Origin of the sequence: Thalassospira sp. HF15 (assembly GCF_011806525.1) — a bacterium.
GTDB lineage: Bacteria > Pseudomonadota > Alphaproteobacteria > Rhodospirillales > Thalassospiraceae > Thalassospira.
In genome coordinates this window covers 1-115,343 of sequence record NZ_JAAVKI010000004.1, presented here as the reverse complement: position 1 = coordinate 115,343, position 115,343 = coordinate 1, and the positions used below count along the sequence as shown (strand labels likewise).

Annotated in this window: 99 protein-coding genes, 1 tRNA gene and 1 other RNA gene; 51 read left to right on the top strand and 50 right to left on the bottom strand. The window is 54.7% G+C overall.

What is annotated here, in order from left to right; translation table 11 throughout:
* Positions 1 to 57 precede the first annotated feature (57 nt).
* Positions 58 to 711 carry a peroxiredoxin gene (locus HED22_RS09860; RefSeq protein WP_167721663.1) on the top strand — a complete coding sequence of 218 codons (654 nt, stop codon included), beginning with the start codon at positions 58 to 60 and terminating at the stop codon, positions 709 to 711.
* Positions 712 to 820: 109 nt separating this feature from the next.
* On the opposite strand, the gene HED22_RS09855 is transcribed toward HED22_RS09860, so the two are convergent.
* From HED22_RS09855 to tkt, 10 genes are all read right to left on the bottom strand, one after another.
* On the bottom strand, positions 821 to 1,984 hold the full coding sequence (locus HED22_RS09855; RefSeq protein ID WP_167721661.1) for a peptidoglycan -binding protein: 1,164 nt from the start codon (positions 1,982 to 1,984) through the stop codon (positions 821 to 823).
* A gap of 4 nt (positions 1,985 to 1,988) precedes the next feature.
* Positions 1,989 to 3,173: a flagellar motor protein MotA gene (locus HED22_RS09850; RefSeq protein WP_167721659.1), complete on the bottom strand. Its 1,185-nt coding sequence runs from the start codon at positions 3,171 to 3,173 to the stop codon at positions 1,989 to 1,991.
* Positions 3,174 to 3,185: 12 nt separating this feature from the next.
* Positions 3,186 to 4,379 (bottom strand): OmpA family protein, encoded by a 1,194-nt coding sequence (locus tag HED22_RS09845; RefSeq protein ID WP_167721657.1) that lies wholly within the window; start codon positions 4,377 to 4,379, stop codon positions 3,186 to 3,188.
* A gap of 265 nt (positions 4,380 to 4,644) precedes the next feature.
* Positions 4,645 to 5,454, bottom strand: coding sequence for an inositol monophosphatase (locus HED22_RS09840; protein ID WP_368484493.1), 810 nt, complete (start codon positions 5,452 to 5,454; stop codon positions 4,645 to 4,647).
* 65 nt (positions 5,455 to 5,519) lie between these two features.
* The gene (gene efp, locus HED22_RS09835; RefSeq protein ID WP_167721655.1) at positions 5,520 to 6,086 is read right to left on the bottom strand and encodes an elongation factor P; all 567 of its coding nucleotides are present in this window, start codon (positions 6,084 to 6,086) and stop codon (positions 5,520 to 5,522) included.
* Positions 6,087 to 6,284: 198 nt separating this feature from the next.
* Positions 6,285 to 6,926, bottom strand: coding sequence for a thiamine phosphate synthase (gene thiE / locus HED22_RS09830; RefSeq protein WP_167721653.1), 642 nt, complete (start codon positions 6,924 to 6,926; stop codon positions 6,285 to 6,287).
* A gap of 63 nt (positions 6,927 to 6,989) precedes the next feature.
* Positions 6,990 to 7,430 (bottom strand): hypothetical protein, encoded by a 441-nt coding sequence (locus HED22_RS09825; RefSeq protein WP_167721651.1) that lies wholly within the window; start codon positions 7,428 to 7,430, stop codon positions 6,990 to 6,992.
* A 9-nt stretch (positions 7,431 to 7,439) separates the two neighbouring features.
* On the bottom strand, positions 7,440 to 8,162 hold the full coding sequence (locus tag HED22_RS09820) for a spermidine synthase (RefSeq protein WP_167721649.1): 723 nt from the start codon (positions 8,160 to 8,162) through the stop codon (positions 7,440 to 7,442).
* Positions 8,163 to 8,282: 120 nt separating this feature from the next.
* Positions 8,283 to 9,290 (bottom strand): type I glyceraldehyde-3-phosphate dehydrogenase, encoded by a 1,008-nt coding sequence (gap, locus tag HED22_RS09815; RefSeq protein WP_167721647.1) that lies wholly within the window; start codon positions 9,288 to 9,290, stop codon positions 8,283 to 8,285.
* Positions 9,291 to 9,403: 113 nt separating this feature from the next.
* The gene (gene tkt / locus HED22_RS09810) at positions 9,404 to 11,386 is read right to left on the bottom strand and encodes a transketolase (RefSeq protein ID WP_167721645.1); all 1,983 of its coding nucleotides are present in this window, start codon (positions 11,384 to 11,386) and stop codon (positions 9,404 to 9,406) included.
* A 409-nt stretch (positions 11,387 to 11,795) separates the two neighbouring features.
* Here tkt and HED22_RS09805 point away from each other — a divergent pair, with 409 nt between their 5' ends.
* The 4 genes from HED22_RS09805 (at position 11,796) to HED22_RS09790 (ending at position 13,645) form a co-directional block, all read left to right on the top strand.
* Positions 11,796 to 12,062, top strand: a complete 267-nt coding sequence (locus tag HED22_RS09805; protein WP_167721643.1) for a hypothetical protein — start codon at positions 11,796 to 11,798, stop codon at positions 12,060 to 12,062.
* Positions 12,063 to 12,065: 3 nt separating this feature from the next.
* Positions 12,066 to 12,410, top strand: a complete 345-nt coding sequence (locus HED22_RS09800) for a cell division protein ZapA (RefSeq protein ID WP_167721642.1) — start codon at positions 12,066 to 12,068, stop codon at positions 12,408 to 12,410.
* Between the two features lie 146 nt (positions 12,411 to 12,556).
* Positions 12,557 to 12,717: non-coding RNA, 6S RNA (gene ssrS / locus HED22_RS09795), on the top strand.
* 112 nt (positions 12,718 to 12,829) lie between these two features.
* Entirely contained in the window at positions 12,830 to 13,645 is an 816-nt protein-coding gene (locus HED22_RS09790; protein WP_167721640.1) for a TIGR00282 family metallophosphoesterase, read from the top strand.
* A 78-nt stretch (positions 13,646 to 13,723) separates the two neighbouring features.
* Here the strand turns inward: HED22_RS09790 and HED22_RS09785 are convergent, their stop codons facing one another.
* Together HED22_RS09785 and HED22_RS09780 are read right to left on the bottom strand one after the other, a co-directional pair.
* Positions 13,724 to 15,961 (bottom strand): methyl-accepting chemotaxis protein, encoded by a 2,238-nt coding sequence (locus HED22_RS09785; protein ID WP_167721638.1) that lies wholly within the window; start codon positions 15,959 to 15,961, stop codon positions 13,724 to 13,726.
* A 377-nt stretch (positions 15,962 to 16,338) separates the two neighbouring features.
* The gene (locus tag HED22_RS09780; RefSeq protein WP_167721636.1) at positions 16,339 to 18,513 is read right to left on the bottom strand and encodes a methyl-accepting chemotaxis protein; all 2,175 of its coding nucleotides are present in this window, start codon (positions 18,511 to 18,513) and stop codon (positions 16,339 to 16,341) included.
* A 486-nt stretch (positions 18,514 to 18,999) separates the two neighbouring features.
* Between HED22_RS09780 and HED22_RS09775 the strand changes: the two genes are divergently transcribed.
* From HED22_RS09775 to HED22_RS09705, 15 genes are all read left to right on the top strand, one after another.
* The gene (locus tag HED22_RS09775; RefSeq protein ID WP_167721634.1) at positions 19,000 to 19,746 is read left to right on the top strand and encodes a YebC/PmpR family DNA-binding transcriptional regulator; all 747 of its coding nucleotides are present in this window, start codon (positions 19,000 to 19,002) and stop codon (positions 19,744 to 19,746) included.
* Between the two features lie 81 nt (positions 19,747 to 19,827).
* Positions 19,828 to 20,358 carry a crossover junction endodeoxyribonuclease RuvC gene (gene ruvC / locus HED22_RS09770; RefSeq protein ID WP_167721632.1) on the top strand — a complete coding sequence of 177 codons (531 nt, stop codon included), beginning with the start codon at positions 19,828 to 19,830 and terminating at the stop codon, positions 20,356 to 20,358.
* Complete coding sequence (ruvA, locus tag HED22_RS09765) at positions 20,355 to 21,059, top strand: Holliday junction branch migration protein RuvA (protein WP_167721630.1); 705 nt, start codon at positions 20,355 to 20,357, stop codon at positions 21,057 to 21,059. The genes ruvC and ruvA overlap by 4 nt, the downstream gene beginning before the upstream one ends.
* A complete protein-coding gene (gene ruvB, locus HED22_RS09760) occupies positions 21,056 to 22,117 on the top strand; it encodes a Holliday junction branch migration DNA helicase RuvB (RefSeq protein ID WP_167721628.1) in 1,062 nt (353 codons plus the stop codon). The genes ruvA and ruvB overlap by 4 nt, the downstream gene beginning before the upstream one ends.
* Positions 22,117 to 22,578, top strand: coding sequence for a YbgC/FadM family acyl-CoA thioesterase (locus HED22_RS09755; RefSeq protein WP_167721626.1), 462 nt, complete (start codon positions 22,117 to 22,119; stop codon positions 22,576 to 22,578). Before ruvB ends, HED22_RS09755 begins: the two co-directional genes overlap by 1 nt.
* A 7-nt stretch (positions 22,579 to 22,585) precedes the next feature.
* Positions 22,586 to 23,317, top strand: coding sequence for a protein TolQ (tolQ, locus tag HED22_RS09750; protein WP_167721624.1), 732 nt, complete (start codon positions 22,586 to 22,588; stop codon positions 23,315 to 23,317).
* A 2-nt stretch (positions 23,318 to 23,319) separates the two neighbouring features.
* The gene (tolR, locus tag HED22_RS09745) at positions 23,320 to 23,775 is read left to right on the top strand and encodes a protein TolR (protein WP_044828577.1); all 456 of its coding nucleotides are present in this window, start codon (positions 23,320 to 23,322) and stop codon (positions 23,773 to 23,775) included.
* 7 nt (positions 23,776 to 23,782) lie between these two features.
* Entirely contained in the window at positions 23,783 to 24,727 is a 945-nt protein-coding gene (locus tag HED22_RS09740; RefSeq protein WP_167721622.1) for an energy transducer TonB, read from the top strand.
* A gap of 41 nt (positions 24,728 to 24,768) precedes the next feature.
* The gene (gene tolB, locus HED22_RS09735; protein WP_167721620.1) at positions 24,769 to 26,139 is read left to right on the top strand and encodes a Tol-Pal system beta propeller repeat protein TolB; all 1,371 of its coding nucleotides are present in this window, start codon (positions 24,769 to 24,771) and stop codon (positions 26,137 to 26,139) included.
* A 129-nt stretch (positions 26,140 to 26,268) separates the two neighbouring features.
* Positions 26,269 to 26,763, top strand: a complete 495-nt coding sequence (pal, locus tag HED22_RS09730) for a peptidoglycan-associated lipoprotein Pal (RefSeq protein ID WP_167721617.1) — start codon at positions 26,269 to 26,271, stop codon at positions 26,761 to 26,763.
* Positions 26,764 to 26,976: 213 nt separating this feature from the next.
* A complete protein-coding gene (gene ybgF, locus HED22_RS09725) occupies positions 26,977 to 27,951 on the top strand; it encodes a tol-pal system protein YbgF (RefSeq protein ID WP_254869919.1) in 975 nt (324 codons plus the stop codon).
* Positions 27,952 to 27,960: 9 nt separating this feature from the next.
* A complete protein-coding gene (tilS, locus tag HED22_RS09720) occupies positions 27,961 to 29,415 on the top strand; it encodes a tRNA lysidine(34) synthetase TilS (RefSeq protein WP_167721613.1) in 1,455 nt (484 codons plus the stop codon).
* An 85-nt stretch (positions 29,416 to 29,500) separates the two neighbouring features.
* Complete coding sequence (ftsH, locus tag HED22_RS09715; protein ID WP_167721611.1) at positions 29,501 to 31,444, top strand: ATP-dependent zinc metalloprotease FtsH; 1,944 nt, start codon at positions 29,501 to 29,503, stop codon at positions 31,442 to 31,444.
* 13 nt (positions 31,445 to 31,457) lie between these two features.
* Positions 31,458 to 32,573: a dihydropteroate synthase gene (gene folP, locus HED22_RS09710; RefSeq protein ID WP_167721609.1), complete on the top strand. Its 1,116-nt coding sequence runs from the start codon at positions 31,458 to 31,460 to the stop codon at positions 32,571 to 32,573.
* Between the two features lie 268 nt (positions 32,574 to 32,841).
* Positions 32,842 to 33,627: a response regulator transcription factor gene (locus tag HED22_RS09705; RefSeq protein ID WP_167721607.1), complete on the top strand. Its 786-nt coding sequence runs from the start codon at positions 32,842 to 32,844 to the stop codon at positions 33,625 to 33,627.
* A 24-nt stretch (positions 33,628 to 33,651) separates the two neighbouring features.
* Here HED22_RS09705 and HED22_RS09700 read toward each other — a convergent pair whose 3' ends face one another.
* Entirely contained in the window at positions 33,652 to 35,661 is a 2,010-nt protein-coding gene (locus tag HED22_RS09700) for a 7TM-DISM domain-containing protein (RefSeq protein ID WP_167721605.1), read from the bottom strand.
* Positions 35,658 to 37,685: an ATP-binding protein gene (locus tag HED22_RS09695; protein WP_167721603.1), complete on the bottom strand. Its 2,028-nt coding sequence runs from the start codon at positions 37,683 to 37,685 to the stop codon at positions 35,658 to 35,660. Before HED22_RS09695 ends, HED22_RS09700 begins: the two co-directional genes overlap by 4 nt.
* A 260-nt stretch (positions 37,686 to 37,945) precedes the next feature.
* Here HED22_RS09695 and glmM point away from each other — a divergent pair, with 260 nt between their 5' ends.
* Genes glmM through HED22_RS09675 form a run of 4 tightly spaced genes read left to right on the top strand, consistent with a single transcriptional unit; the run spans position 37,946 to position 41,095 of the window.
* Entirely contained in the window at positions 37,946 to 39,295 is a 1,350-nt protein-coding gene (glmM, locus tag HED22_RS09690; protein ID WP_167721601.1) for a phosphoglucosamine mutase, read from the top strand.
* A gap of 49 nt (positions 39,296 to 39,344) precedes the next feature.
* Entirely contained in the window at positions 39,345 to 40,142 is a 798-nt protein-coding gene (thiD, locus tag HED22_RS09685) for a bifunctional hydroxymethylpyrimidine kinase/phosphomethylpyrimidine kinase (protein WP_167721599.1), read from the top strand.
* Between the two features lie 50 nt (positions 40,143 to 40,192).
* The gene (locus tag HED22_RS09680) at positions 40,193 to 40,735 is read left to right on the top strand and encodes a DinB family protein (protein WP_167721597.1); all 543 of its coding nucleotides are present in this window, start codon (positions 40,193 to 40,195) and stop codon (positions 40,733 to 40,735) included.
* A 9-nt stretch (positions 40,736 to 40,744) separates the two neighbouring features.
* The gene (locus HED22_RS09675; protein ID WP_167721595.1) at positions 40,745 to 41,095 is read left to right on the top strand and encodes a hypothetical protein; all 351 of its coding nucleotides are present in this window, start codon (positions 40,745 to 40,747) and stop codon (positions 41,093 to 41,095) included.
* Between the two features lie 22 nt (positions 41,096 to 41,117).
* Here the strand turns inward: HED22_RS09675 and HED22_RS09670 are convergent, their stop codons facing one another.
* A complete protein-coding gene (locus HED22_RS09670; RefSeq protein ID WP_167721593.1) occupies positions 41,118 to 41,993 on the bottom strand; it encodes an AEC family transporter in 876 nt (291 codons plus the stop codon).
* Between the two features lie 203 nt (positions 41,994 to 42,196).
* Here HED22_RS09670 and HED22_RS09665 point away from each other — a divergent pair, with 203 nt between their 5' ends.
* Complete coding sequence (locus HED22_RS09665; protein WP_167721591.1) at positions 42,197 to 42,832, top strand: HAD-IIIA family hydrolase; 636 nt, start codon at positions 42,197 to 42,199, stop codon at positions 42,830 to 42,832.
* Positions 42,833 to 42,853: 21 nt separating this feature from the next.
* Here the strand turns inward: HED22_RS09665 and HED22_RS09660 are convergent, their stop codons facing one another.
* The gene (locus HED22_RS09660; RefSeq protein ID WP_167721589.1) at positions 42,854 to 44,926 is read right to left on the bottom strand and encodes a glycosyltransferase family 41 protein; all 2,073 of its coding nucleotides are present in this window, start codon (positions 44,924 to 44,926) and stop codon (positions 42,854 to 42,856) included.
* A gap of 586 nt (positions 44,927 to 45,512) precedes the next feature.
* Here HED22_RS09660 and ilvD point away from each other — a divergent pair.
* On the top strand, positions 45,513 to 47,366 hold the full coding sequence (gene ilvD, locus HED22_RS09655; protein ID WP_167721586.1) for a dihydroxy-acid dehydratase: 1,854 nt from the start codon (positions 45,513 to 45,515) through the stop codon (positions 47,364 to 47,366).
* Positions 47,367 to 47,440: 74 nt separating this feature from the next.
* Here ilvD and ald read toward each other — a convergent pair whose 3' ends face one another.
* Positions 47,441 to 48,556, bottom strand: coding sequence for an alanine dehydrogenase (gene ald, locus HED22_RS09650; protein WP_167721584.1), 1,116 nt, complete (start codon positions 48,554 to 48,556; stop codon positions 47,441 to 47,443).
* Positions 48,557 to 48,770: 214 nt separating this feature from the next.
* On the opposite strand from ald, the gene HED22_RS09645 reads away from it, so the two are divergent.
* On the top strand, positions 48,771 to 49,229 hold the full coding sequence (locus HED22_RS09645; RefSeq protein ID WP_033067352.1) for an Lrp/AsnC family transcriptional regulator: 459 nt from the start codon (positions 48,771 to 48,773) through the stop codon (positions 49,227 to 49,229).
* Between the two features lie 20 nt (positions 49,230 to 49,249).
* Here HED22_RS09645 and HED22_RS09640 read toward each other — a convergent pair whose 3' ends face one another.
* Together HED22_RS09640 and HED22_RS09635 are read right to left on the bottom strand one after the other, a co-directional pair.
* Complete coding sequence (locus tag HED22_RS09640) at positions 49,250 to 50,374, bottom strand: M48 family metallopeptidase (RefSeq protein ID WP_167721582.1); 1,125 nt, start codon at positions 50,372 to 50,374, stop codon at positions 49,250 to 49,252.
* Positions 50,349 to 51,713: a YjgN family protein gene (locus HED22_RS09635; RefSeq protein WP_167721580.1), complete on the bottom strand. Its 1,365-nt coding sequence runs from the start codon at positions 51,711 to 51,713 to the stop codon at positions 50,349 to 50,351. Before HED22_RS09635 ends, HED22_RS09640 begins: the two co-directional genes overlap by 26 nt.
* 380 nt (positions 51,714 to 52,093) lie before the next feature.
* Between HED22_RS09635 and HED22_RS09630 the strand changes: the two genes are divergently transcribed.
* A complete protein-coding gene (locus HED22_RS09630) occupies positions 52,094 to 52,810 on the top strand; it encodes a TetR family transcriptional regulator (protein WP_167721577.1) in 717 nt (238 codons plus the stop codon).
* A 96-nt stretch (positions 52,811 to 52,906) separates the two neighbouring features.
* Here the strand turns inward: HED22_RS09630 and HED22_RS09625 are convergent, their stop codons facing one another.
* From HED22_RS09625 to HED22_RS09605, 5 genes are all read right to left on the bottom strand, one after another.
* Positions 52,907 to 53,740, bottom strand: coding sequence for an ABC transporter permease subunit (locus HED22_RS09625; RefSeq protein WP_167721575.1), 834 nt, complete (start codon positions 53,738 to 53,740; stop codon positions 52,907 to 52,909).
* Entirely contained in the window at positions 53,737 to 54,666 is a 930-nt protein-coding gene (locus HED22_RS09620; protein WP_167721573.1) for an ABC transporter permease subunit, read from the bottom strand. The genes HED22_RS09625 and HED22_RS09620 overlap by 4 nt, the downstream gene beginning before the upstream one ends.
* Complete coding sequence (locus HED22_RS09615) at positions 54,663 to 55,829, bottom strand: ABC transporter ATP-binding protein (RefSeq protein WP_167721571.1); 1,167 nt, start codon at positions 55,827 to 55,829, stop codon at positions 54,663 to 54,665. The genes HED22_RS09620 and HED22_RS09615 overlap by 4 nt, the downstream gene beginning before the upstream one ends.
* 668 nt (positions 55,830 to 56,497) lie before the next feature.
* Positions 56,498 to 57,604: a polyamine ABC transporter substrate-binding protein gene (locus HED22_RS09610; protein WP_167721569.1), complete on the bottom strand. Its 1,107-nt coding sequence runs from the start codon at positions 57,602 to 57,604 to the stop codon at positions 56,498 to 56,500.
* Positions 57,605 to 57,827: 223 nt separating this feature from the next.
* Positions 57,828 to 59,177 carry a glutamine synthetase family protein gene (locus HED22_RS09605; RefSeq protein WP_167721567.1) on the bottom strand — a complete coding sequence of 450 codons (1,350 nt, stop codon included), beginning with the start codon at positions 59,175 to 59,177 and terminating at the stop codon, positions 57,828 to 57,830.
* A gap of 271 nt (positions 59,178 to 59,448) precedes the next feature.
* On the opposite strand from HED22_RS09605, the gene dgcN reads away from it, so the two are divergent.
* The 3 genes from dgcN (at position 59,449) to HED22_RS09590 (ending at position 63,027) form a co-directional block, all read left to right on the top strand.
* Complete coding sequence (dgcN, locus tag HED22_RS09600) at positions 59,449 to 60,453, top strand: N-acetyltransferase DgcN (protein ID WP_167721565.1); 1,005 nt, start codon at positions 59,449 to 59,451, stop codon at positions 60,451 to 60,453.
* Position 60,454: 1 nt separating this feature from the next.
* Positions 60,455 to 61,435: an N-acetyl-D-Glu racemase DgcA gene (dgcA, locus tag HED22_RS09595; RefSeq protein ID WP_167721563.1), complete on the top strand. Its 981-nt coding sequence runs from the start codon at positions 60,455 to 60,457 to the stop codon at positions 61,433 to 61,435.
* Positions 61,436 to 62,028: 593 nt separating this feature from the next.
* Entirely contained in the window at positions 62,029 to 63,027 is a 999-nt protein-coding gene (locus HED22_RS09590; protein WP_254869917.1) for a GGDEF domain-containing protein, read from the top strand.
* A gap of 788 nt (positions 63,028 to 63,815) precedes the next feature.
* Here the strand turns inward: HED22_RS09590 and HED22_RS09585 are convergent.
* Together HED22_RS09585 and HED22_RS09580 are read right to left on the bottom strand one after the other, a co-directional pair.
* Positions 63,816 to 64,394 (bottom strand): GNAT family N-acetyltransferase, encoded by a 579-nt coding sequence (locus HED22_RS09585; protein ID WP_064790357.1) that lies wholly within the window; start codon positions 64,392 to 64,394, stop codon positions 63,816 to 63,818.
* A complete protein-coding gene (locus tag HED22_RS09580; RefSeq protein ID WP_167721559.1) occupies positions 64,394 to 65,260 on the bottom strand; it encodes an N-formylglutamate amidohydrolase in 867 nt (288 codons plus the stop codon). Before HED22_RS09580 ends, HED22_RS09585 begins: the two co-directional genes overlap by 1 nt.
* A 245-nt stretch (positions 65,261 to 65,505) precedes the next feature.
* Between HED22_RS09580 and HED22_RS09575 the strand changes: the two genes are divergently transcribed.
* Positions 65,506 to 65,582 (top strand) — tRNA-Val (locus HED22_RS09575).
* Between the two features lie 123 nt (positions 65,583 to 65,705).
* Here the strand turns inward: HED22_RS09575 and HED22_RS09570 are convergent.
* From HED22_RS09570 to HED22_RS09555, 4 genes are all read right to left on the bottom strand, one after another.
* Positions 65,706 to 67,487 carry an alkyl sulfatase dimerization domain-containing protein gene (locus tag HED22_RS09570; RefSeq protein WP_167721557.1) on the bottom strand — a complete coding sequence of 594 codons (1,782 nt, stop codon included), beginning with the start codon at positions 67,485 to 67,487 and terminating at the stop codon, positions 65,706 to 65,708.
* 337 nt (positions 67,488 to 67,824) lie between these two features.
* The gene (locus HED22_RS09565; protein WP_167721555.1) at positions 67,825 to 68,967 is read right to left on the bottom strand and encodes an ABC transporter permease; all 1,143 of its coding nucleotides are present in this window, start codon (positions 68,965 to 68,967) and stop codon (positions 67,825 to 67,827) included.
* Positions 68,968 to 68,971: 4 nt separating this feature from the next.
* Positions 68,972 to 71,773, bottom strand: coding sequence for a ribosome-associated ATPase/putative transporter RbbA (gene rbbA, locus HED22_RS09560; protein ID WP_167721553.1), 2,802 nt, complete (start codon positions 71,771 to 71,773; stop codon positions 68,972 to 68,974).
* 11 nt (positions 71,774 to 71,784) lie between these two features.
* Entirely contained in the window at positions 71,785 to 72,795 is a 1,011-nt protein-coding gene (locus HED22_RS09555) for an HlyD family secretion protein (protein ID WP_167721551.1), read from the bottom strand.
* Positions 72,796 to 73,060: 265 nt separating this feature from the next.
* On the opposite strand from HED22_RS09555, the gene HED22_RS09550 reads away from it, so the two are divergent.
* Positions 73,061 to 74,185 (top strand): metallophosphoesterase, encoded by a 1,125-nt coding sequence (locus HED22_RS09550; protein ID WP_368484491.1) that lies wholly within the window; start codon positions 73,061 to 73,063, stop codon positions 74,183 to 74,185.
* Between the two features lie 80 nt (positions 74,186 to 74,265).
* Here the strand turns inward: HED22_RS09550 and HED22_RS09545 are convergent, their stop codons facing one another.
* On the bottom strand, positions 74,266 to 74,955 hold the full coding sequence (locus tag HED22_RS09545) for a FadR/GntR family transcriptional regulator (protein WP_167721547.1): 690 nt from the start codon (positions 74,953 to 74,955) through the stop codon (positions 74,266 to 74,268).
* A 187-nt stretch (positions 74,956 to 75,142) separates the two neighbouring features.
* Between HED22_RS09545 and HED22_RS09540 the strand changes: the two genes are divergently transcribed.
* The 5 genes from HED22_RS09540 (at position 75,143) to hydA (ending at position 80,178) form a co-directional block, all read left to right on the top strand.
* On the top strand, positions 75,143 to 75,940 hold the full coding sequence (locus HED22_RS09540) for an ABC transporter substrate-binding protein (RefSeq protein WP_167721546.1): 798 nt from the start codon (positions 75,143 to 75,145) through the stop codon (positions 75,938 to 75,940).
* Between the two features lie 81 nt (positions 75,941 to 76,021).
* Positions 76,022 to 76,693 (top strand): amino acid ABC transporter permease, encoded by a 672-nt coding sequence (locus tag HED22_RS09535; protein ID WP_167721544.1) that lies wholly within the window; start codon positions 76,022 to 76,024, stop codon positions 76,691 to 76,693.
* Positions 76,693 to 77,433 (top strand): amino acid ABC transporter ATP-binding protein, encoded by a 741-nt coding sequence (locus HED22_RS09530; RefSeq protein WP_167721542.1) that lies wholly within the window; start codon positions 76,693 to 76,695, stop codon positions 77,431 to 77,433. Before HED22_RS09535 ends, HED22_RS09530 begins: the two co-directional genes overlap by 1 nt.
* A 48-nt stretch (positions 77,434 to 77,481) precedes the next feature.
* Positions 77,482 to 78,744: a cysteine desulfurase-like protein gene (locus HED22_RS09525; protein ID WP_167721540.1), complete on the top strand. Its 1,263-nt coding sequence runs from the start codon at positions 77,482 to 77,484 to the stop codon at positions 78,742 to 78,744.
* A gap of 18 nt (positions 78,745 to 78,762) precedes the next feature.
* Positions 78,763 to 80,178, top strand: a complete 1,416-nt coding sequence (gene hydA, locus HED22_RS09520; RefSeq protein WP_167721538.1) for a dihydropyrimidinase — start codon at positions 78,763 to 78,765, stop codon at positions 80,176 to 80,178.
* Between the two features lie 124 nt (positions 80,179 to 80,302).
* Here hydA and HED22_RS09515 read toward each other — a convergent pair whose 3' ends face one another.
* Genes HED22_RS09515 through vapB form a run of 3 tightly spaced genes read right to left on the bottom strand, consistent with a single transcriptional unit; the run spans position 80,303 to position 81,927 of the window.
* The gene (locus HED22_RS09515) at positions 80,303 to 81,247 is read right to left on the bottom strand and encodes a hypothetical protein (protein WP_033067333.1); all 945 of its coding nucleotides are present in this window, start codon (positions 81,245 to 81,247) and stop codon (positions 80,303 to 80,305) included.
* Positions 81,248 to 81,298: 51 nt separating this feature from the next.
* Positions 81,299 to 81,697 (bottom strand): tRNA(fMet)-specific endonuclease VapC, encoded by a 399-nt coding sequence (gene vapC / locus HED22_RS09510; protein ID WP_167721536.1) that lies wholly within the window; start codon positions 81,695 to 81,697, stop codon positions 81,299 to 81,301.
* Positions 81,697 to 81,927: a type II toxin-antitoxin system VapB family antitoxin gene (gene vapB / locus HED22_RS09505; RefSeq protein ID WP_167721534.1), complete on the bottom strand. Its 231-nt coding sequence runs from the start codon at positions 81,925 to 81,927 to the stop codon at positions 81,697 to 81,699. Before vapB ends, vapC begins: the two co-directional genes overlap by 1 nt.
* Before the next feature lie 265 nt (positions 81,928 to 82,192).
* On the opposite strand from vapB, the gene HED22_RS09500 reads away from it, so the two are divergent.
* Positions 82,193 to 83,017: a hypothetical protein gene (locus HED22_RS09500; RefSeq protein WP_167721532.1), complete on the top strand. Its 825-nt coding sequence runs from the start codon at positions 82,193 to 82,195 to the stop codon at positions 83,015 to 83,017.
* A 355-nt stretch (positions 83,018 to 83,372) separates the two neighbouring features.
* On the opposite strand, the gene HED22_RS09495 is transcribed toward HED22_RS09500, so the two are convergent.
* Positions 83,373 to 83,693, bottom strand: a complete 321-nt coding sequence (locus tag HED22_RS09495) for a Dabb family protein (RefSeq protein ID WP_167721529.1) — start codon at positions 83,691 to 83,693, stop codon at positions 83,373 to 83,375.
* Positions 83,694 to 83,701: 8 nt separating this feature from the next.
* Entirely contained in the window at positions 83,702 to 86,785 is a 3,084-nt protein-coding gene (locus HED22_RS09490; protein ID WP_167721527.1) for an FAD-binding and (Fe-S)-binding domain-containing protein, read from the bottom strand.
* 282 nt (positions 86,786 to 87,067) lie between these two features.
* On the opposite strand from HED22_RS09490, the gene HED22_RS09485 reads away from it, so the two are divergent.
* Positions 87,068 to 87,244 (top strand): hypothetical protein, encoded by a 177-nt coding sequence (locus HED22_RS09485; protein ID WP_167721525.1) that lies wholly within the window; start codon positions 87,068 to 87,070, stop codon positions 87,242 to 87,244.
* Between the two features lie 247 nt (positions 87,245 to 87,491).
* Here HED22_RS09485 and HED22_RS09480 read toward each other — a convergent pair whose 3' ends face one another.
* The 4 genes from HED22_RS09480 to speB are packed head-to-tail and all read right to left on the bottom strand — an operon-like array spanning position 87,492 to position 91,193.
* The gene (locus HED22_RS09480; protein ID WP_167721523.1) at positions 87,492 to 88,292 is read right to left on the bottom strand and encodes an ABC transporter ATP-binding protein; all 801 of its coding nucleotides are present in this window, start codon (positions 88,290 to 88,292) and stop codon (positions 87,492 to 87,494) included.
* 14 nt (positions 88,293 to 88,306) lie between these two features.
* Positions 88,307 to 89,101, bottom strand: coding sequence for an ABC transporter permease (locus HED22_RS09475; RefSeq protein WP_167721521.1), 795 nt, complete (start codon positions 89,099 to 89,101; stop codon positions 88,307 to 88,309).
* Positions 89,102 to 89,141: 40 nt separating this feature from the next.
* A complete protein-coding gene (locus tag HED22_RS09470) occupies positions 89,142 to 90,119 on the bottom strand; it encodes an ABC transporter substrate-binding protein (RefSeq protein ID WP_167721519.1) in 978 nt (325 codons plus the stop codon).
* A 57-nt stretch (positions 90,120 to 90,176) separates the two neighbouring features.
* Positions 90,177 to 91,193, bottom strand: a complete 1,017-nt coding sequence (gene speB / locus HED22_RS09465; protein WP_175581191.1) for an agmatinase — start codon at positions 91,191 to 91,193, stop codon at positions 90,177 to 90,179.
* Positions 91,194 to 91,376: 183 nt separating this feature from the next.
* Between speB and HED22_RS09460 the strand changes: the two genes are divergently transcribed.
* Positions 91,377 to 92,330 carry a LysR family transcriptional regulator gene (locus HED22_RS09460; RefSeq protein WP_167721517.1) on the top strand — a complete coding sequence of 318 codons (954 nt, stop codon included), beginning with the start codon at positions 91,377 to 91,379 and terminating at the stop codon, positions 92,328 to 92,330.
* A gap of 108 nt (positions 92,331 to 92,438) precedes the next feature.
* A complete protein-coding gene (locus tag HED22_RS09455; RefSeq protein ID WP_167721515.1) occupies positions 92,439 to 93,575 on the top strand; it encodes a LysR family transcriptional regulator in 1,137 nt (378 codons plus the stop codon).
* 34 nt (positions 93,576 to 93,609) lie between these two features.
* Here the strand turns inward: HED22_RS09455 and HED22_RS09450 are convergent, their stop codons facing one another.
* Entirely contained in the window at positions 93,610 to 96,024 is a 2,415-nt protein-coding gene (locus HED22_RS09450; RefSeq protein WP_167721513.1) for an SIR2 family protein, read from the bottom strand.
* Positions 96,025 to 96,365: 341 nt separating this feature from the next.
* On the opposite strand from HED22_RS09450, the gene HED22_RS09445 reads away from it, so the two are divergent.
* Together HED22_RS09445 and HED22_RS09440 are read left to right on the top strand one after the other, a co-directional pair.
* Positions 96,366 to 97,289: a hypothetical protein gene (locus tag HED22_RS09445; protein ID WP_167721511.1), complete on the top strand. Its 924-nt coding sequence runs from the start codon at positions 96,366 to 96,368 to the stop codon at positions 97,287 to 97,289.
* Positions 97,290 to 97,391: 102 nt separating this feature from the next.
* A complete protein-coding gene (locus HED22_RS09440) occupies positions 97,392 to 98,438 on the top strand; it encodes a patatin-like phospholipase family protein (protein WP_167721508.1) in 1,047 nt (348 codons plus the stop codon).
* Between the two features lie 3 nt (positions 98,439 to 98,441).
* Here the strand turns inward: HED22_RS09440 and HED22_RS09435 are convergent, their stop codons facing one another.
* On the bottom strand, positions 98,442 to 99,041 hold the full coding sequence (locus tag HED22_RS09435) for a TetR/AcrR family transcriptional regulator (RefSeq protein ID WP_167721506.1): 600 nt from the start codon (positions 99,039 to 99,041) through the stop codon (positions 98,442 to 98,444).
* A gap of 179 nt (positions 99,042 to 99,220) precedes the next feature.
* On the opposite strand from HED22_RS09435, the gene HED22_RS09430 reads away from it, so the two are divergent.
* The 4 genes from HED22_RS09430 to HED22_RS09415 all read left to right on the top strand — a co-directional run bounded on the left by HED22_RS09430 (position 99,221) and on the right by HED22_RS09415 (position 102,682).
* Positions 99,221 to 100,189 (top strand): alpha/beta fold hydrolase, encoded by a 969-nt coding sequence (locus tag HED22_RS09430; RefSeq protein ID WP_167721504.1) that lies wholly within the window; start codon positions 99,221 to 99,223, stop codon positions 100,187 to 100,189.
* 118 nt (positions 100,190 to 100,307) lie between these two features.
* Positions 100,308 to 100,862, top strand: coding sequence for a sugar O-acetyltransferase (locus HED22_RS09425; RefSeq protein ID WP_167721502.1), 555 nt, complete (start codon positions 100,308 to 100,310; stop codon positions 100,860 to 100,862).
* A 171-nt stretch (positions 100,863 to 101,033) separates the two neighbouring features.
* Complete coding sequence (locus HED22_RS09420; protein ID WP_167721500.1) at positions 101,034 to 101,522, top strand: cysteine hydrolase family protein; 489 nt, start codon at positions 101,034 to 101,036, stop codon at positions 101,520 to 101,522.
* Positions 101,519 to 102,682 carry a hypothetical protein gene (locus tag HED22_RS09415; RefSeq protein ID WP_167721498.1) on the top strand — a complete coding sequence of 388 codons (1,164 nt, stop codon included), beginning with the start codon at positions 101,519 to 101,521 and terminating at the stop codon, positions 102,680 to 102,682. Before HED22_RS09420 ends, HED22_RS09415 begins: the two co-directional genes overlap by 4 nt.
* 77 nt (positions 102,683 to 102,759) lie before the next feature.
* On the opposite strand, the gene HED22_RS09410 is transcribed toward HED22_RS09415, so the two are convergent.
* Both HED22_RS09410 and HED22_RS09405 read right to left on the bottom strand, forming a co-directional pair.
* Positions 102,760 to 103,293: a cytochrome b/b6 domain-containing protein gene (locus tag HED22_RS09410; protein WP_167721496.1), complete on the bottom strand. Its 534-nt coding sequence runs from the start codon at positions 103,291 to 103,293 to the stop codon at positions 102,760 to 102,762.
* Between the two features lie 404 nt (positions 103,294 to 103,697).
* The gene (locus HED22_RS09405; protein ID WP_167721494.1) at positions 103,698 to 104,000 is read right to left on the bottom strand and encodes a PepSY domain-containing protein; all 303 of its coding nucleotides are present in this window, start codon (positions 103,998 to 104,000) and stop codon (positions 103,698 to 103,700) included.
* 161 nt (positions 104,001 to 104,161) lie between these two features.
* On the opposite strand from HED22_RS09405, the gene HED22_RS09400 reads away from it, so the two are divergent.
* Positions 104,162 to 104,821 carry a response regulator transcription factor gene (locus HED22_RS09400; protein ID WP_167721491.1) on the top strand — a complete coding sequence of 220 codons (660 nt, stop codon included), beginning with the start codon at positions 104,162 to 104,164 and terminating at the stop codon, positions 104,819 to 104,821.
* Between the two features lie 8 nt (positions 104,822 to 104,829).
* Positions 104,830 to 106,260, top strand: coding sequence for an ATP-binding protein (locus HED22_RS09395; RefSeq protein ID WP_167721489.1), 1,431 nt, complete (start codon positions 104,830 to 104,832; stop codon positions 106,258 to 106,260).
* Between the two features lie 11 nt (positions 106,261 to 106,271).
* On the opposite strand, the gene HED22_RS09390 is transcribed toward HED22_RS09395, so the two are convergent.
* From HED22_RS09390 to HED22_RS09370, 5 genes are all read right to left on the bottom strand, one after another.
* Positions 106,272 to 109,415 carry a type I restriction endonuclease subunit R gene (locus HED22_RS09390; protein ID WP_167721487.1) on the bottom strand — a complete coding sequence of 1,048 codons (3,144 nt, stop codon included), beginning with the start codon at positions 109,413 to 109,415 and terminating at the stop codon, positions 106,272 to 106,274.
* On the bottom strand, positions 109,415 to 110,185 hold the full coding sequence (locus tag HED22_RS09385) for an abortive infection family protein (RefSeq protein ID WP_167721485.1): 771 nt from the start codon (positions 110,183 to 110,185) through the stop codon (positions 109,415 to 109,417). Before HED22_RS09385 ends, HED22_RS09390 begins: the two co-directional genes overlap by 1 nt.
* A complete protein-coding gene (locus tag HED22_RS09380) occupies positions 110,182 to 111,483 on the bottom strand; it encodes a restriction endonuclease subunit S (RefSeq protein ID WP_167721483.1) in 1,302 nt (433 codons plus the stop codon). The genes HED22_RS09385 and HED22_RS09380 overlap by 4 nt, the downstream gene beginning before the upstream one ends.
* Entirely contained in the window at positions 111,480 to 113,012 is a 1,533-nt protein-coding gene (locus HED22_RS09375) for a class I SAM-dependent DNA methyltransferase (RefSeq protein WP_167721481.1), read from the bottom strand. The genes HED22_RS09380 and HED22_RS09375 overlap by 4 nt, the downstream gene beginning before the upstream one ends.
* A 273-nt stretch (positions 113,013 to 113,285) precedes the next feature.
* Entirely contained in the window at positions 113,286 to 114,476 is a 1,191-nt protein-coding gene (locus HED22_RS09370; RefSeq protein WP_167721479.1) for an FAD-dependent oxidoreductase, read from the bottom strand.
* A 251-nt stretch (positions 114,477 to 114,727) separates the two neighbouring features.
* On the opposite strand from HED22_RS09370, the gene HED22_RS09365 reads away from it, so the two are divergent.
* Complete coding sequence (locus tag HED22_RS09365; RefSeq protein WP_167721477.1) at positions 114,728 to 115,054, top strand: multidrug efflux SMR transporter; 327 nt, start codon at positions 114,728 to 114,730, stop codon at positions 115,052 to 115,054.
* A gap of 5 nt (positions 115,055 to 115,059) precedes the next feature.
* Here HED22_RS09365 and HED22_RS09360 read toward each other — a convergent pair.
* A partial coding sequence (locus tag HED22_RS09360; protein ID WP_217701877.1) for a hypothetical protein occupies positions 115,060 to 115,343 on the bottom strand: 284 nt, incomplete at its 5' end.

Below are 115,343 nucleotides of genomic sequence, written 5' to 3'. Positions count from 1 at the left end.
ATAATTATAATGTAATGAATTGGAGCGGATCCAAATTCCTGACGTAGGAGTCTAACTATGACTGAATCTCCGAAGATTAGTGTCGGTTTGCCGCGCATTAATGAACCGGCGCCGGATTTCACTGCGCCGACCACCGATGGCGTCAAATCCCTGTCCGACTATCGTGGTAAATGGCTTGTGCTGTTTTCCCATCCCGCCGATTTCACGCCGGTCTGCACGACCGAGTTTATCGCGTTTGCCAAACACGCCGATGAATTTGCCAAACGCGATTGTGAATTGCTGGGCCTGTCGATTGACAGCACGCATTCGCACATTGCTTGGATGCGCAACATCGAACAGAACTTTGGTGTGGAAATCCCGTTCCCGATCATTGCCGACCTTAAAATGGAGGTCGCTCAGGCCTATGGCATGATCCATCCGGGTGCAGGTGATACGTCGGCCGTGCGCGCGACCTTTATCATCGATCCGGAAGGCATACTGCGTGCCATGGTCTACTACCCGATGAGCAACGGGCGTTCGATCCCGGAATTCCTGCGCATGATTGATGCAATGCAGACCAGCGACAAGCACGGTGTGGCAACGCCAGAAGGTTGGCAACCGGGTGACAAGGTCATTGTCCCACCGGCCCATACCGCCAAGGCCGCTGCAGAACGGGCGTCCAATCCAGATTATGATTACGTGGACTTCTATTTCTGCACCAAGTCCCTCTGATCAAAACCCCGATGTGCGGTTCCCGGGGCAAGGGACCGTACAAAGGCAAAACCCCGCCAGAGCAATCTGGCGGGGTTTTGTTTGTCTGAATGCAGTGATCAGAACCGTCTTAGCGTTCCGTAATCTTGAACTCGATGCGGCGGTTGCGGCGATAGGCGATTTCGTCATCGCGGTTATCAAGCGGCTGATATTCGCCAAAGCCAGCAGCAACCAAACGGTTGGGCGCTACCCCCTGATCAATCAGGAACTTGACCACCGAAATCGCGCGCGCTGCTGAAAGCTCCCAGTTCGAGGCGAACTGAAGGTTTCTGATCGGCACCTTGTCGGTATGACCATCAACGCGCATCACCCAGTCGATATCATCTGGAATGTCCGCAGCAATCGTTGTCAGGGTTTGACCCAGTTTGGCCAACTGTTCCTTACCGTCTTCGCCAAGGTCAGCCGAACCCGATCCAAACAGCACTTCGGACTGGAAGACAAAGCGGTCACCAACAACCCGGATATCCTGACGATCGCCAAGCACTTCACGCAGGCGACCAAAGAATTCGGAACGATAACGCTGCAACTCGGCAACCTTGGTGGCAAGGGCCGCATTCAGGCGATTGCCAAGATTGACGATCTGGGCGTCTTTTTCCTCGTTCTCGCGCTCGGACGCTTCAAGGGCGGCTTCAATCCGTGCCAGTTGCTGACGAAGGGCCAGCATTTGCTGGTTCAGGGCCGCGACCTGTGCCTGTGCCTCTTCGCTAAGGCTTTTCTTATCTTCCAGTTCGGCTGCACGCGACGCCAGAAGGGCTGAAAGCTCGTCAATCCGGGTTTCCTGATCAGAGATTTTCTCGCCGGTGGTTTCGCGAAGCTCGGTCAGCTCGGATTCCTTGTCTTCAAGCGATGCCAGGGCGGCGAGAAGTTTCTGCTCAATCTCATCGGCCGACAGTTCAGCAGCAGCCAATTGATCGGCCAGGGTCGCGGCACGCGCGCGCAAATCATCGCGCTGATCAGCGGTATTGGAAAGCTCGGTCGTCAGCTGGGTGAGTTCGAGTTCCATGCGCTGATTGTTGCCACGCTCAAGCGACAGCAGATTGGTCAGCTCATTCACCTGCGCGGTCAGGTCATTCAGTGCCTCGTCACGACCCGACAGCGCCGCACCAAGGTAAACCTGTGCGATCACAAAGATCATCAGAAGAAAGATGATCACCATCAACAGGGTGGCAAGCGCATCCACAAAGCCCGGCCAGGTGTTTACATCGCGGTTACGACGGCGCGAAAGCCCGATCATGCGATCAGCCCTCCTCGGCGATGGCGGCGATGGTACGGGCGAGGAGCTTGATCTCGCTTCTGATTTCCTGGGTGGACTGCTGGCGACCCGTGGTGAGTTCCTCACCAATCCGGTTCAGCTGGTTGTCAAGCGAACGGATATGGGCACGGGTATTGTCATCAATCCCGAAGCTGCCCATTTTCATCGAATCAGCCAGTTGATCGAGAACCGGTTTCAGATGCATCTGGTTTTCGGCCAGCTTGACCATCAATTGCTGTTCGGCCTTCATCTGATCGGTCAGGGTCGAAAGCTTGTCGGCCAGATCAATCAGCGTGTTGTGCGATTTTATCTGCGAGCTTTCCGAACGCTGGATAGAGTTCTGCAACCCTTCCATATTGTCCGCCATCTGTTCGATCAGGGCCGAAAGATAGGCAGGAACAGACTGTTCGCTATCCGAAATGCCGCCACCCGAACCAAGGCGGGTAAAGCTTGAAAGCCATTCTTCAAGATCGTTGAAGAAACGGTTCTGTGCCTGACCGGCCTGCATATCAAGAAGACCAAGGGCAAGCGATCCGGCAAGACCAAACAGCGAGGACGAGAACGCCGTTCCCATGCCGCTTAGCGGTTCGGACAGGCCGTCTTTAAGCTCGGAGAACCACAGGTCCATATTTGAACCACTGCCGACATTGACGTTGCTGATGACACCGGCAACCGAGTTCACCGTCTGAAGTAGACCCCAGAAGGTCCCCAACAGCCCAAGGAACACCAGAAGACCAACGACATAGCGAGACAATTCGCGGCTTTCATCCAGGCGCGACCGGATCGAATCAAGGATGGTCCGGGTGGATGTGGTCGACAACTGAGGGCGGTCGCGGCGCTGCTCGGCCATCATGCTGGCCATCGGTGCCAGAAGCTTCGGTGGAACCTGTGATGTCAGCCCCGGGCGTGACCGGCGGAAATCCTCGATCCAGGTCACTTCCGGCGAAAGGCTGGCTGCCATGCGGAAGGTGTAAATAACGCCCACCACAAACACGCCAAGGATCAGGCCATTGAGAACAGCATTGGCCATAAAGGCATCAGACAGGGCCGGGAACAGCAGGGCGCCAACCCCGGCAATGATGACAACGAAGATTGCCATACGTGTCAGATAACTTCCGGGTTTGGTAATGGGCGGGAGAGATCCCGTGCCATTTGCCGTGTTGCTGCTCATAGCGGATTAATCCTAGCGTTGGACGGTTTTGATATCGACGCGATCTGCGGGGCCGGACGGAACATTCGCACCAAGGGCACGAACATCAATGCGCGTGGAGCGCACACCCCGGTCAATAAGGTAGGAACGCACCTGAAGCGCGCGCGACAGCGACAGACGCCGCGCCTTAGACGCGTTTGATCCATCACCTGCGGCATATGCCTGCAGCTGGATGCGCAGGGTGTCATCCTGCCCCATGGCTGCAATCACGCTGTCAAGCTGGCTCTTGGCGGCATCGCTGAGCTCAAAGCTTTCTGCGGCAAAGCCAAGGCTATATTCATCTGCACCCGCTGCTGGCATCGGTTCCGGTGCGGTTTCCGGCGGCAGGGATGCTTCCTCGGCCGCGGGCGCTGCTGGTGCTTCCGTCACCGGCTCTGCCATGGTGGCCATTTCGGTTGCGGGCTGGGTGGTATCAGGTGCTGGTGCAGCCGGGGCCTCGGGCGCATCCGCAATCGGTGCGACTTCCGGGGCGACCGGTGCAGCTGGTGCGGTGTTTTCGTCTTCGATGACGGGCGGTGCTGCCGGTGCATCAACGGCGTCTGCCATTTCGGTTGCCGGTTCAGGGGCTGTTTCGGCAACGCTTGGGGCCGGCGCAGGTGCCGGTGTCGGCTTGGTCAGCGGGGTGGGCGCATTGGATGTGCTGGTTTCAGCCATGCTCGGTGCGGTCGGCTTGGTGCGCGGTGCCGCGGTCGGTTCGGGCTGGTTCAGCGCGATGGTCTGGTTTGCACCGTCATCCATCATTTGCGGGGCCGGGGCACGCGACGCTGTGGCTACACCAGGAACGCCATAAAACTCTGATTGGGTCGGGAAGGCATTGCCGCCACTTGATCCATCAATGACAACAGTCTCAAAGCCACCGTCATAGCCGTCTGAACCGGTGGCACTGGCAAACTGTTCTGTGGCAAGGAAGGTTGATTTGGGTTTGGTTTCCGGGAAGATCAGGTCTCCGCCCGGCATGACGATATGATCGCGCGAAACCGTCGGGGAAAGATATTGTGGCACGGTCGGTTGCCCGCCATAGCCGTCTGCAACATCCCAGTTGACCTGAACGCTGCTGTCAACCGAAACAGGGGAGTATTGTTGTGCGGATGCGTTTGCCCCAAAGAACACGGTTGTGCCCAGTGCAGCCGTCATCGCGAGCACCGAAATCTTGGAATACCCCATCATCAAATCGCAGGCCCCTTAATACCCTGTGTTTGAAATCGTTTTGGTAACGTTGTTCTATTTCACACAGTTTTGTGTCGATCATTAGGCACCCGTAAACTTTCCGAATGCCCCCCTGGCGTCCGCAGGCCCGCAATCAGGCCATACAGTCCCATGCACCATAGCTTAGAGACAAGTGATGGACAACCGCTTTGACCGATAATGCAAAAGGGGCGCTTCGGCAAATTGCGAAGCGCCCCTTTCAAAAAACAGTAACAAAAGCGGGATGTTAGTCCGCGATTGCCTTTTTCAGCGTTTTGGCCAGAACCGGCTGGATATAGTCGTTGGCTGCGACGACGCTGCCGGTAGCAAGCATGTTGGTGCCGCCTTTGTCATCGCGGATATAACCGCCAGCTTCGGAGATCAGGATAATACCCGCTGCGATATCCCACGCATTGAGGTGAGATTCCCAATATCCGTCATAACGACCGGCCGCGACATAGGCCATATCAAGGGCAGCAGCCCCCATACGACGTACACCGGCACAACGGTCCATGACCGAATGCAGCTGCTTTTCAAACACGGCATGATCGCCGTGACCAAGATGGGGCACACCGCACGCCAGAACACATTCGTTCAGACGACGACGGCCCGAAACGCGCAGACGGCGGTTATCAAGGAACGCACCAACGCCCTTTTCCGCCCAGAAGCACTCATCCTTGGCAACGTCATAGATCATGCCTGCGATGATTTCATTGCCCTTCTGCAGGGCAACCGAAATCGCAAAGTGCGGGATGCCATGCAGGAAGTTGGTGGTGCCATCAAGCGGGTCAATGATCCAGCGATGCTCGGGATCGGAACCCTTGATCTCGCCACCTTCTTCCATCAGGAAGCCATAGCCAGGACGGGCACGCTCAAGCTCTTCGCGCAGGCGTTTTTCGGCACGGTGATCGGCTGCAGATACAAAATCTGCCGGGCCTTTCATCGAAACCTGAAGGTTTTCGACTTCACCGAAGTCGCGTTTCAGTCCATAGGCCGCCTTTTCGACAGCCTTGTACATCACGTTGATATTTGCAGAACGACGGGCGGCGCCTCGCACGGCATATCTCCCGGAATTTGAATTAAAAGAAGGTCCGCTTTCCGGACCGGCGGGCAGGGAGGCCCTTAGTCCTTGGCACGCTCGACATAGGTGCCTTCAACCGTGTTCACGACAATGCGCGTACCCGATTCAATATGCGGGGGCACCATCACACGAACACCGTTCTCAAGAACAGCCGGCTTGAAAGAAGAAGACTGGGTCTGACCTTTGACAACCGCATCGGCTTCGACGATTTCGAAGACGACATGTTCGGGCAGGGTCACGCCAAGCGGCTCACCTTCAAAGGATTCGATGGTCACAACCATCCCGTCCTGAAGATAGACAGCAGCGTCGCCAATAAGGTCTGAATTGACTGTGATCTGATCAAAGGTTTCGCTGTCCATGAAGGTGATCATGTCACCATCGGCAAACAGGTAGGTGTATTCTTTCTGCTCAAGGCGAACCTTTTCAATGGTTTCCGACGCACGGAAACGTTCGTTCAGCTTGGTGCCGGTACGAATGTCTTTAAGCTCAACCTGGTTAAAAGCACCGCCTTTACCCGGCTTCACAGCCTGGCATTTTACTGCACGCCACAGGGCACCTTTATGTTCGATAAGGTTACCCGGACGGATTTCGTTGCCGTTGATTTTCATGGCACAAACCGTTCTTTCAGATCACAGATTCACAATGCAATAAGGGGCAAGCGCCCCATTTCAGGGGCTCTACCTACCAGTTCGGCTGTTTTGCTGCAAGCAGATTGATCCGGGCTTACGCGCATAACACCCCGTCATTCGCGCATGGCTTCGACAAGCCTTTGCCTGCCAAGCGATTTCAAGCTGTCGATAATTCTATCAGATATCGGTTGCAGCAATTGCAGCCTTGATCGCCTTTGCCCCGGCTTCGGGCCCGTCGGGATGGTTCCAGACACCACCCGTGACTGCGATGAAATCCGCACCTGCCAGAACAAGCGGGGCAACATTGTCAGCGGTGATACCGCCAATCGCCACACAGGGAACCGTGGTAAACGTCGTCCAGATCTCAAGGATTTCCGGTGTGACGCTGGTTTTGGCGTCCTTGGTCTCGGTCGGATAAAACGCCCCGAACGCGACGTAATCGGCACCCTTTTCACCAAGGATCATCGCCTTGTGGCGACTGTCATAGCAAGACACGCCAACGATATGTTCTTCGCCCATGATCGCGCGCGCTTCGTCATAGCTTGCGTCTTCTTCGCCAACATGCACACCATCGCAGCCCGATTTCTTGGCAATGTCGGGACGGTCATTGAGGATCAGGGGAATGTTGCGATCCACACACATCGGAAGGATGGTCTCAATCGCCTTGCGGATTTCATCATCGCTGACATCCTTCAGGCGCAATTGCAGGCAATCAACCGCACCGGTATCAAGCACCGATTTCAGCTTCTCGCTAAACGGTGCAAGGTCGATTTTCGGAGGGGTCAGAAGATAAAGACCGGCAAGTTCGTCTGAATTCACGATGATAATTCCTGATGATTTCCTGCGTGTTATGTAACCTTTGACGCAGGTTTTGGCAATTGCCTAGCGCGCAATCATCGCCAAGTGCGCAAGCAGCCGTTTATCCAGTTCTTTATCCGGCAGGATGTCATCGGCCATCTGATAGAGCACGTCAGAATCAGGGAGTTCGGTCATGACCCTGCTATCGGCCTGACGCGCCATATCCCGAAGGTTTTCAAGCTGATCAGCGGGTAAGGGGTCGACAATCACCGCATCAAGCCCAAGCTCAATCGCGGCAAGCGCCCCGGATACCCGTCCACGACAATCAAGAACAGCCTTGAAATCACATGATGGGAATTCTTCACGCACAAGCCTGATCAGATCGGCAAACCACTGTGCCCCATGTGATTGGGCGGCGTGATCGGGCGATAGCAGCGCAAAGGCGCGGTTCCCCATCACCCGGCAGGCGGACCGGGCGCCAGTGATGCCATGAATGCGAATGACGGGATCGGGCAGGGCGGTCATGGTGAACGCTTATGCCTTGGTGCGCGCGACATAGACCGTGTTGATATCTTCACGGTCAATCAGCGGATGTTTGAATTTAATGACATCGGCCCGGATGGTCTCGAACGCCGACTGCAGGTTTTCTTCAAACCATGGCTCGGGCAGTTCCGTCGACCACAGGGCAAAGATCCCGCCGGGCACGAGATGGGTGGCAAGCTTTGCCAGACCATCTTTGGTGTAAAGGCGCTTGTGGTCTTCATGCAGGACATTGCCCGGTGAGTGATCAACATCAAGCAGGATGGCGTCATGCAATGTTTCGGGCGCTTCCGGGTTCATGCCCGGCGTGTCGGACAAGGACGCGGCAAAGAAATCGCCATGCACCAGCGCGCAACGCGGATCATTTGAAAGCTGCTCGCCCAATGGCAACAAGCCTTGCTGCTGCCATTCAATGACTTCGGGCAGGGTATCAAGCACAGTCAGCTTGCCTGTCTTGGGATTATCAAGCGCTGCCTTGGCGGTATAGCCAAGTCCAAGCCCGCCAACCACGACATCAAGGTTCTCACCGTCCAGTTCCGCCAGCCCCAGATCAGCCAGCGCTATCTCGGCATCGGTAAACAGGCTCGACATCAGATATTCTTCATCAAGCTTGATTTCATAGACATCGATATCAAGGCTCAGCTCACGTCGGCGACGCAGGCTTAAAACCCCCATCGGTGTCGGGCGATAATCAAGTTCCTTGAAAAGAAGGCTCACGGGCCGGACTCCTGTTTGTCTTGCGGGGCATCTCGCCTAAACAGTGACGGATTGGCAGGCAAAAGAAAAGTGCCCGAAGCAGAACCTCGGGCACTTTACAAATTCGAATCTAAGCGATGCTTAGAGGAACTTCGCCATGGCGACAGCGGTGTCGCTCATACGGTTGGAGAAGCCCCACTCATTGTCATACCAGGACAGGATACGAACGAAGTTGCCGTCCATGACCTGGGTCTGGGTCGCATCAAAGGTCGAGCTGTTCGGGTTGTGGTTGAAGTCAACCGAAACCAGCGGTGCTTCGCAAACGCCAAGAACGCCTTTAAGCGGGCCGTTTGCTGCGTCCTTGATCGCTGCGTTGATTTCATCAACGGTGGTGTCACGACCAGCAACAAAGGTCAAATCGACCATCGAGACGTTCGGGGTCGGGACGCGGATCGCGGTACCGTCCAGCTTGCCTTTGAGTTCCGGCAGAACAAGGCCAACAGCCTTGGCTGCACCGGTCGAGGTCGGGATCATCGAAAGCGATGCCGAACGTGCACGACGCAGGTCTTTATGCAGGCTGTCGACGGTGTTCTGGTCGCCGGTGAAGGCGTGAACGGTGGTCATGAAGCCCTTGGTGATGCCAACGGTCTTGTTCAGAACGTCTGCAACCGGTGCAAGGCAGTTCGTCGTGCAGGATGCGTTCGAAACAATCACGTCATCTGCCGACAGGCTGTCAGAGTTAACACCGTAAACAACGGTTTTGATGTCGCCCTTTGCCGGGGCAGAGATCAGAACGCGCTTGGCACCTGCGGTCAGGTGCTTGCCTGCACCCGCTTCGTCAAGGAAGATGCCGGTGCACTCAAACGCGATATCAACGTTCAGCGAAGCCCACGGCAGGTTTGCCGGGTCACGCTCGGAGCAGACCTTGATCGCCTTGCCGTCAATGACGAGGTTGTCGCCTTCGGCTTTGACGTCATTGGCCAGAACGCCATGAACGGAATCATATTTCAGAAGATGTGCGTTGGTGTTGACGTCACCCAGGTCGTTGATGGCAACAACTTCAACGTCGGTGCGACCGCTTTCAACGATAGAACGCAGAACCAGACGGCCGATACGGCCAAAACCATTAATCGCTACGCGAATAGCCATTCATCCCTCCAAAATTATAATGATTGCTACCTGGGGAGTATCAATCACGGCTTAGGGTCAATGACCCATAGAAAAAAGGCCGGATCGGCATGTTACCGACCCGGCCCTGTAAATCAAACCAGTTCTTTGGCCGCTTTGACCAGCGCGTCGGCAGTGATGCCGAAATGCTCGTAAAGGACCGGGGCCGGTGCCGAGGCACCAAAACCGTGCATGCCGATAACCTTGCCGTTATCGCCAACATATTTTTCCCAGCCAAACACCGAAAGCGCCTCGATGGCAACGCGCGGTGCGCTGCCCAGAACTTCCTTGCGGTATTCCGGCGACTGGGCGTCAAACAGTTCCCAGCTTGGCAGCGAAACAACAGCAGCATTTATGCCGTCTGCTTTCAGCTTCGCCTGTGCGTCAACTGCAATTTCGACTTCCGAACCGGTGGCGATCAGGGTGCCCTGACGGTCGCCGTCGCAATCGGAAATAACGTAACCGCCGCGGGCAACAAGGTTGTCTTCGCGGTATTCGGTGCGCAGTACCGGCAGGTTCTGACGGGTCAGTGCCAGAATGGTCGGGCCGCTTTCGTTGGTGATCGACATTGCCCATGCTTCGGCGGTCTCAACCGCATCGGCCGGGCGGATCACGGTCACGTTCGGCATGGCGCGCAGCGACGCAACATGTTCGACCGGCTGATGGGTCGGGCCGTCTTCGCCAAGACCGATGGAATCATGGGTCATGACGTAAACAACGCGCTGGTTCATCAGGGCCGAAAGACGGATCGCCGGGCGGCAGTAATCGGTGAAGACCAGGAAGGTACCGCCATAAGGCAGAACACCACCATGAAGCGCCAGACCGTTCATGGCAGCAGCCATGCCGTGCTCACGAATACCGTAGTAGATGTAAGCACCTTCATAGCCGCCGTCGGCGGTGATCGGTGCCTGAACACTGGTCTTGGTGTTGTTCGAGCCGGTCAGGTCGGCAGAGCCGCCGATCATTTCCGGGATTGCCTTGGTCAGCACTTCGAGAACATTCTCGGACGCCTTGCGGGTCGCGACCTTCGGCTTGTCTTCGGTGATCTGTTTTTTGTAGTCGTTGAACGCTTCGATCCAGTTTTCCGGAAGCTTGCCTTCGATACGACGTTCGAACTCGTCTTTCAGACCTGCATCAAGACCTTCAAAACGGGAACCCCACGCGTTGAAGTCCTCGGCACCGCGCGAACCAGCAGAAAGCCAGGCTTCACGGATGTCTGCCGGGATTTCAAACGGCTCGGAATCCCAGCCGAGTTTCTTGCGCATGCCGGCCAGTTCTTCGGCACCAAGCGGTGCGCCGTGCGTTGCTGACGTGCCACCTTTGGTCGGTGCGCCAAAACCGATTTCGGTTTTGCATGCAATCATCGACGGGGTGTTGGTGGTTTTGGCTTTGGCAATCGCCGCTTCAATCGCGGCCGGGTCGTGACCGTCAATCTGCTGGACATCCCAGCCCGCAGCTTCAAAGCGCTTCTTGTGATCTTCCGAAGTCGAAAGCGAGGTCGGACCATCAATCGAAATGCCGTTGTCATCGAACAGAACGATGAGTTTCGACAGTTTCATGTGACCGGCCATCGAAATGGCTTCCTGGGAAATACCTTCCATCAGGCAACCGTCACCGGCAATCACATAAGTGTAGTGGTCAACAACGTCATTACCAAAGCGGGCATTCATGATGCGCTCGCCAAGGGCGAAACCGACAGACGTTGCAATACCCTGACCCAGCGGGCCAGTGGTGGTTTCAATGCCTTCGCCGTGGCCATATTCCGGGTGGCCCGCGGTGCGATAGCCCATCTGACGGAAATTCTTGATCTGATCAAGATCGAAATCTTCATACCCGGTCAGGTGCAGAAGAGAATACAGAAGCATCGAACCGTGACCTGCGGACAGGATAAAACGGTCGCGGTCCGGCCAGTTCGGGTGCTTCGGATCGAATTTCAAGAATTTGGTATAAAGAACAGTCGCAACGTCTGCCATGCCCATCGGCATGCCCGGGTGACCGGATTTGGCTTTCTCGACAGCTTCGGCCGAGAGGAAGCGGATGGCATTGGCCATGCGGTTGTGTTCTACTTGCGTCGTCATGTGATGCGGTTCCTGGGGGTTTCGCGGTCGGGCGATGAAAACACTTTTCCATTTATTAACGGAATTCGCGCGGAAGATGCCCTTACAGGGGGCATACGTCAACCGCTTCTATCGAAAAACTGCCATGTTATCTGAAATCAGATTAACCCAACGGGCATTCGCGATGTCTGATTGCGCGTCAATTCCACATGTTGGCGGCGACCGTTCCGTGATTCAGGATAACGGCAAGGTCTTTGGATCAAACCGGTTTTGCAGGAAGTCCGGGTAAAACGGTTGTTGATCGGAATCTCTGATGTTAAATCAGCCATGATCATGACATCTTCAACAGGTCAGATCGGCATCTGATGAGTCGCCGCAGACAATTGGGGTCTGCAATCTTTGGGTAAACAGCAAACACTCGGGTAGGATCATGTCGCGGTTGCAACAGGCAAGTGATCGGCTGAAAGCAGCATTGGAACGTCTGGAAACGGTTGCGGAGTCGGCAATCGACGCCAAAAGCCAAAGCGCAAACGCTGATACGGCAGAAGTCGAAGCCCTGCGCGGACAGCTTTCGGCCCTTCGCGAAGATTACGACCGGCTCAGCCGCACCACCGAGACGGTTTCAAATCGCCTTGATGGCGCGGTTGATCAGCTAAAACTCGTCCTTGATGAAGCACCCGCAAAGAAACAGGCATAACCGATGGCACAGGTTTCCATTCGCATTAACGGTCGCAGCTACGACATCGCGTGCGACGACGGTCAGGAAGATCGCATTCATGCGCTTGCCAAGTATGTCGACGAGCGGGTCAAGGAAATCTCGGACGCGGTCGGTCAGATTGGCGAACAGCGCCTGCTGGTCATGACCAGTCTTCTGATTGCAGATGAACTGGGCATGGCACACGAGAAACTCGATAATCCAGCCAGCCAAGCAGCTGAACCGGACCCCGGTAGTCTTACCGCTGCCGAAAGCGACGCGCTGGCAGATAATATTGACAGCATGGCCGAACGGGTCGAAGCACTTGCGGATCGGCTTGGCAAAGACTGATCAGACGGTTATTCGCCTGCTGCATGGCTGCTTCACCTGTTGCCTGAAATTACGCAATCTACTTGAAATTCAGCTAGTCGAAGACTAAGTTCCGGTCGCTGACCGTTTGCGATGCGCCGTTCGCGGCGATCAAGAACCCAGCACCTAGGGGGCTGCCCTGTTCGTCAGGTTCGCTAATTCCCGGGGCCGATGCTCATTTCTCTAGGGAGCTGTCCCTGTCGAGGCCGTGGTCTCGTTATACGGCGCCCACCTGCACTCGCAGGTCACGAGGAATTACCAAATGGCCAACGGCAGTGGTGGCTCCCGATTATTCTGCTAAAACTCCCTTTTCCATTTCGCGATGCCGGTCATGCGTCCCGGGGCAGGGTGCATTAAACAAAACATGTCTGCCTGCTGGCTGACGTACTACAGGAAGCACAATGCGTTTACTTCATCTTGGCGACGTTCTAGGGCAAACCGGACGTACGGCGGCGCTCGAAGCGCTCCCCATGCTGCGCGATCGTTTGTCCGTTGATATCGCGGTGGTGAATGTCGAAAACGCGGCGCACGGCTTTGGCGTCACAGCCAAAATCTGCAAGGAATTCTACGCCGCTGGTGCCGATGTCCTGACGACAGGCAACCATGTCTGGGATCAGCGCGAAATCATCGCCTATATCGACGAAGATGAGAAATTGCTGCGTCCGTGGAACTTCCCGGATGGTACGCCGGGAAATGGCGATTATGTCTTCAAGACCAAGTCGGGCAAGAAGGTCTGCGTCATCAACATGATGGGACGTCTGTTCATGGATCCGTTGTCTTGTCCGTTCCAAGGGGCCAACAAACTGTTTGCCAAACACAAACTTGGCAAGAATGTTGATGCCGTGATCCTTGATTTCCATGCGGAAACCACCTCGGAAAAAATGGCGTTTGGCCATCATTGTGACGGGCGGGCATCCCTGGTTCTGGGGACTCATACGCATGTGCCGACCGCCGATGCCCAGATCCTGCCAAATGGCACGGCTTATCAGACCGACGTTGGCATGTGCGGCGATTTTGATTCCGTTATCGGCATGAAAAAGGAAAACTCGGTCCGCAAATTCATCACCAAGATGCCGTCCGGTCGGTTCGAACCTGCAGATGGCCCGGCAACGGTGTGTGGTGTTTATGTGGAAACCGATGACAAGACGGGTCTTGCCAAGCGAATTGAGCCGGTGCGTATCGGTGGACGCCTCAAAGGCAGCTGGCCCAGCGCCTGAGGCCTCGGCTTTATTCCCGCCCAACGAAAAAGGCCCGCCATATGGCGGGCCTTTGTCATTTCAGATGTTTGGTTCCGATCAGGCCGCGCGATCGCGGGCCTGTTGGCGCAGGTCATCGAGAATGCTGGAAATGCGGGTGCGCATTTCGCTGACTTTTTCCGATGCAGAACGTGACGTGGTCAGGACCTCACCAGACAGTTGGCCGGTACGGCCGGTCTCGTTGGCAACCTCGGCGATTGATGCGGACACCGCACGGGTGCGGTCTGCTGCACCACGCACGTTGCGCGTGATCTCGTCGGTTGCGGCACCTTGCTGTTCGACAGCTGCCGAAATGGTCGTCGCGATCTCATTGAGGCTGTCAATGATCGAGCCGATCTCGCCAATGGCGGTGACAGATTCACCGGTGGCCTTCTGAATGCCGGTGATCTGGCCCGAGATTTCCTCGGTGGCCTTTTCAGTCTGGTTAGCAAGGTTTTTGACCTCGGCTGCGACAACGGCAAAGCCCTTGCCAGCATCCCCGGCACGCGCGGCCTCAATGGTGGCGTTAAGTGCCAGAAGGTTGGTCTGCTCGGCAATGTCCGTGATAAGGGCAATCACCTCACCAATGCGGCTGGCCGACTGTGACAGGCTGTTGACCAGATCGTTGGTGTGCTGTGCGCGTTTCGCCGCTTCGTTCGAAATACGGGTGGTCTCCGCCATCTGACGGTTGATTTCCGCATTCGAGCTTGAAAGCTGCTCGGTCGCCGAAGCAACGGTTTCCACATTGCCGGTGGCCTCATCAGCAGATTTCGACACTTCGTCGCTCTGCCCTGATACCAGTTCGGCACTGTCCGTCATCTGACCGGAAACACCTTGCAACTGTTCTGCAAGGGCCGCGATCTCGCCGACGGCACTTTCGACCTCACCTTGAAGGTTGTCCGCAAGCGACAGCAACTCATCGCGCAGCGCTTCGTTACGTTCACGATTAAGGCGCTCTTCCTCGGCCTGCATGTCGCGGACCTTGATCGCATTTGCCTTGAACACATCAACAGCCCGGCCCATGGCAGAAATCTCGTCACTGCCAGCGGACGGAACCGATGCGTCAAGGTCACCGTCTGCAAGCGAGATCATCGATTTCTGCAGACCAGCCAGACGACGCAACAGGTTGCCCCGCACATAGATCAGATAGATCAAAAGCGGGATCACGATCGCGGCGGCACCAACCGCATACATCACGACCGAGCTCTGCTGGGTCAGGGTGCTTGCAGCGTCAGCCGATTTGTCGACGCCCGACTGAAGGTCGCCAACAAGCGCGTTCACGCCGTCTTCCATGGCGGCGGCAAATTCGGCGCTGTCTTCCACAATGTCGATCTGTTCGTCAGCAAGTTTCAGTTCCTTGCTGCGCAGTGACGATATGCTTTTGCGTCCCATCGACAGTTTCTTGATATCGCCAAGAAGGCCTTCGTAGAACTTCTTGAGTTTCTCGTTTTCAAGCTCGGCAATCGTGTTGGCAACAACACCAACAGCACCACGCACCTGAACCCCCATGATGCGAAGCTGCATGCGGTCATTCGACGAAGCAGCCGAAAGAACAGTGTTGCTGATTTCCGCGCCATTGTTGGCCAGTCGCGTGATCGGCGCCTGGGCGGCCATCAATTCATCAAGTTTGAACAGCAAGCCCTTGATCGAGTCTTCCTGTTCCTGGGTCATGAAGGCACCCGCCTGACGCAGGTCATGGACCTGACTGGTCACGGCGGTGATGTTGGTCTGGGATGCCGACAGGATCGGCTGGATCATCGAGTTGTATTTGCCGGTCAGCTGCTGGAACTTGGAAATTGAGTCCGACAGTTCGCCCGCGACTTCAAAACGTTCAATCGTGGTTTCATGAAGTTCCTGCAGGGCTTCGGCAAGGCTGTGCCCATTGGTTTCGATGACGGCAAGTGTTTCTTCCGGCAGGCCCGACTGGCTCAGAACCGAAAGGTTTTCTTCAAGCGTCGCCAGCATCACATCAAGGTCGGCCTTGACCGCCTGTTCTTCGTCAACGGTGGAAGCCGCGATAATCCGCGGTGCCGAGGCGACAATTTTGGCACTGGTGGTTGCGAGCTGCTGAGCTGCGAACATTGGCGGCAGTTGCTCGTAGGCGATCTTGTCAAGCTGGTTGCCGAATTTCGTAAAGGAGAAAACCGATACTGCCGCAGCCAGGATCGCGATCAGACCGACGAGAAAGAAGGCGCCTGCCAACTTCTCACGCACGCCAAGTCCAGCTTTGTTCGTCTTTTTTGTGTTTTTCTTTTTCGACGATGACGGCTTGTTGCCGCGCTTGATACTTAAAGCCATATTCAAGATACCCCATAGACCAAAGAGACAAGCGTCAACACAGCTTCGTGCCGACGCATGTATGTACGTCGTTCGAACGTTCGTTCCCTGCCAAGCCACATTTTGGGGATGCCCGCTACCTGCCCCGAACAGGTTTACGGGAAAAAAAGTGGGGCCTGATTTATTATCGTTGGGGTCAGCTATAACATAGTAACCACGCCGCGATCATGGGTTTTCCGGCCAACCTGTACGCCTGTATATATTCAGGCGTTGAATTGTGGTCATTTGTAATTGCGTGTGAGCAATATTTCGGGCTGCCAGCCGAGCTTTTCAATATCTCATTCCAACAAAAAAGGCCCGCCGATGGCGGGCCTTTTGTCATCATGTTTGTGTGCGTATCAGGAAGCTGCGCGGTCATGCGCCTGTTTACGCAGATCATCGAGGATGCCGTTGATCCGCGAACGCAGGTTCTCAACCTTCTCCGACGCATCCTGCGCGGTTGCCAGAACCTGACCGGAAAGTTCGCCGGTCTTGCTGGTTTCATTGGCAACTTCGGTAATCGACGAGGACACCGAACGGGTACGATCTGCCGCACCACGCACGTTGCGCGTGATCTCATCGGTTGCTGCACCCTGTTCCTCAACCGCAGCCGAGATGGTGGTCGCAATTTCATTGATGTTTTCAATGATGCGGCCAATGTCGCCGATTGCGTTGACAGACTCACCAGTGGCTTTCTGAATGCCGGAAATCTGACCTGAAATTTCCTCGGTGGCTTTTTCAGTCTGGTTGGCAAGGTTTTTGACCTCGGCGGCCACAACCGCAAAGCCCTTGCCGGCGTCACCGGCACGTGCGGCCTCGATGGTCGCGTTAAGGGCAAGCAGGTTGGTCTGTTCGGCAATGTCGGTGATCAACGCGATCACTTCGCCAATGCGGTCTGCAGACTGCGACAGGCTGTGAACCAGTTCGTTGGTTTCCTGTGCACGGCTGGATGCTTCGCTGGAAATGCGGGTCGATTCCGCCATCTGGCGGTTGATTTCCGCATTCGATGCCGACAGCTGTTCGGTCGCAGCTGCAACCGTTTCAACATTGCCGGTGGCTTCCTGTGCAGAACTTGCGACGTCTTCGGTCTGCCCGGAAACCAGTTCCGCGCTCGACGTCATCTGACCCGAAACACCCTGAAGCTGATCGCCAAGTGCTGCGATTTCATTCACGGCACTTTCAACTTCGTTCTGAAGTGTATCGGCCAGAGCAAGAAGTTCATCACGAAGCGCTTCATTGCGTTCATGGTTGAGCCGCTCTTCTTCGGCCTGCATGTCCTGAACTTTAAGGGCATTCTTCTTGAAGACTTCAACCGCACGGCCCATGGCACTGATTTCGTCATTGCCCTTGGCCGGAACCGCAACTTCAAGATTGCCATCGGCAAGTTGAACCATGGTTTTCTGCAACAGACCAAGACGGCGCAGAACGTTGCCACGGACATACAGGACATAAATCAGAAGCGAAATCACAACACCAATCGCCGCAACGACGGTGAGGGCGGTCAGGCTTTGTTTTTCGACGACGGACGCTTGCGCAGCGGCCTGATCAACTTCGGCATTCAGGCCAGCAACCAGTTCCGAAACGCTGTTGCGCATCGCGTTGGCATATTCGCCACTCTGCACAACCAGTGCCTGGCTTTTCTCGGTCGCCTCAAGTTCGCGTTTGCGCAGGTCGGGCAGGCTGCCATCGCCAACCGAAAGCTTCTGCATCTTGTCGATCAGATCGACGTAAAAGGCCTTCAGGCGTTCATTGTCGAGGGTATCGAGCTTGCTCAGTGCGTCAGAATAGGTCCCGCGAATACGCACCGGAATGATCGACAGGCGTACGGCCTGGGTTTCCGTCGTGCTGGCGATGATCATGTTTGATGCGGTCGCACCTGCACGTTCGATATCAAGGACCGGGGTACGGGTTTCAATCGCGGTTGCGAACTTCTGGAAGGTCTCGATGATCTCTTCCTTGTCCGCGCTGAATTTCTTTGACGGGTCATCACTGAATGAAGCCGCGTATTCGCTGCCCTGCGCGATGTCATTCTGGGTATAGGACAGAACCGGCTTCAGTGTGTCGCCGTAACGCTTCGCCAGATTCTGGAACTCGCTCAGCTTGTCAGCCTTTTCATTGCTGATCTGGAAACGTTCCTGCGTAACATCATGCAGCTGTTTGAGGTTGTCCTCGAGCAGCAAGCGGTTGTCATTGATGCTCGCGATCACAGCAGGCATGAAGCCGGTTGCCTCGATCTCTGCGATGTGCCCGGAGAGTTCATCAAGACGAACTGCAAGCTCGTCATTGATCGCGGTCTCTTCTTCCGGATTGGCCGCAGCCACAATGCGCGGGGCGATTGCGACAATTTCAGCGCTGCCGGTGGCAAGAGCCTGTGCCGCAGCAATCGGAGGAAGCTTTTCTTCGGTAATCGTGCGAAGCGCGTTTCCGAACTGGTTGAAGGACACAGCGCCGACGATTGCCGAAATCACTGCCATCAAGCCTACCACAGCAAACGAAATCAATAGTTTGCTTTGGACCCCAAATTTAGTTCCCATTCTATCTAACCTTTGTTTCCTTGCTGTTCCCGTATGGCTTCTTCGTCCAGCCGGGTTGTTTCTGGCGCCACAGGATCATGTGAATTCCTGTTTGGGTGGCGTCAGTTTGGACCCCTGAGAGTATTCTTCTTTAGTTTAATATCTACTCTAGGAAATATTAATGAAAGAATATCATCAGCTCTGCAAGACCTATCCGCGTATAGGATGTGACTATCCCCGGATAGGATTCGAAAACGAGAACTGAATTGTTCTCTTGCAATCGCGCTATTTCCGCCGATTTTTGCGCTTCCTGCCAAGCATGGCTGGACCTTGCAGGGTAAACAGGATATAGGAGCGGTCGAAATTTTCGTTCGCGTATGTCGCAGAAGTGAATGCTCACCCTGCATATGCCCGGACGGGCTGGTCTGTCAGGGAACGCCCGTATGACCGGCATGGTGTCACCCGATACCGTTCCACTTCGAATTCAATGACGACAGGTTTTAGGTTATGGCCGGCCATTCCCAATTTAAGAACATTATGCACCGCAAAGGTGCGCAGGATAAAAAGCGCGCCAAGATCTTCACCAAGCTCGCGCGCGAAATCACCGTTGCGGCGAAAATCAGCGACGATATCGACAGCAACCCGCGTCTGCGCGCCGCAATCTCTGCTGCTCGTGCGCAGAACATGCCCAAGGACAACATCGACCGCGCCATCAAGAAGGCGACCGGTGCCGGCGAGGGCGACAACTACGAAGAAGTCCGTTACGAGGGCTATGGCACTGCGGGTGTCGCAGTCATTGTCGAAGCCCTGACCGACAACCGGAACCGTACGGCATCCGAAGTCCGCGCAGCCTTCACCAAACACGGCGGCAACCTTGGTGAAACCGGTTCGGTCGGTTTCATGTTCAACCGTCTGGGCGAAATCGTCTATCCGGCAGACAAGGCTGATGCCGATGAAATCTTCGAAGCAGCCCTCGAAGCCGGTGCGGCCAATGCGGAATCTGATGATGAAAACCACATCATCGATACCGAAATCGAAGACCTCAACACCGTACGCGAAGCCCTGACCGAAAAGTTCGGCGACCCGGAAAGCGCCAAAATGGTATTCCGTGCCACCACCGAAGCTGACATTACGGTTGATCAGGCACAAAGCATCATGAAGCTTGTTGATGTGCTCGAAGATAACGACGACGTTCAGAACGTCTGGACCAACGTCAACTGGACCGACGAAATCGTCGCTGGCCTCGACAACTAATTAACATTTGCCAACACCCGCCTTTCGCTTTTGAATGGCGGGTGTTTTGTATCTTGAACCCGGTTTTCTTTGGGGGATGTAGTGGTCAGAGTGCTCGGGATTGATCCCGGTCTACAAAGAACCGGTTGGGGCGTCATTGACCTCGACAATAACCGTATGCGCCATGTTGCCAATGGTGTGGTGACGTCAACACAATCACTGACCCTTGCCGAACGGCTTGATCAGCTTCATACCGGCCTGATCGAAGTCATCAAGGTCTGGACACCGGACGAAGCCGCGGTCGAGGAAACCTTTGTGAACAAAAACCCGGTTTCCACGTTGAAACTGGGGCAGGCACGTGGCGTGGCACTGCTTGCACCTGCGCGCAATGGCATCCCGGTAACGGAATATACACCCAATGCCGTCAAAAAGACTGTGGTAGGGGCCGGTCATGCTGCCAAGCAGCAGGTCGAAATGATGGTTTCAACCCTGCTGCCGGGATGTGACATTGCTGGGCCGGATGCCGCAGACGCCCTTGCGGTCGCCATCTGCCACGCACAACATGCCGGAAATCGGTCGCTGGCCAAAAGCATGGCAGCGAACCCAACACGAAACGGGAGAAAATACAGGTGATCGCCAAACTGCGCGGAGTTGTGGATTTCATCGGCGAAGACAGCGTCATCCTTGATGTGAACGGTGTCGGCTATCTGGTCTTTGCATCGCGCCGCACTCTTTCCATGCTGCCGCCCAAGGGCGGGGACGCTGGCCTGATGATCGAAACCCATGTCCGTGAAGATCACATTCATCTCTATGGCTTTGCCGATAACGCCGAAAAGCAATGGTTTGCGCTGCTCACCACCGTTCAGGGTGTCGGGGCGAAAGTGGCGCTGGCGTTGTTGTCTGTTCTGACCCCGACCGATCTTTTGCGTGCCCTGGCAGCCCAGGATACCACGGCACTTTGCCGCGCACCGGGAATCGGTCCCAAGGTCGCAACCCGCATTGTGGGCGAACTCAAAGACAAGGCCGCGAAACTCAACCTTGGTCCGGTGGCAGCCCCCGCAGCGCCGGCAAGCCCGGCTGAAGAACCTGAAAAACCTGCTGCAAAATCCAGGAAATCGACCAAACCCGCCAAGGATGTGAGCACCGACACAGCTGCGAGTGCCCCCGTTGTGGATGATAGTGTCGTTTTGGCAGACGCGGTTTCAGCACTGGTTAATCTTGGTTATGGCCGCTCAGAGGCCTTTGGTGCGGTGGGCAAGGCCGCCCAGCAGGCAGGCGACGACAAATCGATTGATACCCTGATCCGTCTGGGACTGAAGGAGCTTAGCGCGTGAGCGAAGAAGAAGACCGCCTGCTCAGTGGTGAGCGTCGCGAAGAAGACCATCAGGATGGATCGCTGCGTCCCCGTCGGCTTGATGATTTTACCGGTCAGAAAGAAGTCCGTGAGAACCTTGATGTCTTCATCAAGGCCGCCAGTGCGCGTGAAGAAGCCATGGACCATGTCCTGTTCTTTGGGCCCCCGGGCTTGGGGAAAACCACGCTTTCGCAAATCGTTGCCAGTGAACTTGGTGTCGGCTTTCGCGCGACATCCGGTCCGGTGATTGCCAAGGCCGGTGATCTTGCGGCCCTTCTGACCAACCTGCAGCCGCGTGACGTTCTGTTTATTGATGAAATCCATCGCCTCAACCCGGCGGTCGAGGAAATCCTCTATCCGGCGATGGAAGACTTCCAGCTTGATTTGATCATTGGCGAAGGACCGGCTGCGCGTTCCGTACGTATTGACCTGCCGCCCTTTACGCTTGTGGGGGCCACAACACGTTCGGGCCTTCTGACCACGCCGCTGCGGGATCGTTTCGGTATTCCGCTGCGTCTGCGGTTCTATGAGCCTGAAGAACTGGTCAGCATCGTTGCACGTGGTGCACGGCTTTTGAATTTCGACATGACCGAAGAAGGGGCAATGGAAATTGCCCGTCGCTCACGCGGGACCCCGCGTATTGCCGGTCGCTTGCTCCGCCGTGTTCGCGATTTCGCTGCTGTCGCAGAAAAATCGCCGGTTGATAAATTTATTGCAGACGCAGCCCTGACGCGGCTGGAGGTCGACAACCTTGGTCTGGATAGTCAGGACAGACGATACCTTAATTGTATTGCCAGCAACTATGGCGGTGGCCCGGTCGGTGTCGATACGCTGGCAGCAGCCCTTTCTGAAGAACGCGATACCATCGAAGACGTGATCGAGCCCTATTTGCTGCAGCAAGGCCTGATCCAACGCACCCCGCGTGGCCGTATGCTTGGCGTTAAGGGCTTTAAGCACCTTGGTCTGACCCCGCCACGCGAAGCTGGCGGTATGCCGCTTTCCGATCTGTTTGACGGACAGACGGGGGACGATTCCTGATGTCTCAAAATGATCATGACGCCCTTGTGGGCCGCTTCGAAGGCAAGCGGCATATCTATCCGCTTATTGTCTATTACGAAGATACCGATGCAGGCGGCGTCGTCTATCACGCGAACTATTTGGCGTTCGCCGAACGGGCACGTTCAGCGATGCTTAACCTGTTGGGCTTTACCAATCGAATAATTGCAGAACGCCACAAAGTTGCCATAGCCGTTCGACACTGTACGCTCGACTTTCGACGTCCAGCACTTTTGGAAGACTGTCTTACGGTCGAAACCCGGATGATAAAGCTTGGGGGCGCATCGCTTGGTTTTGAACAAAAGGTTATGCGTGATGGCGAAGACTTGGTGGTGATCGAGATATATCTCGCTTGCATGTCGTTGGAAGAACTTCGGGCACAACGTCTGCCCGATGAACTAAGAACAGTATTTAATCGATGTCTTGATGTGAACAAGGACTGACGGGAATATGGAAAATCAAGTGGTCGACGCGGTAACGCTGGGGCAGTCGGTCATGGCGCATGACATGTCTCTGTGGGGGCTATTCATGCAGGCTGGGCTGGTCGTCAAAACAGTGATGATCGGGCTTTTGCTGGCTTCTGTCTGGGTATGGGCGATTGTCATCGAAAAAATCCTGCGGCTGCGCAAACTGCGCGCTCAGGCACACACTTTCGAAGAAGCCTTCTGGTCGGGCGGATCACTTGAGGACCTCTATGATCGCATTGCCGATCAACCGCGCGATCCGATGTCGGCTATTTTTGTATCGGCCATGCGCGAATGGCGCCGTTCGAACGCAAAGGGTGTCCATGGCGATACCATGCGGGCCCGCCTTCAGCAGCGCCTTGAGAAATCCATGGAAATCACCCTTGGTCGCGAAATGGATCGCGTCGAACGGTATATGACCTTCCTGGCATCGGTTGGTTCAACCGCGCCGTTCGTTGGTCTGTTCGGGACTGTCTGGGGCATCATGGTGTCGTTCCAGTCGATTGCCGCATCCAAGAATACTTCGCTTGCGGTCGTCGCACCGGGTATTGCGGAAGCGCTTTTTGCAACCGCGATGGGCCTTGTTGCCGCCATTCCGGCCGTGGTTGCCTATAACAAGATTTCCAGTGATCTGAACCGCTACAGCAACCGCCTTGAAGCCTTCGTGGACGAGTTCTCCTCGATCCTTTCGCGCCAACTTGACGACACGAGAGACTGATCATGGGCGCACAACTCGCATCCCGATCTGGCGGAGGACGCCGTCGCGGTCGCCGGGGTAACCGGCGGGCCGCAATGAGTGACATCAACGTCACCCCGATGGTCGACGTTATGCTGGTGCTGCTCGTGATCTTTATGGTCGCAGCCCCGCTGATGACAGTCGGTGTCGAGGTCGATCTGCCCGAAACCAGTGCGGCCCCGATGACCGGTCAGGACGAACCTCTTGTGGTGTCGGTGTCTGCCGAAGGCACGATCTACATCATGGATAGTGAAATTGCCCAGGATACGCTGACGGAAAAACTGGCGGCGATTACCGACAACAAGGCCGATACACGTATTTTCGTGCGCGGCGACAAGGCAATTGATTATGGCCGTGTGATGCAAGTGATGGGGCTGATCAAGGATGCCGGCTTTACCAAAGTCGCCCTGATCGCCGAATTGCCCGCAAAGGGTTCGTAATCGAATTATGCTGCGTTACGCTCTCATATCGCTTGGTTTGCATGCTGCGCTGTTTCTTGTGGCGTGGCTTGGCTTGCCCGATTTGTTCGATGAAACACCGCTGGATTTGCAGTCCATTTCGGTTGAAGTCGTGACGGTGGATGAATTCTCTGCCGCCCCGACCAAGGCGCTGCCCAAGCCAGAACCGAAAGAAGAGCCAAAACCAGCACCGAAACCCGAACCTAAGCCGGAACCGAAGCCGGAGCCAAAACCTGAGCCGAAGCCGCAGCCTAAACCGGAGCCCAAGCCAGAGCCGAAACCCGAACCAAAACCGGAACCCGTGCCAGAGCCGAAGCCAGAACCTGCGCCCAAGCCAGAACCGGTTCCAACGCCCGAGGTCAAAAAAGAGCCCGAGCCGGAACCGCAGCCAACCGAACTTGCGGCTGTAAAACCGGCAAGCAAGCCGACGCCACCCAAACCGGAACCGGTCAAAAAGCCGGAACCGAAAAAGGAAGAGCCGAAAAAACGCGATCTGATGAGTGTTCTCAAGGATGTCAGCAAGCTCAAGGAAACCGCAGAGGCAACGCCGGAACCGCAACCTGACGAAGCACCGCAGGAAAATGCCAGCGAGGTTGTCGCAACCCGGCTTGATGCCAATCTGACCATGAGCGAGCTTGATGCCGTAAAACGCCAGATCGAAAAATGCTGGAGCCCGCCGGCAGGGGCGAAGGAAGCTGGCAGCTTTGCGGTTGAAATTCATGTCAGCGCCAACCCGGACGGCACCGTTCGGCAGGCGCGGATCAGCAACCTGAACGAAATTCAGGGCGATACTTCCCGCCGTACGATTGCGGAAAGTGCCCTTCGAGCAGTGCTAAATCCGCAATGCAGTCCTCTAAAACTGCCGCTGGATAAATACGAAATGTGGCGCACATTCACGTTCAATTTTGACATGCGTGAAATGCTGGGCCTTTAACTTACAAGTTCTTGAACACGCGTGGAAAATAGCGAGGCAGGATGACGATCAAGACCAACGCAAAAAAACGATTTTGGGCAAAAGGCGGTGTTGCGGCACTGTGCGCCCTTGCCGTTGTCGCTGGCCTGAATGTCGGGTTCATGTCGCCAGCAAAGGCGGAACTCCGGATTGATATTACCCGGGGTGAATTGAAACCGATGCCAATTGCCGTCACCCGCTTTCCGGGCGAAGGCGTTGCCGAAACTGAAATCGGTCAGAACGTAACCCAGGTGATCGCTGCTGATCTTGAGCGATCAGGGCTGTTTTCACCGATTGATGAAAAGGCATTCATTCAGAGTGCGGCGTCCCTGGCGGTGAACCCCAACTTCGCGGAATGGCGCGCGATCAACGCACAGGCGTTGGTCAATGGTCGCGTGGTGACTGAACCAAATGGCCTGCTGCGTGTTGAATTCCGCCTGTGGGATGTGCTGGCTGAAACCCAGATGTCGGGTGTTGCGTACCGTACGCAGCCCAACAACTGGCGTCGGATTGCCCACAAGATCGCTGATGAGATTTATAAGCGTATCACCGGTGAAACCGGTTATTTCGATACGCGCGTTGTCTATGTTTCTGAAAGTGGTCCGGCCGATAACCGGACCAAACGTCTGGCTATTATGGATCAGGATGGTGCCAATCACCGATTCCTGTCCGATGGCCGGTTCCTTGTGCTGAACCCGCGCTTCTCGCCGACCGCACAGGAAGTGGTTTACATGTCGTATTTCAACGACAAGCCACGCGTCTATGTTCTGGATATTGATAGTGGCGAGTTGGAATTGCTGGGTGATTTTCCGGGGATGACCTTTGCGCCCCGATTCGCGCCAGACGGGAACTCGGTTGTGATGTCACAAGCGCTCGACGGGAACAGTGAAATTTACGGTCTCGACCTGCGTACGCGTGAAAAACGTCAGCTGACGCGTCATCCAGCCGTGGATACTTCGCCTTCCTATTCGCCTGACGGGTCGCGCATTGCGTTCAACTCCGACCGCAGTGGGGCACAACAACTTTATGTGATGAATGCCGATGGTGGCGGTGCACAGCGTATCAGTTTCGGCGGTGGTCGCTATGCCACGCCGGTCTGGTCGCCGCGCGGTGACCTGATTGCATTCACCAAATCTGAGGGAGGTCGTTATTATATCGGCGTCATGCGGCCAGACGGCAGTGGAGAAAGGCTGCTGGCCGAAGGGTATCTCGTAGAGGGACCCACATGGGCGCCGAACGGTCGAGTTTTGATGTACTACCGCCAGCACCCGTCCAGGGACGGGACCAAGGATCGCTATCGTTTGTATTCGATTGATCTTACCGGTTATAACGAGCGAGAGATCGTTACACCGGCGGATGGGTCGGACCCGGCATGGTCACCCTTGATTCCCTGAAATCTCAAGAGTATAGTCATCGCGAAGCACTGAATGCGATTCGCTTTAATCGCGGGCATTTTCGGTGTCGCGAGACATGGAAAACACCAACCTCGGGCGAATGCGTCCGGTGTTAAGGGGAAAACTTAAATGAAACTTCGTATTCTCAGCGTTTTTGCTGCTGCCGCTCTTCTGGCTGCGTGTGAAACTGCACCTGATAGCACGGCGACCACTGGTGGCGACGGTGCAAGTACTTCTTCCAGCGCGTCTTCTTCGACGTCTCTGGCTGAAAACAGCCCAGAGTGGTTCGCTGTCAACGTTGGTGACCGCGTCTTCTTTGGTTTTGACAAATACGATCTTGCCGGTGAAGCACGTCGCACCCTGGAACTGCAGGCCGCTTGGCTGAAAAAATATCCGCAGTACAAAGTTGTTGTTGAAGGTCATGCCGACGAGCGCGGCACCCGTGAATACAACCTTGCACTCGGCGAACGCCGCGCAAACTCGGTCAAAGATTACCTCATCGCTCTGGGCATCGACCCGTCGCGCGTTGAAACCATTTCTTACGGCAAAGAGCGCCCGGTTGCTCTTGGCCATGACGAAGAAAGCTGGGCGAAAAACCGCCGCGCTGTATCGGTTATCCGTTAAGCGCGTGCAGGTGAAAGCCTGACTTGACGATCAAGGCGCCTGTCCCGCTCGGGGCAGGCGCCTTATTTTTGCCGCCTGAAAATGTTTGAAACTCATGACATGAGTTTTCATAGTGGACTTTCAGAGACTGAATTGACGACAAAGGACCCGCACATGATCCGCGTTCGATCCGCCATTTCGCCAAAAAGTCGGCCAAAAAGCCGAAACGTCCTGATGGCCCTGGCCATTGGAACCGTGTTTGGCATGACATCACTCGGGTCCCAGCCGGTTCATGCGCAAGACGCCAACATGTCGCGTCAGGTCGAACAGCTGCGCAAGGATCTCGATCTTTTGCAGCGCTATGTTTACCGCGAAGGCACAGGTGATGCTGCCCAGGCTGCTGCATCATCAGGTGGTGGCGCCTCAACCCCGGCGGCCGCGCGCCAGCAGGTCCAGATCAGCGACCTTGAGCGCACCACCAGCCAACTGACCGGACAACTTGAACAGTTCGATTTCCGCATTCGCAAGATGGAAGACCGTCTTGAACGTCTGGTGGCCGATATTGATTTCCGTCTCAGCCAACTTGAAGGCGGTGCTGTCTCAACCAGTGGCGCGAATGCCGATGGTGCTGCCGCGCAGGGCACAGCTGCCGCGCCAAATGCCGCGCAGGGTGGTGCCGGTACCGGCGAGCCCCTTAATGATCGTGGCACTCAGCTGTTTGGTGTGATCGAAAACGAAGGCCAGCCGCCACAAATTCCAAGTGGCACGGCTGCCGCGTCCAACACTACGGCCCCGACCCAGAGTGCTGCGGCAACCACTGGCACGCCCGAAGAACAATATCGCGAAGCCTTTGGCCTTCTGCGCAAACAGGATTTCGAGGCCGCCGAACAGGCGCTGGGAAACTTTGTCAGCAATCATCCCAACGATCCGCTGGCGGGCAATGCGCAATACTGGCTGGGCGAAACCTATTATGTGCGCGGTCAGTATGAAAATGCTGCCATTGCCTTTACCGAAGGCTTCCAGACCTATCCCGACAGCACCAAGGCACCGGATAACCTTCTGAAGCTTGGCATGTCACTGGCCAATCTTGGCAAGAACGAAGATGCCTGCACGGCGTTTGGCCACCTGCTCGACAACTTCCCGAACGCATCGAATGTCGTTCTGGATCGCGCCCGACAGGAACGCAAAAACCGTGGTTGCCCGCAGTAATTCAGACCGATGATCGGCAACGTCACGTCATCATATGATCAGGATACGGCGTCTGGTGGAATTCCGCTGGACGCCGTTGTCTTTGATAAACTGATGATGGGTTTCGCGCCGTTTGAAACCGCCCCCAAACTTCTTGTCGGGGTTTCGGGCGGGGCAGATAGCATGGCACTGGCCCTGTTGGCCCATGATTGGTCTCAGGCGCGTGGTGGTCACGCGATTGCGGTTACCGTGGATCACGGCCTGCGTAAGGAGGCCTCTGACGAGGCGCGCTGGGTCGCAGGCGAACTCGCCCGATATGGCATCAAGCACATCACCAAAGTCTGGCAGGGCGCGAAGCCGACAGGGGCCGTGCAGGAAAAGGCGCGGCAGGCTCGCTATCAGATTTTTGATGACCTGATGTATGATACGGGCATTTTCCATCTTCTGGTTGCCCATCACGCCGACGATCAAGACGAAACCATTGTCATGCGCCGCGATCGCGGCGCGACAGGACTTGGGCAGGCGGGCATGTCTGCGCGCCGGTATCTGCGCCATGGACGGTTGCTGCGACCGCTTCTGGGCATGCGCAAGAACGATCTGGTTGCGACCCTGATGGCACGTGGGCAGGGATGGATCGAAGACCCGTCAAACAGGGATGAAAAATTCGAGCGCGTCCGTATCCGCAAGGCACTCGAAACCGAGGTGCCCCCGGTCCTTGACGGGAAGCAAGAGACGGCAAACCGTCTCGCCCTTGAAAAGCACATCGGTCGTCTTTTGGCCGCTGCTGTCATCCTGCATTCCAACGGTGTTGCGATCCTGGACCCGAAGGTGTTCTTCGCCCCCGACGTTGATGCGGATGCCGCAATGCATGCGCTGGGGCAGGTTGTCCGCACGGTGGGTGGCGGGGCCTATATGCCCGCGATGGAAAAACTTCGCAGCGCGATTGATCGACTTGCCGCCGATACATCTGCCCGCATCAGTTTAGGGGGCTGCGTTTTGCACGGCCGTAAAGGCGGGGTTTGTGTCTATCGCGAATTCGGTCGGATGGGGCAGGATCCGATTACGCTTGATACAGAATCGCTGCCCACATCAGGGGTTGTGCGCTTTGATAATCGCTTCGAATGGCACGCAGATGATGCCTGTCTTTCGGAACAAATCACGCTTTGGATCGGGCCGCTTGGTCTTTGTGATGTGTTTCACACGAAGTCTTTTCGTGCAGCATTGTGTGAAATTGCACCATTTATTGGTAATTTACCGCGCGCAGCCCTTGCATCCATGCCTGCACTCTACGATAAAGAAGGCTTGTTATCTGTTGGTGGGCTTGAGGTTTCGGAGCTTTCCGACGTACTATCCGCCGCCGGATGTGGACGGCCCCTGGGCAGGGGCCTGATTGCGCCCGGTGGCAGTTGGCTGTTTGCGCCGCAAGTACCTTTATGGGAAAGTGGTTTCAAATCGTCACCGAAACCAGACAACCTACTTGCGTAAGCAGGGCTTATGACTATTTGTTTGTCAGACCCTGCGCAGGAAGTTTTGCGTCACGGCACACATAAATTGCGACCAGTAGCTTGGAATGAATATGGGAAAAAATCTCGCACTGTGGGTTATTATCGCCATCCTTTTGGTGGCGCTGTTTAACCTGTTTCAGTCGCCCTCCGGACGGTCCGGTCAGTCGTCGCTGGCATTTTCGGACTTCCTGGCCGAAGTGGATTCAGGTCAGATTTCCGAAGTCACCATCCAGGGCAACAACCTGACTGCAGAAACGCGCGACGGTCGCTCTGTTAATGTTTACACCCCGGATTATCCGAACCTCGTTGAAAAGCTGAATGACAAGGGCGTGCGCATTATCGCACAGCCTGAAGAAAGCCTCTCACCATTGATGAGCGCTTTGATCAGCTGGTTCCCGATGCTGCTGATCATCGGTGTCTGGATCTTCTTCATGCGCCAGATGCAAGGTGGCGGCGGCAAGGCCATGGGCTTTGGCAAGTCCAAGGCCAAGATGCTGACCGAGAAATCCGGCCGTGTGACCTTCGAAGATGTTGCCGGTATTGAAGAAGCCAAAAACGAACTCGAAGAAGTCGTCGACTTCCTGCGCGATCCGCAGAAGTTCCAGCGCCTTGGTGGTAAAATCCCCAAAGGCATGCTGCTTGTCGGTCCTCCGGGTACCGGTAAAACGCTTCTGGCACGTGCAATTGCTGGCGAAGCAAACGTTCCGTTCTTCACCATCTCGGGTTCTGACTTCGTTGAAATGTTCGTTGGTGTCGGTGCATCGCGTGTGCGTGACATGTTCGAACAGGGCAAGAAAAACGCACCTTGCATCATCTTCATCGATGAAATCGACGCCGTTGGCCGCCATCGTGGTGCCGGTCTTGGCGGCGGTAACGATGAACGCGAACAAACGCTCAACCAGCTTCTGGTCGAGATGGATGGTTTCGAAGCCAACGAAGGTGTGATCCTTGTGGCGGCAACCAACCGTCCGGACGTTCTCGATCCGGCATTGCTGCGTCCTGGTCGTTTTGACCGTCAGGTCGTTGTGCCGAACCCGGATCTGGAAGGCCGTGAACACATTCTTGGTGTGCATGCCCGCAAGGTTCCGCTGGGGCCGGATGTTGATCTGCGTACCGTTGCACGTGGTACCCCGGGCTTCTCGGGCGCGGATCTGGCAAACCTTGTTAACGAGGCAGCCCTTCTGGCCGCCCGTCTTGGCAAGCGTGTTGTCACCATGGCTGACTTCGAAAATGCCAAGGACAAGGTCATGATGGGGGCTGAACGTCGCTCCATGATCATGACAGATGACGAGAAAAAACTGACCGCCTATCACGAAGGTGGCCACGCACTCGTTGCTCTCCATACGCCTGCATCCGATCCGATCCACAAGGCCACCATCATCCCGCGCGGTCGCGCACTGGGTATGGTGATGCGTCTGCCGGAACGTGATCAGGTGTCCAAGTCCTACGAACAGCTGATTTCCGACCTTGCGGTTGCCATGGGTGGCCGCGTTGCCGAGGAAATCATCTTTGGCAAGGACAAGGTCACCACGGGTGCATCCTCGGACATCAACATGGTGACGCAATATGCGCGCAAGATGGTGACCGAGTGGGGCTTCTCCGACAAACTTGGTAACGTCAAATATGTCGACAACCAGGAAGAAGTGTTCCTTGGTCACAGCGTTGCCCAGCATAAAAACGTTTCGGAAAAGACAGCGCAGCTGATTGACGAAGAAGTCCGTCGCTATTCCGACGAGGCTTACGAATTCGCCAAGCGTGTGCTGACCGAACATCTTGATGACCTGCACAAACTTGCCAAAGGTCTTCTGGAATACGAAACCCTGTCGGGCAAGGAAATCGACGCGCTGTTGCGCGGCGAGGAAATTGACCGTCCGGGCCATTCTTCCGGTGGCGGCAAGGATGCGGGTGGCGGACGTCGCTCCACGGTGCCAAGCACCGGCGGTGCCCGCAAGGATAACCCTGGTGACGGCGGCGGGGACCTTTCCCCGGAACCGCAACCGGGAAGCTAACAGAAAGAGACTGATGGACGAGATCAAAAGATCGGTCCTGCGAAGCCCCGCCGATGTGCGGGGCTTTGCCGATTTTGAAGGACCGCTTTACTACGCACCGACCGGTTTCATCGACCATGCCGATGATCCCAATACCTTGCCGCTTGCCGGATCACGCCGTGGCTTTTCGGCGCTTGAAATCATCCGTCGCCGCGAAGGTGGCGGGGCTGAAAGCATGATCTTGCCGCTGCTGGCCCTTGAAGGCTGGGTGCAAAACAGTGGACGCGTTGACGAAATCAATGCCGTGCTGGATCGCCTGATGGCCAAGCGCCCCGATTATGCCGGGTTGGACATGGCATCGTGCCACGTGATGGGCATTGTCAATGTCACGCCCGACAGCTTTTCCGATGGTGGCGACTACAACACCACCGAACAATCTGTTGCGCGCGCCATGGCGATGGCGGAGCAGGGCGCATCAATCATTGATGTCGGTGGCGAATCCACCCGTCCGGGGGCGGATACCGTTTCCGAGGACGAAGAAATCAATCGTGTCGTTCCGGTCATCCGCGAACTGGCTGCCAAGGGACATGTTGTATCGATCGATACCCGCCATGCCCGCGTGATGGAAGCTGCCGTTGATGCCGGTGCCGCGATCATCAATGATGTCACCGGGCTTGAGGGCGATGAACGCTCGATGGAAGTCGCCGCAGCATCCGGCAAGCCGGTGATGCTGATGCATATGCAGGGCGAACCGGGCACCATGCAGGCCGATCCGCAGTATGATTGTGCGCCGCTTGATATCTATGACTATTTGCTTGATCGGATTGAAAGCTGCGAGCGCGCAGGGATTTCACGGGATCGGATCTGCATCGATCCGGGCATTGGTTTTGGCAAGACCCTGTCGCATAACCTTGAATTGCTGTCACGTCTGGCAATTTTCCATGGTCTGGGGTGTCCGATCCTGCTTGGTACGTCGCGCAAATCCTTTATCGGCAAGATTGACCCCAAGGCCGATCCCAAACAGCGTCTGGGCGGCTCCATCGCCTCGGCCGTGAATGGATGGCGCCATGGGGTTCAGATGATCCGCGTGCATGACGTGCCCGAAACCGTACAGGCCATTTCCGTCGCCAGTTCAACTGCGATTGTATAATGGTGTATTGTTGGAATCGTCTGCACGTATAGCTTGTTCTTTGTCCGTGATCGTTTAAAAACAGGGCCTGCAAGTGGTTTAATGCTGTGCATTTTTTCGCTTGCGGGCCTTTTGCATGAGAAATGCCTGATTCTGGCAATTTCTGACGATTGCAGGTTGCTGCTTGCAGAATCGGCTCAGAGCCCACATACCATTAACTATCAAACAAAAGTGGCACCAAAGTCACAATTTATGGTTGGATAAACAAGCGAACGTGAAGGTTCTTTAGATGAACGAGATTGGCGGTCTGACGCAGCCCTTGTCCGGTGACGTCACGTCTGGCTGGAATGTAATGACACACTGTGTTTACGTCGTGGAAGATAACACGGACCTGAACAAGGATCTGTGTGAGTATCTCGAGATGTGCGGGTTTGATGTGGTCGGTTGCGAAACCGGAGCCGCATTTTACCGTGCTCTTGATGCAGGTAAGCCTGATGCGGTCATTCTGGATATCATGCTTCCCGATGCCGACGGGTATGAGCTGGCGCAGCACGTGCGCAAGACGGTTGATTGCGGGATCATGATGCTGACGTCGCTTTCGGGGATGGACAATCACCTGACCGGGTACAAATCCGGCGCGGACGTTTATCTGACCAAGGACAGCCCGCTTTCGGTGATTGAAGCTGCTCTCAAACCGCTCCTGCGTCGGGCGTCACGCACCGATAGCGAAACAGTCGAAACCCCGATCTCCGAGGATAGCTGGGTGCTTGATCTTCTGCACTGGACGCTATGCAATCCCGAGGGCAACGAAGCCAAGCTGACGGCCACGGAACGTACCATCGTCAAAATATTGATCGAGGCCAATGGTGCCTGGCTGACCCGCCCCGAAATCGTCGAGGCACTTGGCAAGGCCGACACCGCCGAGAACTGCCGGAACCTCGATACGGCCATCCGGCGTGTACGTCAGAAAGTCATGAAAGAAATCGGCGAGGAATTGCCGGTCCGAACGGCTTATGGTCGTGGCTATGCCTTCACATCACCTGCCGCCGTCTCCGGAGAGGCCGAGGCCTCCTGACACTCAGTAGCGGCTACGCGGACTTCACTCGGCTGGCAACAGCAGACAAAGCGAAATCCCGCGTCCGCTGTTCTGACGCAGGGTCAGGGATCCACCATGAGCATCGACGATACGCTGTGAAATGTGCAGTCCGAGTGCGCGGCGCGAAGACTGTGTCTCCATGGTGCGTCTGAACAGGGCATCAGCGATTAGCCCGATCTCGTCTTCATCAATTTCATCACCGTGGCATGGAATGCGGATCTCGACCAGCATGTCTGAATGTCGATAGGCATTAATGTGGACCGGCGCACCTTGTGCAAAGCGTCGCGATGTTTCGATCAGGTTTGTCATGGCAAGCCCCATCAGGGTTTCGTCAATGAAGACCTCAATCCCGGAAGTACCATTGCAAATCGCTTTGACCTCTGCGCCTTCGCGGGTGATCTGGGCTGCAAACTCCTGAAGGAACTGGTTGACCGGAACCGTTTTGCGCGCAAGCGAGAGTTCCTGTGTATCAATGCCATCCTTGGTCAGGAAGATATCCACAAGCCGCGCAAGTTTCCGGGCTTGCAACTGGATGCGCTGCAACCTTTCAAGAACATCACCCTTCTGGCTTTCCAGCCGCAACATCAGCATTTCCGCAGATCTCTGAATGACGGCAAGGGGCGTGCGAAACTCATGAGACAGCATCGAGATCAGGTTGCGCTGTTCGTCGACCAGTGTGGTGGTTTCCTCGGCCTTTTGGGTGACGGAAACCCGCTCCTTGTCCATCTTGGACAAGCGCACCGTCATGATGATTCCCATCCCGATCAGATGGAACATCAATGTGAACGGATGCAGTTCCAGACGGAATCTGGTGGCATCAATGACGCCTGAAAGGACAAGTTGGAGCATGATGGCCGCGCCGGTTGGAATGGCCAGAACAACAAGGAATGCCCAATGGCGGGGATTTCTGACATCTTCAAGCGCGTCCTTGATCAGGATTGCACACATCGTGGCCATGAAGATTGCATGGCTGGGCACAATATAGCTGCCAAATATGGTGTACAGATCGGTGGTTGCCCCTGCGGCAAAACCCAGAACGAGGAACCCGTAACCGCAACAAACCTTGTAGGCCACAGGCGCCTTCTTTTTCGCTCCAATGATGTAAAGCCACAGGAAGACTGTCACGCCATAGGAGATAATATTTGCGGTGCCCAGCAGAAAATCATTCAACCAGGGTGTCTCGGGGCGTACTTCGCTCAAGGCCACGCCGTTGACCACGGCTGATGCTGTGCCGATTGCACTGACCCATATGCTGTAAAGAATGACTGCCCAATCCCGCGCAATCAGGCCAAGTGCCAGATAGGACAATCCCAATGTCAGGATGAAGCCAAAGAAAATATTTGTCGTCAGATGGCGAAAGGACAGGGACGAAATCAGCGCGTTGGTTGGCCAAAGCTTCATCCAGATTAAATTGGCACTGTTGCTTTGGACCCGGACATACAGCCGATAGGATCCAGGTTCGAGTGTCGGCAGCGCAGCAACGTGGGTGCGTCCGCCATATTCACGCTCTTTGGCCGGGATGTGATCGCCAAGTTTGGCTCTCCAGATGGGATCAGGTCTGTCTTTTGGTGTCAGAAACACATCAATAAAGTTCAGATAACTCGGAGAGATTTCAAGCAGTGCCCGTTTGCTCAAGGCACTCGCAACAGTGAAATCAAGCTGATGCCAGATCACGTCACGTGTATAGCCAAAGGACGGAATAGACTTTGTTTGCTGAAATGCGGCATCGGGCAAAGCGACAATATCGTCAAAGCCAAGCTTTCGCGTCTGATCGGCAAATGATGCGACATAACCGGTGATTTCAAGCGGTTCCGTGATGTTGCCAGACAGAACCAGGCCGTCCGGATCGTCAGGAACTGTCTTGGTCGATTGCCCGTGTGCCCCCCCCAAAGGCAGGCAAGTGATAAGTGCCATCACCAACAGCATGCAGACAAACAGTCGATGCAGCCAGCGTGGCTTGTGTTCCTCTGCCGCTGCCAGCAGCGTATCAAAAATCTCCGATCTGACCATCATGCCAGTTCCCCGCCATTAGGGGGGGCGGGGTACCCGCGGGCAAACGCTGTACGGTTTTCATTGTTCTTGAGAACCGTCAGGTCGCGGTCATAGGGCAATTTGATCAGAACGGTCGTGCCGCCTTCTTCGCCAACGCTGACCGAAAGCGATCCATCATGGGCTTCGATAATTCTGTTGGTCAGATGCAGGCCCAATCCCACACCCTGGGTCTTGGTCGCATCCCGCCCACGATAAAAGGCGTTCAGAACATTCTGCAGGTCATCGGCAGCAATGCCGGGGCCTTCATCGACCACCCGGATATAGACATAACCGTTGGCCGAACGTTCAGCCGAAATCCAAACCGCTGCACCTGGCGCATATTTTCGCGCATTTTCAATCAGGTTCAATAACGCCCGTTCCATCAGGATGCGGTCAATTTCGACAACGGCAACGTCGCAATGGATCATGCTGATGTTCTGGCCGGGAACTTCACGATGGCGTCGTGCAATCAATTCGCCAAGAAATGCATCAATTGCAATGGTCTCGCGCGTGGTCGTGAATGTTGCGCTATCAAGTGTTTCCTTGGTCAAAAACGCATCAACAAGGCCTGAAAGCTGACCTGCATTGGACCGGATGGTCGACAGGCGGTTCAGGACGGCTTCGGGCTCCTTCTTGAGATATAACCCGAGAATCTCGGCAGAACGCTGAATGATGGCAAGCGGCGTGCGAAACTCATGTGAAAGCATCGTGATGAATGTGCGTTGCTCGCTGGCAAGTTGATTGGCCCGCTGACTTGATGCCAATGCATCAACGCGCCGGTTGATCAGGCCATAGGTTCGATACGACATCACCAGGGCGACCATGACAAGCTGAACGACAGACCCTGCGGTGAAAACGCTTGTGGTAAACCGGTTGACCGGTAACAACCCGATCAACAGCATCAGGTGCGCCATGGCCCCGATGGTCGGAACGCCAAGGGCAATGATCAAAAAGAACGTTTGCCAGTTCTGCTTTTGCCGGTATCCGCGATAGACCAGATTGACCAGAAGGCCCAGCAGCAGGAGGATTTCGGGGCCGAAAAACAGCTTGGCATACAGGATGTACCAGTCCGACGTGGCGGTTACAGAACCGCCAACCGCCAAAACGGAATAGATGACCATGACCCGGAATATCCAGGGGTTGGTCTGGTCAAGACGGGTGATATAGGTCCACATCATCACACTTGAACCAAGCGCCAGTGCCGTGCCCGATCCGGTTATAAAGTCTGACGCCAGTGGCCAAACCGGTTTGAAAATCAGTTGGGCATATCCCGTAATCCCGAAATAGATCAGAAACAGCGCGAAGGCATAGCCAGCATAACAGATGACAGACTTGTCTCCTGACAGGATCCCGAATGTGAAATACAGCCCGAAGGCAATAATCAGAACCCCAAGGAATACGCCCTTGATGAAGCTGTCAGTGCCGGACTTCGTGATAAGTTCAGTATCGGGCAGAATTTGTGCTTCAAGCACGTGTGCACTGTTGGTGTTAACCCCGATGACAAGCCAATATTGGCCGATTTCCAGTTTGGGCCACTCTGCGACATGCGACAGGCTTCGAACTTCATTTTTGGCAGTCGCAATCCTGTCCCCCACGCGCTCTTGCCAAATGACCCGAAGACCGTCATGCGACAGGATGCTGACATGGATATCATTCAGGTAAACCTGACCCAGCTCGATAAACGCACTGCTTCCCGTGCGGTCAGGTTGATCGACAACCCTGATCGGGGTCCGATACCAAATGGTCCGTTCGGTGTAGCCCGAGCCGCGGGCATAAAGAACGGGTTCAAAATCAGACTCGTCGATTTGTGCAATATCGCGCGGGTTTTGAGACGCCTGATCTGTCATCAACCGTTTAAGATAACGGTTCAGATCAACAGTCTGGATTGGACCTGCCGGCGGGATAACAAGCGCTTGTGGCAGCTCATGGGCGGCGGTTTTCGGACCATAGACCGCCAAGATGCCGGATGCGATTACGATCAACACCGCAAACAAGGCTGTATTCAAGCGGATGTTGCGCAAAATTCCCTCGGGTTCAATCCTCTAAACCATGCGCCATGTGATAGCCGGTTTTTGCCCGAAGGTCATGGCTTTTATCCGAATTTCGACTTGTTTGTCTGTTAACGGATTGGTCGGCAGTTGGGCATTAGAATAGGTGCCGAAATATGCCGATTGCCCGTGGCATTGCGACGCCACTTTGATATAACCGGCAATCAGAATTGATCGACGGGGCAATGCGCCCTGCAAAGCAAGCAGAGACACAGAATATGAGCCGCAAATATTTTGGCACCGATGGCATCCGCGGAACCGCAAATACGGCGCCGATGACCGCCGAGGTTGCCCTGAAAGTCGGGATGGCCGCAGGCCACTATTTCACCCGTGGTGATCACCGCCATAAGGTCGTGATTGGCAAGGACACCCGTCTTTCCGGCTATATGCTTGAACCCGCTCTAGTGGCCGGTTTTACCTCGATGGGGATGGATGTCATGCTGGTTGGCCCGATGCCGACCCCGGCTGTTGCCATGCTGACCAAATCGATGCGTGCCGACATCGGTGTGATGATCTCTGCCTCGCACAATCCGTTTCAGGATAATGGCATCAAGCTGTTTGGCCCGGATGGCTTCAAGCTGTCTGACGAGGTCGAGCTTGAACTCGAAGCCCTGATGGAAAGCGATCTGTCTGGCAAGCTGGTTCCGGCCAATGCCCTTGGTCGTGCCAAACGCATTGATGATGCGCCGGGCCGATATATCGAGGCGGTTAAATCATCACTTCCGGGCTCGGTCACGCTTGAAGGTCTTCGCATCGTTCTCGATTGTGCCCATGGGGCCGGTTATTCCGTCGCACCCATGGTCTTGCGTGAACTCGGTGCGGACGTGATTGAAATCGGCACCAGCCCGAATGGTCTCAATATTAATGACCAGTGTGGTTCGACCCATACCAAGACCATGTGCGACCGTGTTCTGGCCGAAAAGGCCGATGTCGGCATTGCCCTTGATGGCGATGCCGACCGTGTTCAGATGTGCGATGAAAAAGGTCATCTGATTGACGGCGATCAGTTGATGGGCCTTGTCGCAACCCACTGGAAACGCACCGGTCAATTGCGCGGCAACGCGCTGGTGGCGACCGTCATGTCGAACCTTGGCCTGGAACGTTATCTTGAAAGCAACGATGTACGCCTGATCCGCACCAAGGTCGGTGATCGCTATGTGGTTGAACAGATGCGGGCTCTTGATTGCAATGTCGGTGGCGAACAGTCCGGTCATATCGTGCTGTCGGACTTCGCATCAACCGGCGATGGTCTGCTGGCAGGGCTTCAGGTGCTGGCCGTTCTTGCCAGCCGCGAGGGCCCGGTATCCGAACTCAGCCGCGTGTTCGAACCGCTGCCACAGATCCTTAAAAACGTTCGCTACAGTGCGGGTTCCGATCCGCTGGCACAAAGCAGTGTGATTGAAGCCATTTCCTCGGCCGAGCGCGCCTTTAACGGTGATGGTCGCGTTCTGATCCGTAAATCGGGCACCGAACCGCTGATCCGTGTCATGGCCGAAGGCGATGACGCGCTTAAGGTCGAACAGATTGTTGATGGCATCGTTGCCGAAATAACGGCCGTTGCCGGTTAATCAAACACCGTGCGTAGAACCTGATTTTTGCAGGGTAAGGAAGGATCGTATGAAGGGTCGTGTCTTGATCATTGCCGGGTCGGATTGTTCCGGCGGGGCCGGTATTCAGGCCGATATCAAATCAGTGACAGCTCTTGGCGGCTATGCTGCAACTGCGATAACTGCCTTGACGGTGCAAAATACCACCGGAGTCTTCGATGTTCTGGGCATTGAACCGGACATGATCGTCCATCAGGCAACCGTCACAATTGATGATATCGGTGCCGATGCGGTGAAGACCGGCATGCTGCATTCCGTTCCCGTAATCACGGCGGTGGCGGAATTTATCAAATCAAAGGCGGCAGGTATTCCGGTTGTTGTAGACCCCGTGATGGTATCGCAAAGCGGGTCGCGCCTGTTGCAGGAAGACGCCGTAGAGGCTCTGATCACCCACATGGTTCCGCTTGCGAGCGTCCTGACACCAAATATTCCCGAGGCCGAAGTACTATCAGGTATGAAAATCACCAGCGAAGGTGATATGATTGCTGCAGCGCACAAAATTGGTGATCTCGGTGCTGAGGCTGTCCTGATAAAAGGTGGTCACGCAGACGGGGACAAAATCGTCGATATCTTGTGGCGACGTGACGGTGATGTCGAAGGCTTTGAAGGCACACGCATTCCGTCTGAAAATAATCATGGTACGGGCTGTTCGCTTGCAAGTGCAATTGCAACAGGTCTGGCTCAGGGCATGGGATTGAGTGATTCCGTTGCCCGTGCACGCGAATTTGTGCGTGAAGCTATTCGAACCGCACCAGGCTATGGCAAAGGAAACGGTCCGCTAAATCATGCGCATCCTGTGACCGGTTGATAACATCAACACGAATGTGACAGGACGCTAAAAGTTAGGACACTTGAGGTATGCCGGGCACATCGTTTTTCCATCAGGCGCGTAACAACGCCTGGTCAAATCATCGTTTGTATGGCGTCTGTGAGAGACTGACAATTCAGGAACTCGACACCAAACGAACGCCTTTTTCCGCCTCCATTCTTGAAACGCTGAATCATATCCTGACCAATGACTGGTATTATCTCGATGCGCTGATTGATGGTGGCCGTGGTCGGGCTTGTCTTGCAGATGAAATGCCGTCTGCAACCCTCGGCAAGCTCGCAGCAGCCCAGCGTGATGCAGATATGCGGCTGATGGCATTTTGTGAGCAGCTCAATGACAAAGATGCCATTCGCAGCATTGAATTGACCCGCGAGGACAACAGCAAGACGCTTGAAACCGTCGGCGATATTCTGTCACATCTGTTTGTCTATCAAACCCATCAACGCGGGCAGGTGCATGCACTTCTGGCCGTCACCAGTCAGGCTTCGCCACCACTTGATGACTATCATCTTGATTATGATGCGCCGATGCCAAGGATCGATTTCTCATCGCTTGGTCGCAAAGGCGCATAAAGGGAATAAATGAATACAAGAATGCTGCGCCGTGCGCTTTTGGCTGCCGGGATTACCATCCTGGCCGTGGTCAGTTTCGGCAATCCGCACCGTCATATTGCTGATCTTTTCTGGCCTGATGATGCCGCACCCTGGGAACATGTCACGGCGGTTTATGTCCCTGATGTCAGCCAACCGGCCCGGGTCAAGATTTCCGAGGCCACCTATGATGACCTTGCTGCCTGTCGCGATCATGTGATGAAGCAGGCGGCCGAATATGGCGACCCAAACCTTGAAAAAGGCCGGTTTGAATGTGCAATCGGCTTTTATGCCGACAAGGATGATGGCACCGGCGGGGAATACCGCCTGATCGTCGAGTAGCCAGTTGCCCGGTGTGTTCGGCCTAAAGCACGTACCAAAGCAGTGCGGGCAGGGCGATGGCGGCAAGGAAGCTTGAACTGATCACAACGCCGGCAACTTCTTCCGGCTCGCGGTTATAAAGCTGTGCGAACAGGTAACAGAACACGGCAACCGGCATCGAACATTGCAGGATGACCACGCCGCGTTCCATGCCGGTCAGGCCCATCACCTCCGACAGGCCCAAACCAACCCCGAAACCCATGCCAAGACGCAGCACACTTAATGCCGTACTGCGCGCAAGGCTGACCGGGCGCAGTTTTGCCAGTGATACACCCAATGTAAACAGCATCAATGGAATGGTCAGCTGCCCGATCAGGTTGGTGGTGTTGTAAAGCCACTCAGGCACCGGGGTTTCGGTCGCAAGAAAGCCCGTGGCGATCAGGGTTGCCGGAATGATTGGCATCTTGGCCAGCGACTTGATCGAAAAGCTGCCCGATACGAACGCAACACCGATGGTCAACTGAATGACGACATAGGCGGCAAAAAACGCCACCGAAAGTGCAAGCCCGTCCTGCCCATAGGCCAGCAGACACAGCGGCAAGCCGACATTGCCGACATTCGGCCAGGTCAGCGATTGCAGATAGGTGCGTGGCGACAGGCTAAAGACCTTCAGGATCGGCCAGCCGATAAGGGCGAAGATCACGTTGGCGGCTAGCGCCGCTGTCCCCATCAGAACCAGCGTATCCCCGCCAAGCTCCACGGTCGCAAGGGCCGCAAAGGTCAGGCAGGGGGTCGCGAAATAGGTGACAATGGATGTGACAAGGTTGGTGTCAAAATGCTTGCCTGCACGGGCCCAGAAGTATCCCAGTCCGGTGGTGATAAAAACCGGGGCCAGAATCGCAAAAATATCGGCAAACATAGAACGTTATTCCTTGAAGATCTTATTGTCGTGGGACGTGACTTGGACAGAAATTGTCACGTCTTCCGGTTGCTCTGCAAGCGAATAATGGTAATACCAATTTCTTTCGCGCTGCGCAAAAGCCGTCTGTGGCTTGTGAAGACTTGCTTTTGCACTGGCCTTTGCGCCATTGTTGGCCAGATTTGAGCACCAAAAGGCCAGACATGACCGGCTCCATCCACGACACTGTCAAACGTCACCTGATTGATCCGGCCCCGCGTTTTCGCGACCAGCGCAATCCGCTTCCGGCTGTGTTTCTGGATCGGGACGGGGTGATCAACGAGGAAGTCCATTACCTCTCGGACGTTGCCGATCTCAAACTGATCGCTGGTACATGCGAGGCGATTAAACGCCTGAATGATGCGGGCGTCCCGGTCATTGTCGTTACCAACCAGTCCGGTGTGGCGCGCGGCTATCTCACCGAAGACCAATTGCTTGAAATCCACAAGGCATTGGTTGCTATGCTCTCTGATCACAAGGCATCGGTACAGGGCATCTATTATTCCCCGTATCACCCAGACGGGCAGGGCGAATATCGCCGCGAAAGTACCTGCCGCAAACCCGATTCCGGTATGCTTCTGGCGGCAAGCGAAGAGTTTGCCATCAGTCTTTCAGACAGTGTCCTGATTGGGGATCGCATCAATGATATCCGTGCCGGACATGCGGCGGGTACAAAGGCCATCATGGTCAGAACCGGCCATGGCGCCAAGGAGGCCATCCTGCCCGAAGCCCAAGAAGCCGATTTCATTGCAGATGATTTGGCTGCGGCGGTCGATCACATTCTGAGCAACATGCGATAAGCATCCTGCCTGCTTTGGCAGTTACGGGTTGCCAAGGCACCAATTCTGCCACATCTCGCGACAGGCTTCCTCGAACTCGGCTGCCACGGCAGGGGCGTGGAAGGCACGACTGCCCCGGATGCGCTCACGCATGTTTTCGCGAATGCTGGCCAGCGCCTTAAGGTCGGATGCCAGCATGATGCATTTATCGACATATCCCTTTTCGGTCTCGGCACAAAGCGCGCCAAGCCCGATATCGCCCAGCACCGCAAGGCCAAGCCGTGATCCCGGCCGGTCATCGGCCAGCGATACGAACGGAATGCCAAACCAAAGCATCTCGTAATAGTTCTCAAGACTGATCGCGGGAAACGGTGCCAACCCGATATCAATCTGGGCATACAGGGCTGCGCGATCTGCCGGTTTTACCTTGCCCGCCAGATCAAGCCGGTCTCGCTTGATCCCGGCCTGTCGGGCACGGTCCAGAAACGTCTTGGCGGCATAGGAATCTTCAAGCACGTCATCCTGAATGACGATACGGCTGTTGCCGATCTTGTTCAAAATCCGCGCAAAGCAGTTCAGTGTTTCATTGCTGATATTTGCCAACCGGTCGATGCAGCCAAACCGGATGATTTCCTCGCCCACGGCAGCGGGCAGCGGGGCGACAGGCAAGGCATCATCAAGTTCAGCCGGAAGGTAGGGGCCAAGGGCCAGCGGATAGGGACGTTCTGAAAACATCTTGTTATCCGAAAGGCTCCCGCCAAACACATCCTTGTGCCCGACAATGTAATCCATTTCCGCCATGCCTGTGGTAATCGCAGATAATGTCGCCTGCACCGGGGCGGCTTTAAGCGCAAAGACCTCAATCGGTTGGGTCGGATGAATGCCGCAGACATCAATCAGGATGTCGACCTTGTCCTTGCGGATGCGATCGGCAATCTGCATCGGATCCTGCCCGCACACCTCGCGCCAGCCATCTGCCATGACTTGCCATGACCTTGTGACGTCATCGGGGCGCGGGGTGGCGGAATAAAGGAACAGTTCGATCTCGTGACGGTTCAGATGGCGTGCCAGCGCGCTCAAAAGCCCGAAGGATGGATGCTCGCTGAAAAACGGTGACATCCAACCGATACGCAACCGCTTGTCGGACTGGCGACTGTTGGCAAAGGTGGGCAGGGCGGCAATCGGCATGTGATGCTTGGCCCATTCCTTGGCTGCTTTGGCATGCGCGGCACCATCGATGCTGCCAAGCTTTGCTCGTGCCCGGATTAAAAGCGCATCGGCTGTGGCATTATCCGGTGATGTCTCAATCAGGGCATCAAGTGTCTTGATTGTGTTATCAAGGTCGCCACAGCGCAGCGTGATGTCGGCCAGAACCAGATCAATCTCAACGGTGTCCTTGGTCAGGCGGCGCGCCGTTTTCAAAAGCGCAATCGCCTTGGCATATTGCCCCTGATGGGCAAGCGACTGTCCCAGTCCGCGCAGGCCCGGAACATATTTCGCATCAATGCTAAGTGCTCGTTGATACAGATCCTGTGCAGGCTTCGGATAGCCAAGCCGAATGAATGCGGCCCCGACCCGACAAATCAGTTCCGGGGAAATCCCCGCAGCCTCGGCAGCATGTTCAAGGGATTTAAGAGCGGCTTCTTCCTGCCCCAGATCATGCAAAGTCTGCCCGAAAAGTAGCAATCCCTCATAATGATTGGGTTTCAGGCCCAGCAACCGCCCCAAAAGGTCCATTGCCTGCCCCAAATGTCCGCGCGGAATTTCAAGCCGTGCAAGATGATATAGGGCGGTGGGGAAGTCGCCGTGATAGCTCAGCGCCTGCTTGAACTGGTCAATCGCCTTGTCGATCTGACCGGAACTTTCCAGGGCAATGGCGTAGTTGCATCGGACCGCCGGGTTGGCGGCAAAACTGCCAAGGCAGCTTTCAAAAAGATCAAGTGCCTCGCCATTGCGGCCAAGGCCAGTCAGAAGGGTGGCCAGAAGATGCTCCACCTCGGCATTTCCCGGTGAAATGTCGAGCGCCGCGCGATAGATTTTTTCGGCTTCTTCGGGGCGATTGCCCTCATGCGCTGTCAGTCCGCGACGCAACAGTGTCTTGAGTTGGTCGGACATGGGGGTGCGGATCTCCACCTGATGGTCGGGTATGGGCTAAGCCCGAGTAATTCTTGCCTCGACATTAAAGGGTTCGGTCCATCCTTTAAAGCGTGCAGTTACCAGATCGCAGATTACCGCCTGAATTGTGGGCAAAAAAAGAACCCCGAACCTGTATGAGGGTCCGGGGTGAGAATGGGAGTGGGAGAATCGCCTGGCGGCGATAATCCCCCATACGATATGTGTTGTTCGGGTAGAGGTCGCCTATTCGTAGGGATAGTTTTCCAGGTATTTGGGATAGGTTCGGGCGTCAATTGCGGAAAATCATGTGAACTGCTTCACAAAAAGGCGCTCTGGCACTGGTGTGAAGGGGCGCGTATGCAAACTCTAGGTGCAGAAAACAGCGGAAATCAACTGCATGACGTGCCCGGCAAAAGCTGATGAGAAATTTCCGGCGCGTAGCATTCGTACCATATGACAGAATTTGGCGAAATTTTCGGGCAAAAAACTGTCAAAGCGCGCGAATACTGTGCTAGAACGCACCCATATATACTGGGCTTCTTGCCCGAAAGAAACGCCACTAGCGATTTGAAGAGAGGTTCCTTCCATGCCGGAATATCGGTCCCGTACAACAACACATGGCCGCAACATGGCAGGTGCGCGCGGCCTTTGGCGCGCCACTGGCATGAAAGACGAAGATTTCGACAAGCCGATCATCGCGGTCGTTAACAGCTTCACCCAGTTCGTGCCCGGTCACGTCCACCTCAAAGACCTCGGTCAGATGGTCGCCCGCGAGATCGAGGCATCCGGTGGTGTCGCCAAGGAATTCAACACCATTGCTGTTGATGATGGTATCGCCATGGGGCATGACGGCATGCTTTATAGCCTGCCATCGCGTGAAATCATTGCCGATTCCGTCGAATACATGGTCAATGCCCATTGTGCCGATGCGATGGTCTGCATTTCCAACTGCGACAAGATTACGCCGGGTATGCTGATGGCTGCAATGCGCCTGAATGTTCCGTGCGTCTTTGTATCCGGTGGTCCGATGGAGGCCGGCAAGGTCACCATCGAAGGCAAGGAACATCACCTTGATCTGGTCGATGCCATGGTTCAGGCCGCTGATCCGAATGTTTCAGACGAGCAGGTCAAGGAAGTCGAACGCTCTGCGTGCCCGACCTGTGGCTCGTGCTCTGGCATGTTTACCGCCAACTCGATGAACTGCCTGGCTGAGGCGCTTGGTCTGGCCCTTCCGGGTAATGGTTCCGTGCTGGCAACCCACGGCGCACGTAAGGAGCTGTTCCTTGAAGCAGCCCGCACCTCGGTCAAGCTCGCACGTCGTTATTACGAAGAAGAAGACATCGGCGCGACCCCGCGCGGTATCGCCACGTTTGAGGCATTTGAAAACGCCATGGCGCTTGATATCGCCATGGGCGGGTCGACCAACACGGTTCTGCATCTTCTTGCGATTGCCAAGGAAGCCGAAGTCGACTTTACCATGACCGATATGGATCGCCTGTCGCGCAAGATCCCGTATCTGTCCAAGGTCGCCCCGAACCATCCGATGTTCCACATGGAAGACGTCCATCGTGCCGGTGGCATCATGCGTATTCTGGGTGAACTTGATCGCGCAGGTCTGCTGCACACGGATGTGTCGACTGTGCATTCAAAAACCATGGCCGATGCCCTTGAAAAATGGGACATCAAACGCACCACCAATGAAGCCGTGCACAAGTTCTTCCGCGCCATGCCAGGTGGTGTGCCGTCCCAGACCGCATTCAGTCAGGAACGCTATTGGGACGATCTTGATCTCGATGAAAAAGAAGGCTGCATCCGTGATGTCGCCCATGCCTACAGTCAGGATGGCGGTCTTGCCGTTCTGTTTGGCAATCTTGCGGCCAATGGTTGCGTGGTCAAGACCGGCGGTGTCGATGAAAGCATCCTGAAATTCACCGGCCCGGCCGTCATCTGCGAAAGCCAGGACGAGGCCGTCGCCAAGGTTCTTGGTGGCGAGGTCAAGGAAGGCGACGTTGTCGTCATTCGCTACGAAGGCCCAAAAGGTGGTCCGGGCATGCAGGAAATGCTCTATCCGACCAGCTATCTGAAATCGATGGGTCTGGGCAAGGCTTGCGCACTTGTGACGGATGGCCGTTTCTCTGGCGGTACGTCGGGTCTTTCGATCGGTCACGTTTCGCCCGAAGCGGCAGCTGGCGGTGACATCGCGCTGGTTGAGCCGGGTGACATGATCGAAATCGATATCCCGAACCGCTCGATCAAGATCGCGGTCGATGATGCGGTTCTGGCGGCCCGCCGTCAGGCGATGGAAGCCAAAGGTCCCGAAGCCTGGCGTCCGGCCAAGCCGCGTAAACGCAAGGTCTCTACAGCCCTTCGCGCTTATGCTGCCATGGCAACCAGTGCCGATCAGGGTGCGGTCCGTGACGTTACGCAGGTCGAATTCTGATCTGAGCCTTACTGCACAACAAAACAAAAGGGCGCCGTATGGCGCCCTTTTTTCATGATCGGGGTAATGGTCCCTTAGGCCAGCGCGCTTTCCAGCGGCAAGTAATCATAGCCCAGCGCATCGGCGACGGCTTTGTAGGTGATCTTGCCGGCATGGACGTTAAGCCCTGCTGCCAGATGCGGATCATCCTGGCAGGCTTTCTTCCAGCCCTTGTCAGCCAACGCCAGGGCAAAGGGCAGGGTGGCGTTATTCAGCGCAAAGGTCGATGTCCGGGCCACAGCACCGGGCATATTGGCCACGCAATAATGCACGATATCATCAACGATATAGGTCGGATCAGCATGCGTCGTGGCATGGGATGTTTCAAAACATCCGCCCTGATCGATTGCCACATCAACAATCACCGATCCCGGCTTCATGCGCGACAGCTGCTCTTTCTTGATCAGTTTGGGCGCTGCTGCACCCGGAACAAGCACCGCACCAACCACCATGTCTGCTTCAAGTACGAGGCTTTCGGTATCATCAATGGTGGCATATTGCGTCTTGATGCGCGGGCCATACAGATCATCCAGATAGGTCAGGCGTTTCACATTCTTGTCCAGAATGATTACGTCTGCGCCCATGCCTGCGGCAATCCGGGCTGCATTGGTGCCGACAACGCCGCCGCCAATCACAACGACCTTGGCCGGCGCAACACCCGGCACACCGCCCAAAAGCATACCTCTGCCGCCATTGGCTTTCTGAAGGGCGCTGGCGCCAACCTGCGGGGCCATGCGACCCGCCACTTCTGACATCGGTGCCAACAGCGGTAATCCGCCGGAACGGTCGGTGACAGTTTCATAGGCAATTGCAGTGGCACCCGATTTGACCAGACCGGCGGTCTGATCCGGGTCCGGGGCCAGATGCAGATAGGTAAACAGCAACTGGCCTTCGCGGAGTTGCTCATACTCGACTTTCTGCGGTTCCTTGACCTTGATGATCATTTCTGCGCTGGCAAAGATATCTGATGCGGATCCGGCAATGGTCGCACCGGCGCTCACATAATCCTCATCAGCAAAGCCGATCCCGGCGCCAGCCATGGTTTCGATCTGGACCTTGTGGCCATGGGCAACAAGTTCGCGGACCGAGCTTGGCGTCAGTCCGACCCGATATTCGTGGTTTTTGATTTCCTTTGGAACACCAATCAGCATGTCGTTTCCTCCCGACAAAAACGGTGGCAATCGGCAGAATTCCTCGGCGTTTCCGGGGATTCCCGGGCGGTTAGAGCATGCTACCGCCTCTTTTGTCATTATTCTTGAATGATACCCTAAAAATTGGGCAATTAATCTTCAATTCAAGGGGTGATTGATGGTATCATTGCTATATAATTCAACAGAAATACGATCATGTCGGAGGATTGTTCGAATGGAGATGGACGAACGGGATCGGATGATTCTGCGCTTGCTGCAGAAAGACGGTCGGATCAGTAATGCCGAACTTGCTGAAAAGGTGAACCTTTCGGCATCTGCCTGCCTGCGTCGTGTGCGGCTTCTCGAAGAGGCTGGCTTCATCGATCATTACACCATGCTTCTCAATCCCGCCCGGATCGGCAAACCGGGCAACGCGTTTGTCAATATCGCCATCACCCGGCAGACGCGCGAGGCGCTCGAAACCTTTGAAAAGGAAATTCAAAAGGTTCCCGAGGTTGTCGAATGTTATTTGCTGGCCGGGCAAAGCGACTATCTGGTGCATGTCGTCTATAGCGACACCGCCGACTACGAACGCATCCACAGCGAAGTGCTTACACAACTTCCCGGCGTCGAACGCGTTCAGACCGTGATTACACTCCGCGAAGTCAAACGCACGACTGAACTGCCGGTGTAGGTCATCGCCAAGGCTGGGGATCAATTGCGACAAACGGTTTTAAGGAACTGCCAGTCCGAACTGTGAAGCGGAAGGCGACCGGTTGCGGTTGTGTTTTCGAACTGTCCGATGCGTCCGGCAATGTCAGGATGCGAACTCAGAATTTCCGGAATTTCAAAATCCCTGCCGCCATCGGTCGTTTCATCGCGTAACTTGGAAAACAACACTGCGGTGGGTTTGGTATTAATGTTGGCTCTGGTCATGGCATCAATGGCAAAGGCATCTGCCTCGCTTTCCATCTCCCGGGTATAGCCTTGTTGGAAGGCGAACTCTGCAGGGGCGGGAATGCCGCCACCCATAATCCGGAAGAGCTGATTGGTTGCCAGACTGGAAAACAGTGCGCGCAAGCTGTGCTGTTTTTCTGCATGTGCAATTTCGTGGGCTAGAACGCCTGCAAATGCCTCGGGGCTATCCATCATTTCCAGTAGGCGCGAAAAAAAGATGATCTTCCCACCCGGAAGCGCCAATGCATTGGGGATGTCACTTCGCACAAAGGTAACTTCATAGTCGTAATTTAGCGGCTGGACCTTTGTGATAGTCGCCAAGATCGTGTCTACAGATTCTTGTGCCATCGGGCTGGTTTCGCATCGGGCAAAACTGTCATCAAGATGCTCGACGACATAAAGGATCTGGTCGCGCGCACTTTCGCCGAGCGCGATCTCTGCGCCTCGCGGATAGACTTTCGTCAATATGTTGGCTAGCACCGGCACGCCAAGCCAGATGGTCAGTGCCACCACGACACAGAACGTTGCGATGCCGGCTGTTATCCTTGTGATATTCTTGCGCGATCCTTCGGCAACATTATGGCCCGATTTGCCACCAACAAGGCTTTTGGCAATCTCGGTGGTGTTGACAAAGACCAGTCGCGTTCCGTCATCACGTAGTTTACGTAACCGGATCGGACGACCGCGCATCGGCTTTTCACACAGTACCAATTCGTCGCGCACAAGCGTGGTGATCTGTTCACCATTCACGAAAACTGCAATGTCATGGTCACCAATGGTGACCATGACATCCTTTGCAACCGAAGTTTTGCCATCAAACAACCGTGCAGGAATTGTTTCGGCTATGTTCGATAGATCAAAACGATCCGATGTCGAGTGCATCTGCCAATCCTTCGCCGGTACGCGGTGCCGCTTGCTGAGAGGGGTTTGCGTGAAGATCGGTGATCTCGCCGCTGTAATCAAGCGAGTTGATATCAGCAGAGAGCATCGCGTGGATCACAAAAACAAATGCAGTGATGCTAAACATCGGGGCGATGATCAGAAGAGCGATCAGCGTCGGCACAAAGACCATTAACATCTTTTCTGTTTCGCCCATCGTGTAGGCCGGGCTTGATGTCATGTGGAAATAGGCCCCGCCAAACGTCCAGAACAGCAGCCCCAGAATCACCATCAGTACAAGCGAGATACCAAGGAACTTCAGCAAAATCACAATGTATTGCGACGTTGAAAGCCGACTTTCAAATGTGATGTCTGCCAGCGAGGTCACCCCCGCCTGATAGCGGAACAGCCAAACCCGGTAATTCACAAAAAGTCCGATGGCAAACAGGTAGGCCGGGATACCCATGGCAAAAGGTAGCCAGGTGATGCCATTTGAACTGCCATATACGGAAACACCAATTGCGATGGCTGCGATCAACACAATGAGCGCCCAGTTCTTAAGCCATTTTTTGAAGACAGCCCCGAATTTACCGTCGAACTGCGCTTGTGAATCGCCAATCCAAGTGTTGTCTGTCTGATAACGTGTCGTGGCGATAAAGGCATAGGGGGCTAGAAGACCAAGGCTAAACCCTGTCAGTATCGAAGAGCCAAACCCGATCAAGGCATACCGGAATGCAGAGCCCCCGAGCTGACCCCGGATTCCGCGCCAATAAGTGCGACTATAGCGATAACGGGTTGCCCGATAAGACGCATAGTAGAACAGGAAAGCGGCCGCGAGATAAAGCATCATATCGGGCACCATCGCAAATTCTGGTGGCAGCATCGTCGATGCGAAGCCCAGCCCGAACAGAACCGGTGCCGCAACAAGCGCTACAATTAGAAAACCGAGAAATAGCTCAAGGCCTCGACCGGTATATTCCAGCGCATCACCATCAATGATAATGTTGCTCCAGATATAACGACGCATTCTGGTTTTTGCCCAGAAACGGAAAATACCAAGTGTCAGGATGGTCCAAAGCGTGTTCCAGCAACTCAGTTTGAGCACCGCGTTCCAATCCCCAAGATAGCCAATGCCAGAAGGATCATCGGTCTTGACCGTTTCTGTCTCATCTGGCCCATGGTTGGGTTCGGTCGGTTCAGCCGCTTCATTGTTTGTGGTGTGGTCGTCGTTCGGACCATCAGATGTCTCTGCCGAACCAGTGTCATCTGCGGATTTGGTTGGCTGCGTACCATTGATATCTTGGGAATCCGAGTCTTTCGGCCCATTGGGATGTGTTGTCATGTGCCCCTCTGTACATAACACGTGACTTTCCGATTTTTGAAAGTCTTATCATTTCAACTGGTTATTCCCCCAAGAGTGAACAGTATTACCCTTCTTTGCCCAAAGTCGCACTCACTCAAAAGGTTAGGAAGTAGTAGAGTGCGCAGCGCGACTCGGATGAAAAGTGTACGAATTTTGACGGTTTGTTCGGGAACGAATGTTCCGGTTCGTAATATGTGACCGCAGTTCACCTAAGAGTGCGGGTGTTTGTTTGGAAAAATGCATGAATTTTCAATGCTTCATGAATTTTATCCATTTATTCCAATCCTGCAGTTTGACTTTTAGGTGAATTAAAATGCAATAATATGCGCGGGGAAAATACGTTGGGGGAAATTAGTCACATGGAACAAGATAATCTTGTTCGTGCTCGAAGCCACGAGCAGAAACTAAAACGTCGTGCCGATATTCTGGATGCTGCCCGCGAGCTTTATCTGGAAGGCGACGGAACCTTGCCATCCGCGGCCGAAGTCGCGCGCAAGGCCAATCTGGCAAAAGGCACGCTTTATCTTTATTTCTCGAGCAAGGAAGCGTTGTTTCTCGAAGTGCTGCGCCACTTCCAGAAGGAATGGTTTGAGAACAATCTTGATGTCATTGATCAGGAAGCCCTGCGTCGGCCCGAAGAACGGGATTCAACCCGTGTGGCCCGCCAGTTCGTGCAGTACCTGGTCAAGAACGAAAAGTTTCTCTATCTCGCCTCCCTGTCGCAGGGGGTTCTGGAATCTGGCTCGGATGACGAAATGGTCGTCAATCAGCGCCGTTTCCTCGCATCCATGGTCAAACGTACAGCCGATGCCCTGGCAGAGCTTTATGAAATCACCCCGGAAGATGCCAGCAAACTGATGCGCTCCTCCTATGCTTTGGTGATTGGCCTGTGGCAGATGTCGCAGTTGCCCGATCGCGTCAAAAAGCTCATGGAACAGAACGCGCTGAACAATCTGATCATTGATTTCGAAGAAGCCGCCGAGGAAGCCGTGGTTTCCTATTGGCGGGTGTCCGCACCGGGTATGGAATGCCGTGAAATGATGCGCCGTGCCGCCGAGGCAAACGCCAAAGCCTAGTCGCGCCGATCGTTCATATTCCCACAAAGAAAAGCAGCGCCGGACATATCATCCGGCGCTGCTTTTTTGTTTGATTGTCCTTAGGCGCACGTAACGCTATGCGTCCGCCCCGGCAGAGGCGCGGCTGCGCATCCGCTCGGACCGCAGGATCATCGCGCTGGCAATCACGATCATCACCGACACCGCCAGAATGATCAGGGTCGCCAGGGCATTGATCTCTGGCGAAACCCCAAGGCGCACTGACGAGAAAACCTTCATCGGAAGTGTCGTCGACCCCGGACCGGCGACAAAACTTGCAATCACAAGGTCATCCAGCGAAAGGGTAAAGGACAGCAACCAGCCGGCAACAAGGGCCGGCAGGATCATCGGCAGCGTAATGACAAAGAAGATCTTTGCTGGTTTCGCCCCCAGATCCATTGCTGCTTCCTCGACCGAGATATCCATGCCCGACAGGCGCGACTGCACAACAACCGCGACATAGGCCGCACAGAAGGTCGTATGCGCAATCGTGATGGTCGAAAGTCCGCGTCCGGCGGGCCAGCCAATCATTTGCTCAAGTGTGACAAACAACAGCAAAAGCGACAGACCGGTAATAACCTCTGGCATCACCAGCGGGGCGGCAATCATCCCCGAAAACAAGGTGCGTCCCTTAAACCGCCCAAAGCGTGACATCACAAGACCCGCCGGCGTACCAAGTGCCAGGGCAAGGGTCGCTGACATCACCCCGATGCGCAGGCTGTTCCAGGCGGCATCAATCATGCCGTCATTGGAAAACAGCGACACATACCATTTGGTCGAAAAGCCTGCCCAGACGGTCACCAGCTTGCCCTCGTTAAAGGAATAGATGATGACAAGCAGGATCGGCACATAGAGAAAGGCAAAGCCAAACACCAAAGCCGAAAGCAGGAAGGTTGAACGTTTGTTGCTCATTGCTGGCCTTCCTCCTGTTTGGTCTGGATATGCTGGAACCACATGATCGGTACAACAAGGAAGATCAGCATCGCAATCGCCACGGCTGACGCAATCGGCCAGTCACGGTTGGCAAAGAACTCGTTCCACAGCGTTCGCCCGATCATCAAGGTGTTCGGGCCCCCCAGAAGTTCCGGAATGACGAATTCACCCACAGCCGGAATGAACACCAGAAGCGATCCCGCCAGAATGCCCGGCATGGACAATGGCAAGGTCACCTTGGCAAAGGCCTGCCAGGGCTTGCAGCCCAGATCAAGGGCGGCTTCCACCAGACTGATATCCATTTTTTCCAGCGTCGAATAAAGCGGCAGGATCATGAAGGGCAGGTAGGTGTAAACAATGCCGACATAGACCGCGAATTCGGTCTGACGCATGATCAGCGGTTCTGAAATGATGCCGGTCCACAGCAAGAATGCGTTGATCAGGCCTTCACGATCAAGGATTCCGATCCACGCATAGACCCGGATCAAAAAACTGGTCCAGAACGGCAGGATCACCAGCATCAGCAAGACGCTTCGCATCGATCCTTGTGCACGCGCAATGCCATACGCCATTGGATAGCCGATCAGAAGCGTAATGACGGTCGAAATCGCCGCGATCCGGATGGAATTAAGATACGCCGTGGCATAAAGGCTGTCAGAAAGCAGGAACAGGTAGTTCCCGAAATTGAGCGTGATCGTGACGCCTTCTTCAATCCATGAAAACAGCGACGTATAGGGCGGCTGCGCGTATTCGGCCATGGAAAAACTGATCTTGAGAACGATCAGGAACGGCACAAGGAAGAACAAGAACAGCCAGAGATAGGGAATGCCGATCACCAGCACCCGGCCATGCTTGATCATCCAGCGATCAAAACGTTGTTTGAGAGTGGGTTTTTCGCTGCTCATTTGCTCAGAACCGAAGCAGCCCCGGCCTCCCAAGATACCCAGACCGTGTCTTCCCACGTATAGCGGGGCTCGATCTGGCGGGTAGAGTTCGGTTCGGTCACCTTGATGCGTTTGCCGCTTGCAAGGCGCACGTGATAGGTCGAAATACCGCCCAGATAGCCGATCTCTTCCACTTTGCCCGACAGGCAATTGTATTTGGTTTCTTTCGGCTCTTCCTTGGTGATGCGAAGCCGCTCGGGACGCAGCGCCACCCAGAAGGTCATGCCTTGATGGCCCTGCACGGCGTGATCGATATAGATATCGCACCCGGCCTCGTCCGATTTGATGACAGCGTATTTTTCATCGTCATCAACCAGGACACCTTCAATCAGGTTGACCTGACCCAGGAAGTTCGCGGTGTAGCGGCTGTTGGGGTATTCATAAAGTTCAAACGGGGTGCCGGTCTGGTTGATCACCCCTTCATTCATCACGGCAATGCGCGATGCCATGGTCATGGCTTCTTCCTGATCATGGGTCACCATGACAAAGGTGGTGCCGACCTTTTCCTGAATATTGACCAGCTCGAACTGCGTCTGTTCGCGCAGTTTCTTGTCAAGCGCGCCCAGCGGTTCATCAAGCAACAGCACCTTCGGGCGTTTGATCAGGGACCGTGCAAGCGCAACGCGCTGGCGCTGGCCACCCGAAAGCTGGTGGGGTTTGCGTTTGGCAAATTTGGTCATCTGCACAAGACCAAGCATCTCGGCGACCTGTTGCTTGATCTCGCTGCGCGAAACACCGTCCTGCACAAGGCCAAAGGCCACATTCTGCTCAACGCTCATATGCGGGAACAGGGCATAGGACTGGAACATCATGTTGGTCGGGCGTTCATAGGCAGGCACACCGGCCATATCGACACCGTCGATGTAAATCTTGCCCGATGTCGGTTCCTCGAACCCGGCCAGCATGCGCAAAAGTGTCGTTTTCCCGCAGCCCGATCCACCCAGAAGGGCAAAAAGCTCGTGACGGTAAACATCAAGGGAAACATCATCGACGGCATAGAAGTCGCCGAATTTCTTGGTCACATTCTCAAAGCGGATATAGGGAACCGCGTCCGGATTGTTCCAAGGTTGCGTCTTGTGCACATCCTCGTGCACATCCTCCAAAGCCGCCTCTGACACCAGCATTCTCCCCTTGTTGAATGTCAAGATGAACCGATTGAATCAGACGTCAGTCCCTGATGACCCAGGGTCAGGGCCTATTAATTTGGTTTGAATGGTCGCTCAGATTTGTGCGGATACGCGGAGCCAAAACGCAGGAAGATAAATATCTTTCAAGTTTTGGCGACAAAGTAGGCCGTTCAAATCTGAGCGATCCGAAGGACAGAGTTTATATTTGCAACCTCCAGCGTCAAAATCCTTGAGCGGGATTCCAACCCGCTCGGCGGCCTTTTCCTTGGATTTCACAAATGTAAACTCTGCCATTCCAATCAAATTAATTAGGTCCTGACCCTCGTGCACAATCTTTTAGTGTTGCTGCACTTCTGAATGGTCGGTTCTTCCTGATAACAGGATGAAGCAATTCTGCAATCTGTAAAGAGGGGTGTGCGATATTTTGAACAACAATCGCCATTTGATACTAAAAACGGCAGAGAATCGGCAGTGACTGTTCAGAAAATGTGCAATTTTGCGCAGAGTTACCAGTAGTCTGGCAGCGATGTGAACTGTGTTTTGAGGGCATCCTGTGCGAGTCACCGCAGCATTTCATGCTGTCGGTTTTGCGGTGCACAAAGCAAAAGGGCGCGAAACAATCGCGCCCTTGGCAAAGATCAAAGATCACAATCCGTGAGGATTGCTTACTGACCCGTTTTAAGTTTGGTCCACATACGGGTACGCGTCCGCAGAAGACGCGGGCCAGGCTCGACTTTCGAGCGCAGACGTTCTTTGACTTCCTGCGGCGGATAGATGCCCTGATCTTCAAGAAGTGAAGGATCAACCATTTCCATCGCAGCAAGGTTCGGGGTTGCATAGGCAACATAGTTTGCGATTTCAGCTTCGACATCGGCGCGCAGCACATAGTCGATAAACTTGTGTGCCAGGTCCGGGTTCGGTGCATCTTCCGGGATCATCATCGCATCAAACCAGATCAGCGTGCCTTCCTTCGGGATGACATACTTGATCTCGTTGCCATTGCCGGCTTCTTCCGCGCGAAGGGCGGCCATGCCGACATCGCCCGACCAACCAACAGAAATACAGGTGTTTCCGTTTGCAAGGTCGTTGATGTACTGCGAGCTATGGAAATAGGTCACATACGGGCGAATTTTTTCCAGCTGCTCAAAGGCACTTCCGATCGATTCCTTGGTCGGTTCGCCTTCTGGCACATTGCCAAGATAGAAGTTCACAAGCGGAACGATTTCGCCCGGATCATCAAGAAGCGACAGGCCGCATTTCGACAGCGGTTCGGCATATTTCGGATCAAAGATCATCGCCCAGCTATCGACCGGTGCGTCGTCACCCAGAACTTCCTTAACTTTGGCAACATTATAGCCAAAGCCGTTCGTGCCCCAGAAATACGGCACCGCATAGGTGTTGTCCGGGTCGTATTTCGCCTGCTGCTTAAGGATCACCGGATCAAGGTTGCCATAGTTCGACAGCTTCGATTTATCGATTGGCTGGAACAGCTTGGCCTTGATCAGACGTTCGGCGTCGGCAAGGGTCGGAACCACGATGTCATAGCCAGAATTGCCCGCAAGCAGCTTGGCTTCAACCAACTGGTTGCTGTCATAGACGTCATAGTTGACCTTGACGCCATATTCCTTTTCGAAATTCGCAACGGTGTCCTCGCCGATATAATCCGACCAGTTATAAACGTTGAGAACTTCCTGTGCCGATGCGCTCGCGGCAAAGCCCGAAATGGCCGTTGCAAGCACAAAAAGGCTTGAGGTTTTAAGAAGAGATTTCATTTCGCTGAGCCTCCCATGTGGCAGCGTTTGAAAGTTTACGGTCCCTTTGTTTGGCTCCCCAGGGACCCGGGGCAATCTTAATATCCTTCGAATGCTTCAGGATATTGTCAAATACAAGATGGAAAAATGTGCATTTTTCGCATCAAGTAGAAAATTGTGCATTTAACATGCAATAATCTTGCGCCGGGCGACAAGTCCCGGCGCAAAATTCGACAGCCGCGATTTACACGTTCAGCAGCAGGTGCTCACGCTCCCACGCACTGATCACGGTCTGATAGGCATCCCATTCCGCTTCCTTCACTGCGATAACGGCAGCAGCAAATTCTTCACCCAGCAGTTCCTTAAGCGGTTTGCAACGATGGAACTTGGCAAGGGCTTCGTGGATGTGACGGGGCAGGGAGTGCGCGCGGTCATAGCCCGAACCCTCGATTGGGGCCGTCGCATCGACTTCCTCGATAATACCCAAAAGGCCACAGGCAAGCGATGCCGCAACCGCCAGATACGGGTTGGCATCGGCACCCGGCAGACGGTTTTCAACCCGGCGTGCGGCGGGCGGGCCGTTGGGCTGGCGCAGGCCAACCGTACGGTTATCAAGCGACCAGTGCATGTTGATCGGCGCATCCGACCAAGGCTGCAAACGGCGGTAACTGTTCATGTTCGGCGCCAGAAGCGGCATGGCCGCAGGCAGGTAACGCTGCAGACCGCCGATATAGTTCAAAAACAGCTTGGAGTTTTCCCCGTCATCGTCGGCAAACAGGTTCTTGCCGGTCTTGAGGTCCAGCAAGCTCTGGTGAATATGCATCGAACTGCCTGGCAGATTGCCCATCGGCTTGGCCATGAAGGTGCCATAGACACCGTGCTTGAGCGCTGTTTCGCGCAAGGTGCGTTTGAACAGGAAGGCCTGATCGGCCAGTTCAAGCGGATCACCATGGTTGAAGTTCATTTCAAGCTGGGCCGGACCCGACTCGTGGCTCATGGTGTCGGCATCGATATTCATGGCCTCGCAATAGTCATAAAGGTCCTCGATCAGCGGATCGAACTCGTTGATCGCATCAATGCCAAAGGCGTTCGATGCACGTTCCGGGCGCCCCGAACGGCCAATCGGCGGCTCAAGCGGGTTGTCGGGATCGGTGTTCTTTGCCACCAGATAAAATTCAAGTTCCGGCGCAATGACGGGCTTCATGCCGCGTTCTTCAAATGCCTTGAGAACACGTTTCAGCACGCCGCGCGGGGACGTTGAAACTTCTTCGCCGGAAAAATGGAAACAGTCGCAGATGATCTGGGCCGTTGGCTCCTCGTACCACGGTACAACGCGCACGGTTTCCGGGTCGGGAACCATAACGACGTCCTTTTCAGCCGGGTCAAGGAAGGCATCGGTTTCCTCCGGGTAGCCGCCGGTCACCGTCAGGCAGAAAATTGCTTCGGGAATGGCAAGGCTTTTGGCCTCGAGACCCTTAAGGAATTTCTGTGTCGGAAGAACCTTGCCGCGGGCAACGCCGGACATGTCCGGAACAATGCATTCGACTTCTTCGATTTTTCGCTCGGATAGCCACGTCTTGAGATCGGTGCTCATGTGTAGTCGGGCGCTTTCACGCCAGTCCTTCAAAATTGCATTTTCTTGCGTTTTTCGGGCCATTCCCGAACAAATTCACAAGAAAGGATGTTGGTCTTCGAAGACTATTGTATTTAATTTCGTTATTGTCGTGTTTTTTAGAATTATAGTCGAAGTTTCGGTAGGATTGTCGAAGATATCGTTTCATATCTCTGGAACGATCCTACCAGATTGCGCTATAGTCGCGCCACAATATTAAGAGCAGCGTTTGGATGCTGGTCAAGGAGGTATTATGAAAATCGCACATCCGTATCTTATGTTTCTTGGTGACGCGCCGGACGAACTGGCCGCGAAAACCGCTATCGGTATCAAGCAGTGGCGCCCGGAATGGTGCGTCGGTCAGCTGAGCCTGCCTAACTGCAAGGCCGACCTCGGTCTGCCGGAAATGTCGATTGCCGAAGCAAAGGCAGCCGGCGTTAAAACCCTTGTGCTTGGCGTTGCCAACCGTGGCGGTATCATCGGCCCGGCATGGATGGAAACCCTGCTGGCAGCCATTGATGCCGGCATGGACATCGCCAACGGTCTGCACACCCGTCTGTCCACCATTCCCGAGCTGGTTGATGCGGCCAAGGCCAAAGGTGTCAGCCTGTTTGACGTCCGTCATTTTGATGGCAAAGTGCCGGTCGGTAACGGTGAAAAACGTTCGGGCAAGCGCGTTCTGGCCGTTGGTACCGACTGTTCGGTCGGTAAGATGTACACCGCCCTTGCCATCGACGCCGAATTCAAAAAGCGCGGCATCAAATCCGACTTCCGTGCAACCGGCCAGACCGGTATCTTCATCGCGGGCGAAGGCATTTCGGTTGATGCCGTGATTTCCGACTTCATCTCTGGCGCGGTTGAAACCATTGCACCGGCCAATGATGCCGATCACTGGGACGTCATGGAAGGGCAGGGCAGCCTGTTCCACGCATCGTTCGCCGGTGTTTCCATGGGTCTGATCCACGGATCCCAGCCTGATGCGCTTGTTGTCTGCCACGAGCCGACCCGCGAACATATGCGTGGTCTGCCGGGTTACAAGCTGCCGGATCTCAAGACCTGCCTTGAAGTCAACCTGCAGCACGCCAAGCTGACCAACCCGGCTTGCAAGGTTGTCGGTTTTGCCGTCAACACCAAGGCGCTTGATGATGCGGCTGCGACCAAGCTTCTGGCTGACATCGAAGCCGAATTCGGTCTTCCGGCTGTTGACCCGGTTCGTACCGGCGTTGCACCGCTGGTCGACAAGCTGCAGGAGATCTAAGTTGCCAAAACTCACTGTGATTTCCGAAGTCTTCCCGCTTGCGCAGGTTTTCAAAATCTCGCGCGGGGCACGGACCGAGGCACATGTGGTCAAGGTGACCCTGAGCGACGGCACCCATACCGGGTACGGGGAATGCGTTCCCTATGCCCGGTATGATGAAACGGTCGACGGTGTCATTGCCGACATCGAAGCACAGGCAGATGCCCTTGATCGCGGCATGACCCGCAAGGAACTTCAGGATGCCATGAAGGCCGGCGCTGCGCGCAATGCAGTCGATTGCGCCTATTGGGATCTCGAAGCCAAGCGTATGGGCCGTCGTGTTTGGGAATTGCTCGGGCACAAGGCCCCGGAAGGAGTGATTACGGCCGAAACGCTGTCGATCGATACCCCGGACAACATGCGCGAAGCGGCCCGCAAGATCGCCCATGCGCCGTTGCTCAAGGTCAAGCTCAATGGCGAAAATGTCCTTGAGTCGGTCCGCGCCGTGCGTGAAGGCTCGCCCAAGGCGCGCATCATTGTTGATGCCAACGAGGCCTGGTCGCTTGATCTGCTCGAAGATATCGGGGCCGAACTTGATGGCCTTGGTGTCGAGATGATCGAACAGCCGCTGCCTGCCGGGCAGGATGGCGGGTTGATCGATATCGATTGCCCTGTGCTGCTGTGTGCCGACGAATCGGTTCATACATTGGCCGACATTCCGCGTCTGGCCAATCTCTATGACATGATCAATATCAAGCTCGACAAGACCGGTGGTCTCACCGGCGCGCTTGAACTGGCAGAGGCCGCATCAAAGGCCGGCATGCAACTGATGACCGGCTGCATGGTCGGCACATCCCTTGCCATGGCACCCGCCATGATCACCGGTGCCATGTCGCGCATTGTCGATCTCGATGGTCCGATCTGGATGGCCAAGGACCGTGATCACGCCCTGACATTCAATAATGGCGTGATGGGGCTTCCCGATCGCGAACTTTGGGGCTGATCAGTCCCTGATCTGGATGGGCGCGATCACAACTCTATACCACCGCATAATCACCCTTTGATCGGGTTGAACTTGGACGGCGCACCGTAAACCGGTGCGCCGTTTCAGTTTCCGGTGCAAAAAATCCTGCGGTTGAAGTTTCCACCTGCAGTAGAAAGCTATCAGCAAATTTTTTTGTCGCCAGATATGGTGGTTTCTCCATTAACTTTTTATTTACGAATCAATATCTTGGGGTTGGATCTTGCTGTTTTAAAGCTCTATTCCAACCCTAATGCCACCGTGCGCCACCCAAATGTATAGTTGTGTATTCGACCAAATAGAGGAACGATGAACCTGCTATAAAAAGGGCCCGAATGGTCCACTTAAATCAGGTTGGAGCGGTTCGCGTGGATACAGGCCCTCAGAAAAATAGCAGCGCGTCTAAAAAGACATTGCGATGTTGCTATCGGGATTTTCTCTACACGCCTCGGCATGCAGAGCTGCTGCATCTGCGCCGCAAGGAATCGATTCAGCTCTCCGCCCGTTTTGCCGCTCTTTTCGTGCTTCTCCTGATGTGCGCGGTTCCGTTCTGGGATGGGGCCTTTTCTTCTGAAATGGTGTCGTCACAAACCTTCGTCTTGCGTCTTCTGGTCGCTGGGGTTGCGCTTGCCGTGATCACCAATCGCGCGGTCAGTGCACGCTGGCGGCGACGCTTTCCTTACTTGCCGATGCTGATGCTGATTGTCGCGGCAAGCTTGCTGTGTGTCTTTGCTGGCAACGATCCGCTGGCAACCGATTATATGCACAGTTCTCACAGCTTCCTTCTGATCGGTCTGGTGATGATGATTGCCATCATGCCGGTGACGCTGCTTGAGGCAGGCCTGCTTTCGATGCCGTTTATTGTGTTGCTTGCCATCGCCGCGCAATCCGGGCTTGAAACCGGCTTTGTCCCGTTTGAGATGCTGTTGGCCTTCTTGCTGCCGCTCGCACTGTGTTCGGCACTTGTGCAGCTATATCGTACCATCACGGCCGCGCACGAAATCGCTATTGATCCGCTGACCAACTGCTACACCCGTGCCTTTGGCATGGAAATGATCCGCGTCAGCTTCGACGGCGCGCTGCGTAAAAATGTCCCGTACACTGTTGCCTTCATTGACCTTGATGATTTCAAGCAGATCAATGACCGTTATGGCCATGATTACGGTGACCGTATTCTTGGTGAAGTTGGCAATAACCTGATCCATCGCTTCCGCCGGTCCGATCTGGTGGTGCGTTGGGGCGGGGAGGAGTTCCTTGTCCTGCTGCCCGAACTGGGCCGGGCCCGCGCGGCCGAGGTGCTTGAACGCGTCATGGCCCCGGGGCTGGCAAAGCTTGAAAACGGACAGGTGCAAAAGGCCAGTGTTGGTCTTTCCGAACGCATCGAAGATGCCATCGCCCTGCCACAGAACCTGATCGAGCTTGCGGATCAGCGCATGTATGACGCCAAAAAACGCCGGGATCGCGACGATCTGGTCGCGCATGGCTATTCAGGGCGGCGCAACACCGTCAGCACGCTGGCATCACCGTCACCGTCAACGACCAACGCTCCCTCTGTTGATCAAAGCATCAACTGATCCCCGGCCTCGCTGTTTCCCTGCACAAAAGCAGCTCTTCACGCGCACCGTCTTCCTCGCCCGACGCCTTAATCCATTGATGCCATAACGCAATAACGTGTGTCGTATGTGCCAGGTGCGGCTCCGTACGTGCATTTCATCGTCTCGTGCTGCCTCGTATGGGGGCGACATGGATGGCGAATATATTGCCTGAGTCTCGGATGTGATCGTGCGGGCTGCCCTTGATGCGTCGTGCCGTAAGCAGAATTCGGAATCGGCCTGAAAAACGGTGCAAGGACCGACTCAGTTCTGTTCGGATTCGCACCGATTCTTTGATCCCTTTCGAACATTCGATTTTCTTCGGTGATCAAAAAATAACCGGGAGATATGAATTTTGCGCGCGTTTAGGGGGCAATGCCTTAAAATAATGCACAAAAAAGAAGCAGTAATATTTATGACAAAAAAATAGTCAAAAAGCTATTGCGTCCTGCGCATCGAATCAGTAATCTCCATTTGTGCGCTGCGGTAGGACGCAGTGCATTCCGGCGAGCGACTTGTCGCTCGTTTCTTGGACGTTTCCTCCCTAGACTTGGGCCGCTGTCACAGGCGGCCTTCTTTTTGCCTAAATTCAGCCCGTTAGCGAATAAAAGATCATATACTCAACCGCTGAGCATATGGTGTGTTTTGGAATTGCTGAAATGGTGCGGTGCAAATTAACTCCCGGTCGATTTGCCGTCCAAATGCAAAAAGGCGCTGCCCGACAGTGCCGCGACAGTGCCCCTTTGTAATCTCTTCAAGCCGTTTTATGTCTATTTCTCGCGCGTCGGGTCGTTATCCGGCGTATCGCTATCCCCGTCGCCCAGACCGCGCTGCATGATCACGCTATCGACCCAGCGGCCCATTTTAAAGCCAGCCGACTGAAGCGTGCCCGCCACCCGAAAGCCCAGCCGCGCATGCAGGCCGATGGATGCCACATTGGCACTGTCGCCAATCACAGCAATCATCTGGCGATAACCAAGGGCGGTCACCCGCGTGATCAATTCCGACAGCAACGCACTGCCAGCCCCCTTGCCGACGACTTCGGGGGCAATGTAAATCGTGTCTTCGACCGTAAACCGGTATGCCGGACGTGTCCGATAGGCTCCGGCATAGGCAAATCCCTCAACCCGGCCATCAACATCAGCCACCAGATAGGGCAGGCCGCGTTCGCGCACATGCTGCCAGCGCGATGTCAGTTCGGCGATTTCGGGCGCACGTTCTTCAAACGATGCCAAGCCATGCAGAACATGGTGACCGTAAATCTCGGTGATGCGTTCGAAATCTTCGGGTTCGGCATCGCGGATGACCAGATCGCTCAAAACGTCACTGGTGTCGGTGGTGTCTGTCATTAAAGCAGGGTCCCGTCGAGATCATGGAAGCGCGATATCAGGTCGGTCATCTGGTCGCGCAGGACGTCAAAGCCGCGATGCGGGCTGATTGTCTTTTCATCCATATAAAGCGCACGAGAAAGCTCGATCTGAAGGCAATGCACATGTTCTTGCGGGCGACCGTAATGGCGTGTGCAATAACCCCCGGCATATGGATCATTGTGCGCGGGCGCAAAGCCCATATCGCGAAAACAATCGTCCACAAACCGCGTCAATGACGGGTGGCAGGAACTTCCATAGCAATCGCCAAGCACCAGATCAACGCGGTTTTTTGCGCTGTCGTACGAATCCCCTGGCATGGAATGGCAATCGATCAGAATGCAATAGCCAAACTCCGAGCGCGTCTGATCAATCAGTTTCTGCAAGGCGGTGTGATAGGGCCGGTAAAATGCATCAATCCGCGAAAGCGCTTCTTCGGCGGGCAGGCGGGTTTTATAGATCTCGACCCCGCCACTGACCACACGCGGGATGGATCCCAGGCCGGAAAGGGCTCGCATGGAATTGATGTCGTTATCTTCGGGCAGGTTGCCATCAAACATGCGCGGATCAAGTTCCATCGCCGCCCGGTTCACATCAACATAGGCGCGCGGGAATGTCGCGGAAAGCAGCGGCGCCCCCAGCTTGGGTGCTGCATTGAACAGCTGATCGACAAAGGCATCTTCGGACGCGCGCAGTTCAAACGCGCCGATCCGCGCCCGTTCAATCAGATCCTGCGGGTAATGGCGGCCGGAATGCGGGGACGCAAACACCACCGGCAGGGTTTGCCGGGGTGGCAGGATAACGGTGGCAGGGCCAGTTGAGGCGAGTTCCGAAGGCAACTGGTTCATTGTCTTTCGTAATGTCCATCCCTTATGACACGGATTTGGGCTTCGTCGTGCGTCTTGCGATCCGTTATCATACTATCTTCTAGCATATGGGAATTGCCACGGATTTGATGAACATTTTTTGTCAAAAAACCATTTCTGGGGTTGCGCCTTTGCCTGCCTTGGGCTAAATACCGCCTCGCCGACGCAAACGGCACAGACCACTGTTTCACCTTCTGAAACTCTGGTCGTTGGAAAGATGGATTTGCGGGCCTATAGCTCAGTTGGTTAGAGCGTTCGCTTGACATGCGAGAGGTCACAAGTTCGAGTCTTGTTAGGCCCACCATTCCCGCCCCGCCGGTTCCCGTGCGGGGTTTGTTGTTTCTGGCCTTCTTTGTTCCGCAACGATGCGCGCAAAAAAGCCCCGGAGGCTGCTGCCGCCGGGGCCTGTAATAACGCGCCATTCTGCTTATTGTGCTGTCATTTGCGCTTGCAGCGCGCGAAGTGCAGGGTCGTTTTCCCAATCATAAACCGGATCGAACATTGCAAACCATCCAACGATATCTGCGCGGCTGCCCTTCGTGACTTTTACAGTTCCCTGATCTATCAGATCATCAATGGTTGTCAGGTTGTTATAGATCGCCGTCCAGTCTTCAGCACTCAGAGAAATGGCAAGATCTGGCGTGGTGTTTGTTCCTGACAGGTCGCCGATGAAATCCACGAGGCTCTCGCGGATACGCAGTCCGAAACGTTGATCCTGCCCAAAATCAAGGGCAAGCAACTGGTTCGTCTCCGCCGATCGTTCCGGGTTAATCCGTACCCGATAGTAATTCACGTAATCGCCAAGGTTGGTTTGGACGGACGCGGCATCAGCGGGGGTTGCCGTAATGACGGCTGTCTTGCCCTCAAGCTCCAGCGCCTCGGAAAGGTACCACGACCGGCTGTTTGTTGACGTTGTGCGATAGGCCATTTGGCGCAGGGCGTTCGCTTTTATCTGGCGGTTTTCGGCGCTGTTGTTATGTACGACAAGGTAACCGGCAATTTGCGCTGACCAGAGATAGTCACCATCCTCATATGCTTGTTCGGCCTTTTGTTGGGCCGCTGCCTCGCCGCCCATCGCTTCGATCATGCGCCCGGCTTCTTCGGCTGGATGCAGTTTGTTCAGCGTCTCGGTACGATTTCGGTCAAACTGCCCGAAAATGGCGGTGTAGATTCGCGGCGGCATGTTTGCGACCTCGCCATAGTTTTGCACCAGTATCGGGGCATTTTTCAGGCGTGCGGGCAACTCAACGCTGTAACGCAATTCGTCCGGGCTTTGTCCCATCAAAATACCTTTAAGGGTTTGATCAAGAACATAGGCCAGGCCATCGCGATAGTTTTGAAGTCTGGTTTCAATCTGTTCTGCGCCGTTTAGCGAATTGCTATGGGTGCTGAGAAGTATCTCGGGCTTTAAATCCCTGATGAAATCAAGTGCGTACATCCAACCGTTCGGGTCGCGATAACGCCCGCCGCGTGCGCTATAGATATTTGGGAACCACCCCCAAAGCACGTTGTTCATGACAAGCTTTTTGGACGGAATCCACACCAACACCTGATTGGTCGTGTCCGTCCCGATACCATCTGTATAGAATACAAGATCAAGGCCCGCGACAGTCAACGTTTGCCCATGGACGACCGTCGTGTTCGCTGGAATAAAACCACCTACTGCAGGAATGATTGTATTTTTGTATCGGCTGTCAGGGCCTTCATCAGGCAGGTAAAGATTGAATTGCTGGGCGGAGCGGGCATACAGCACACTGGAAACTTCTGGATGTGCGGCGGCAACGCCACCGGTCCTGGCAAAAGAGTCGTTCAGGTTGCTGTGGGCGATAATCTGTATGTCGGTGTTTCCGCGCTCGGCTTCGTAGTCAACGAATACCTTGGCGTCGGCCACATAATGTTCGTGGGAATAAATAATGGCCCGGATCGGCGCATCTGATACCGATCGAAGCAAGCTGTAGAATTTCTCACCATCCGCAAGATTGTCGCCCGTGTCATAAATGATCAATCCCTCAGGGCCAAGGACGGCATGGCTGTTTACAAGGCTGTGCGATCCAAACGTCCAGACACCGTCTGCCACTTCATCAACAAAATCGTCGTCATATGATGTTCGGGCAGGAGAATCTTCCGGGAGCGACCAATAGTCCAGCGTTGGCTTGGCAACCTTGGCACCATTATGTATTTCAAAAAGCGGGGTCGACTTCGCCCCCAATATACGGCGACGGATATGTATCTTGCGCCTGCGCGTTATGGGTGGTCGCTATACCCGACACGGCGATACCGGAAGCGATGTAAAAACAGGCAAAGTGAAAGACACGTCGGGCAGACACAGTTTTGAACACACTTGTTTTCGCCATTGAATCGACTCCTCATTAGTGTCGGACATATGCTGACCTACACTCTAAGTTGTATTTCAGTGGTAGGCAAATCACTTTAGAGGATTATTGATCGGTGGCGTGTCTCATCGCCAAACCCGATTTACCGGCAATCCGGGAAACCCGTTTCCCATATGTCGGGAGTGTGTCTGCATCTTTTGCGCGTTTCGCATTTTACCGCATCTGCGCGATACTCTTCCTGAACCGAAGGGCGCTAAAGGCAAAGAAACCCACCCCAATCGCAAACACCAGCAGGAATTCCGGCCAGACGACATCTATGCCCGCGCCTCGAAACAGGATGGCCTGAGCGTATTTGACGAAATGGGTTGATGGGGAAAACTGCATGATGTTCTGAAGCGTTTCCGGCATGCTTTCAATCGGCGTGCTGCCCCCCGAAAGCAGGCGCAACGGCAACACCACCAGAATGAACAACAGGCCAAATTGCGGCATGGAGCGCGTCATGGTCGCAAGGAAAATGCCAAGTGCGGTGGCAAAGAACAGATAGATCACCACACCGCTCATGAACAAAAGCTTCGATCCGGCAATCGGCACGCCCAGCACCAGCTCGACCACGAAAATCATCGACAGCATACAGGCAATCAAAATCACAAGCCCGTTGGCCCAGACCTTGGCCAGCATGATTTCATAGGGATTAAGCGGCATCACCAGAAGATGCTCGATCGTACCATGTTCGCGTTCGCGAATAAGGGCTGCACCCGACAGAATGATCGACAGCATCGTGATCGCATTGATGATCTCCATCGTGCTGGTAAACCATTCACTTTTGACATTCTGGTTATAGGTATAGCGCGTCACGATGGTGGCCGCATCACTGCGGTTCTGCCCGGCCCAGGCCGATTTGCCGCCAAGCCAGGTTGCGACCTCCTGGGCGATGATATTGCTGATATAGCCCTCACCAATCCCGGCCTGCATCATGGCGGTGGCATCAATGTTAAGCTGCACCTCCGGATCGCGCCCGCCGACCATATCGGCTTCAAAGCGTGGCGGGATCACCAGCACAAAGGTAAATTCACCGCTATTCATCGCCGCATCAATGTCGTGTTCGGCAATGCGGGCCGGTTCCTGGAAATAGGGCGGTAAAAACGCATCGGAAATCCGAAGCGACAGGGCCGAGCCATCCATATCGGCAATGGCAATCGATCCACGCCGCAAGTCATGGGAAAACCCGGTGGCAGCGTTGTAAATCGAAAAGGAAAACGCCCAGACAATCAGCGCCAGCAGAACCATGTCCCGTCTGAGGCTGAAAAGCTCCTTGATGCCAAGGCGATAGATATTGCTGATCCGTCTGCCAAGCATATCGTTACACCTCCTGCTTTTTTAAAAGCAGCATCGACAGCACGGTCAATACCGGGAAGAAAATCGCAAGGCTGATCAGTTCGGGATAAAGCTCCGCAAAGCCCAGCGCCTTGGTAAAGGTGCCGACACTGATCGACATGAAATGCGACGTCGGAATGATGGTCGAAAGCACCGCTGGCGCCCCCTCAAGGGAAGATACCGGCTGCATCATCCCTGAAAACATCACCGAGGGCACCATGGTGGCAATCGCGGTGCCAAAAAGGGCGGCGATCTGGGTGTTGGTAAAGGACGAAATCAAAAGTCCCAGGCCCGTGGTCGACGTCACAAACAGGATCGCACCGACCAGAAGCGTCAATCCATTGCCGCGCAACGGCACCTCAAACCAGAACAGCGCCATGGCTGCCATCAAAACAAAGTTGATCAGGCCCAGCGCCACATAGGGCAATTGTTTGCCCCACAAAAATTCAAGCTTTGAGACCGGCGTGACATAAAGGTTGGTGATCGATCCCAGTTCTTTCTCGCGCACCACGCCAACCGCCATCAAGACCGCCGGAATAAACATCAAAAGCAACGCAATGACCGACGGCACCATGGCATAGATGCTTTTGAAATCCTGATTATAACGATATCGCGTTTCAATCCGCATAGGCTGACCGGTATCAGAACTGCCAACATCACGCTTAAGGTGTTCTGCCAGATAACGCCGATGAATGCCTTCGACATAGCCGTGAATGGTCTCGGCGCGAAACGGCATCGAACCATCAATAAATGCCCCGATTTCAGGGCTGGTCCCGCGTCCGACATCGCGCCCGAAGCCGGGCGGGATTTCAATCGCCAATGAAATGTCACCCGAAAGCAATCGTGCCTCAAGGTCCGCATTGCTGATCAGTGGCGCTTGCGCCTCGAAATAGCGCGACCCCGAAAGGTTCTCGATATAGGTCCGGCTTTCGGGGCTGTGATCGCGATCAAGCACCGCATAGGTCAGGTTTTCCACATCAAACGTAATGCCCCAGCCAAACACCGGCATCAGGATCGCCGTGCCGATCAGGGCAAACATCAACCGGATCGGGTCACGGACAAGCTCCATGGTTTCGCGCAGCGAATAGGCCCACAAACGCCGAAAGCTAAATAGTGACGCCTTTGCCGGCTTCCAGTTTTGCTGCCCGTCAGTCCCACCCGCAAGTGCTTTGGTCGGGGCAGGGGCTGACGGCGTTTCGTCCCCGCCTGCGGCTTCTTCAAGGTGGCTGATAAACGCTTCTTCCAGCGTGTCGCAACCGCGCCCCTTGGTGATCGCGTCGGGCGTATCACTGATCAAAACCTGGCCCGCATGCATCAGCGATATGCGATCACAGCGCTCCGCCTCGTTCATGAAGTGGGTGGAAATGAAAATCGTCACCCCCTGATCGCGTGAAAGCTCGATCAGCAATTCCCAGAACCCGTCACGTGCCACCGGATCAACACCCGATGTCGGTTCATCCAGAATGAGGATTTCCGGGCTGTGAATGATCGCCACGGCAAGGGAAAGCCGCTGACGCACACCAAGCGGCAGCCGTTCACTGAGATCATCCAGGTAGGGGCCAAGCCGAAACCGATCTGAAAGCTCCTCAATCCGGGGCGCGATCTTGTCCTTGGGCAAATGAAACAGATGCGCATGCAGTTCAAGGTTCTGCAGAACGGTCAGCTCGGAATAAAGCGAAAAGGCCTGGCTCATATAGCCGACCCGGTTACGCAGCGCGATATCCTTCCCGTCGACCGGTTTGCCAAATAGTTCGGCGGTGCCCGCAGACGCATTCAAAAGCCCGGTCAGCATCTTCATGGTCGTGGTCTTGCCGCAGCCATTCGATCCGAGGAATCCGAAAATCTCGCCTTGTTCAATCCGGAAGCTGACATCATCAACGGCGGTGAAATCGCCGAACTTCTTGGTCAGGTGCTCGGCAACAATCGCTGGTGTCTCGCCGTGTACGGTCCTTGGCGGGATCGAAAGTTCATGGTGGCCGCGTCGCTGGTCTTCGGGCAAAAGTTCGATAAATGCCGCCTCAAGCGTTTCCGATCCGGTGCGCGCCAATATCTCATCAGAGGTGCCGGTTGCCAGCACCTTACCATCATTCATCGCAATCAACCGGTCAAAGCGCGCGGCCTCATCCATATAGGCCGTCGCGACCAATACCGTCATCGCGCTTTGGGTCTCGCGGATGGCATCAATCAGTTGCCAGAACTGCTGACGCGACAGCGGATCAACCCCGGTCGTCGGTTCATCAAGGATCAGGATGTCCGGATCATGGATCAGTGCGCAGCAAAGACCCAGTTTCTGCTTCATCCCGCCCGAAAGCTTGCCCGCCGGGCGCTTGGTAAACGGATCAAGTCCCGTCGCTTCGACAAGCCTTGCAATGCGTTCATCGCGCTCGCGCTTGTCCTGACCAAACAGACGGCCAAAAAACTCAAGGTTCTCGCGCACCGTCAGGTCCATATACAGGTTCTTGCCAAGCCCTTGGGGCATATAGGCAATGCGCGGCAGGATCGCGGTGCGGTGCTTGGTATCACGCATCGACCCGCCAAGAGTTTCAACGTGTCCTTCCTGTACCTTGCGTGCGCCAGATATCAGGGCAAGGGCGGATGATTTTCCCACCCCGTCCGGCCCGATAAAGCCCACGGTCTGGCCCGTTGGAATTTCAAGGCTGATCTTGTCGAGTGCCGTAACCTTGCCATATTGCAGCCCGACATCCTCAAGCCGCACGGCGATCCCGGGCGTGTTGTCGGAACGATCAGGTTTTTTGGCGTTCTCGATGTTTTCGGTGCGGTCCACCATCGCGGCACGCTCTATTGCGTTTGCTGACGCAGGGTGGCGTCATCGGGAAGATTCGGGGTGAAGGCATCCGGCCAGTCGGTGTGGTCGGCCAGCTGGATATAGGCCTCACCGGGCAGGCCGGTTTTCACCCGCTTGATATGTTCGGTAAGCAGTTCCGGATCGATCTGTACCTTGACGCGAAACATCAGTTTGTCGCGCTCAGCCCGCGTTTCGACCTCACGTGGGGTGAATTGGGCGTCATCGGCAACAAACGATACCTTGGCCGGAATGACAAAGCTTGGCGCGGCATCAAGGATGATCCGCGCTTCATTGCCGACAAAGGCAAGCCCGGCCTGACGGGTCGGCAGGAACACATTCATGTAAACATCAGTCAGGTCAATCAGTGTGATGACCGGACCACCGCCAGCCAGAACCTCGCCCGGTTCGGCAAGGCGATATTGCACGCGCCCGTCGCGTGGTGCTTTCAGCACCGAATCATCAATCTGTACCTGAATGCCGTCAAGGGCGGCGGATGCGGCCTCCACATTCATTTTTGAACTGACAAGGCGCGCTTTGGCTGCTGTCAGGGCTGCCTGTGCAACATTGCGATCTGCGCGGCGCTGATCGACCTGTTCGCGTGAAATATTGTTGTTTTTGACCAGTTGTTCGGCACGGGCCAATTGCTGCTCGGCAAAAGAAAGCTCGCTTTCGCGCTGCACGATCTGGGCTTTGGCCTCGGCAATGCCCTGTTCAGCGCTCGCGACCTCGGCACGTGCACGTGCGCGATTGGCAACCAGTTCGGCGGTGTCCATCCGCGCCAGAACCTGACCCGCGGTAACCTGATCACCTTCCTGAACCAGAACGTCTTCCACCCGGCCGGCATATTTGGTCGCAACCCGGATTTCCTCGGCCTCAATCCGACCGTTGCCCGATGCGATAAACTCGGGAAGCTCGGATTGCTGTGATTGCCAATAGGCGTATCCACCCCCGGCGACAGCGACAATCACCACAAGCACGATCAACACAGCACGCAAGCTTTTCATTCCATTCTCCGAAAACGGGGCGGACCAGGGCAGGGCAATGGCAGGCCGGGTCGGTAACGTGACCGAGTATCGCGCCTGTCCTTTTGCAACGCAACACTCTCTGGAATGATCCTAGGTGATTGCCATTGATTGGGCTTTGATGTTGCGCAATCAATTTGCAAACCAATCTGCCGTTTCAGACGTTTAAATGATTGGCGGCGATTATTGCGGACGTTTCGGCTATATTCCGCCGCGGTTTGTTTGTATCCAAAGGATTGTTTTTTCGGTGTTACAGTTTCACGTCTTTGTCGCTCTGGCCTGTTTGTATGTTCTGGTGCGTCATGTCCGCCATCTGGCATGGCCGCGCTGGGCGAAGATCAGCTTCGCCGTTCTGTTGCTTGTTGGCTCCCAGCATCACCTGTATTCCCGCATTACCTTTGGCAGCATGTTCTTGCCGGAATTTCCGCAGCCGGTTGTTGTTGCGGTCAACGTCGCTTTCGGCGTGATGTTCTTCCTTGTCTGGTTCCAACTGGCCTATGACCTGATCGGACTGGTCCTGCGCTGGGTAATCCTGCGCCGCAAGCTGCACGGGCCTGTCATGCTGCGCACCATCATGTCCTTTGCCGCCATCGCACTGGCCTGTTTTGGCGTTAATCAGGCGATGCGTGTCCCCGAGGTCAAGGAAATGGATGTCACCATTCGCGACCTGCCGGACGGGTTTGACGGCTATCGTATGGTCCAGCTCACCGACCTTCATATCAGCAAGCTTTATGACCGCCCATGGGTGGCCGAGGTGGTTGAAAAAACCAACGCCCTTGAGGCCGACCTGATCGTGATCACGGGCGATCTGATCGATGGCGAATTGCCGCTGCGCTATGATGATGTGCAGCCGCTTCATGATCTTGTCGCCCCTGATGGTGTCATCACCATTCCGGGCAACCATGAATACTATTTCGGCTATGAAAACTGGATGCGCCATTTTGTCGGGCTCAACATGCTGACCCTTGAAAACGATCACATCGTTCTGGATCGCGGCGACGACCAACTGACCATCGCAGGGGTTACCGACCTTCGGGCAGGGCGGACAAACCGTACCGAACCCGATGTCGCCAAGGCGCTTGACGGTCGCCCGGAAAATGCCCCGGTGATCCTGCTTGATCACCAGCCGAAAATGGCCCGCGATGCCGCACCCTTGGGTGTCGATCTGCAACTTTCCGGCCATACCCATGGCGGCATGGTCTGGGGCTTTGACAATATCGTTGCCATGATCAATGGCGGCTTTGTCTCGGGCATGTATGACATCGGGGGCATGCAGCTTTACGTCAATAACGGCACCGCCCAATGGCCGGGCTTTGCGATGCGCGTTGGCGTGCCTGCCGAACTGACCGTGATTACGCTCCGCAAGGGCTAAAAACGAAACGGCGTCCCGCGTAATCAGGACGCCGTTTCTGTCATTGTTATGCGGGGCAGGGCGGTGGAATTGAGGGAAGTTTACGTCTGCAAACCTGCACAGCGCGCGGTGTTGCGGACATGCGCCTGCATTTCGCGCTTTGCACCCTCGGCGTCATTGTTGCGCAGGGCGGCAATGATTTTGCGGTGCTCGCCAATGGACTCGCGCATGCGCTCGGGATCGGTGATCGGGATCGGCTGGCGCTGGGTTTCGGTGATCTTGTCGCGCATTGCCTGATAAAGTTCGCGCATCATGCTGTTCGAACATGCCGCGACAATGGTGGCGTGAAATTCAAGATCAGCCTCGACATTGGCAATCAGATCCTGCTCCGCCCAGCATTTTTCCATGCGGTCGGTAGCCTCTTCCATCGCTTCAAGCTGGGTCGCGGCCAGGCGCCCGCAGGCAAGGGCGGCAATTTCGCTTTCAAGGATCATACGCGTCTGAAACACGTCAAAAACGCTGTGGCTTTCCGAATAGCGCCACGGCGCCATATCGCTTTCTGATTGCGCCTTGCCATCGGTAACAAAGGTACCGCGACCGGCTTCGGTCTTGATCAGGCCAAGCGTCTCGAGGGTCAGCAAAGCTTCACGAAGCGACGCGCGCGAGATTCCGAATTTCTGGGCAAATTCGCGCTGGGACGGGATCTTTTCGCCCGGCTTTAAAGTGCCATCCTGAATCATGGCCTGAATTTCCCGTGCCACCGATTGCGGCAATAGGGTCTTGTTGAACATCGCGCGTCCCTCTTGGTTCTTGGGGTCTGAACCCAATTAAGCGAATACCGCGCTGGTTGTGTGTTTGTCACGATTTTTATCCAACCCACTTGCAACGGTTTTGCTTTTGTGTTTCCTTGTGGTCTAACTGGTCTGACCAGTTAGACCAGTAGTTAACAGGGATCTCGAAAAACACAAGGACAATAAAATGAAGTTCTTTTCATATGTAACGGCTTCCGTGATGGGTGGGGTAATGGCGCTTGGCATGGCACATCAGGCCAATGCCGCCGATCTCACCGTCGGCGCCAATATCGGCAACGTGCCGTGGGAATTCGAACAAGCAGACGGCACCGTGGTCGGTTTCGAAGTCGATCTTGTCAATGAAATCGCAAGCCGCCTTGGCAAATCGGTCGAGTTCGTCAACATTCCGTTCAACGGTCTGTTCCCGGCGGTTCAGTCGGGCCGGATCGACATGGCGGTATCCTCGATCACGATCACCGACAAGCGTCTGGAATCTGTCACCTTCGCGCAGCCATACTATGACAGTGACCAGTCCCTGACCGCGACCGCAGAAGGCGGTGTCACCGGTCTTGATGCCATGGATGGCAAGGTTGTCGGTGTTGATACCGGCTCGACCGGTGATATGTGGGTTACCGAAAACGGCGACACATACGGCATTGACGAAGTCCGCCGTTACGAAGGCCTGTCACCGGCAATGCTGGATCTGCAGGCGGGCCGTATTGATGGCTACGTGTCCGACATTCCGGCACTGCTGTATTACGTCAAGGACAAGCCGGCCCTTAAGGTGGTCGAACGCATCACGACGGGTGAAAAATACTCGATCATGTTTAACAAGGACGCGGAACTCGCAACCGAAGTTAACGACGTTATCACCGAGCTGAAAAAAGAAGGCTTCATCGCCGGTCTGCATGAAACCTGGTTCGGTGCGAAACCGGAAGACACCACCTCGACCGTCAAGGTCCTTGATATGCCGTCCATCGACTAATCGCATATCGCATCTCTTGCGCGCCGACGATGCCAATCGTCTCCCGGGATCGTCGGCGCGGCAACCTGACTTGGTGGTGAAATGGATTTATTTTCGACTTTCTTTAACATCCCTGTCCTGATGCAAAGCCTGCCGCAATTGATGAACGGCCTGCTGGTTACCATCGGGATTGGCGCAACCAGCATCATTGCCGGTCTGATCGGCGGGCTGTTTCTGGCCGTGTTGCGCCTTTATGCCGGGCCGGTCGTGATCGCATTGGTGCGCGGCTATATCGATGTCTTCCGCTCGATCCCGCTTCTGGTTTTGCTGATCATTGTTTATTACGCGCTGCCCTTTGTCGGTATTCGCCTGTCGCCATTCTTCTCGGCCGTCACCGCACTCACATTGGTGTCTTCGGCCTATACCGCCGAAATCTTCCGCGCGGGCATCGAAGCCATCCCCAAGGGCCAGTTTGAAGCATCCGCCGCACTCGGTCTGTCCAACCGCTATATCATGACCGATGTGATCCTGCCCCAGGCGATCCGCATCGTCATCCCGCCGCTGACCAATAACTGCATCAACGTTCTTAAGGACACCGCGCTGGCCTCGGTTGTTGCCATGCCCGATCTGCTCAAACAGGCGACCCAGGCACAGGCACTTGCCGCCAATCCGACGCCGCTGATCGGTGCGGCTGTGATCTATCTGATCCTGCTGTTGCCGATGGTCCGCTTTGTCGCGCGCCTTGAAAAACGTTTTAGCCGCGGGAGAGCCTGATGACAGCGCCATTGATCAAAATTTCCAACCTCCGCAAGACCTATGGCAGTTTCGTTGCCCTGCACGGCATTGACCTTGAAATCACCCAGGGCGAAGTGCTCTGCGTCGTCGGCCCTTCGGGATCGGGCAAATCAACGCTGATCCGTTGCATCAACCATCTTGAACCGTTTGAAGACGGCAGTGAAATCACCGTCGATGGCATCCCGGTGCGCCCGGGACCGGATCTGGATCAGGTGCGGGCCGAAGTCGGCATGGTGTTTCAGTCGTTCAACCTGTTCCCGCACATGACCGTGCTGCGCAATGTCATGCTGGCCCCGATCCGGGTGCGCAAAATGTCCGAGGCGGATGCTGAAAAACGCGCCCGTGATTTGCTCGAACGCGTCGGCATTTCGGTTCAGGCCGACAAATACCCGGCCCAACTATCAGGTGGGCAGCAACAGCGCGTGGCGATTGCACGGGCTTTAGCCATGGAACCGCGTGTTTTGCTGTTTGATGAACCGACATCCGCCCTTGATCCCGAAATGGTCGGCGAGGTTTTGGATGTCATGAAAAAGCTCGCCGGGACCGGGGTTACCATGGTCGTTGTCACCCACGAAATGGGCTTTGCCCGTCAGGTGGCTGACCGCGTCCTGTTCATGGATGGCGGCGCCATTATCGAGGCCGGAACGCCCAGCGAAATATTCGATACGCCCAGGGAAGAACGCACACGGAATTTCCTCCACGCCGTTCTCGATCACTAGGGCCCAGCGCCTATAATAACAAAACCAGAAACTCGGAGGATGCCTTCAATGGCACCACAACGTACCCTTGATATGGACTATGTCCAAAGCCAGTTTCCCGCCCTTGCCAATGGCTGGACCTTTTTTGACAATGCCGGCGGATCGCAAATCCTGACCAAGGCCTTGGATCGCATCAACAGCTTCCTGCTCGATCGCAATGTGCAGATCGGCGGGTCCTACGAAGTCTCCCAAAAGGCGGCAGAGGCCCTGATGGACGCCCGCAAGGCCGCTGCCCAGTGGGTGAACGCTTCGCGGCCAGAGGAAATCATTTTCGGCCCGTCAACCACGGTACTGCTGCAAAACCTGGCGCGCGCCATGCGCAGCCAGTTCCAACCAGGTGACGAGATTGTCGTCACCATCGGCGATCATGAAAGCAATATCGGCCCGTGGGTGGCGCTTGAGGAATTCGGCATCAATCTCCGTTTCTGGGAACCTGATGTCACCACCGGGCGTCTGACCCTTGATGGTCTCAAAGCGGTCATGAGCGACAAGACCAAACTGGTCTGTGTCACGCACGTTTCCAACATCATTGGCGAGATCAATCCGATCCGCGAATTTGCCGATTACGCCCATGCCAATGGGGCCAAAATCTGCATTGATGCCGTCGCCTATGCGCCGCACCGCGCCGTGGACGTTCAGGCCTTTGACGCCGACTATTATGTCTTTAGCCTCTATAAGACCTACGGCCCGCACGGGGCGTTGATGTTTGGCAAGTATGACCTGCTGCTCGAACTTGATACGCTTTATCATTATTTCTACGGCAAGGACAAAGTCCCCGGAAAGCTCGAGCCCGGCAACCCCAGCTACGAAATGGCCTATTCCGTCTGCGGCATTGTCGAATATCTGGTCGAACTGGGTGAAAAGGCCATGGGAGACAAGTCCGGCACCGGCAGCACGCGCGATAAAATCGTTGCCGCCTATGACGCCATCACCCATCAGGAAAACGATCTCACCGAACGCTTGCTGCGTTACCTGCGTGGGCGCAATGATTGCGTGATCATCGGGCAGGACGATAACCGCGACGGCACGCGCATCCCGACCATTGCGTTTCGCTTTGATAACCGCAATGCCGAGGATATCTGCAAGGCGATTGATGCGGAAAACATCGCCATTCGCTTTGGCGATTTCCATTCAAGGCGTCTGGTCGAATATATGGGGCTGTCTGATAATGCTGGCGTCGTGCGTGTTTCAATGGTGCACTACAACACAATTGACCAGGTGGACCGACTAACTGCGGCGTTTGACCGTCTGCTTGCGACGACCAATCAATAAGGGGGCAGGGGCCACATCATGCAGTTTGACCGCATCATCAAAAACGGCACCATCGTCACCGCCAGCGACACGTACGTCGCCGATCTTGGCATTACCGATGGCAAGATTTCTGCCATCGCCGCCAACCTCACAGGCGCTGATGACATTGTCGATGCCACCGGGCTGTATGTCATGCCCGGCGGGATCGACAGCCACGTCCATATTGATCAGCCATCCGGCGATGGCATCGTCATGGCCGATGATTTCGAAAGTGGCACACGTTCGGCCGCTATTGGGGGCAATACCTCGATCCTGGCATTCTGCATGCAGGAAAAGGGCGACAGCCTGCGGCATTCGCTTGATGTCTATCACGCCAAGGCGGACGGCAAATGCCATATTGATGTGGCCTTCCATCTGATCGTCACCGACCCGACGCCGTCTGTGCTGGGTCAGGAACTCCCGGCCCTGGTCGAGGATGGCTATACATCGTTTAAGGTCTTCATGACCTATGAAAACCTGCGTCTGCGCGATGATGAAATCCTTGAAACGCTAAGTGCTGCCAAAAACACCGGCGCGCTGGTGCTGGTTCATTGCGAGAACGAGGACGCCATTCGCTTCCTGATCGGGCAGCACGAAGCAGCCGGCGAATTTTCCGCCAAATCCCACGCCACAACCCGCCCCATCGCGGCAGAGCGCGAAGCCACCCATCGCGCGTTGTCACTGGCCGAAATCGTCGATACCCCGATTGTCATCGTTCATGTATCGAACCAGCAGGCGATGGAAGAAATCGAACGTGCGCGCGTGCGCGGGTCCAAGATCGTCGGCGAAACCTGCCCGCAATATCTGATGCTGACCGCCGATGATCTTGATCAGGACGAACTTGAAGGTGCGAAATTCGTCTGCTCCCCGCCGCCGCGCGACAAGGAAAGTCAGGACGCCTGTTGGGATGGTCTGGAACGCGGCGTGTTTGACCTCTTCTCATCCGATCATTGCCCGTTCCGCTTTAACGACCCGGAAGGCAAGCTCAATGAAAAGGGCAAGAAAAGCTTCCGCTGGATCCCCAATGGCATCCCCGGCGTGGCAACCCGCCTGCCGATCCTGTTTTCCGAAGGCGTGCAAAAGGGCCGCATTGACCTCAACCGGTTCGTGGCACTCACATCCACCAACCACGCCAAGCTTTATGGCATGTACCCGCAAAAGGGCACAATTGCGATTGGCTCCGACGCCGACCTCGCACTTTGGGACCCCAATAAAAACGTCACAATCACCAACGACATCCTGCAACAGGGCTGCGACTACAGCCCCTATGAAGGCCTAGAAGTCAAAGGCTGGCCCGTCCACACCATCGTGCGTGGCAAAACCGTGGTCAAGGACGGCAAAGTCACCGGCCAAAAGGGCGATGGCAAATACTTAGCCCGGCAGAAATCCAATTTGGTGATGTCAACGCCGGTCTGATCAGACCGGCAAAACCCGCCATCAGACACCGTCATTCCCGCGGAGGCGGGAATCTCGAACTTCATTCAAGAAACAAAAAGAGCAGCGCAATTAAACGGCGCTGCTTTTTATGTCGCCTGCCGTCTTATTTTGTGAAGCGAAGGCGTCTGGCCGTAACGTGATCGTCACGCACGCTAGTTAGTAGTTCGATTACTGTGTTGTTAGTGGAGTTTATTATTAGTTGCTCGAAAATTGGTTCGAATTTGCCGTGGCTGAATGTGATCTGCGGAAGCTGGATATCGGCAAAAACTCCGGCGAGGTAGTCGGGTAGTCGAACAAATTCTGCATATTCCGTAGCCCCATCCATTCCGGGATAAGCAAAGTAGAACTTTGGACGAGTTAAATGCACGACAGGTGCCAAGTTTAGCCTAGTTACTTGGAAAAGGACCCAAGCAATATCAAATGCAACCCCATTATGTCGGTCAAAGATCGCATCACGGTCGGTTATCCAGAAAATATTCGAAGGCCTTTTGCGTTCAAGTAAGCGGAACGCGATACTAGCAAATGTTCCAGCAAGAAACATTTTACGTAATAGTTTTAGATTTGCCCTTTTCCCCTCAAGCTCCTGTTGAAGCGCGTTAAACCTTCTATCAAGGGGCGCATAAAAATGCGCATTTTCTGGTTCTTCAGCTAGCTTGTTAGCTATTGTCTCTCGCATACCAATTGCATGGTCTAGCATCGCTTCCGATGTAATAAAGGCTTTGAGATGGTCGCTATTGCGCGCAACGACAAACGTGATGCTGAAAGAAACGGGGCACGCTAAATATTTGATCAGTCCAGTTGATGGGGTGCGTGTTCCTTTGATGTCAACCGGTGCAACAGAATTGACATAAGATGATATATTCTCGGACGTGTCGTGGTTGAGCAATATGACAAATGTGTAAGCATCATTTTGTTTGGATGAATTGTCGACACTGTAGTCAGATATCACACGCCATGCTGAACCGCTGGGTATACCTTCAAACCAACCTAAGAAATCTGACTCTACCGACGACAGGCTTTTTTCAATCAAGTCAATCAAATGAAGCAACTGGAGTCATCCTGCGCTTGAAGTTGTGCACAATAATATGTCTTTTGTTCTCTAAACCCAGTTCTCCAAACGCAGCCCATCCACGCGTTCAAACTCGCGGGTGTTGTTGGTGACAAGGACCAGACCGTGACTGCGTGCGTGCCCAGCTATCATCATGTCATAGGGGCCGATGACAGTACCTTTGGCTTCAAGGTTGCTGCGTATTTCGCCGTAATGGCCTGCGGCATGGGTGTCGAAATCAAGCACGGTCAGGCGGGCGGCGAATTCCTCGATGGTCCGCAGGTTGCTCTCCGGCTTGGCGGATTTCATCGCGCCATAGATCAGTTCGGCCATGGTGACCGATGAAATTGCCAAAGCCCCGCTATGGGTGGTGAATTTCTCCCGGCAGGACGGTGGGCGGTTCTTGATCACATAGATGCAGATATTGGTGTCCAGCATAAAGCGCAGCATTATAGCGCTTCCCGTTCCTGCATATCGGGCTGATTGCGATCTTCCATGAAATCATCACTGACGGTGTGACTGTCAAAGAATGTTTCCCACAAGTGATCGCTTGGCACAATCACCCGCGTCACCCCGACCGAAATCACCTCAACCGTTTTCGTGCCCTCGGGAAAGGCAACATCCTTGGGCAGGCGGACAGCCTGCGTCTTGTTGTTTAGAAATACGGATGCCTGAGTCATGAATGCCTCCATACGCGGGTAAGCTTTCAGGCATTGTGCACTTTGAGTGTGTATATGTCAAATGTATATACAATCGACTGGTTTTGGCGAAATTGTACCATAAGCACTTATTTTAAACGTGGCTCGCAGTCAAAACTGATTGCATATATTATTATTAGTTCACTTTTCCGTGTTACGAATAAGTTTTGGAATTAAACTTTCATTGCATTCCCGGCTTCAAATACATTGATGGCAGAAATGTTTGTCGCAAAATTGGGGAAATACCTTGAACAAGAAATTGTGCGAGTCAAAGGAACCGCAGTGGTTCAAGAGGATACTCATTCCCAACTCTCCGCAGGATTTGGCGGCCATGATAGGAGCGATTAGCATCGCTGTCGGATTTTGGTTTTTTGATAGTCGAGAGCGAGAAGCGCAGGATATTCGAAACTTTGCTTTTTTTTTCCCATCCGTCGAAGATGTCAAAGGTTTTGTGACGGACCAAGAAATCGATTCAGATGGCCGTGCCCATCGTATTGCATATGGCATGCGGTTTAAAAATTCGGGCAGTTTACCATTGGAGTACCGAGGTCGCACATTGGCGTTGGCATCTTGGGATGGCAAGACTGTGTCTATTCTACCTGCCGTAAACAAGGGTAAAATCCAAGCAGCTTTGTTGGGTGTAGGAAAGGGAACCCGGGTCGCTACAGTAGGGCCGGGCAGTTTTGCGCAAATCAGTCTATCAATCGACTTAGGCTGGCTCGACGAGAGCTCGAGCGCATGTCTATATTATGCAGCAGTTTTTCAACCTATCTTGACGCGAGCAGGGAAAGAGCTTCTAGAAGAGCACAGTTCAAAAGACTACGCTCATGCGATTTCTCAAACGGTCTACCACTCGAATGGGAAATTGGCAGAAAATGCTTCGAGCGAAGAGGAAGCAGCATGGCGAGACAAAATCGAGGCAGGAACGAATGCATGTATTAATAGCTTTAAGGATGCCATTCAAAGTACCTACATGGAAATGCTTATGTTAGACTCTGTTGCTGCCGATGATTACAGAAATATTGTAACACTGTCGCATTCAGCTATTTTTGAAGAAATTGATTCAGATTAATTAGGATATTATTTAGTGTCTGGGTTCGCTATTGGTCACCTAAAGATAGCGTAAATCTATTGCGGAATTAATTTTGTAACGTGATTTCTAGGTGTGTATTCAACCGAAGCCCCGATCTATGTGTTTCGAAATAAAATTTTGACTTAAAGTCTGGATTCAAAATGTGACCGGCAGCTTAGTCTTTATCTATTTTTAGTTCTCTATTTAAAAATGGCAGGGCTAATAATTAGACAGTCTGTTTTGCAGACCTATCGCATCCACGTTTTTCAAGCTAAGTTCATATAACTTTCGCTAGATTTTTGGGCGGCGGGTTTCGTACCTCAGACGCCATACGTTCTGGCGCGAAACTGCTCGACTATGCAGACCTGTCAACAACCAAATCAAACACCACCAACCCGGCGATACCACCCTCCAGCAGCCCAACCAACTGCCCGCCCAAGGCCTTATGCTCTGGATGCTCCAGATAGGCGTCACGTGCTGCCGCATCATCAAAATCAATTGAAAATCCGTGCCGGAAGCCTTGTTCAAACCCCTCCGGGCTGACCGAAACGCCGCCGTCAAAGCCGCGCATGCCGGCGATGTGGTTTTGAAGCTCTGCCAGCTTGACAAACAGGCTGTCGATTTCGGCCTTGGTGACCTCGGCGTGGAATTTGGTCAGAACGATGTGACGGATCATGGGGGCTCCTATGCCACAAGCTTGGCGAGATATTGCACCGGATGCTGCGGCTTCGCGCCTTCATAGCGATCCACCTGACAGCGACACGAATAACCGGTCACCAGCATGTTTTGCGTGCCCGTCGCATCGACCTTCTTTTTCCAGCTCAGGTCATACAACTCGCGCGAGCTTTCCTGATGGCGGGTTTCGTGGCCATAGACACCGGCCATGCCGCAACACCCGGTTTTTTCCGTGGTCAGTTTAAGTCCGAAGGCGGCAAAGATGTTCTGCCATTTTACGCCAACATCGGGAAGCGACGTTTTTTCCGTGCAATGGGGGAACAGGCTTGCCGGGGCATCCGTGGTGTCCATGTTAACGCCGTTATCAAGTTTCGGCGGGGTCAGTCGGCCATGCTCGATCTCGCCCGCCAGCCATTCATGGAACAGATGAACGCGATAATCCGGGCGGTTTGAAAGGCGCTGGGCGTATTCCTGCCGGTAGGTCAGGGTCACGCTGGCCTCGATCCCGATCATTGGAATTCCAACTTGCGCGATTTTGCCCAGCACGATGTCATTTTGCTTCGCCTGATAATCAAAGCGTTTCAGGAACCCTTTCACATGCATCGCCTTGCCATTGGGGCGATAGGGCGGCACGAAAACGCGGTATCCAAGACGTTGCAAAAGGTCGACATGGGCCAGAACCACGTCGGTGTCATAATAGGTGGTAAAGCAATCCTGCACGAGGATCACCGACTTTGCCTTTTCATCCGCACTCAAGCCATCCAGTTCCGCCTGCTTGAATTTGCCAATGCCGCGTTGCCGCAGGCCGGATTTCAGGCTTTGGGTGTGCAGCTTTGGCAAATCGGTCAGGCCGATGAAGCGTTTGAAAATCCAAGGCATCGGCGGGATGGATTGCAGCGCGTTAAACAGGCCCGGTGCGGTTGCCAGAAGCGGGGCCAAGTATTCAAGCTTGGCAATCACGTAATCCTTTACGGGTCTTTTATATCGGGTGTGATAGGTCTCCAGAAACCGGGATTTCATTTCCGGGATATCGACCTTGACCGGGCATTGCCCCGCGCACGCCTTGCACGACAGGCAACCGGCCATTGCCTCATACACATCATGGGAAAAATCCCGGCCATTGATCACGGCAAGGTCCTTGTTCATCGGATCGGTGCCGACGGATAATTGCCGGATCCATTCGCGGATCATGCCGGCCCGGCCCTTGGGCGAATGAACGCGGGACCGCGTGACCTTATAGGACGGGCACATCGCATCCATCAGATCCCAGTTAAAGCACGCCCCGTTGCCGTTACACCGCGTCGCATTCAGGTATTCATCGCGAAGCGCATCCTCGATCTGGCGGTCAAACTGGCCGCGCATCGGTGCTTCGTCAATTGCCGTGATCGGCGTGTTTTTGCTGTATGGCGATGCGATCTTGCCGGGGTTAAGCTGCCCTTCGGGATCAAAGGCCTCCTTGATGCGACGCAAGCTGTCATAAAGCTCCGGCCCGAAATAGATCGGGCTATATTCCCCCCGAAAGCCCTTGCCATGCTCGCCCCAGATCAGGCCGTTATACCGTTTGGTAAGCTCCGCCACCGCGTCCGAAACACGCCGAATGCGGGCTTCATCCTCTTCATCCATCATGTCAAGCAGCGGGCGGACATGCAGGCACCCGACATCAACATGGCCAAACATGCCGTAATCAAGGCCCTCGGCATCCAGCAGTGCCCGGAACTCGGCAATGAAATCGGCAAGGTTTTCCGGCGGCACGGCGGTATCTTCGACAAACGGGGTGGCGCGACGTTTGCCCTCAAGATTGCCCAGCAAGCCCACCGATTTGGCGCGGATTGACCAGATCGCGGCGATTTGCCCCGGATCGGTCGCCTGCACAAAGCCAATCGGCGCAAACTCTTCGGTCGGGTTGGCATCAAGATAGGTGCGTAGCTCCGCCTGCTTGTCGGCGACTTCGGCCTCCGTCTCGCCGACAAACTCGACCACGTTAAAGCCGCGCGTGGGGGTATTGCTGTTTTCCGTGCCGAGAAGCTTTCCCAGCATGTGCCAGCTTTCATCCTGCTCGGCCAGTTTCATGACCTTGTCATCGATGCTTTCAATCGCGACCGGGTCAAACTGCACCAGCGTTTTGACGTGACGCAGCGCTGAGTCAAAGCTGTCATAACGGACAACCGTAACTGCCTTGTGCTTGGGCAACGGAATGACGCGGAAAGTAATCTCCTTGACCATGCCAAGGCTGCCTTCGGCCCCGGCAATCAAAAACGACAGGTTCATATCCCCGTTATCCGCCACCGCTTCCTTCAGGTTATAGCCCGTCAGGCCCCGGTTCATTTCCGGGAACACGGATTTGATCTGATCGCGCCGGGGCGCGATTTCGTCATGGACTTTTTTATAAAGCTGCCCAACGCGGTCCGCGCGTTCCATGGTTTCTGCGGCCTCGTCGGCACTCATGGCGCGGGTATTGAAATCCGTGCCATCGACTAGCACGGTTGTCATGTCATGGATGTAATGGCTGGTTTTGCCATAAATCCGCGATCCCTTGCCGGAGCTATCCGATCCGATCATGCCGCCAACCGTGGCGCGGCTTGCGGTCGAAACGGCGGGCGGGAAGAAATAGCCATGGGGCTTCAGCCAGGCATTTAGCTGATCCAGCACCACACCCGGCTCGACATGCACAAGCCCGCGCTCCGCATCAAAGCCCAGAATGTTGTTGAGATGTTTGGAGGTATCGAGAATGATGGTGTTGTTCAGCGACTGGCCATTGGTGCCGGTGCCGCCCCCACGCGGGGTGATTTTGACCTCGGAAAATTTCTCCCGCCCTGCAAGCTCCATCACCACATTGATGTCATCGCGTGTTTTGGGCTGCAGCACAGCGGTTGGCATTACCTGATAGACGCTGTTGTCGGTCGCATGGATCAAACGCGTCGGGAAATCGGCATGGATTTCGCCCGAAAACTTGCCCTCGGCCTCCAGCGTTTTAAGGAACCCCAGCGTCAGACTGTCAAGCGACCGATCCGGGGTCAGGGCCGGCAATTTCGTGATCACGCTCTTGTTCGACGCATTCGTAACCGGGGTGGTTGCCGGGGCAGGGACGGACATCGGGCTCTCTCAATACTCGTATGATAATATCATATGCCTTTTGGGGGTAATTTCCGGTGCGGGCCGGGCCCCCGATCTGGCATGCAAACCCATTTGACCTGATCGCGATTGAATAGACAAATCGAAAATTCCGAAAGATTATTCAAAAAAAATGAATAATCGAAATGCCGTGCAGCGTATCCCAAACCGCCAGCCAAAACGCACCGCAATGGCGCGCTTTTAATCCTCATACAATTTGTTTTAGGCGGAAATTCAGGACGCTATATTTGCGATGGGCAGGGGATGGTCTTCGACGTGCCACCGACGCCGATTTTGGGCGGTTTCCCGATGTCAGATTTCGTGCCGCTGCACCGCGAGTTTTGCCGCATATGGCAGAAAAACCTTGCGCAAGGCGCAGTATTCGGGCGTTTGCGGCTGATGGGGGTGCGGCGGTGGCAGCGGCTGTGTGACGCCTTTTGAGACAGGCAAGGGGGCGATGTCCTTGCCTGAAGGCACGGTATTGCCGCGCAAACTGCGCCCTGCAGTGGGCGCGATCGTGGTGTGCGTAGCGTTGTAGTGCCCGGAACACGGGGCTTTGAGCGGGTTTTCATGCCGGACGTGAGCGGGAATGTGCGGGATTTGCTGTGAGCCGCACATTCCCTGTGCCTGAACCTGTCGGGTGGTGGCAAGTCAGGCAGGTGTTTGTTTTGCCGCGCTTTTTGGCGGCCTAGGCCGATTTTCGGTGGTTGGCGGCGTCTTCGGCTTTGATCGCTTCGTCATGCATCAGCGACAGGATGGTGCGCTTGTAATCCATGAATTCCGGGCTGGTCAGCGCATCGATGTGGCGCGGGCGCGGTATCGCGATATCAAGCGACTGCTTGATCAGGCCGGGGCGGGCTGACATCACATGCACTTCATCTCCAAGGAAAATCGCCTCGTCAATGTCGTGGGTAATGAAAAGCACCGTCTTGCGGCGGCTTTGCCAGACATCGAGCAACAATTCCTGCATCATCTGACGGGTTTGGCTGTCAAGCGCGCCAAACGGTTCATCCATCAGCAAAATGCGCGGATCATTGGCAAGCGCACGCGCCAGCGCCACACGCTGGCGCATGCCGCCCGAGAGTTCCTTGGGATAGGATTTTTCAAACCCTTCAAGATGCACCGCCTTGATCAGATCATCGGCAATGTCTTCGCATTCGGATTTCGGAAGGTTTTTAAGCTTCGGGCCGAACATGACGTTTTCACGGACTGTGAGCCACGGAAACAGGGTGTAGCTTTGAAACACCATGCCGCGATCAGCCGACGGGCCATTGATCGGATCGCCATCGAGTTCAAGTCGGCCCGATGTCGGGGTTTCAAGCCCGGCGACAAGGCGCAGCAACGTTGATTTGCCACAGCCCGACGGGCCGACAATCACCGAAAAGGTGTCATTGGCAACATCAAGCGATACATCATCAAGGGCCAAGACCGGTGGTTTGCCCTTGGGTTCGAAACGGACCGTGATGTCACGGAGGGAAAGCTTGCTCATGAGTGTATCGCCCCTTAAAAATCAGCAGACCAGGGCAGCAAGCGCCGGCGTGCCCATTTAAAGAAGAAGTCGGTGATCAGGCCCAGAATGCCGATGGTAAAGACACCAAGCAAAATCACATCGGTAAACAGCCCGCGCATGGCGTTCAGGATCATGTAGCCAAGGCCGGTGTCGGCTGCGACCAGTTCGGCCACCACCAGATAGGTCCAGGCCCAGCCCATCGTAACGCGCAGGTTATCCATCACACCGGGCATGCAGGCCGGAACCAGCACACGGGTGACCACACGGCGGCGATCCGCGCCAAGGGTGTAGGCACAATCAATCAGGTCCTTGGAAATCCGGGCGGAAACGTCGGAAATCAGAATCAACTGCTGGAAAAAAGTACCGAGGAAAATCACCATGATTTTCTGTTCGACCCCGATGCCGATCCACAGGATCAGAAGCGGGATCAGGGCGGAAACCGGGATATAGCGCATGAAACCGGTGATCGGTTCAATCAGCGCCTGCACCGCGCGGAAACTGCCCATCAGGATGCCGATGGGAACGGCAAAGACGGAGGCCAGGATAAAGCCCGACAGGATGACAACAAGGCTTGCCCACATATGTTCAAACAGGGACATATTGGCGATGCGCTTGATGCCGGCGGCCACCACTTCATGCGGGGCGGCAAGGAAGTCCTTGGGCGTGATCCCGCCATAGGTAAGCAAGCACCAAAGGGCCATGACAATTGCAACCGAAATCAGCGACAGGGTGACATAGGTGCCCTTGTCGATATCGGTCTTGGGCGAGAAAAGGGATCTGGTCCACATGATGCTTGCTCTTTTTAAGTCTTGAACTTGGTGGCGTTCGTTATTTCACGATGTCCGCAGCCAGCAGGCTTTTCGGGTCGGCTTCAAGCGTGATCAGGCCACTTTCCTTGCCAAGGGTCATCGCATTGGCAATGGTGCCAACGATGCCATCCGGGTTGGACGGATCCATGAAGGTCTTGTTCATGTCAGCATCGTAAAACGCAATGCCCGAACGGGTGTCGGCAAAGACCGCCGGATCATCAAGCCAGCCGCCAACGCCTTTGGCCATAATCACGTCAGCTGCTTCTTCGTTTGCTTTCTGCCAGGCAACCGCCTTGGCCCAAGCACGATACAGCGCTTCCATTTCCGGACGACGGGCCGCCAAGGTTTCTTCGGTCGTGACCGCGATGTCGGTGATCAGGCCCGGCGCCTTGGAGCTGTCAATCAGCAGGTGACCATGTTCGGTATCCTGCCCACGGGTCAGCCACGGCTCCCAGGTCACGGCGGCGTCAACACGCTTGGCGACAAAGGCCGCACCAGCATCACCGGCCGACATGTTCATCGAGTTGACGTCGTCAAGGCTCATGCCTGCTTCCTTGAGAAGGACGCTTAAGAAGAACTGGGAAACAGACCCCTCGGTATAGGCGACATTTTTGCCCTTAAGATCGGCCAGGCTTTTGATGTCGGCATTGGCAACAATGCCGTCGCCGCCGCGCGAATCATCAAGCGCAAACAGATAGGTCAGCGGATGGTCTTTGGTGTAAAAACCAAGCACGGTGTCAATGGTGGTAACCGCAACATCAATCCGGCCGGCGGCCAGGGCCGGCATACGGGTTTTGACGTCTTCCATGACGACCAGTTTGACATCAAGGCCTTCGTCTTCAAAGAAGCCTTCTTCCTGGGCGATATAAAGCGGGCCATAGCCAACCCAGGTGGAATGGGCAATGGTGAGTTCCTCGGCCGAGGCGGCCGTGGACAGCGAGAAGGCGGTTGCGAGTGCCGCACCCGACAGGCAGATTTTCGAAAGAATGCGTTTCATAGATGGTGTCTCCGGTGTGAGATGCTCTCTGATGGGTTTTGGTCTTTTTCGGTATGCCTAGCCCGATTTTCGGTTCGGGTTTTTGGTGGCGTTTGACCCGGCCAGCACGCACAGCAATTCATACATGAGCGAGATGCCAAGCCAGGCTGTTCCTCCCGAAGGATCAAAAGGTGGGGACACTTCAACAAGGTCCGCCCCCACAAGATTAAGGCCGCCCAGAAGGCGGATCATTTTTTGCGCCTCTCGGCTGTTGAAACCGCCGATTTCCGGTGTGCCGGTGCCCGGCGCGAAGGCGGGGTCGACGGAATCAATATCAAAGCTGACATAGGTTTTATCGCGGCCAACAATGTCGCGGGCCTCTGCCATGACCTGATCAATGCCGCGATCAAGGACTTCTTCCATGCGAATGATGCGCACCCCTTGGGCCAGGCCCCATTCAACATCCTCGCCGTCATACATCGTGCCGCGAATGCCGATCTGAACCACGCGCCTGGGATCAAGGTAACCGTCCTCGATCGCGCGGCGGAACGGCGTGCCGTGGGTGTATTTGAAACCGTTGAAATAGCTGTCAAACAGATCGGTATGGGCATCGAAATGCACCATGCCAAGCGGGCCATCAACTGCCAGTGCCTTGAGGATCGGATAGGACAGCAAATGATCCCCACCGGCGCTTAAGGGCGTGATGCCCTTTGATTTCAGGTCGGCAATAAAGCCCGTGACACTTTCAAGCGTATCCATGATGTCGGCCGGGTTGACCGGCGCATCGCCCAGATCGGCAACGTTGCGGTCTTCAAACGGGTTCTGGCCGGTGACCGGATGTTTCGGGCGGATCATTGTGGAGAGATCACGCAACTGACGCGGGCCGTGCCGCGCGCCAGGGCGGTTGGTGGTGCCGCCATCCCATGGCACGCCGATCATGGCGATATCGACCTGGCTTAAGGCCGCATCGGATATTGAAAGATGCGGGGCGCGCATGAAGCTTGCCACCCCGGCATAGCGCGGCAGGGTCATCGCCGAAGGCGGAACAAAGGAAATGCCCGATTCAGTTTCAGGTTTGGTGGTGGCGTTGCTCATGGGCGGTGTTCCTTAGGGCGGTGGCGCTGGGGGCGCTGGTGGCGCGAGGCGCGCAGTTGGCGCAATACAAATCTTCAAACTGTGCGCAGAGATTGCCATGACGAGACGTGTTCAATAATATGAAACTTTCAAACTAAACGTCCGATTTTCTCAACGTATTGCTTTCACGAAGGTCTGCCGCCGATGTCAGTTACACTTCCGCCGCTCAGTGATGTGGATTTCCGCCAGTTGCGGATTTTCCGAACCATCGTCGAAAGCAACGGTTTTACCGCCGCCCAGGACGCGTTGGGTATTTCCAGATCGACCATCAGCACGCAGATGTCAGCCCTTGAAACCCGGCTGGGGGTGAAGCTTTGTCGGCGCGGGCGGTCGGGCTTTTCGCTGACCGAACATGGGCAAAAGATCTATAGCGAGGTGATCAAACTGTTTGCCGCGGCTGACTCCTTTCGGGCCGAGGTGGGCGCCATTCGCGGTAATATGGTGGGTGAGCTTCGCGTTGGCGTGATTGATGCGATGGTCGAAAACCCCAATTGCAAGCTTGATCGGGCGATTGCGCTGTTTCATGAACGCGCACCGGGCGTGCATCCGACCTTTGTTGTCGTCTCCCCCAACCAGATTGAAAACGCGTTGCTTAGTCGGCAGATGGAAATCGCCGTCATGCCCAACCAGCCGATGAATGCAGCCGTGCAGATGCAGCAGCTTTTTCACGAAGAACAGACGATGTATTGCGGCAAGGATCATGCATTGTTTGAAAAGGCGCATGAAAAAATGCCAATCGAACAACTGGCCGAACAGAAATACGCCCGGCGCGGCTATTCGGTGGCGCTGGCGTTTCAGTCACTGTTCAAACATCCACCCAGTGCGACGGCTTATGACATGGAAGGGCTGGCCTATCTGATCCGAAGCGGCAAGTTTGTCAGCTTCCTGCCCACCCACTTCGCCCGGCAATGGGTGGAGCGCGGCGAGATGCGCGCACTTCGTCCCGATCTGCTCAGCTTCAAGATCGGCATGTGTGTGGCGAACTTCCCGCAATCGGTGATGTCACGCATGGCGCGCGTGTTCCGCGAATGCCTGATCGAGGTGCACCCAACCGTGACCGCAATCAAAACCGTGCCGCCGACGCTCGATAAGAAGTGAGTTAGAGGCGGAAGCGGTTGCGTCAACCAATAACCCTTTTCCTCAATCCGTTTCGGGCGTTATGGTCTGACCGGGCAGGGGAATTAACCGAAACGGATCATCAAGACCATGCTGTCATCGCTGAATATCCGTCATATGCGTGTATTTGTCGCAGTTGCCGATCAGGGGAATTTTACCGCTGCGGCCGGGGTTCTGGGGCTTGGGGTGCCTGCGGTTACCGCGACCATTCGCCAGTTTGAGGATGTGACGGGGGCAGCCCTTTTTGATCGCACGACGCGACAGGTGGCACTGACCCAGACCGGGGAGCGGTTCTTGCCGATTGCGCGGCGGTTGCTGGCCGATTTTGAAGAGGCGCTTGGTGATCTGGATGCGCTGTCAAAGGGGATCGGGGGCAAGATTACGATTGCCGCAGCGCCATCTGTTTTGACCCGTATTTTGCCGACAGTGATTTCCGAATTTGTCGCGGCGCACCCGGATGCGCGCGTTCGTCTGGATGAACGCAATGCCGGTGAAGTGCATGAGGCGGTGGCGAATAATGCCGCCGATTTTGGGATTGCCGGGGAATGGCAGGCGTTGCCGGATATTGCCTTTCGCCCGCTGTTTTCCGACCGGTTTGGCGTGCTGTGCCGGGCCGATCACGCATTTGCCAAGAAGTCGGTTTTGCGCTGGTCGGATTTAACCGGGCAAAAGCTTGTCGGGTTGGGGCCGGAATCCGGGACCGGGGCGCTGATGGCGCAGCCCGGTGTCACAAGCGACCTTTCAAGCGATACCATGCCGGTTCTAAGTCCCGCCGTGCGTGATGCGGTGGCGGCGGGTATTCCGGCGGCGAAATCGGTTTTGGCCCGCGCGCAAAAGGCAATGCGGGCCGAGGAGAAGGCAATGCGGTCGCCTGATCCGAACGGCAGTGACGTATCAGAGGAAGACAGCGATATCGCTTTGGGCGCCACCGGCCCGATCCTGCCGCGCCCGATTGTCGAAACATCCAACACCATCACACTGGCCGCCATGGTCGCCGAAGGGGTGGGGATTACGGTTCTGCCGGAACTGGCCGCGCGCGTCTCGGATATGGCGGCCCCGGAAAAGCTGGTGTTTGTGCCACTCACCACCCCGGAACGCCATCGCCATATCGGCGTGATTACCCGCAAAAGCAAAAGCCTGTCACCGATTGCCCGCCTGTTCCTTGATCAGGTGATTGCGCTTGCCCCCAAGCAGGACCTTCCGGCCAGCTTGACGTGGCACCCTTAGTTGTCAGTGGGACAAGGGCTGGTTCCGTCTTGGATTACAGGGAACTAGAGAATCTTTGTTCAATGTTTTGGTATACCCGAATTGTTCTTTTGAGATCGGGATCGAGGATGCGATCATAAGCGTTATTTGCAGATTTCATGGCTTTGTCGAATATTTCTGTATTTTTTGTTAGCCTGTAATATGCAACGCCCGCTTCGAGATATGTTCCGTATAGGTTTTTGTCGTCTTTAAACCTATCAATACCCCTCTCAGCGAGTTGTGCAGCTTCAGAAGTAATCGAAACTTTATCTTCTAGCATTATTCCAGAAGTGTTTTTTGCTCGGCTTAGTAGGAGTTTTACTTTGTACCGCTGCACAGGGCCATCTGTTCTCAGTTCTTTTTCAAAAAGCCTAATTTCTGAATTCGCGGCGTCAAATTCTTCCATGTCGATCAGATTGCGTATTAGTCGGTGTCTCGGGACCCTCTCTTGCGGTACCAGTGAAATCATTTTTCTTAAAAGTATATTCTGTTTTCTCTTGTCATTTATTTTGGTGATGCCTCTGTCCATGTCGCACATCTCGTTTATTGAGTGTACTTCTATAAAGTAGGTTGGGTTTATGAGCTCAATCGTTCTGTCGAGTAAGTTGTAGTATTCGTCTTGGTCTGACAGCTTGTATTTAGATATAATGCCCGCGATTGTGTGGTGACGAACTGACCACCCATAAATGCCGTGCTTCTCACTTATGGTTTTTTCTTCAATTATTCCGTCTAGGTCATCTAAGTAACGCGTGATTTGCGTCGCATGGATGCCAATCGTTCGTATTACCATTTGTCTATGTACGCGAATGCCTGCGGCTTGCATGCCAGCAACCTGCTTGTACGTTTCTTGGTAGTCGGAGTTCAAAGATCCATATTCGCGGAGGATGATGTCGTCGAAAGATTCAAAGCCGAATATATTTTTCATGCAAACAAACATATCCGATCCACAGCGCTCCAAAAGACGGTTTCGCCTTTCACTTCTGCTGAACCCAGTAAATCTACTCTCAACCAGATCGGAAATCTCGGTTTTAGATTGAAGTATATCAAGGAGGGAGTCGATTTCTCTGACTGTTAGTGAGCCAGTTTCATAGAGAACGCCGTGAGCAAAAATATTGGGGGACTTTAATCTCGGATTCCAGTGGTGTTTGCTTGAGATCAAGATCAAACGTAGAGCGAGGGTTTCATGTTTGCAGATCTCGTCCACAAGTTTATTGATTTCGTGCAGATGTTGATGTGCTTCATCAATTAAAAGTACACCTGTCTGTTTGGTGCGCCGCAGCTCTGCGTCGATTTTGATCCAGCCATCTACATATAGCGATAGATTGCTCTCGTGTTCCCAGCACAGTATTTCTCGATCAACAAGCTGGTTTAGACATTTTCTTGCACCAGTGGTCTTGCCGGATCCTGCCGCGCCAAGAATATAAGCAATTCTTGACGGTCCTTCGGCTAGTTGGTGCTCAAGTTTATCTGCGAAATCTCTTTCAAACGTCCAGCCACGTAGAATGTCAGCATAACTTGCGGGGCTTCCGTTGAACATTTTGTTCAAATCGCCACTTCGTTTTGCCCTTGAAGTTGAGACAGTAGTTGTTGCGGGATGAACCCGCCGATCCGTATCTAGAATGTCATCGGAGTCGGTGAGTAATAGTTTGTTCGGTGATTGTTGAGAATGAAGGGCAGAGAAAAATTCATCTATACCTCCAAAGCAAACCTGTAGTCCTCTAGACTCATAGACCAAGGCTTGATTTTCATCTTTGTTGAATGAAAAGACATATATTGTCCCAGGAGCGCCCTTCGATTTTTTTATTTTTATAATTTCATCTATTATCTCTTTTAAATCAGGATCTTGAAGGGAGTTCCCAATTACAATTGCGTCATTGTTTAATAGCTGATCAGTAAGTTTTGAATATAGTAGTTCGCGGTATTCTGTGGTCTGATCAAAATCAGCGGCTGTTAGTACCATCCTTTGTTTGTGTCCGGTGCTTTCATCTTTGCTGATGGTGCCATGTATTTTGAACAAAACCTGATCATCTAGTGATGATTGATTGCTGAAATCATAGTTTGACGAAATTGTTCTTAGGGCTTTCTTTCGTTTCTTATATGATTTTTCGATAATCTCGTCATAATTTGTCGTGAAGATACTCGCCCATTCATAGTCTGGCAGGTTGAGCATGCCTCTCATTGGTTCAATTGGTGAGAGGAGTTGTGAAACTGTATCAATCAGTTGCCGCCGATTAGACTTGGCTTCTGCTATCGTTGCTATGTCCGATAGTGGAAGGGGCGCAGTGATTTCTATTTCGAACTTTTCCGAGAGGACTTTTGAGAGGTCATCGCCAGACGGACCGCCAGAGGGTATCGAAGAACCGGCTCCAAAAATAAGTGTAGTTCTTTCTGGAGAAATTCTTCTGCAAAGGATTGAAATATCAATTGGCATTTTCGTTACGACTCCCCGGCGTACTTTGTTTATTTGATATGTCTTATTAAGTGATATTTCTTTGTTGTGAGTCAAGTTAGGGTTGTTGGAAGCTGAGGCGTTTTGAGGTTAATTCTGCACTCGACGAGCTTCACTGGAAGTCTTTGCAATAGTGATGAAAGTACAATTTTCTAAGCAGGACCTTCCGGCTAGTTTGACGTGGTATTGAGCGGTTTTTTGCCTTCTGCGCGACCCACTGCCATGATCACCATTGATTGGTGTGAGGTCATGGTTGTTCAATCAATGATGTAAATCTGATATAACGTCACCCTGCCTTTGGGAAGGTTTCGGGGGGACTTGAGATGTTTGAACATCCGGTGATTGATGTCGCGTTGGGGCTGATCTTTTTCTATGTGACTTTGAGTTTGGTGGCGTCGGCGGCGCAGGAGTGGGTTGCGAGTTTCTTTGGCTTGCGGTCAACCAATCTTGAGGAAGGTATCAAGCGGCTGGTGGGCGACAAGTACGCCAAGGCGGTATATGCCCACCCTTTGATCAAAAACCTGTCGCGCAAGGACAAACTGCCGTCCTATATCGCCCCTGAAACATTGAGCACCGTGGTGCTTGAAGTTCTGGCAAAGAATGAAGACGGAAAATCCTTTGTTTCCCTTAAGGCCGACGAAGTCCGCGATCTGATTGCCAAGCTGCCGCAAGGGGCGGGGGGCGATGTTGCGGACAAGAAGGATGATGACGATCTTGCTGCCGTTTTGACGGCGTTGGTAACCGACGGGGAGAAGGCGGCCATTGAATTACAGGAAAATCTGGCCAGCTGGTTTGATGAGGGGATGACCCGGATTTCGGGTTGGTACAAGCGCAAGGTCAAAGCGATCATCTTTGGTATTTCGGCCGTCGTGGTGATCTTGACCAATGCCAGTACCATCCATGTTGCCGAAGAACTTTGGACCAATGAGGCGCTGCGGACCGAGATTGCCGCGCAGGCGACGGTTGCCGCGGGCAAGGAAGGTGTAACGGAACTTGAAGGTACCAATCTCGACAGTTTGAAATCGTTTCCGATTGGCTGGAAAGAGCCGAGCTTTTCGGCAAACATTGCGGCGTTTTTCACGGGTGCGGAATGGTTTAAGTCCATCATCGGCTGGCTGATCACGATTGCGGCGATGAGTTTAGGTGCGCCGTTCTGGTTTGATTTGCTGGGCAAGGTTGCCAACCTCAAGGGCACCGGCGGCAAAGCATCCGAGAAGCCGAAAAAGACGGAAGAAGGTTCGACCTGAAGAAGGGGGCTGATTTCCCGATTTATGATTTCATGACTGGCAGCGCGGGCCGTTTGCGACATATCATGGCGGGTACTTGATGACCCTGTCGCAGGAGATGGCATGAGCGATCACGCGAAGAAACCAGCGGGCTCCAACCGCAAGAACATCAATCTCGCCCTTCAGGGCGGGGGATCGCACGGGGCGTTTACCTGGGGTGTTCTGGACCGGTTGCTTGAGGATGAGGAAATCGAGCTTGAGGCGATTTCTGGGACCTCCGCCGGTGCAATGAATGCGGCTGTGGTGACGTCGGGCTTTGCCAGGGGCAAATATGACGGTGCGCGCGAGGATCTGGAGGCGTTCTGGTCGGCGGTATCAGAAGCCGCGCGGTTCAGCCCGCTGCAACGGTCCCCGATGGATGTCTTGTTTGGTAACTGGTCGCTTGGCAATTCGCCGATGTATCAGTGGCTGGATATGTCGGCCAAGCTGTTTTCGCCTTATGACCTGAACCCGGTGGGGGATAACCCGCTGGCGGGGCTTTTGGATGATGTGGTTGATTTTGATCTGTTAAACAAAAGCCCGACCAAGCTTTTCATCACCGCGACCAATGTTGAAACCGGGCAGGCACGGGTGTTCCGTAACCCCGATATCAGCCTTGATGTTTTGCTTGCCTCGGCCTGTTTGCCCAATATCTATAAGACCGTCGAGATTGATGGTGTGCCCTATTGGGACGGGGGATATTCCGGTAATCCCAGCCTTGGTCCGCTGGTGCGCGAATGTTCGGCCAATGACACGGTTCTGGTGCAGATCAATCCGGTGCAGCGGCCAGGCATCCCGAAAACCTCGCACGAGATTTCAAGTCGGCTCAACGAGATTTCGTTTAACAGCAGCCTTGTTAAGGAACTGCGCATGATGTCGGTGATCCGCAAGGACATGCCGCCCCATCAGTGCGAGGCCAGCAGTTGGGGCACCATGCGTATGCATCTGATTGCAAGTGACGTGATGCTGGAGCTTGATCACACATCGAAGATGAATGCGGAATGGGACTTCATGACCATGCTGCGTGACAAGGGGCGCGAGGCCGCGGGTCACTTCCTTGAGGCGCATCGCGGGGATATTGGCGAACGCCCGACGCTTGATCTGGAGCAGTTTGCGCCGGATTATGTCTGAGCGTTAATCCGCGCGCTTGCCATGACGCAGGCCATCAATCATCAGATCAACCATGCGATAGGTATGTTCCATGCCCTCTGTGTCGGCTGATTTGCTGCCTGCGCTGGCCAGATTGCCGATCGCGCGCAGCAGATCAAAGGCATCGATATCCGAGCGGGCTTCGCCGGCCTTTGCAGCGGCAGAAAGCAGGTTTTCAAGGGCGGGTTCAAAGTTGCTGCGGAAATAGTCGGGCAGGGCATCAAAGGCCGGGTCGCCCGAATGAAGGGCAGATGCCAATCCCTTTTTCGTCACGATAAACTGGCAATAGCGGCGGAGCCAGCGCGACAGGGCCTCGCCCGGTGGGTAGTCCGTGGCAAGTGTTTTGGCATCCGCCGCACAGGCATCGACTTCGCGCTTGAACACGGCAACGACCAGGTCGCTTCGTTTGGGAAAACGACGATACAGCGTGCCGACACCGACCCCGGCGGTTTTGGCAATCTTGCGCACCGGCGCATCAACGCCAGAGGTGGCAAAAACCGTCTTGGCGGCCTCAAGCACGGCGTCTTCATTGCGCGCCGCGTCGGCACGGATGCGTTTTTTTGTGCCGGTAATATCTTCCTGCATCTCTTTGTTTTTCCACAGTAAGTCAGAATTCTTGGGCGCGGACAGAGTCCGGGTGTTGAAAATCGCACTTGTTAAACGGAACAGTGTTCCGTATATGAATTGACAACAGGAACAATGTTCCGTTTGTTGATTTATAGGTGAAATCGGCGGTTTCGCCAAGCAAAACAAGGATGTTTGCCATGAATAATCTGATCACCAGTGCCCGTCATATTCCGCTTCGCGAGGCGGTTACGGCGATTTCGATCTGTCCGGTGATGTTGCCGGTGTCAGACCGTCCGCAACCGATTGAAATGCGGATTACCGCACCGGCGGCGGGGGATAACTTGCCGATCATCTTGCTGTCGCACGGGCATGGGCCGTCGCTTTATATTCCGTCGATGAACGGCTATGGCCCGCTGGCGCAGTTTTACGCAGAGCAGGGCTTTGTCGTGATCCAGCCAACGCATGGCAATTCGAAAGTTGCCGGGTTCGCGCCGGATGCGCCGGGCGCGCCTTTCTTCTGGCGGTCGCGCGTCGAGGATTTCAAAAACATCATTGATCATCTTTCTGAGATCGAAGCAGCCCAGCCGACCCTTGCCGGGCGTTTGGACCATGACCGGATTGCAGCTGTGGGGCATTCGCTTGGCGGGCAGACGGTGGGCATGTTACTGGGTGCGCGCCTGTCCGATACGGCCGATCTGGATGCGCAGGATGTCAATATGCAGGAGCCCAGGGTCAAGGTTGGTGTGTTGCTGGCAGCACCCGGCAATGGCGGCGATAGCCTCAGCGATCATGCGCGCGAAAACTATACGGTACTCAATCCCGATTTTTCCCATATGACGACGCGCACCCTTGTGGTGGCGGGGGATGCGGACAACAACCCGCACCTGACCACACGCGGGGCGGCATGGCATACCGACCCGTTCCATTGCAGCCCGGGTTCTGACTTTTTGCTGACGCTGAAAGGCGGCAAGCACGGGCTTGGCGGGGTTGCCGGTTATGATGCCAAGGAAACCGATGACGAAGATCCTGATCGCCTTGCCGTGACCCAGCGCATGAGTGCGGCCTATCTGCGCAGTGCGCTTGATGAGGATGATCTGGTGTGGACAAGGGCCTGTGATGCATTGGCAACCCATGGTGCGGATCTGGCGCATGTGACGGGAAAATAAAGTAGATACAGGACAGGTCTTGTGCGGGACAGGGTGGTCAGTGGCAGGCGGTGCAGATTGCAGTTACCGCCAATCCGGCGTAACGTGTTGTCCGTTCCCAACAACGTCCCTGAACATCATGTCCCACTCCGAACTTGAAAAAATGCAGGCCGGTGAATGGTATTCCTGCCTTGATCCGGAAATCAGCATCTTGCGCCATCGTGCGCTTGAGGCCTGTCATGAGCACAGCGTGCTCTATCCGGCTGAGCGCGGCAATATCGGGCCGAAGTTGCGGGCGTTGTTTGCAAAGTGTGCTGATGACGTTCGGATCGAGGCGCGGTTTCATTGTGCCTATGGCATCAACATTCATTTGGCCGAGGACGTGTTTTTGAATGTCGGCTGCGTGATCCTTGATACAGCACCCGTGAAGATCGGGCGGCATTCGATGCTGGGCCCGAATGTGCAGATCTATTGCGCCGATCATCACCGCGATCCGGAGCTGCGCAAGCAGCACCTTGAAATCGCCAGACCCGTGACGATTGGCGAGAATGTCTGGATCGGTGGCGGGGCGATCATCCTGCCCGGGATCAGTATTGGCGATGACGCGATCATTGGCGCCGGGGCTGTGGTGACGCGTGATGTTGCGGCAGGGGCCACGGTTGTCGGCAACCCGGCCAAGCCTGTTGCGCGATAAGAACGGGTTTTCCTGAGCCCCCTGCGCCCACCTTTCCACCTGCGACGTTAAAATCGAAAGCAGATGCATTAGCTGTTTGATGCGAAAAATCTCAGCTTCTGTGGTTGCCTAACTGTTTGATCGCACGATATCTTGAGGACCAGAATAACTATTTCCAAGATTGAGGTGACGATGTCCAACCCTGCTCTTCTGGTCGTTGACGTACAGAATGGCTTTGTAAACGATGACACAAAACACATCGTCCCGGATGTACAGGACCTGATTGGTCAGTACGACAACTTATATGCGACCCGGTTTATCAATGCTGGGGAAGAATCTCCGTATGTTAGATTTATGGGGTGGACCCGGTTTTTGCCGGGCTCAGACGATATACAGCTTGCTGTGAAAGTGCCTGAGAACTGTGTAGTCATTGATAAGTACGTTTACACCTGTGTTGATGAGAGTTTTCTGCGCTCTCTCAAAGAGCGGGGTATCGATGAGGTTCATATTTGTGGAATCGACACCGATATTTGCGTCACCAAATGCGCAGTAGATTTATTTGAGCATGGTATCAGGCCGGTCGTGCTATCGCGTTATTGCGCAAGTCATGGTGGCCAAGAATTGCACGATGCTGCGCTGAAGATATTGAAACGTTACATCGGCAAGGACCAGATCAAGTGATTGTTGAATGTGTCACTGTTGTACCCGTCGAATTCTTTCGTAAGCTTACGAAAATTGGTGTTCTCGACAAAGTCGAGAACAAGTGGGTGGCAACGGATGATGCATTCTACACAAAGGCCTTCGCCAAGATCATTGGCAGCCAAAGTAAGATGTTTGAGTGTCCCAAAGAAGGGCATGACATAACGGTTGTCCTTGGAGAAACAAGTGCGTGTTTCGTTCTTCGCAAGCGGTTTGATCTGGCAGTCCTTAGCGAGGTCGATATTGTCAAGATTCTCGAATACCGCTATGACGTCAACAATGCTGTCACTAGCAAAGATAAAGATATCAACCCTCTATGCGATGTCCTTTCTGAACTTCTTCCGGAAGATGGGTATCGGAAATATTCTTGGCCGAGCTACGCTTTCAGTTATTGGGTCGCGTCGACTGACATGCTCGACATACCTGAGGATGTGACGCGGAAACTGAAAGTTCTGTCCGAACCGTCTGTTGTTGAAGCTGATGATGTTTCAATGGAAAGGGCCTCGGAAAAAGAGGTTTTTGCCATGGAGGACATCGAACAGAAATTCTTTGACGATATTGTTGATTGCGATGTTTCGAGAAGGAGCGAAGTCTATGTGACTTGGGCATCTATCGGTTGTCTTGTGCGTGGCGGGGCACAGGACTTTGCTGAAATAGACAGCATGCTTTGCTGTCTTGAGGTCAGACTGCAGATGATCTGGAACAAGTGTTACGCAATCCGTCGGCTTGTCGAGGATGTGTTCCGGGAAAAGTTCGTCATCGAAGACCTAGATAGTTTTATGTTCCTTCTGTCGCGTACAGTTGAGGGCGGTTATTCGGTGATGTCGTCAACCATTTCGACCCGTGGGAACAAAATTCTCAAAGAGATGATCCGAACAAGCCAACTCGAAGAAGAGATCGAAAAACTCAATCGAAAATTCAATTTGATGGAGCGCTATGTCACGGCCAAGGAAAAGAAACGTACCCGCAACTATGAACGGGCAATTGAGCTATTTCTTTTTGTGATGGCGGCCGTTTCGATCATTGATTTTCTGTTTGGTATTCCGATCCTTAGCATAGAAGAAGAGCAGCGATTGTGGCTGTCATCCTTAACGATGGCGGGGCTGGCCATTTTGGGTATTTTCTTAGTTGTTCGAAAATAGCTTTTGACAAAAAAGAGGCAACCGGCCAGGGGTGGACGCGGTTGCCTTGAGGTGGTTGGGACAAAAGAGTTTTCGGGTCAGGAGATATCGTCTGTTGCCGGGCGGCGTTTGCGGCCGGTGACCATGGAGCGCACTAGGTTTTCATGATGGCGCACGCTGGCAAGGATCACGCCACCGATGTGCAGAAGGACTAGGAACAGCAGGCCGTTTGCCAGCGCCTCGTGGGTTTCTTCCACCCATTCGGATCCCCAGAACATATTGGTGGTGTACATCCAGCCGGTCAGTGCACAGCCGCCCATGGCGAGTATCAGGGCAATGATCATTGCCGCACCGGCCGGGTTGTGACCGAGATAGCGGCGTTCGCTGCCAGACAGGATATCGCGCAGATATTGCAAGGTTGCCGACGGGCTTTTGATGAATTGGGTAAAGCGGGCATAGCGGGTGCCGATCAGGCCCCAGACAAGGCGTAAGCCAATCAGGGCACCTGCGGCGTAGCCCGCCCATTCATGCAGGTTGTCCCATTCATCGGCGGTGATCCAGGCGATGACGAAACTTGCCGCCAGTCCCCAATGAAACAGGCGGACAAACGGGTCCCAGACTTTGACAGACATGATGCGTGCTCCTGATGGTGCGGGATATTCGTGTTAACGGGTTCGGCGAGGCGGCCTGACCGGGTGGCGTGCATACAGGCAGGCATGCACGCGTCGGGGACAGAGTTAGAGCACGTCGCGTTTAATCTGTATCATTCTGTTTGTTTTTGGCGAGCCGTTTGGCAAGGCACAGCGTGCAGAGCGATGCGAGGCATCGGTCAAGCGGTGTAACGCCGCGAAACGTCGCCAAAATCAAACCCTTCGGGCCGGGACAGCCTTCCGCCCCACAGCGTCAAGATCCTTGACCGTAGCCCGGCTACGCTCTGCGGTTCTTTCCTTGCGCTACAGAAGGCTGTCTCCGGCAAAATGGTGCAGATTAAACGCGACGTGCTCTAGGGTCAGGCCGCACTCAACCGACAGAAAGATCAGTCGTCTTCCTTGACGAGCTCGAAGGTGGCCGGGTTGAAATAGGCTTCGACCTTTTTGCCATCGGCCTTGATGGCATAGACTTCGTAGCAGCCGTCATCTTCCTTGATCTTGCGGACATCCCAGCCATCGGCCGCGAGTTTTTCCTTAAGCGCGTCCATGCTCTGCCATTCGGATTTCGGGGCGTTGCAGTAGTCGTCACTGGCCTGTGCGGCGTTCGTGGTCATGCCAAGGGAGGCGGTCGCCAGCAAGGTGGTGGCAAAGATGCCAAAGACAGCTTTCTTCAAAACAGTGTTTTTCACGGCTCGGATCCTTCATAAGATAGGGGTAATTTCGTGATCGGCCCGAACTATGACGTTGTTTCCTGACAACAAACTGAAACGGATTTCGATTGCGTTCAGCTTGGTGTCAGGAAGCGTGATTAGGCAGATCCGATTGTGCGGAGCATCGGGATGAGGTTGGGGTGCGTATTCTTCTGGTCGAAGATGAATTGATGCTGGCAGACGCGGTGCGCGATCATTTGCAGGCAAGTGGCGAGGCGGTGGATCACAGTGCGAGCGTGGTCGATGCCGAGATCATGCTGCGCGGCACCAACTATGATGTGTTGTTGCTCGATCTGAACCTGCCAGATGGCAAGGGGCTTGATCTGCTGCGTGATTTGCGCCGCAGTGGATCGGCGACACCGTGCATTATCCTGACCGCGCAGGATCAGATTTCGGACCGGATCGAGGGGCTTAATGCCGGGGCGGATGATTATCTGGTCAAGCCGTTTGACCTTAATGAGCTTTCGGCCCGCCTGGCGGCGGTGTCACGGCGTTATAGCGGCAATCCCAATCCGTTTGTGGAACTTGATGGCGGGGTCGAGGTTGACCTTGCCGGGCGGTCCGTTTTGCGCGATGGGGCGCAGATTGACCTGACATCGCGGGAGTGGGCGCTGTTTGATCAGATGGTCAAACGGCCGGGCCAGACCTTGTCCAAACGCCAGCTTGAAGAAGCGCTGTATGAATTTGGCGCGGAGATCGAAAGCAATACGGTTGAGGTCTATGTCAGCCGCCTTCGGCGCAAGCTTGGCAAAGAGGTGATCAAGACCGTGCGTGGTGTCGGCTATCGGGTTGAGGGATGAGTAAATCCATGCGCCAAAACAGTAATCAAAGTCTGCAATCCATCCTGACCCGGCGCCTGACACTGACTGTCGGTATATTCTGGCTGGCGGGATCTGTTCTGGCGGCGTTCAGCATGTATCACGAAATGCAGGAAGCCTTTGACAACAGCCTTGTCACCACGGCCTATCGCTATGCGCCGCTGATTGATGATTACCTTGACGGACATCTGGGGGGGAGCGCGGATGAAATCCTGCCAAGCCCGGCCAAGGGCGAAATCCGGACCGAGGATCACGGCGATGGCGACGGGGATGAGGATATCGGCGAAGACTACCTGATGTATCATGTGCGTGATGGCGACGGGCGGCTTTTGCTGCGGTCCTATAACGCGCAGGAACATCCGTTTTCAGCGCCGCTGGTCGAGGGATTTTACAACGAGGAAGATCTGCGCATCTATACCGCCATGCTGTATGGCGGGGAGCAGGTTATTCAGGTGGCAGAGCCGCTTGAACATCGGCGCGAGGCGCTTTTTGAAAGCGTGATGGCACAGTTCCTGCCAATTGCGCTTCTGATCCCGGCGGTGATTATCGGCGTGATCTTTGCCCTCAAACGCGGGCTTAACCCGGTGCGACGTGTGCGCGATGCCATCGAGGAACGCGGCGATGGCAATCTCGAACCGATTGAACAGGGCGAAGCGCCCGAGGAAATCAGCACCATCATCACTGCCGTCAACCGGTTGATGGAAAAGCTGGGGGCGGCCTTAAGTGCCGAGCGGATCTTTACCGCGCACAGTGCGCATGAACTCCGCACCCCGATCGCCGCCGCCCTTGCCCAGACGCAACGGCTGGTCGAGGAACTGCCCGAAGGCCATGAAAGCCGCAAGCGCGCCATTCAGTGTGAAGAGGCGCTTAAACGTTTGTCGCGGTTGGCGGAGAAGCTTTTGCAATTGGCGCGCGCGGAATCCAGCGGCGGCTTTAGCCCGACGGGCCATAATCAGCCGCTTGGTCCGACCTTGCAGCTTGTGATCGAGGATTTGAAACGCGCCGGGCTTGGTCTTGGCGGTGAGGCGGATGGTGTCGAAGAAGGTGCCGATATCCGCTTTGATGCCGACAATCTGGCGACATTATCAGCCAATATCGATCTGGATGCCTTTGCGATCTGCATGCGCAACCTGATCGAAAATGCCCTGAAATATGGCAGCGATGACAGTCCGGTCGAGATTGCCGTGCTTGAAGGGCATATCGTGCAGGTGTCAAACGGCGGGGCACCCGTCAGCCCGGAAGACCTCGGCCAACTGACCACCCGGTTCAAACGATCAAGCAACAAGGCCGATGGATCGGGACTTGGCCTTGCGATTGTCGAAGCGATTGCGGCCAACACCAAATCAGAGCTTAAACTCTATTCCCCGCGTCCGGGCCATTCGGACGGGTTCATGGCCGAGCTTTGTCTGCATCAGAGTTAAGCGCAAAACGCCTAGGCACTCCATTGCTTTGAAAGTGTCTCCGCCTGTTGCAATACGGTTTGAACAGCCTGATCTTGCAGATCCGGCGGGAAGCCATATTTGCGCAAGGTGCGTTTGACCAGAACGCGCATTTTGGCACGTGCGCTGTCGCGATGTTGCCAATCTACTGTCACATTGGCCTTTAGGCTTGTGAGAAGTTCGTGTGCGATGACTTTAAGGGCCTCATTGCCCATAACATCGACGGCACTCGCATTTTCAGCAAGTGCATCATAGAACGCCACTTCTTCATCAGAAAGTCCCTGTTCCTCGCCGCGTTTATGGGCCTCGCGGATTTCGCGGGCAATTTCGATCAGTTCCTGCAAAACCTCGACCGTGCTGATCGCGTTCATATGATAGCGCATCATCGCCTGTTCGAGACGTTCGGAGAACTTCTTGCTTTCGGTCACATTTGATTGGCTGCGCGAACGGATTTCATCATTGAGAAGCTTTTTAAGGGCTTCGAGCGCAAGGTTCTTTTTTTCCATCTCCTTGATTTCGGCAAGGAAATCATCAGACAAGATAGAGATATCAGGGGATTCAAGCCCCGCCGCGCCAAGGATATCGACGATTTCGGTGGACACAACCGAACGATCAATAAGCTGTTGAACAGCGAATTGTTTTTCGGATGCCGACATGCCGTTTTTGTCATTTGATTTCACAAGCGCAATACGCACCGCTTGGAAAAAGCCGACATCATCGCGAATGGCGCGGGCCTCGTCACTGGCCCCGGCAAGGGCAAAGGCCTTGGATAGGGCCAGAACCGCGTCCTGATAACGGCGATGAGCGCGTTTTTTATCAAGCTCGGTTTTCTGGGTAGCGGCGTCTTTCTGTTGCAGGTCCAATACCCATTCAATCGCGCCCGCCATCACGGCCAAGCGTTCCTGCCCGGTGCCGGTAATGCCGCGCTTGTAATCAAACCCGTCGAACATCGCACAAACCACATCGTATTTTTCCTGCATGACGGCGACGGCTTCGGCCTCGTCAATGCCGGTATTTTCGCGGTCCTCGGGGGAATATTGACCCAGCGCGTTCTTAAGGTTCTGGGCAATGCCAATATAATCGACAATCAACCCCGCCGGTTTGTCGGCAAATACGCGGTTCACGCGCGCGATTGCCTGCATCAATCCGTGGCCGCGCATGGGTTTGTCGATATACATTGTGTGCATGGAGGGTGCATCAAAACCGGTCAGCCACATATCCCGCACAATCACTAGTTTTAGCGAATCTTTCGGGTCTTTGGCTCGGGCTGCAAGGGTATCACGGCGTTTCTTGTTGCCAATATGGGGTTGCCATTCCTGCGGATCGGATGCCGAGCCGGTCATGATCACCTTGATCACGCCTGCCATATCATCGTCGGAATGCCAGTCGGGACGGCGCGCGATGATGGCGTCATAAAGGGCAACGCAAATTCGACGGCTCATGGCGACAATCATTGCCTTGCCATCCATGGATGCCACCCTGCTTTCGAAATGATCGATCATGTCATCGGCGAGCATGGCAATGCGCTTTTCCGCACCGACCAATGCCTCGACCTTGGACCATTTCTGCTTGAGACGTTCCTGTACAGGCTCTTCGTCGTCTTCGGTCAGGTCTTCGATTTCGGCATCAATGATTGGCTTTTCGTCTTCGGGAATGTCGATCCGTGCCAGTCGGCTTTCGTAGTAGATCGGAACGGTTGCGCCGTCTTCAACCGCACGGCTGATATCGTAAATGTCGATATAGTCGCCAAAGATTGCCGGGGTATTGACATCAACCTTTTCAATCGGTGTCCCGGTAAAGCCGATAAAGGACGCATTAGGCAAGGCATCGCGCATATATTTGGCAAAGCCATAGGCAATATCGCCTGTTTTCTGAGCGACACGCGCTTTGAACCCATACTGGCTTCGGTGGGCCTCATCCGCAATCACAATCACGTTGCGCCGGTCAGTTAAAACCGGATATTCCCGTTCGCCATCAGGCGGCGAGAATTTCTGAATGGTGGTGAAAATCACGCCGCCCGAGGCGCGGATAAGCTGCCTTTGCAGATCATCTCTGCTTTCGACCTGCACCGGAGTTTGGCGGATCAGATCGCGGCATTTGGCAAAGGTGCCAAACAACTGCTCATCCAGATCATTGCGGTCGGTAATAACAATGATGGTCGGGTTTTCCATCACATCGGACCGCCGCACCAGAAGCCCAGTATAAAACGCCATCAGAAGGCTTTTGCCAGATCCTTGCGTGTGCCAGATTACGCCCGCCTTACGGTCGCCATCTTGGGCAGTTGCCGAAACTGTGCTTTCAAGTGCATGCAAAACAGCATGATATTGATGATAGCCTGCAATGATTTTGGTAATGCCATCATCGGTTTGGGAAAATACCGTAAAATCTCGGATCAAATCCAGAAAACGGCGCTTTTCAAAGACCCCCTCGATCAGAACCGACATTTCGGGGCTGCCCTTGGGGACAACGGACCGCCCATTGATTGTGCGCCAGGGCATGAAACGTTCTTCATTGGCCGTCAGCGATCCGATACGCGCCATCACCCCGTCAGACGTCACCAGAACCGCATTGGTCCGAAACAGGGATGATATCTGGGTTTTATAGGTCTGAAGCTGATTAAATGCGCTGGTCAGATCGGCAGTTTCCGTTCCCGGATTTTTAAGTTCAATCACACCGACCGGCATACCATTGATAAATACCACGACATCGGGGCGGCGGTTATAGCCGTTTTCAATCACCGTGAACTGATCCATTACCAGCCAGTCATTGGCATCGGGATCGTCAAAATCAATCAGACGCACCTTGTCACCGCGAATGGTGCCGTCCTCGGCGTAGAATTCCACGTCGACGCCCTCGACCATGGCGCGGTGCAGGCGGCGGTTCTCCTCGATCAGGGAGGGCTTCTCCGCCGCGATCACCTTCTTCAGCGCATCATAGCGGGCTTCCGACGGGATGTGCGGGTTCAATCGGTCCACTGCTGCTTCCAGGCGGCCCATCAACACCGCGTCGGAATAGGCCTCCCGCTCCGGGGCTGATCCGTCAGGCCCAGCAATTGTGTCCGCCAATCGTGTGTAGCCAAGACCTCCCAGTTGGTCGAGCAGCATGGCCTCGACATCGGCTTCGGAGATGAACGCCATTATGTAGCCTCCTCGTCATCGGATGTTGGTAAGGCGGCTGCCTCTTTGCAGGCATTCAGGGCTTGCTTGTAGGCCTCCCGGTCGACGCCGAACAGAAGTCGGGATGGTTCGATGGTCAAAGGGATCTCGTCGTCGTTTGGCAAAAGGACTCGGACCTGGAGATATCCGTCTTCGTCTTCGTCTTCCTCGTTCCCGGCCACTAGGGCGGCGTGCCTATCGATAACGGCATTTGAAGAGCGGAACCGGTCATAGGGCTCGAAAGTACGAACAGGGTCAGGTTCTCGTTCGAGATAGGCTTCGTGAAGGAACGTAACAATGGCATCAGCAGCGAGTAAAGCCGAGCGACGATGATGAGCGGAAAGCTTATTGCTTAAACCTTCCTTCCCATGACTGACAGTTCCGGCAATATCACGAAATTTGCCGAGTGCTTCCGTCAGATTGTAATGTTGAGAAATAACTTTGCTGAAAGGATCGTCGCGACGTTCAACAATGGCCATCAAGCGAAATGCCGCAGAAACCCAGTTATTGAAACTCGGATGCGCATGCCGAATTGGGCTGTCAGGCCACTTGGCAATCGGGTTTAACGGATCATCCAATTCCTGAATTAGTAATCGACACGCGCATTCCACAAAGCCCTTGGCTGCGTCGATGCAAGCGTCGTTTTCGTCGGCAAATTCGCGTTCCAACGTCTCAAACGTCTGCTGAAGCATCGGTGCATGAGACCAATGCGAGCAGAACGCCTTGATGCCGGGATACCAGTCAGCGGTCATCTGGCCTCCTGAACGGATTGCTCGGCGTCGGCAACGCGGATTTCACCAGTCATCAGTTTGGGCAGTAGGAAATCGCGAGTTTGGACGAGGGTTCGAGTTTCAGCGCGATTGGAGCAAATTCTTTTCAGCATTGGCTCCACAACAGATTGAAATTGCGAAAACAATTCCTCGTTGCCCACAATAACCTCCCGACGCATCAAACTCGGTGGAGAAACACGTTGGTGGCTTTTCGAGGTACCTGTCACCATAGACAAGAGTATTTCACGGAACCTCCTATCTAGGAACAGTGAGAACAGCAAGCCCCGACCGAAGCCTTCTTTTGCTGTGAAGGCCAAAAACTCCGTTGATGCAATTTGTCGATTTGTGTCTGTACCCTCAGTTAACCAAACACGGGGAATTTCAGGGTTTAGCTTTGATAGCAATACCGCTTCTGGGGGGACGATAGTTTTGTTGCTTTTGATCGTCGAACCATAATCCAAAGCTGGGCTTTGGGTTTTGTCAAAGGCAGGCAAGCTAAAATGTTCGAACAATTCGTCCGGGACTGCCGATGGCTTCAGAGTGCATTTATGATGTTCCGCTATTTGGCTCAATTGAAACCTTTTCCACCCCTTAGGTTTGCCTTCATCGTCGAGGCGATCCGGGAACATGTTCCAGATTTCCGGGGCAAGATACGGCAGACGCTCCTCCATCTTGGCCTTGGTCGGGCCGAAATCGACAAACCAGTCCTTGAACAAGGCACAGGCCAATGCTTCGAGTGTTTCGTTCATTCGGCGGTTTAGATCTATTTTGTCGTCTAGTGCGGCAAAAATAGCGGAAATATGATTCCTCTCCGAAATTGGAGGAAGAGCGATAGGCAGGCTTGCCAGATCACGAAGGTTCAATGTCGCTTGTACGGTCGTGTTCAGTCGCTCGTTTATATGAGCTTTAGCTGGGCCGCCTTTAAGTGATAGTCGGACCCAATAAGGCCCGATTTCCTCTTTAACGGGAATGACGGCTACAGCTCGTGCAACGTTCCAGCCTTTAAGATTCTCGTCAACAATTGCTGTTTGCCCAATCGTTCCGACAATGCTCATTATGAGTTCGCCGCCCCGCAAACGTGTGCGATCATAAGATGATTCAATACTTGATGATACGCGCAATGGTTTTTTCGTGTCGACAAGCTCACCTTTCAAGTCACTTACCCGAACGATAGGCACGCCATTCGGCGTGTGCTGGCCCGGTTGTACGATGCCGTAAGAGATTCCTCGCAACGGGTCGACTAGGTTTCCAAGTTCCTCAATGGGCCAATTGGTCTTCATTTACCAGTCACCATTGCCAGTTTCTTGCGGATAAGAACCGCCATTTCTTGTGACTCGTCTAACTGTTTCTCCAAAATCCCTGTGAGCTCCGCAAACCGCTCCTCAAACGAAATCCCGTCATCTTCTAGTTCTTCCGCACCAACATACCGCCCCGGCGTAAGAACGTGACCATGGGAGCGCACTTCCTCCAGACTGGCAGATTTGCAGAAACCTGGCACATCTTCATAATCGCGGCCTTCGCGCCAGCGGTGATAGGTTTCGGCGATTTTGGTGATGTCATCAGAGCTGAATTCACGCCGTGTGCGATCAACCATATGACCGAGCTCTCGGGCATTGATGAACAGGATTTCACCACTCCGGTCACGGAACCCGTGATTTTTCTTGTTTTTGGCCAAAAACCACAGGCAAGCGGGAATTTGGGTGGAATAGAACAATTGTCCGGGCAGGGCGATCATGCAGTCGATTACGTCGCCTTCGATCATCGCCTTACGAATCTCGCCCTCGCCAGATTGGCTGGAGGACATCGCCCCATTGGCGAGTACCACGCCCGCCGTGCCGTTGGGGGCGAGATGGTGATGGATATGTTGCAGCCAAGCAAAGTTGGCATTGCCAACCGGCGGGATGCCGAATTTCCAGCGGCCATCTTCGCGCAGTTTATCGCCGCCCCAGTCAGAAATGTTAAAGGGCGGGTTGGCAAGGATGTAATCAAAGCGTAGGTCGCGCAATTCGTCCTTGTGGAAGCTGCCTTCCGAATTCCAGCGGATATCGGCATCAATGCCCCGCACGGCCAGGTTCATCTTGGCCAGTCGCCAAGTGGTATAGTTGCTTTCCTGGCCATAGATGGCGATATCGCCAATCCTGCCTTCGTGGGCCTCGATAAATTTTTCGGATTGGACAAACATGCCGCCTGATCCGCAGCAGGGGTCATAGACGCGGCCTTTGTGGGGCTCCAACATTTCAACCATGGTGCGCACGACCGAGCGGGGGGTATAGAATTCACCGCCGCGTTTGCCTTCGGACCCGGCGAATTGGCCAAGGAAATATTCATAAACCCGGCCAAGGACATCGCGCGATTTGTCCTTGCCTTCGTGCAGGGTGATGCCGGAAATCAGGTCGATCAATTCACCCAGCATCACGGCATTTAGGCCGGGACGGGCATATTCCTTGGGCAATACGCCCTTGAGCGACGGGTTTTCCTTTTCAATCGCGATCATCGCAGCATCAATAAGCTTGCCGATGTCGGATTTTTTGGCATTGGCTTGCAGATGTGACCAGCGGCCAGCCTTGGGCACCCAAAAGACGTTTTCGGCAGCATATTCGTCGGGGTCCTCGGCACCGTCGGGATAGTCAGCCAAAAGTTCGGCGCGTTTGGCTTCGAAACTATCGGAAATGTGTTTAAGGAAAATCAGACCAAGGGCGACGTGTTTGTAATCGGATGGCTCCATATTGCCACGCAATTTGTCGGCGGTTTTAAAAAGGTCGGCTTCAAAGCCGAGATCGGAACCGTTGTTGCCGGATTGCTGTGCCATTGAGATCGCATGCCCTTGTTATCGTTTGTTTCTACGTTCTTCGATCCGTTGCCGTATGGGCAAAGAAAACGATTAACGCGTGCAAAATTTGTTGGACACGAAACTATCCGATGCACGCGCAGTGGGGCAACCGTGTTTCGGCTGGTGGTGATATTTTGGGTCGGTTTTGAGGCCACCTTTTGATGCGGGCGGCAGAACGTTGGTTTCCCGCCTGCTCGGGAATGACGGTTAGCAGAACGGGCAGCGTGTCGGCGGGCTGGTCGGGTGGTTGGCTTATTTGCCCACACCGACCTTGATTGCCAGTTTGCGCAAGGGACCGATGCGGTTAATGGCGGACAGGCCGACATAGCGCAAATCGCGCAGTGTTTGCGGTTCGAACATGGATGCGCGGTTGAGCAGGTCGATGCCACCGACGCGGGCGACGGTTTTGGGCAGTTGGCGGCGTTCGTAGGATTTCAGAAGCGGGGTCGCGCCGATATCCTCGTTATGCAATTTCGCCTTGGCCATCAGGTCGGCCAGGGTTTCGATGTCATGCAGGCTCATGTTTAAACCCTGCGCGCCAATTGGCGGGACGACATGGGCGGCCTCGGCAATGAGCGCCAGACGGGCGGCAATCAGGCGGTTGGGGACTTGCGAGATCATTGGCCAGACCGCACGCGGGCTTGCGACGGTGAGCGGGCCAAACAGGTTCATGGTGTCTTTGGTGATCTCGGCGGACAGGGCCTCGTCCGTCATGGCGTTCAGTTCATCGACGCGGGCAGACGGGACCATCCAGACCACGGACGAGCAGGGCTTGCCACCCAGATCAGGCATGGGGACAAGCGTCAGCGGCCCGCCGGTGCGGTGAATTTCGGTCGAGATGCTGTCGTGCGGGTTGTCATGGGTGACGACAAAGACCAGCGCGCTTTGATCATAGGCCCAGCGTTTATGTTTGATCCCGGCCATTTCGCGCAAAGACGAATTGCGACCATCCGCTGCGACCACCAGCTTGGCGCGCACGGTTTGGCCATCAGACAGCGTGACTTCGCCAAAGCGCGAGGTGCCCTTGAAGTCAGTGACGGTGGTTGAAAAGCGGAAATCGACATTATCAAGTTCGGCCAGACGCGCCATCAGGGCAACACGGGCGGCCTTGTTTGAGACATTCCAGCCAAAGAAACCGTTTTTGGTTTCCGCGCCATCAAAGTCAGCCGTTTCGCGCGGGGTGCGGGTTTCGCCACCCGCATCGACAATGCGCATGACGCGAAGTTCCGCACCGGTCGGTTTGATGGCATCCCAGACACCAGCCTTTTTAAGGGTCTCGATGCCCGGCTCAAGAAAGGCGGTGGTCCGCAAATCCGTGCCTTCGCCAATGTCGGCGGGGGCCGGGTCGACAATCACGATCTGATGGCCGTCTGCGGCAAAGCGTGCCGCGGCACTCATTCCGGCGATGCCGCCACCTGCAATCAGAATATCGGTTTCGATCATGACTGTTTATCCTGTTCCTTGGCCGGATATGGCACGCGCAACCGTGCGACTATCACCGGCAAATCATTGCGGGCAATGTGCCCTGTTGGATGACTATACGCAACGGTTTTGCCATCCGTTTTGATCCAGATTAGGGCACAGCGATTTTGTCACGCGGGAATGTGCGCAGGGACGGGGATTGCCCGATGCGGAAAATTGGGCCATTTTGGGTGCGCCTACCGCCACCACCCCTGACCATAAGGATCCCGACCATGCTCGCCTGGGTATTTCTGATTGTTGCGATCAGTCTTGAAGTGATCGGGACGATATCGCTGAAATTTTCCAATGGATTTACCGATTGGCGTTTCACGGTTCTAAGCCTTGGTGTCTATGGCCTGAGCTTCTGGTTCCTGTCGATGACGCTGCGCATCATTCCGGTCGGCACGGCCTATGCGGTCTGGGCCGGGCTCGGGACCGCGTCGGTTGCACTCATTGGCTGGCTGTTCCTGAAGGAGCCGATGACGGCGGTCAAGGCCGTTTTCCTTTTGATGATCATTGCAGGCGTTATCGGACTTAAGACCATCAGTACGGAAAGTTAACAGCGTTAACCTTGATCCATGAGTGCCGCGGCGCAAGCCTTGATGTCCTGTTCGATATTACGGTGCTTGGGGTCCCAACCCAGTTCACGCATGGCCTTGGCACTGATGAGATGTTGATGATGGCCAAGCCCGTCTGCCCAATCCCCATAACGGGCCATCGCGGTTTGTGGGCTGATGGTTTCAAACTGGCAGTCTTCAATGGCGAAGTGGCTCGCGATCAGCTTGGCAATGGCGGCGTTTGAAACACCGTTAATCGCAACCCCGAGATAGCTGGAGCCGGGTTTGGCAT

Coding starts and splice junctions, on each gene's coding strand:
- HED22_RS09740 (WP_167721622.1), top strand. CDS start 23,783: ATGCTGCGTTACGCTCTCATATCGCTTGGTTTGCATGCTGCGCTGTTT.
- HED22_RS09620 (WP_167721573.1), bottom strand. CDS start 54,666: ATGAGCAGCGAAAAACCCACTCTCAAACAACGTTTTGATCGCTGGATG.
- HED22_RS09380 (WP_167721483.1), bottom strand. CDS start 111,483: ATGAAGACCAATTGGCCCATTGAGGAACTTGGAAACCTAGTCGACCCG.
- HED22_RS09755 (WP_167721626.1), top strand. CDS start 22,117: ATGTCTCAAAATGATCATGACGCCCTTGTGGGCCGCTTCGAAGGCAAG.
- ftsH (WP_167721611.1), top strand. CDS start 29,501: ATGAATATGGGAAAAAATCTCGCACTGTGGGTTATTATCGCCATCCTT.
- HED22_RS09775 (WP_167721634.1), top strand. CDS start 19,000: ATGGCCGGCCATTCCCAATTTAAGAACATTATGCACCGCAAAGGTGCG.
- HED22_RS09420 (WP_167721500.1), top strand. CDS start 101,034: ATGTCCAACCCTGCTCTTCTGGTCGTTGACGTACAGAATGGCTTTGTA.
- HED22_RS09425 (WP_167721502.1), top strand. CDS start 100,308: ATGTCCCACTCCGAACTTGAAAAAATGCAGGCCGGTGAATGGTATTCC.
- HED22_RS09825 (WP_167721651.1), bottom strand. CDS start 7,430: ATGACCGCCCTGCCCGATCCCGTCATTCGCATTCATGGCATCACTGGC.
- vapC (WP_167721536.1), bottom strand. CDS start 81,697: ATGCTGCGCTTTATGCTGGACACCAATATCTGCATCTATGTGATCAAG.
- vapB (WP_167721534.1), bottom strand. CDS start 81,927: ATGACTCAGGCATCCGTATTTCTAAACAACAAGACGCAGGCTGTCCGC.
- HED22_RS09395 (WP_167721489.1), top strand. CDS start 104,830: ATGCGCCAAAACAGTAATCAAAGTCTGCAATCCATCCTGACCCGGCGC.
- HED22_RS09435 (WP_167721506.1), bottom strand. CDS start 99,041: ATGCAGGAAGATATTACCGGCACAAAAAAACGCATCCGTGCCGACGCG.
- HED22_RS09495 (WP_167721529.1), bottom strand. CDS start 83,693: ATGATCCGTCACATCGTTCTGACCAAATTCCACGCCGAGGTCACCAAG.
- HED22_RS09485 (WP_167721525.1), top strand. CDS start 87,068: ATGGTCTTCGACGTGCCACCGACGCCGATTTTGGGCGGTTTCCCGATG.
- HED22_RS09670 (WP_167721593.1), bottom strand. CDS start 41,993: ATGTTTGCCGATATTTTTGCGATTCTGGCCCCGGTTTTTATCACCACC.
- ald (WP_167721584.1), bottom strand. CDS start 48,556: ATGCTGATTGGTGTTCCAAAGGAAATCAAAAACCACGAATATCGGGTC.
- ilvD (WP_167721586.1), top strand. CDS start 45,513: ATGCCGGAATATCGGTCCCGTACAACAACACATGGCCGCAACATGGCA.
- HED22_RS09700 (WP_167721605.1), bottom strand. CDS start 35,661: ATGATGGTCAGATCGGAGATTTTTGATACGCTGCTGGCAGCGGCAGAG.
- HED22_RS09845 (WP_167721657.1), bottom strand. CDS start 4,379: ATGATGGGGTATTCCAAGATTTCGGTGCTCGCGATGACGGCTGCACTG.
- HED22_RS09535 (WP_167721544.1), top strand. CDS start 76,022: ATGGATTTATTTTCGACTTTCTTTAACATCCCTGTCCTGATGCAAAGC.
- glmM (WP_167721601.1), top strand. CDS start 37,946: ATGAGCCGCAAATATTTTGGCACCGATGGCATCCGCGGAACCGCAAAT.
- tolB (WP_167721620.1), top strand. CDS start 24,769: ATGACGATCAAGACCAACGCAAAAAAACGATTTTGGGCAAAAGGCGGT.
- HED22_RS09635 (WP_167721580.1), bottom strand. CDS start 51,713: ATGACAACACATCCCAATGGGCCGAAAGACTCGGATTCCCAAGATATC.
- rbbA (WP_167721553.1), bottom strand. CDS start 71,773: ATGGTGGACCGCACCGAAAACATCGAGAACGCCAAAAAACCTGATCGT.
- HED22_RS09590 (WP_254869917.1), top strand. CDS start 62,029: ATGGTGTCGTCACAAACCTTCGTCTTGCGTCTTCTGGTCGCTGGGGTT.
- pal (WP_167721617.1), top strand. CDS start 26,269: ATGAAACTTCGTATTCTCAGCGTTTTTGCTGCTGCCGCTCTTCTGGCT.
- HED22_RS09805 (WP_167721643.1), top strand. CDS start 11,796: ATGTCGCGGTTGCAACAGGCAAGTGATCGGCTGAAAGCAGCATTGGAA.
- HED22_RS09540 (WP_167721546.1), top strand. CDS start 75,143: ATGAAGTTCTTTTCATATGTAACGGCTTCCGTGATGGGTGGGGTAATG.
- HED22_RS09640 (WP_167721582.1), bottom strand. CDS start 50,374: ATGCACTCGACATCGGATCGTTTTGATCTATCGAACATAGCCGAAACA.
- HED22_RS09665 (WP_167721591.1), top strand. CDS start 42,197: ATGACCGGCTCCATCCACGACACTGTCAAACGTCACCTGATTGATCCG.
- HED22_RS09785 (WP_167721638.1), bottom strand. CDS start 15,961: ATGGCTTTAAGTATCAAGCGCGGCAACAAGCCGTCATCGTCGAAAAAG.
- HED22_RS09705 (WP_167721607.1), top strand. CDS start 32,842: ATGAACGAGATTGGCGGTCTGACGCAGCCCTTGTCCGGTGACGTCACG.
- tolQ (WP_167721624.1), top strand. CDS start 22,586: ATGGAAAATCAAGTGGTCGACGCGGTAACGCTGGGGCAGTCGGTCATG.
- HED22_RS09365 (WP_167721477.1), top strand. CDS start 114,728: ATGCTCGCCTGGGTATTTCTGATTGTTGCGATCAGTCTTGAAGTGATC.
- HED22_RS09375 (WP_167721481.1), bottom strand. CDS start 113,012: ATGGCACAGCAATCCGGCAACAACGGTTCCGATCTCGGCTTTGAAGCC.
- HED22_RS09675 (WP_167721595.1), top strand. CDS start 40,745: ATGAATACAAGAATGCTGCGCCGTGCGCTTTTGGCTGCCGGGATTACC.
- HED22_RS09450 (WP_167721513.1), bottom strand. CDS start 96,024: ATGCCAATTGATATTTCAATCCTTTGCAGAAGAATTTCTCCAGAAAGA.
- ybgF (WP_254869919.1), top strand. CDS start 26,977: ATGGCCCTGGCCATTGGAACCGTGTTTGGCATGACATCACTCGGGTCC.
- HED22_RS09410 (WP_167721496.1), bottom strand. CDS start 103,293: ATGTCTGTCAAAGTCTGGGACCCGTTTGTCCGCCTGTTTCATTGGGGA.
- HED22_RS09855 (WP_167721661.1), bottom strand. CDS start 1,984: ATGATCGGGCTTTCGCGCCGTCGTAACCGCGATGTAAACACCTGGCCG.
- HED22_RS09460 (WP_167721517.1), top strand. CDS start 91,377: ATGTCAGTTACACTTCCGCCGCTCAGTGATGTGGATTTCCGCCAGTTG.
- HED22_RS09525 (WP_167721540.1), top strand. CDS start 77,482: ATGGCACCACAACGTACCCTTGATATGGACTATGTCCAAAGCCAGTTT.
- HED22_RS09470 (WP_167721519.1), bottom strand. CDS start 90,119: ATGAAACGCATTCTTTCGAAAATCTGCCTGTCGGGTGCGGCACTCGCA.
- HED22_RS09370 (WP_167721479.1), bottom strand. CDS start 114,476: ATGATCGAAACCGATATTCTGATTGCAGGTGGCGGCATCGCCGGAATG.
- tkt (WP_167721645.1), bottom strand. CDS start 11,386: ATGACGACGCAAGTAGAACACAACCGCATGGCCAATGCCATCCGCTTC.
- HED22_RS09605 (WP_167721567.1), bottom strand. CDS start 59,177: ATGAGCACCGATCTCAAGACGTGGCTATCCGAGCGAAAAATCGAAGAA.
- HED22_RS09445 (WP_167721511.1), top strand. CDS start 96,366: ATGTTTGAACATCCGGTGATTGATGTCGCGTTGGGGCTGATCTTTTTC.
- HED22_RS09585 (WP_064790357.1), bottom strand. CDS start 64,394: ATGACAGACACCACCGACACCAGTGACGTTTTGAGCGATCTGGTCATC.
- HED22_RS09860 (WP_167721663.1), top strand. CDS start 58: ATGACTGAATCTCCGAAGATTAGTGTCGGTTTGCCGCGCATTAATGAA.
- HED22_RS09385 (WP_167721485.1), bottom strand. CDS start 110,185: ATGACCGCTGACTGGTATCCCGGCATCAAGGCGTTCTGCTCGCATTGG.
- HED22_RS09610 (WP_167721569.1), bottom strand. CDS start 57,604: ATGAAATCTCTTCTTAAAACCTCAAGCCTTTTTGTGCTTGCAACGGCC.
- HED22_RS09850 (WP_167721659.1), bottom strand. CDS start 3,173: ATGAGCAGCAACACGGCAAATGGCACGGGATCTCTCCCGCCCATTACC.
- HED22_RS09565 (WP_167721555.1), bottom strand. CDS start 68,967: ATGCTTGGCAGACGGATCAGCAATATCTATCGCCTTGGCATCAAGGAG.
- efp (WP_167721655.1), bottom strand. CDS start 6,086: ATGAAAATCAACGGCAACGAAATCCGTCCGGGTAACCTTATCGAACAT.
- HED22_RS09625 (WP_167721575.1), bottom strand. CDS start 53,740: ATGAGCAACAAACGTTCAACCTTCCTGCTTTCGGCTTTGGTGTTTGGC.
- HED22_RS09660 (WP_167721589.1), bottom strand. CDS start 44,926: ATGTCCGACCAACTCAAGACACTGTTGCGTCGCGGACTGACAGCGCAT.
- HED22_RS09555 (WP_167721551.1), bottom strand. CDS start 72,795: ATGAAAAGCTTGCGTGCTGTGTTGATCGTGCTTGTGGTGATTGTCGCT.
- tilS (WP_167721613.1), top strand. CDS start 27,961: ATGATCGGCAACGTCACGTCATCATATGATCAGGATACGGCGTCTGGT.
- HED22_RS09440 (WP_167721508.1), top strand. CDS start 97,392: ATGAGCGATCACGCGAAGAAACCAGCGGGCTCCAACCGCAAGAACATC.
- HED22_RS09800 (WP_167721642.1), top strand. CDS start 12,066: ATGGCACAGGTTTCCATTCGCATTAACGGTCGCAGCTACGACATCGCG.
- speB (WP_175581191.1), bottom strand. CDS start 91,193: ATGAGCAACGCCACCACCAAACCTGAAACTGAATCGGGCATTTCCTTT.
- HED22_RS09455 (WP_167721515.1), top strand. CDS start 92,439: ATGCTGTCATCGCTGAATATCCGTCATATGCGTGTATTTGTCGCAGTT.
- folP (WP_167721609.1), top strand. CDS start 31,458: ATGGACGAGATCAAAAGATCGGTCCTGCGAAGCCCCGCCGATGTGCGG.
- HED22_RS09680 (WP_167721597.1), top strand. CDS start 40,193: ATGCCGGGCACATCGTTTTTCCATCAGGCGCGTAACAACGCCTGGTCA.
- HED22_RS09630 (WP_167721577.1), top strand. CDS start 52,094: ATGGAACAAGATAATCTTGTTCGTGCTCGAAGCCACGAGCAGAAACTA.
- HED22_RS09480 (WP_167721523.1), bottom strand. CDS start 88,292: ATGAGCAAGCTTTCCCTCCGTGACATCACGGTCCGTTTCGAACCCAAG.
- dgcN (WP_167721565.1), top strand. CDS start 59,449: ATGAAAATCGCACATCCGTATCTTATGTTTCTTGGTGACGCGCCGGAC.
- tolR (WP_044828577.1), top strand. CDS start 23,320: ATGGGCGCACAACTCGCATCCCGATCTGGCGGAGGACGCCGTCGCGGT.
- HED22_RS09790 (WP_167721640.1), top strand. CDS start 12,830: ATGCGTTTACTTCATCTTGGCGACGTTCTAGGGCAAACCGGACGTACG.
- HED22_RS09475 (WP_167721521.1), bottom strand. CDS start 89,101: ATGTGGACCAGATCCCTTTTCTCGCCCAAGACCGATATCGACAAGGGC.
- HED22_RS09615 (WP_167721571.1), bottom strand. CDS start 55,829: ATGCTGGTGTCAGAGGCGGCTTTGGAGGATGTGCACGAGGATGTGCAC.
- thiD (WP_167721599.1), top strand. CDS start 39,345: ATGAAGGGTCGTGTCTTGATCATTGCCGGGTCGGATTGTTCCGGCGGG.
- HED22_RS09490 (WP_167721527.1), bottom strand. CDS start 86,785: ATGTCCGTCCCTGCCCCGGCAACCACCCCGGTTACGAATGCGTCGAAC.
- HED22_RS09390 (WP_167721487.1), bottom strand. CDS start 109,415: ATGGCGTTCATCTCCGAAGCCGATGTCGAGGCCATGCTGCTCGACCAA.
- HED22_RS09530 (WP_167721542.1), top strand. CDS start 76,693: ATGACAGCGCCATTGATCAAAATTTCCAACCTCCGCAAGACCTATGGC.
- hydA (WP_167721538.1), top strand. CDS start 78,763: ATGCAGTTTGACCGCATCATCAAAAACGGCACCATCGTCACCGCCAGC.
- HED22_RS09645 (WP_033067352.1), top strand. CDS start 48,771: ATGGAGATGGACGAACGGGATCGGATGATTCTGCGCTTGCTGCAGAAA.
- HED22_RS09780 (WP_167721636.1), bottom strand. CDS start 18,513: ATGGGAACTAAATTTGGGGTCCAAAGCAAACTATTGATTTCGTTTGCT.
- HED22_RS09430 (WP_167721504.1), top strand. CDS start 99,221: ATGAATAATCTGATCACCAGTGCCCGTCATATTCCGCTTCGCGAGGCG.
- HED22_RS09580 (WP_167721559.1), bottom strand. CDS start 65,260: ATGAACCAGTTGCCTTCGGAACTCGCCTCAACTGGCCCTGCCACCGTT.
- gap (WP_167721647.1), bottom strand. CDS start 9,290: ATGGCTATTCGCGTAGCGATTAATGGTTTTGGCCGTATCGGCCGTCTG.
- HED22_RS09545 (WP_167721547.1), bottom strand. CDS start 74,955: ATGTTCAACAAGACCCTATTGCCGCAATCGGTGGCACGGGAAATTCAG.